This is a genomic window from Pseudomonas sp. KH_046_2 (genome assembly GCF_057838985.1).
Genome location: NZ_CM174480.1, coordinates 3,442,566 through 3,557,908 on the forward strand (window position 1 = coordinate 3,442,566; position 115,343 = coordinate 3,557,908).

The 115,343-nt window shown below is 61.3% G+C and carries 92 protein-coding genes, 3 pseudogenes and 2 riboswitches (2 of these 97 cut by a window edge); of the genes and pseudogenes, 50 read left to right on the plus strand and 45 right to left on the minus strand.

The window, feature by feature from the left end; all coding sequences use genetic code 11:
• The 10 genes from AC3IX1_RS15530 to AC3IX1_RS15575 all read left to right on the plus strand — a co-directional run.
• Window positions 1-237 carry the end of an extracellular solute-binding protein gene (locus AC3IX1_RS15530; RefSeq protein ID WP_489384830.1) on the plus strand. 1,632 nt of this gene lie to the left of the window's left edge, so 237 of the gene's 1,869 nt are visible here — the last part of the coding sequence; its start codon lies beyond the left edge, outside the window; its stop codon occupies window positions 235-237.
• On the plus strand, window positions 237-1,298 hold the full coding sequence (locus AC3IX1_RS15535) for a microcin C ABC transporter permease YejB (protein ID WP_489384831.1): 1,062 nt from the start codon (window positions 237-239) through the stop codon (window positions 1,296-1,298). The genes AC3IX1_RS15530 and AC3IX1_RS15535 overlap by 1 nt, the downstream gene beginning before the upstream one ends.
• Window positions 1,298-2,320 carry an ABC transporter permease gene (locus AC3IX1_RS15540; RefSeq protein WP_489384832.1) on the plus strand — a complete coding sequence of 341 codons (1,023 nt, stop codon included), beginning with the start codon at window positions 1,298-1,300 and terminating at the stop codon, window positions 2,318-2,320. The genes AC3IX1_RS15535 and AC3IX1_RS15540 overlap by 1 nt, the downstream gene beginning before the upstream one ends.
• Window positions 2,321-2,333: 13 nt before the next feature.
• Window positions 2,334-3,911, plus strand: a complete 1,578-nt coding sequence (locus tag AC3IX1_RS15545) for an ABC transporter ATP-binding protein (RefSeq protein ID WP_489384833.1) — start codon at window positions 2,334-2,336, stop codon at window positions 3,909-3,911.
• Window positions 3,912-3,995: 84 nt separating this feature from the next.
• A complete protein-coding gene (locus AC3IX1_RS15550; protein ID WP_489384834.1) occupies window positions 3,996-5,411 on the plus strand; it encodes a sigma-54 interaction domain-containing protein in 1,416 nt (471 codons plus the stop codon).
• A gap of 286 nt (window positions 5,412-5,697) precedes the next feature.
• A complete protein-coding gene (locus AC3IX1_RS15555) occupies window positions 5,698-7,089 on the plus strand; it encodes a GntP family permease (RefSeq protein ID WP_150723644.1) in 1,392 nt (463 codons plus the stop codon).
• A 7-nt stretch (window positions 7,090-7,096) separates the two neighbouring features.
• On the plus strand, window positions 7,097-7,870 hold the full coding sequence (locus AC3IX1_RS15560) for a 3-hydroxybutyrate dehydrogenase (RefSeq protein ID WP_489384835.1): 774 nt from the start codon (window positions 7,097-7,099) through the stop codon (window positions 7,868-7,870).
• Window positions 7,871-8,072: 202 nt separating this feature from the next.
• A complete protein-coding gene (locus AC3IX1_RS15565) occupies window positions 8,073-10,028 on the plus strand; it encodes an acetoacetate--CoA ligase (protein WP_489384836.1) in 1,956 nt (651 codons plus the stop codon).
• Window positions 10,029-10,216: 188 nt separating this feature from the next.
• On the plus strand, window positions 10,217-12,754 hold the full coding sequence (locus tag AC3IX1_RS15570) for a PAS domain-containing hybrid sensor histidine kinase/response regulator (protein ID WP_489384837.1): 2,538 nt from the start codon (window positions 10,217-10,219) through the stop codon (window positions 12,752-12,754).
• A gap of 79 nt (window positions 12,755-12,833) precedes the next feature.
• Window positions 12,834-13,109 (plus strand): peptidylprolyl isomerase, encoded by a 276-nt coding sequence (locus tag AC3IX1_RS15575; protein WP_007898282.1) that lies wholly within the window; start codon window positions 12,834-12,836, stop codon window positions 13,107-13,109.
• Between the two features lie 178 nt (window positions 13,110-13,287).
• Here the strand turns inward: AC3IX1_RS15575 and AC3IX1_RS15580 are convergent, their stop codons facing one another.
• The 8 genes from AC3IX1_RS15580 to AC3IX1_RS15615 form a co-directional block, all read right to left on the minus strand.
• The gene (locus AC3IX1_RS15580) at window positions 13,288-14,223 is read right to left on the minus strand and encodes a sugar kinase (RefSeq protein ID WP_489384838.1); all 936 of its coding nucleotides are present in this window, start codon (window positions 14,221-14,223) and stop codon (window positions 13,288-13,290) included.
• 118 nt (window positions 14,224-14,341) lie between these two features.
• Entirely contained in the window at window positions 14,342-15,559 is a 1,218-nt protein-coding gene (locus AC3IX1_RS15585; RefSeq protein WP_489384839.1) for an amino acid deaminase, read from the minus strand.
• A 39-nt stretch (window positions 15,560-15,598) separates the two neighbouring features.
• Entirely contained in the window at window positions 15,599-16,363 is a 765-nt protein-coding gene (locus tag AC3IX1_RS15590; RefSeq protein WP_489384840.1) for an IclR family transcriptional regulator, read from the minus strand.
• Between the two features lie 145 nt (window positions 16,364-16,508).
• Window positions 16,509-16,898: a RidA family protein gene (locus tag AC3IX1_RS15595; protein WP_047529738.1), complete on the minus strand. Its 390-nt coding sequence runs from the start codon at window positions 16,896-16,898 to the stop codon at window positions 16,509-16,511.
• Between the two features lie 30 nt (window positions 16,899-16,928).
• On the minus strand, window positions 16,929-17,723 hold the full coding sequence (locus AC3IX1_RS15600; RefSeq protein WP_489384841.1) for an amino acid ABC transporter ATP-binding protein: 795 nt from the start codon (window positions 17,721-17,723) through the stop codon (window positions 16,929-16,931).
• On the minus strand, window positions 17,720-18,382 hold the full coding sequence (locus AC3IX1_RS15605) for an amino acid ABC transporter permease (RefSeq protein WP_046038470.1): 663 nt from the start codon (window positions 18,380-18,382) through the stop codon (window positions 17,720-17,722). Before AC3IX1_RS15605 ends, AC3IX1_RS15600 begins: the two co-directional genes overlap by 4 nt.
• Before the next feature lie 8 nt (window positions 18,383-18,390).
• Window positions 18,391-19,053 carry an amino acid ABC transporter permease gene (locus AC3IX1_RS15610; protein WP_489384842.1) on the minus strand — a complete coding sequence of 221 codons (663 nt, stop codon included), beginning with the start codon at window positions 19,051-19,053 and terminating at the stop codon, window positions 18,391-18,393.
• Window positions 19,054-19,104: 51 nt separating this feature from the next.
• Complete coding sequence (locus tag AC3IX1_RS15615; protein ID WP_489384843.1) at window positions 19,105-19,953, minus strand: transporter substrate-binding protein; 849 nt, start codon at window positions 19,951-19,953, stop codon at window positions 19,105-19,107.
• Between the two features lie 548 nt (window positions 19,954-20,501).
• On the opposite strand from AC3IX1_RS15615, the gene wecB reads away from it, so the two are divergent.
• The 5 genes from wecB to AC3IX1_RS15640 are packed head-to-tail and all read left to right on the plus strand — an operon-like array spanning window position 20,502 to window position 28,932.
• Window positions 20,502-21,656, plus strand: a complete 1,155-nt coding sequence (gene wecB, locus AC3IX1_RS15620) for a non-hydrolyzing UDP-N-acetylglucosamine 2-epimerase (protein WP_489384844.1) — start codon at window positions 20,502-20,504, stop codon at window positions 21,654-21,656.
• Entirely contained in the window at window positions 21,653-23,827 is a 2,175-nt protein-coding gene (gene nfrB, locus AC3IX1_RS15625) for a cyclic di-3',5'-guanylate-activated glycosyltransferase NfrB (RefSeq protein WP_489384845.1), read from the plus strand. The genes wecB and nfrB overlap by 4 nt, the downstream gene beginning before the upstream one ends.
• Window positions 23,824-26,988, plus strand: a complete 3,165-nt coding sequence (locus AC3IX1_RS15630; protein ID WP_489384846.1) for an NfrA family protein — start codon at window positions 23,824-23,826, stop codon at window positions 26,986-26,988. Before nfrB ends, AC3IX1_RS15630 begins: the two co-directional genes overlap by 4 nt.
• The gene (locus AC3IX1_RS15635; protein WP_489384847.1) at window positions 26,988-27,866 is read left to right on the plus strand and encodes a DUF4434 family protein; all 879 of its coding nucleotides are present in this window, start codon (window positions 26,988-26,990) and stop codon (window positions 27,864-27,866) included. Before AC3IX1_RS15630 ends, AC3IX1_RS15635 begins: the two co-directional genes overlap by 1 nt.
• Complete coding sequence (locus tag AC3IX1_RS15640) at window positions 27,850-28,932, plus strand: GGDEF domain-containing protein (protein ID WP_489384848.1); 1,083 nt, start codon at window positions 27,850-27,852, stop codon at window positions 28,930-28,932. Before AC3IX1_RS15635 ends, AC3IX1_RS15640 begins: the two co-directional genes overlap by 17 nt.
• 73 nt (window positions 28,933-29,005) lie before the next feature.
• Here AC3IX1_RS15640 and AC3IX1_RS15645 read toward each other — a convergent pair whose 3' ends face one another.
• Complete coding sequence (locus AC3IX1_RS15645) at window positions 29,006-29,410, minus strand: MerR family transcriptional regulator (RefSeq protein ID WP_489384849.1); 405 nt, start codon at window positions 29,408-29,410, stop codon at window positions 29,006-29,008.
• 76 nt (window positions 29,411-29,486) lie between these two features.
• Here AC3IX1_RS15645 and AC3IX1_RS15650 point away from each other — a divergent pair, with 76 nt between their 5' ends.
• On the plus strand, window positions 29,487-30,710 hold the full coding sequence (locus AC3IX1_RS15650) for an NADH:flavin oxidoreductase/NADH oxidase family protein (RefSeq protein ID WP_489384850.1): 1,224 nt from the start codon (window positions 29,487-29,489) through the stop codon (window positions 30,708-30,710).
• Window positions 30,711-30,871: 161 nt separating this feature from the next.
• Here the strand turns inward: AC3IX1_RS15650 and AC3IX1_RS15655 are convergent, their stop codons facing one another.
• The 4 genes from AC3IX1_RS15655 to cobW form a co-directional block, all read right to left on the minus strand.
• Window positions 30,872-31,417, minus strand: a complete 546-nt coding sequence (locus AC3IX1_RS15655) for a vWA domain-containing protein (RefSeq protein WP_489384851.1) — start codon at window positions 31,415-31,417, stop codon at window positions 30,872-30,874.
• Window positions 31,418-31,536: 119 nt separating this feature from the next.
• On the minus strand, window positions 31,537-32,544 hold the full coding sequence (locus AC3IX1_RS15660; protein ID WP_489384852.1) for a magnesium chelatase ATPase subunit I: 1,008 nt from the start codon (window positions 32,542-32,544) through the stop codon (window positions 31,537-31,539).
• 152 nt (window positions 32,545-32,696) lie between these two features.
• Window positions 32,697-36,602 carry a cobaltochelatase subunit CobN gene (cobN, locus tag AC3IX1_RS15665; RefSeq protein ID WP_489384853.1) on the minus strand — a complete coding sequence of 1,302 codons (3,906 nt, stop codon included), beginning with the start codon at window positions 36,600-36,602 and terminating at the stop codon, window positions 32,697-32,699.
• A gap of 3 nt (window positions 36,603-36,605) precedes the next feature.
• Window positions 36,606-37,676, minus strand: coding sequence for a cobalamin biosynthesis protein CobW (gene cobW / locus AC3IX1_RS15670; protein WP_489384854.1), 1,071 nt, complete (start codon window positions 37,674-37,676; stop codon window positions 36,606-36,608).
• Between the two features lie 103 nt (window positions 37,677-37,779).
• Window positions 37,780-37,992: riboswitch (cobalamin riboswitch) on the minus strand.
• Window positions 37,993-38,227: 235 nt separating this feature from the next.
• Window positions 38,228-38,453: riboswitch (cobalamin riboswitch) on the plus strand.
• Between the two features lie 121 nt (window positions 38,454-38,574).
• Between cobW and AC3IX1_RS15675 the strand changes: the two genes are divergently transcribed.
• The 4 genes from AC3IX1_RS15675 (at window position 38,575) to cobM (ending at window position 40,725) form a co-directional block, all read left to right on the plus strand.
• The gene (locus AC3IX1_RS15675) at window positions 38,575-38,766 is read left to right on the plus strand and encodes a CbtB domain-containing protein (protein ID WP_223542775.1); all 192 of its coding nucleotides are present in this window, start codon (window positions 38,575-38,577) and stop codon (window positions 38,764-38,766) included.
• Between the two features lie 11 nt (window positions 38,767-38,777).
• Window positions 38,778-39,485 (plus strand): CbtA family protein, encoded by a 708-nt coding sequence (locus AC3IX1_RS15680; protein ID WP_489384855.1) that lies wholly within the window; start codon window positions 38,778-38,780, stop codon window positions 39,483-39,485.
• Window positions 39,482-39,895, plus strand: coding sequence for a cobalamin biosynthesis protein (locus AC3IX1_RS15685; RefSeq protein ID WP_489384856.1), 414 nt, complete (start codon window positions 39,482-39,484; stop codon window positions 39,893-39,895). Before AC3IX1_RS15680 ends, AC3IX1_RS15685 begins: the two co-directional genes overlap by 4 nt.
• Before the next feature lie 83 nt (window positions 39,896-39,978).
• Complete coding sequence (gene cobM, locus AC3IX1_RS15690; RefSeq protein WP_489384857.1) at window positions 39,979-40,725, plus strand: precorrin-4 C(11)-methyltransferase; 747 nt, start codon at window positions 39,979-39,981, stop codon at window positions 40,723-40,725.
• A gap of 168 nt (window positions 40,726-40,893) precedes the next feature.
• On the opposite strand, the gene nfuA is transcribed toward cobM, so the two are convergent.
• Window positions 40,894-41,478, minus strand: coding sequence for a Fe-S biogenesis protein NfuA (gene nfuA, locus AC3IX1_RS15695; RefSeq protein ID WP_007912592.1), 585 nt, complete (start codon window positions 41,476-41,478; stop codon window positions 40,894-40,896).
• Between the two features lie 249 nt (window positions 41,479-41,727).
• Window positions 41,728-44,037: a fatty acid cis/trans isomerase gene (locus tag AC3IX1_RS15700; RefSeq protein WP_489384858.1), complete on the minus strand. Its 2,310-nt coding sequence runs from the start codon at window positions 44,035-44,037 to the stop codon at window positions 41,728-41,730.
• 156 nt (window positions 44,038-44,193) lie between these two features.
• On the opposite strand from AC3IX1_RS15700, the gene metH reads away from it, so the two are divergent.
• Entirely contained in the window at window positions 44,194-47,904 is a 3,711-nt protein-coding gene (gene metH / locus AC3IX1_RS15705) for a methionine synthase (RefSeq protein WP_489384859.1), read from the plus strand.
• Window positions 47,905-48,248: 344 nt separating this feature from the next.
• Here the strand turns inward: metH and AC3IX1_RS15710 are convergent, their stop codons facing one another.
• Window positions 48,249-54,431: an NEL-type E3 ubiquitin ligase domain-containing protein gene (locus AC3IX1_RS15710; protein WP_489384860.1), complete on the minus strand. Its 6,183-nt coding sequence runs from the start codon at window positions 54,429-54,431 to the stop codon at window positions 48,249-48,251.
• Between the two features lie 50 nt (window positions 54,432-54,481).
• Window positions 54,482-54,715, minus strand: a complete 234-nt coding sequence (locus AC3IX1_RS15715; RefSeq protein ID WP_489384861.1) for a hypothetical protein — start codon at window positions 54,713-54,715, stop codon at window positions 54,482-54,484.
• Between the two features lie 167 nt (window positions 54,716-54,882).
• Here AC3IX1_RS15715 and AC3IX1_RS15720 point away from each other — a divergent pair, with 167 nt between their 5' ends.
• Window positions 54,883-55,101, plus strand: a complete 219-nt coding sequence (locus AC3IX1_RS15720) for a DUF2970 domain-containing protein (protein WP_489384862.1) — start codon at window positions 54,883-54,885, stop codon at window positions 55,099-55,101.
• Window positions 55,102-55,107: 6 nt separating this feature from the next.
• On the opposite strand, the gene AC3IX1_RS15725 is transcribed toward AC3IX1_RS15720, so the two are convergent.
• A complete protein-coding gene (locus tag AC3IX1_RS15725) occupies window positions 55,108-56,193 on the minus strand; it encodes an ABC transporter substrate-binding protein (RefSeq protein ID WP_489384863.1) in 1,086 nt (361 codons plus the stop codon).
• Between the two features lie 523 nt (window positions 56,194-56,716).
• Between AC3IX1_RS15725 and AC3IX1_RS15730 the strand changes: the two genes are divergently transcribed.
• Window positions 56,717-58,375 (plus strand): nitrite/sulfite reductase, encoded by a 1,659-nt coding sequence (locus AC3IX1_RS15730; protein ID WP_489384864.1) that lies wholly within the window; start codon window positions 56,717-56,719, stop codon window positions 58,373-58,375.
• On the plus strand, window positions 58,359-58,853 hold the full coding sequence (locus tag AC3IX1_RS15735) for a DUF934 domain-containing protein (protein WP_489384865.1): 495 nt from the start codon (window positions 58,359-58,361) through the stop codon (window positions 58,851-58,853). The genes AC3IX1_RS15730 and AC3IX1_RS15735 overlap by 17 nt, the downstream gene beginning before the upstream one ends.
• Before the next feature lie 51 nt (window positions 58,854-58,904).
• On the opposite strand, the gene AC3IX1_RS15740 is transcribed toward AC3IX1_RS15735, so the two are convergent.
• Both AC3IX1_RS15740 and sohB read right to left on the minus strand, forming a co-directional pair.
• Window positions 58,905-62,789 carry a dermonecrotic toxin domain-containing protein gene (locus AC3IX1_RS15740; protein ID WP_489384866.1) on the minus strand — a complete coding sequence of 1,295 codons (3,885 nt, stop codon included), beginning with the start codon at window positions 62,787-62,789 and terminating at the stop codon, window positions 58,905-58,907.
• A gap of 187 nt (window positions 62,790-62,976) precedes the next feature.
• The gene (gene sohB / locus AC3IX1_RS15745; protein ID WP_007995949.1) at window positions 62,977-63,999 is read right to left on the minus strand and encodes a protease SohB; all 1,023 of its coding nucleotides are present in this window, start codon (window positions 63,997-63,999) and stop codon (window positions 62,977-62,979) included.
• Window positions 64,000-64,200: 201 nt separating this feature from the next.
• Between sohB and AC3IX1_RS15750 the strand changes: the two genes are divergently transcribed.
• The 5 genes from AC3IX1_RS15750 to AC3IX1_RS15770 all read left to right on the plus strand — a co-directional run bounded on the left by AC3IX1_RS15750 (window position 64,201) and on the right by AC3IX1_RS15770 (window position 68,621).
• Window positions 64,201-64,911, plus strand: coding sequence for a histidine phosphatase family protein (locus AC3IX1_RS15750; RefSeq protein WP_489384867.1), 711 nt, complete (start codon window positions 64,201-64,203; stop codon window positions 64,909-64,911).
• A 64-nt stretch (window positions 64,912-64,975) separates the two neighbouring features.
• A complete protein-coding gene (locus AC3IX1_RS15755) occupies window positions 64,976-65,290 on the plus strand; it encodes an SCP2 sterol-binding domain-containing protein (protein ID WP_015094878.1) in 315 nt (104 codons plus the stop codon).
• Between the two features lie 139 nt (window positions 65,291-65,429).
• Window positions 65,430-66,293, plus strand: a complete 864-nt coding sequence (locus AC3IX1_RS15760) for a LysR family transcriptional regulator (protein ID WP_489384868.1) — start codon at window positions 65,430-65,432, stop codon at window positions 66,291-66,293.
• A 106-nt stretch (window positions 66,294-66,399) separates the two neighbouring features.
• On the plus strand, window positions 66,400-67,545 hold the full coding sequence (locus AC3IX1_RS15765; RefSeq protein WP_489384869.1) for a sterol desaturase/SRPBCC family protein: 1,146 nt from the start codon (window positions 66,400-66,402) through the stop codon (window positions 67,543-67,545).
• Complete coding sequence (locus AC3IX1_RS15770; RefSeq protein ID WP_489384870.1) at window positions 67,542-68,621, plus strand: SMP-30/gluconolactonase/LRE family protein; 1,080 nt, start codon at window positions 67,542-67,544, stop codon at window positions 68,619-68,621. The genes AC3IX1_RS15765 and AC3IX1_RS15770 overlap by 4 nt, the downstream gene beginning before the upstream one ends.
• Window positions 68,622-68,894: 273 nt before the next feature.
• Here the strand turns inward: AC3IX1_RS15770 and AC3IX1_RS15775 are convergent, their stop codons facing one another.
• The 3 genes from AC3IX1_RS15775 to AC3IX1_RS15785 form a co-directional block, all read right to left on the minus strand.
• The gene (locus AC3IX1_RS15775; RefSeq protein WP_008050666.1) at window positions 68,895-69,128 is read right to left on the minus strand and encodes a DUF465 domain-containing protein; all 234 of its coding nucleotides are present in this window, start codon (window positions 69,126-69,128) and stop codon (window positions 68,895-68,897) included.
• Between the two features lie 165 nt (window positions 69,129-69,293).
• Window positions 69,294-71,405: a hybrid sensor histidine kinase/response regulator gene (locus AC3IX1_RS15780; RefSeq protein WP_489384871.1), complete on the minus strand. Its 2,112-nt coding sequence runs from the start codon at window positions 71,403-71,405 to the stop codon at window positions 69,294-69,296.
• Window positions 71,406-71,631: 226 nt separating this feature from the next.
• Entirely contained in the window at window positions 71,632-72,321 is a 690-nt protein-coding gene (locus AC3IX1_RS15785) for a GntR family transcriptional regulator (protein ID WP_046038514.1), read from the minus strand.
• 140 nt (window positions 72,322-72,461) lie between these two features.
• Here AC3IX1_RS15785 and AC3IX1_RS15790 point away from each other — a divergent pair, with 140 nt between their 5' ends.
• The 7 genes from AC3IX1_RS15790 (at window position 72,462) to AC3IX1_RS15820 (ending at window position 79,847) form a co-directional block, all read left to right on the plus strand.
• Window positions 72,462-73,547, plus strand: a complete 1,086-nt coding sequence (locus AC3IX1_RS15790; RefSeq protein WP_489384872.1) for an ABC transporter ATP-binding protein — start codon at window positions 72,462-72,464, stop codon at window positions 73,545-73,547.
• Window position 73,548: 1 nt separating this feature from the next.
• Window positions 73,549-74,466, plus strand: coding sequence for an ABC transporter permease (locus AC3IX1_RS15795; protein WP_150755747.1), 918 nt, complete (start codon window positions 73,549-73,551; stop codon window positions 74,464-74,466).
• Entirely contained in the window at window positions 74,463-75,251 is a 789-nt protein-coding gene (locus AC3IX1_RS15800) for an ABC transporter permease (protein WP_007995935.1), read from the plus strand. Before AC3IX1_RS15795 ends, AC3IX1_RS15800 begins: the two co-directional genes overlap by 4 nt.
• 16 nt (window positions 75,252-75,267) lie before the next feature.
• The gene (locus AC3IX1_RS15805; protein WP_489384873.1) at window positions 75,268-76,335 is read left to right on the plus strand and encodes an extracellular solute-binding protein; all 1,068 of its coding nucleotides are present in this window, start codon (window positions 75,268-75,270) and stop codon (window positions 76,333-76,335) included.
• Window positions 76,336-76,491: 156 nt separating this feature from the next.
• A complete protein-coding gene (locus AC3IX1_RS15810) occupies window positions 76,492-77,688 on the plus strand; it encodes an amidohydrolase family protein (protein WP_489384874.1) in 1,197 nt (398 codons plus the stop codon).
• Window positions 77,685-79,172: an amidohydrolase family protein gene (locus tag AC3IX1_RS15815; RefSeq protein ID WP_489384875.1), complete on the plus strand. Its 1,488-nt coding sequence runs from the start codon at window positions 77,685-77,687 to the stop codon at window positions 79,170-79,172. The genes AC3IX1_RS15810 and AC3IX1_RS15815 overlap by 4 nt, the downstream gene beginning before the upstream one ends.
• 12 nt (window positions 79,173-79,184) lie before the next feature.
• Window positions 79,185-79,847 carry a flavin reductase family protein gene (locus tag AC3IX1_RS15820; RefSeq protein ID WP_489384876.1) on the plus strand — a complete coding sequence of 221 codons (663 nt, stop codon included), beginning with the start codon at window positions 79,185-79,187 and terminating at the stop codon, window positions 79,845-79,847.
• 133 nt (window positions 79,848-79,980) lie between these two features.
• On the opposite strand, the gene AC3IX1_RS15825 is transcribed toward AC3IX1_RS15820, so the two are convergent.
• The 5 genes from AC3IX1_RS15825 to AC3IX1_RS15845 form a co-directional block, all read right to left on the minus strand.
• The gene (locus AC3IX1_RS15825; RefSeq protein ID WP_489384877.1) at window positions 79,981-83,079 is read right to left on the minus strand and encodes an error-prone DNA polymerase; all 3,099 of its coding nucleotides are present in this window, start codon (window positions 83,077-83,079) and stop codon (window positions 79,981-79,983) included.
• On the minus strand, window positions 83,055-84,470 hold the full coding sequence (locus tag AC3IX1_RS15830) for a Y-family DNA polymerase (protein WP_489384878.1): 1,416 nt from the start codon (window positions 84,468-84,470) through the stop codon (window positions 83,055-83,057). Before AC3IX1_RS15830 ends, AC3IX1_RS15825 begins: the two co-directional genes overlap by 25 nt.
• Before the next feature lie 7 nt (window positions 84,471-84,477).
• Window positions 84,478-85,095: a translesion DNA synthesis-associated protein ImuA gene (imuA, locus tag AC3IX1_RS15835; protein ID WP_489384879.1), complete on the minus strand. Its 618-nt coding sequence runs from the start codon at window positions 85,093-85,095 to the stop codon at window positions 84,478-84,480.
• Window positions 85,095-85,712, minus strand: coding sequence for a transcriptional repressor LexA (gene lexA / locus AC3IX1_RS15840; protein WP_347906995.1), 618 nt, complete (start codon window positions 85,710-85,712; stop codon window positions 85,095-85,097). The genes imuA and lexA overlap by 1 nt, the downstream gene beginning before the upstream one ends.
• Before the next feature lie 571 nt (window positions 85,713-86,283).
• Window positions 86,284-86,439 (minus strand): hypothetical protein, encoded by a 156-nt coding sequence (locus AC3IX1_RS15845; RefSeq protein ID WP_489384880.1) that lies wholly within the window; start codon window positions 86,437-86,439, stop codon window positions 86,284-86,286.
• Between the two features lie 651 nt (window positions 86,440-87,090).
• Between AC3IX1_RS15845 and AC3IX1_RS15850 the strand changes: the two genes are divergently transcribed.
• Window positions 87,091-87,810: an AAA family ATPase gene (locus AC3IX1_RS15850; protein ID WP_489384881.1), complete on the plus strand. Its 720-nt coding sequence runs from the start codon at window positions 87,091-87,093 to the stop codon at window positions 87,808-87,810.
• Window positions 87,811-87,879: 69 nt separating this feature from the next.
• Here AC3IX1_RS15850 and AC3IX1_RS15855 read toward each other — a convergent pair whose 3' ends face one another.
• The 11 genes from AC3IX1_RS15855 to AC3IX1_RS15905 all read right to left on the minus strand — a co-directional run bounded on the left by AC3IX1_RS15855 (window position 87,880) and on the right by AC3IX1_RS15905 (window position 98,522).
• Entirely contained in the window at window positions 87,880-88,158 is a 279-nt protein-coding gene (locus AC3IX1_RS15855) for a DUF971 domain-containing protein (protein WP_489325171.1), read from the minus strand.
• Complete coding sequence (locus tag AC3IX1_RS15860) at window positions 88,155-89,117, minus strand: HEAT repeat domain-containing protein (RefSeq protein WP_489384882.1); 963 nt, start codon at window positions 89,115-89,117, stop codon at window positions 88,155-88,157. The genes AC3IX1_RS15855 and AC3IX1_RS15860 overlap by 4 nt, the downstream gene beginning before the upstream one ends.
• Window positions 89,114-89,962: an ABC transporter ATP-binding protein gene (locus tag AC3IX1_RS15865; RefSeq protein ID WP_489384883.1), complete on the minus strand. Its 849-nt coding sequence runs from the start codon at window positions 89,960-89,962 to the stop codon at window positions 89,114-89,116. The genes AC3IX1_RS15860 and AC3IX1_RS15865 overlap by 4 nt, the downstream gene beginning before the upstream one ends.
• A complete protein-coding gene (locus AC3IX1_RS15870; RefSeq protein ID WP_477810797.1) occupies window positions 89,962-90,744 on the minus strand; it encodes an ABC transporter permease in 783 nt (260 codons plus the stop codon). The genes AC3IX1_RS15865 and AC3IX1_RS15870 overlap by 1 nt, the downstream gene beginning before the upstream one ends.
• A gap of 136 nt (window positions 90,745-90,880) precedes the next feature.
• Window positions 90,881-92,287 carry an ABC transporter substrate-binding protein gene (locus AC3IX1_RS15875; RefSeq protein WP_489384884.1) on the minus strand — a complete coding sequence of 469 codons (1,407 nt, stop codon included), beginning with the start codon at window positions 92,285-92,287 and terminating at the stop codon, window positions 90,881-90,883.
• A 241-nt stretch (window positions 92,288-92,528) separates the two neighbouring features.
• On the minus strand, window positions 92,529-92,774 hold the full coding sequence (locus AC3IX1_RS15880; RefSeq protein WP_489384885.1) for a 4Fe-4S dicluster domain-containing protein: 246 nt from the start codon (window positions 92,772-92,774) through the stop codon (window positions 92,529-92,531).
• 26 nt (window positions 92,775-92,800) lie between these two features.
• A complete protein-coding gene (locus AC3IX1_RS15885; RefSeq protein ID WP_489384886.1) occupies window positions 92,801-94,531 on the minus strand; it encodes a fumarate reductase/succinate dehydrogenase flavoprotein subunit in 1,731 nt (576 codons plus the stop codon).
• A complete protein-coding gene (locus AC3IX1_RS15890) occupies window positions 94,528-95,280 on the minus strand; it encodes a GntR family transcriptional regulator (RefSeq protein WP_489384887.1) in 753 nt (250 codons plus the stop codon). Before AC3IX1_RS15890 ends, AC3IX1_RS15885 begins: the two co-directional genes overlap by 4 nt.
• Before the next feature lie 220 nt (window positions 95,281-95,500).
• A complete protein-coding gene (locus AC3IX1_RS15895) occupies window positions 95,501-96,469 on the minus strand; it encodes a Gfo/Idh/MocA family protein (RefSeq protein WP_489384888.1) in 969 nt (322 codons plus the stop codon).
• Window positions 96,470-96,485: 16 nt separating this feature from the next.
• Complete coding sequence (locus AC3IX1_RS15900) at window positions 96,486-97,373, minus strand: Dyp-type peroxidase (RefSeq protein WP_489384889.1); 888 nt, start codon at window positions 97,371-97,373, stop codon at window positions 96,486-96,488.
• Between the two features lie 108 nt (window positions 97,374-97,481).
• Window positions 97,482-98,522, minus strand: coding sequence for an AraC family transcriptional regulator (locus AC3IX1_RS15905; RefSeq protein ID WP_489384890.1), 1,041 nt, complete (start codon window positions 98,520-98,522; stop codon window positions 97,482-97,484).
• Window positions 98,523-98,730: 208 nt separating this feature from the next.
• Between AC3IX1_RS15905 and AC3IX1_RS15910 the strand changes: the two genes are divergently transcribed.
• The gene (locus tag AC3IX1_RS15910; protein WP_489384891.1) at window positions 98,731-99,675 is read left to right on the plus strand and encodes a SphA family protein; all 945 of its coding nucleotides are present in this window, start codon (window positions 98,731-98,733) and stop codon (window positions 99,673-99,675) included.
• Window positions 99,676-99,751: 76 nt separating this feature from the next.
• On the opposite strand, the gene AC3IX1_RS15915 is transcribed toward AC3IX1_RS15910, so the two are convergent.
• Both AC3IX1_RS15915 and AC3IX1_RS15920 read right to left on the minus strand, forming a co-directional pair.
• Window positions 99,752-100,132, minus strand: a complete 381-nt coding sequence (locus tag AC3IX1_RS15915) for a RidA family protein (RefSeq protein ID WP_489384892.1) — start codon at window positions 100,130-100,132, stop codon at window positions 99,752-99,754.
• Window positions 100,133-100,211: 79 nt separating this feature from the next.
• Window positions 100,212-100,635 (minus strand): annotated as a pseudogene (locus AC3IX1_RS15920) (helix-turn-helix domain-containing protein).
• Here AC3IX1_RS15920 and AC3IX1_RS15925 point away from each other — a divergent pair.
• Window positions 100,636-100,752: pseudogene (locus tag AC3IX1_RS15925) on the plus strand (hypothetical protein); the annotation flags it as partial.
• 3 nt (window positions 100,753-100,755) lie between these two features.
• A pseudogene (locus AC3IX1_RS15930) lies at window positions 100,756-101,228 on the plus strand (NAD(P)/FAD-dependent oxidoreductase); the annotation flags it as partial.
• Between the two features lie 20 nt (window positions 101,229-101,248).
• Here AC3IX1_RS15930 and AC3IX1_RS15935 read toward each other — a convergent pair.
• Window positions 101,249-101,989, minus strand: a complete 741-nt coding sequence (locus tag AC3IX1_RS15935; protein WP_489384893.1) for a TorF family putative porin — start codon at window positions 101,987-101,989, stop codon at window positions 101,249-101,251.
• A gap of 85 nt (window positions 101,990-102,074) precedes the next feature.
• Window positions 102,075-103,814, minus strand: a complete 1,740-nt coding sequence (locus AC3IX1_RS15940) for an amidohydrolase (RefSeq protein ID WP_489384894.1) — start codon at window positions 103,812-103,814, stop codon at window positions 102,075-102,077.
• Between the two features lie 107 nt (window positions 103,815-103,921).
• Between AC3IX1_RS15940 and AC3IX1_RS15945 the strand changes: the two genes are divergently transcribed.
• Window positions 103,922-104,836 carry a LysR family transcriptional regulator gene (locus tag AC3IX1_RS15945; RefSeq protein ID WP_489384895.1) on the plus strand — a complete coding sequence of 305 codons (915 nt, stop codon included), beginning with the start codon at window positions 103,922-103,924 and terminating at the stop codon, window positions 104,834-104,836.
• Window positions 104,837-105,240: 404 nt separating this feature from the next.
• Window positions 105,241-106,065: a response regulator transcription factor gene (locus AC3IX1_RS15950; protein ID WP_489384896.1), complete on the plus strand. Its 825-nt coding sequence runs from the start codon at window positions 105,241-105,243 to the stop codon at window positions 106,063-106,065.
• A gap of 141 nt (window positions 106,066-106,206) precedes the next feature.
• Here the strand turns inward: AC3IX1_RS15950 and AC3IX1_RS15955 are convergent, their stop codons facing one another.
• The gene (locus AC3IX1_RS15955) at window positions 106,207-106,527 is read right to left on the minus strand and encodes a DUF6124 family protein (RefSeq protein WP_489384897.1); all 321 of its coding nucleotides are present in this window, start codon (window positions 106,525-106,527) and stop codon (window positions 106,207-106,209) included.
• A 497-nt stretch (window positions 106,528-107,024) separates the two neighbouring features.
• Between AC3IX1_RS15955 and AC3IX1_RS15960 the strand changes: the two genes are divergently transcribed.
• The 8 genes from AC3IX1_RS15960 to ahr all read left to right on the plus strand — a co-directional run bounded on the left by AC3IX1_RS15960 (window position 107,025) and on the right by ahr (window position 115,116).
• Window positions 107,025-107,240, plus strand: a complete 216-nt coding sequence (locus AC3IX1_RS15960; RefSeq protein ID WP_489384898.1) for an antitoxin Xre/MbcA/ParS toxin-binding domain-containing protein — start codon at window positions 107,025-107,027, stop codon at window positions 107,238-107,240.
• Between the two features lie 141 nt (window positions 107,241-107,381).
• On the plus strand, window positions 107,382-108,497 hold the full coding sequence (locus AC3IX1_RS15965) for an ABC transporter ATP-binding protein (RefSeq protein WP_489384899.1): 1,116 nt from the start codon (window positions 107,382-107,384) through the stop codon (window positions 108,495-108,497).
• Window positions 108,498-108,536: 39 nt separating this feature from the next.
• Window positions 108,537-109,679: an ABC transporter substrate-binding protein gene (locus tag AC3IX1_RS15970; protein ID WP_489384900.1), complete on the plus strand. Its 1,143-nt coding sequence runs from the start codon at window positions 108,537-108,539 to the stop codon at window positions 109,677-109,679.
• 31 nt (window positions 109,680-109,710) lie between these two features.
• Window positions 109,711-110,628, plus strand: a complete 918-nt coding sequence (locus AC3IX1_RS15975; RefSeq protein ID WP_414928884.1) for an ABC transporter permease — start codon at window positions 109,711-109,713, stop codon at window positions 110,626-110,628.
• A 1-nt stretch (window position 110,629) separates the two neighbouring features.
• Window positions 110,630-111,457 (plus strand): ABC transporter permease, encoded by an 828-nt coding sequence (locus tag AC3IX1_RS15980; protein WP_489384901.1) that lies wholly within the window; start codon window positions 110,630-110,632, stop codon window positions 111,455-111,457.
• Window positions 111,450-112,922, plus strand: coding sequence for an aldehyde dehydrogenase family protein (locus tag AC3IX1_RS15985; RefSeq protein WP_489384902.1), 1,473 nt, complete (start codon window positions 111,450-111,452; stop codon window positions 112,920-112,922). The genes AC3IX1_RS15980 and AC3IX1_RS15985 overlap by 8 nt, the downstream gene beginning before the upstream one ends.
• Window positions 112,923-113,189: 267 nt before the next feature.
• Window positions 113,190-113,957, plus strand: coding sequence for a metallophosphoesterase (locus tag AC3IX1_RS15990; RefSeq protein ID WP_489384903.1), 768 nt, complete (start codon window positions 113,190-113,192; stop codon window positions 113,955-113,957).
• Between the two features lie 127 nt (window positions 113,958-114,084).
• Complete coding sequence (gene ahr / locus AC3IX1_RS15995; RefSeq protein ID WP_489384904.1) at window positions 114,085-115,116, plus strand: NADPH-dependent aldehyde reductase Ahr; 1,032 nt, start codon at window positions 114,085-114,087, stop codon at window positions 115,114-115,116.
• 54 nt (window positions 115,117-115,170) lie between these two features.
• Here ahr and AC3IX1_RS16000 read toward each other — a convergent pair whose 3' ends face one another.
• Window positions 115,171-115,343, minus strand: the 3' end of a protein-coding gene (locus AC3IX1_RS16000) for an ArnT family glycosyltransferase (protein WP_489384905.1). Its footprint extends 1,378 nt past the window's final position; 173 of the gene's 1,551 nt are visible here — the last part of the coding sequence; its start codon lies beyond the right edge, outside the window; it ends in the stop codon at window positions 115,171-115,173.

Sequence of the window (115,343 nt, forward strand, 5' to 3'; positions counted from 1 at the left end):
ATGCTGCATTACGCCCATGCCCTGGACCGGGTGCTGCAATGGAACTACTACTGGATTCCCAACTATTACCCGCCAGGCACCTCGACGGTGTGGTGGAACCGCTTTGGCATCCCGAACGTACAGGCGAGCAATGACGAAGCCATCGAAAGCTGGTGGGAGATGAGCACCACGCCATTGACCAACCAACAGATGACGGCCGAACGTATCAGCCGTGGCAAACCCGGAGGGCCGCACTGATGTGGGCTTACATATTGCGGCGCCTGCTGCTGATCATTCCGACGCTGGTGATCATTCTCCTGGTCAACTTTGTCATCGTCCAGGCGGCGCCGGGCGGGCCGGTCGAACAAGCCATCGCGCACCTGCAAGGCATTGGCGGCGCCGCGGTTGGCGGCGGTTCCGGCGAAGCCATGAGCGGCAAGTCCCGCTCCAGTCGCGGGCTTGACCCGCAGCTGATCAAGGACATTGAAAAGCAGTACGGCTTCGACAAGCCGGCACACGAACGCCTCTGGCTGATGCTCACCAGCTACGCGCGCCTGGATTTCGGCAAGAGTTTCTTCCGTGGCGCCAGCGTCACCGACCTGATTCTCGAAAAAATGCCCGTGACCATCTCCCTCGGGCTCTGGGCGACGCTGATCACCTACCTGGTGTCGATTCCCCTGGGCATCCGCAAGGCCGTGCACCATGGCAGCCATTTCGACATCTGGAGCAGTACCGCGATCATCATCGGCTATGCCATGCCGGCGTTCCTGTTTGCGATGTTCCTGATCGTGATCTTTGCCGGCGGCACTTCGCTGAACTGGTTTCCGGTTCGCGGGTTGGTCTCGGACAACTTCGAATCGCTGTCGACTCTTGGCAAGGTGGCCGACTATTTCTGGCATCTGGTGTTGCCGGTGACCTCGCTGGTGATCGGCGGCTTCGCCACACTGACAATCCTGACCAAGAACTCGTTCCTCAATGAAATCACCCGTCAGTACGTGGTCACTGCCCGGGCCAAGGGCTTGAGTGAACGACGGGTGCTCTACGGGCACGTGTTCCGCAACGCCATGCTGCTGGTGGTGTCCGGCATTCCCCAGGCGTTCATCAGTGTGTTTTTTGCCGGTTCCCTGCTGATCGAGGTGATCTTCTCCCTCGACGGCCTGGGCCGCATGAGCTACGAAGCCGCGGTATCACGGGACTATCCGGTGGTGTTCGGCTCGCTGTTCATCTTCACCCTGTTCGGCCTACTGATAAAACTGGTCGGCGACCTCTGCTACACCTTGGTCGACCCGCGTATCGACTTCGCCGCGAGGAACGCCTGATGCTCAAGCTTTCTCCGCTGGCGCGTCGCCGCTTCGAGCGCTTCAAGAAAAACCGTCGGGGCTGGTGGTCGCTCTGGCTGTTTATCGGCCTGTTCCTGATGACCCTGGGCGGCGAACTGATCGCCAACGACAAACCGCTGATGGTCAGCTATCAGGGCCAGTGGTACTTCCCGGTCTTCAAGCGCCACACCGAACAGGCGTTCGGCGGGCAACTGCCGTTCCAGGCCGACTACCGCAGCGACTACGTGCAGAAACTGATCAAGAAGGATGGCGGCTGGTTGCTGTTTCCACCGATTCCGTTCAGTGACGACACACCCAACTACGACCTGAACACGCCCGCCCCCAGCCCTCCCTCCGGCGTCAATTGGCTGGGCACCGACGACCAGGCGCGGGACGTTCTGGCCCGGGTGATCTTCGGTGCCCGGGTGTCGATCCTGTTTGCCTTGATGCTGACCTTTGTCAGCGCGCTGATCGGCATCGCCGCCGGGGCCCTGCAAGGCTATTACGGTGGTTGGGTGGACTTGCTCGGCCAGCGTCTGCTAGAGGTATGGTCCGGGTTGCCAGTGTTGTACCTGTTGATCATCCTGTCGGGCTTCGTCGAGCCGAATTTCTGGTGGCTATTGGGGATCATGGCGCTGTTTTCATGGCTGGCCCTGGTGGACGTGGTGCGCGCCGAGTTCCTGCGCGGGCGCAACCTGGAATACGTCAAGGCCGCGCGTGCGCTGGGCTTGACCGACCGCAAGGTCATCGTGCGGCACATTCTGCCCAACGCCATGAACGCGACCTTGAGCTACTTGCCTTTCATTCTCACCGGGGCGATTTCCACCCTGACGGCGCTGGACTTCCTCGGCTTCGGCATGCCTGCGGGCAGCGCTTCCCTGGGCGAACTGATCGGCCAGGGCAAGCAGAACCTGCAAGCGCCGTGGCTGGGGCTGACGGCGTTCTTCACCCTGGCGCTGATTCTTTCTTTACTGGTGTTTATCGGCGAAGCGCTACGCGACGCTTTTGATCCCCGTTCTTGATGCGGATGTTGATATGACCAACCTGATCGAAATCCGTGACCTCAGCGTGGCCTTCAGCGGCGAGACCGTAGTGCGCAATCTGTGCCTGGACATCCGCCCCGGCGAATGCCTGGCGCTGGTGGGCGAATCGGGCTCGGGCAAGTCGGTGACGGCCCACTCGATCCTGCAATTGCTGCCGCAAACCGATACCGAGACGACGGGCAGCATCCGCTATCGCGGCCAGGAACTGGTGGGCGTCGATGCCGGCAAGTTGCGACAACTGCGCGGCAATCGCATCGCGATGATCTTCCAGGAGCCGATGACCTCCCTCAACCCGCTGCACAGCATCGAAAAACAGATCGGTGAAACCTTGCTGGTGCACAAAGGCCTGGCGGGCAAGGCGGCGCAAGCGCGGATCCTCGAATTGCTGCACCTGGTGGGCATCCAGAAACCCGAGGAACGCCTCAAGGCCTATCCCCATCAACTGTCCGGCGGACAGCGCCAGCGGGTGATGATCGCCATGGCCCTGGCGTGCGAACCGGAACTGCTGATCGCTGACGAACCGACCACTGCGCTGGATGTGACGGTGCAACGCAAGATCCTGCTGTTGCTCAAATCCCTGCAACAGCGGTTGGGCATGTCGCTGTTGCTGATCAGCCATGACCTCAATCTGGTGCGCAGCATCGCCCAGCGCGTGTGCGTGATGAAGGCCGGGGAAATCGTCGAGCAGGCGCCTTGCGAAGTCCTTTTTACTGAGCCGAAGCACCCTTACAGCTGCGTATTGCTGCACGCCGAACCCGAGGGCGAAGCCTTGCCTCGGGACGAGCGCGAAAACGTACTGGAGGTGGACAACCTGCAGGTGCGGTTTCCCGTCGGTGGCGGCCTGTTCCAGCGTAAGACCTGGCTGCGTGCCGTCGACGGCATCAGCCTGAATATCCAACGCGGCAAGACCCTGGGCATCGTCGGCGAGTCCGGTTCGGGCAAGTCCACCCTGGGCCAGGCGATCCTGCGTTTGCTCGACTCCGAAGGCGGTATCCGCTTTCAGGGCCAAGCGCTGGACGGCCTGACGCAAAAACAGCTACGGCCGTGGCGCAAAAAGATGCAGGTGGTGTTCCAGGACCCCTTCGGCAGCCTCAGCCCGCGAATGTCGGTCGCGCAGATCATCAGCGAAGGCCTGGAAGTGCACAGCCAGTTGAGCACAGAAGAATGCAATGCCGAAGTGATCCGGGCACTGAGCGAAGTCGGCCTCGACCCGCAGAGTCGTCATCGCTATCCCCACGAGTTCTCCGGCGGCCAGCGTCAGCGCATCGCCATCGCCCGGGCGCTGGTGCTGAAACCGGCGCTGATCCTGCTCGACGAACCGACCTCGGCGCTGGACCGCACGGTGCAGAAACAAGTGGTCGCCCTGCTCCGCCAGCTACAGGAAAAATACGGACTGACCTATCTGTTCATCAGCCATGACCTGGCTGTGGTGCGCGCCCTGGCCCACGACATGATCGTGATCAAGGACGGCAAAGTGGTAGAGCGCGGCGCCAGTCATGAGGTGTTCGACTCACCGCAGCATCCGTACACCAAGGAGCTGTTGGCGGCGGCGATGTTGGGGCAGGCATAATAGCGGGCAACCCCGAACCCTGTGGGAGCGGGCTTGCCCGCGATGGGGCCGGAACAGGCAGCAAATACATCAGGACCAATACCCATGAACACCACCGAAAGCCTCAAGGACTACCAGCGCGTTCGCTTGCTGGCGATCCGTTCGTTGTTCGAAATCATCGAGCAATCGAGTGAAGGCACGGTGATTGTCGACCGCGATGCCAACATCGTCTGGATGAATGAGCGCTATGCCCGGCGCTTCGGCCTGCAATCGGCCGAAGTCGCGATCGGCAAGCCCTGCGAAAGCGTGATCCCCGGCAGCCTGCTGCGTGAGGTGGTGCGCACCGGCCGGCCGATTTTGCTGGATATGCAAGACACCCCCAAAGAGCCGCTGGTGGTCATGCGCCTGCCGATTCACGACGATGCCGGCGTGGTGATCGGCGCCATCGGGTTCGCCCTGTTCGACGAGTTGCGCAGCCTGTCGCCGATGCTCAAGCGCTACATGAGCATGCAGGAAGAACTGGCCTCCACCCGCTCGCTGCTGCGGGCGCGGCAGACCAAATACAACTTCGCCCACTTCATCGGCACCAGCGCCGCCAGCCTTGAAGTCAAGCGCCGCGCCCGGCGCAGTGCGAGTACCGAATCACCGGTGCTGCTGCTCGGCGAAACCGGCACCGGCAAGGAACTGCTGGCCCAGGCGATCCACAATGCCTCGCCCCGTGCGCACAAGGCATTTGTCAGCATCAACAGCGCGGCAATTCCCGAATCGCTGCTGGAAGCCGAGTTCTTCGGCACCGCCCCCGGCGCGTTTACCGGTGCCGACCGCAAGGGCCGCGCCGGCAAATTGCAAATCGCCCAGGGCGGCACGCTGTTTCTCGACGAAATCGGCGACATGCCGCTGCCCCTGCAAAGCAAACTGTTGCGGGTGTTGCAGGAAAAGGAATTCGAGCCGGTGGGCTCCAACGAAGTGATCCAGAGCGATGTGCGGGTGATCGCCGCGACTTCTACGGACCTTGAGGCCGCGATCAAGCGCGGCGAATTCCGTGCCGACTTGTACTACCGGCTCAACGTGCTGCCGATCCAGGTTCCGCCCCTGCGTGACCGCCTGGATGACGTGCCGGCGCTCAGTGAAGCCATTCTCGAAGAACTGCGCAGCCAGCATGAACTGCACCACGAAGCCCTGGAACTGTTGGGCCAACACGCCTGGCCGGGGAACATCCGGGAACTGCGCAATGTGCTGGAGCGGGCCGCGTTGCTCAGTGATGACTTGCGCCTGACGGTGGCCGACATCCGCGCGGCGATTGGTACATTCACCCCGGTGGAGCGCGTGGCGCCCTTGACCATCGAACCGATCGCCCATGAGACGTTCAGTGCGGCGCGGGAGCGATTTGACCGGCAATTAATCGAAACCACCCTCGTGCAATGCGGGGGCAAGGTGGTTGATGCGGCGGCGCGGCTGGGGCTGGGTCGGTCGACACTGTACAAGAAGATGGTGGCGTTGGGGATCGCGGAGTCTCAATAAAGAGACATGGATCTCTGTTGTTAGACAGACCATCGCGAGCAGGCTCGCTCCTACAAGAGACGGTGCTCTGCTGATCAACTCGGTCAACTGTAGGAGCGAGCCTGCTCGCGAAGAGGCCAGCACTGCCAATGCAAGTCTCAGAATAGAGACAAATCTACTCGACAAGCCCGCCAACCTGAAAATATATCCTTATATTTCAACACCTTAAGCATCTGGCACAAAACTCGCTATACGCCTCTCCTACCAAGCTTCACCCCACAAAAATAACAACTCCAGGAGACACACCATGAGTGTGATCATTGCCTTGGCGGCCCTCGCGCTGCTGATGCTGGCTGCCTACCGTGGCTACAGCGTTATCCTTTTTGCCCCGATTGCCGCCCTCGGCGCCGTCCTGCTGACCGACCCGTCTGCCGTCGCCCCCGCTTTCACCGGGGTGTTCATGGAAAAAATGGTCGGTTTCATCAAACTGTATTTCCCGGTGTTCCTGCTCGGCGCGGTGTTCGGCAAGCTGATCGAACTGTCCGGCTTCTCGCGCTCCATCGTCGCGGCGGCGATTCGTTTGCTCGGGACCCGCCAGGCGATGCTGGTGATCGTGCTGGTCTGCGCCCTGCTGACCTACGGTGGCGTATCGTTGTTTGTGGTGGTGTTCGCGGTCTATCCGTTTGCCGCTGAAATGTTCCGCCAGAGCAATATCCCCAAGCGGCTGATCCCGGCGACCATCGCTCTGGGCGCCTTCTCGTTCACCATGGACGCACTGCCCGGCACGCCACAAATCCAGAACATCATCCCCAGCACCTTCTTCAACACCACCGCATGGGCGGCGCCATGGCTGGGTGTGATCGGCACGATCTTCGTGTTCTGTGCCGGCATGCTGTTTCTCCAGCGCCAGCGCAACAAGGCCCAGCGCGCCGGTGAAGGTTATGGCTCGGACCTGCGCAACGAGCCGGAAACCGCCGCCGACCTCAAGCTGCCCAACCCGTGGCTCGCGCTCTCGCCGCTGCTGGCGGTGGGCATCATGAACCTGCTGTTCACTCACTGGATCCCGCAGGTGTATGGCAAGACCCACAGCCTCGCGCTGCCGGGCATGGCCGCGCCGGTGACCACGGAAATCGCCAAGCTCACGGCGATCTGGGCGGTCCAGGCCGCGCTGTTGGTAGGCATCCTCATGGTGCTGGCGTTCGGCTACAAGGCGATCAGCCGCAAGCTGGCCGAAGGCAGTAAAAGTGCGGTGAGCGGTGCCTTGCTGGCGGCAATGAACACGGCCTCGGAATACGGTTTCGGCGCGGTGATCGCGTCCTTGCCGGGCTTTCTGGTACTGGCCGACTGGCTCAAGAGCATTCCCAACCCACTGGTCAACGAAGCGATTACCGTGACCCTGCTGGCCGGCATCACCGGTTCCGCCTCGGGCGGCATGAGCATCGCGCTGGCGGCGATGTCCGAGCAGTTCATCAGCGCCGCCCATGCTGCGAACATTCCGCTGGAAGTGCTGCACCGGGTCGCCGCGATGGCCAGCGGCGGCATGGACACCCTGCCGCACAACGGCGCGGTGATTACCCTGCTGGCGGTCACCGGGCTGACCCACCGCGAGGCTTACAAAGACATTTTCTGTATTACGCTGATCAAGACCCTGGCGGTTTTCGTGGTAATCGGCACCTTCTACGCCACTGGCATTGTGTGAGGTATTCATGACGACTCTTTCGGGCAAGACCGCACTGGTCACCGGCTCCACCAGCGGCATCGGCCTGGGGATAGCCCTCAGCCTGGCCAAGGCCGGGGCCGACCTGATCCTCAACGGCTTTGGCGATGCCTCCCAAGTGATCGCCCAGGTGCAACAGTTCGGCGGCAAGGTCGGCCATCACCCGGCCGATGTCAGCGATCCGGCACAAATTGCCGACATGATCGCCTACGCCGAGCGCGAGTTCGGCGGCGTCGACATTCTGGTCAACAACGCTGGCATTCAACACGTGGCTGCGGTGGATGAGTTCCCGGTGGAGCGCTGGGATTCGATCATCGCCATCAACCTGTCGTCGGTGTTCCACAGCACCCGCTTAAGCCTGCCGGGTATGCGCACCAAGGGCTGGGGTCGGGTGATCAACATTGCCTCGGTGCATGGTCTGGTCGGTTCGGTGGGCAAGTCAGCCTATGTCGCCGCCAAGCACGGGGTAATCGGCTTGACCAAAGTGGTCGCGCTGGAAACCGCGACCACCCAGGTCACCTGCAACGCGATTTGCCCAGGCTGGGTATTGACGCCGCTGGTGCAGAAGCAGATTGATGATCGTGCCGCCAACGGGGTTGACCCGCAGCAGGCGCAACACGATTTGCTCGCTGAAAAGCAGCCATCGCTGGAGTTCGTGACACCGCCGCAACTGGGTGAACTGGTGCTGTTCCTGTGCAGTGAAGCCGGCAGCCAGGTGCGGGGCGCGGCGTGGAATGTTGATGGTGGGTGGTTGGCGCAGTGATCTTTTGCTAGCCCCAGTGGCACAGTACATTTGTGGCGAGGGGGCTTGCCCCCGTTCGACTGCGCAGCAGTCGTAAAATCAGACGACCCGAATCGTCTGTGAATTTTGGGGCGGCTTCGCCACCCAACGGGGGCAAGCCCCCTCGCCACAAAACCTGCTCCACATCAGCCTGTGTGAAGGCATAAAAAAGAAGAGGCAAACCATGTCCGACATCCTCTGGCAACCCGACGCCAAACGCATTGGCAAGACCCGCATGGAGGCCTTCCGGCGCTTCGTCAATCAGCGACACCACCTCAAGATCGACGACTACCCGGCCCTGCACCAGTGGTCCATCGAGCAACGCCCGGACTTCTGGCAGGCCATCGTCGACTTCTTCGACATCCGCTTCCACGAGCAACCCGACGCCGTGCTGCTCGAAGGCCCGCAGATGCCTAGCGCCCAGTGGTTCCCCGGCGCAACGCTGAACTTTGCCGAACACCTGCTACAGCGTCGCGATGATGCGATCTCCGTAATAGCCGTTGGCGAAAACGGTCAGCGTGAACACTTGACCTGGGCCGAACTCGCGGAACATGTCGCCGGCTTTCAAAACAGTCTGATAGCGGCCGGTGTCGGGGTTGGCGACCGGGTCGCCGCGTGCATGCCCAACACCTGGCAAACCCTGGTGGCCATGCTCGCCACCACCAGCCTTGGCGCCATCTGGTCCTGTTCTTCGCCGGACTTCGGCACTCAAGGGGTGGTTGACCGTTTCGGCCAGATCGAGCCGAAAGTGCTGGTGACTTGTGCCGGTTATCACTATGCCGGCAAGGCAATCGACCAGACCGCCAAGATCAATGAAATCCTCGAACGGCTGCCGTCGTTGCAGCATTTGATTGTGGTCCCGTATGCGCGACCTCAGGCGCACATCGTAGACTTCCGCACCCGGGCCAACGTGACGCTGTGGGACGATTTCTACGAACCCGGCGGCGAACCGGATTTCGTCCCGGTGTCCTTTGCCCATCCGCTGTACATCCTCTACTCCAGCGGCACCACCGGCGTGCCCAAATGCATCGTCCACAGCACCGGCGGCGTGTTGCTGCAACACGTCAAGGAACACGGCCTGCATGGCGATCTGGGCCCCGGTGAACGGCTGTTCTACTACACCACCTGCGGCTGGATGATGTGGAACTGGCTGGTGTCGGCGCTGGCGACAGGCAGTTCCGTGGTGCTGTACGACGGCTCACCGTTCCAGCCTGAACCGCAACGCCTGATCGACCTGATCGACGACGAACGCATCAGCGTCTTCGGCACCAGCCCCAAATACCTCGCGACCCTGGAAAGCAGCGGTATCAAGCCCCGTGAAAGTCACGACCTGGGCAGCCTCAAGACGTTGCTGTGCACCGGCTCGGCACTGTCGCCGCACAGTTACGACTTCGTCTATCGCGACTTCAAAACTGACGTGTGCCTGGCGTCGATGTCCGGGGGCACCGACATCGTCTCGTGCTTCGTCAACGGCAACCCGATGACGCCCGTGCGGCGCGGCGAAATCATGGGCAAAAGCCTGGGAATGGCCGTCGAAGTGTGGAACGACGAAGGCCACCCGGTGATCGGCGAAAAGGGTGAGCTGGTCTGCACCCGGCATTTCCCGGCGATGCCCATTGGCCTGTGGAACGATCCCGATGGCGAGAAACTGCGAAAATCCTATTTCAGCCTGTTCCCCGGTGTCTGGGCTCAAGGAGATTACGCCGAACAACTGCCCCATGGCGGGATGATGATCCACGGTCGCTCCGATGCCGTGCTCAACCCCGGTGGCGTGCGCATCGGCACGGCGGAAATCTATCGTCAGGTAGAGAAAGTCCCCCAAGTGCTCGACAGCGTGGCCATTGGTCAGCAGTGGCAGGATGACGTGCGGGTGGTGCTGTTCGTACGCTTGCACGACGGGCTCGAACTGGACGAGGCACTCCAACAGCAGATCCGCGAGACGATTCGCGCCAACACCACGCCGCGCCATGTACCGGCGAAAATTGTCGCGGTCACCGACATTCCCCGGACCATCAGTGGCAAGGTGGTTGAGTTGGCGGTGCGCAATGTGGTGCATGGGCAGAAGGTGAAGAACACCGATGCCCTGGCCAATCCCGAAGCGCTGGAACAGTACCGAAACAGGCCCGAACTCCAGTCATGAAACAAGGTTACCTGTAGGAGCGAGCCTGCTCGCGATAGCGGAGTGTCAGTTGACATCAATGCAAATTGACCCGACGCCATCGCGAGCAAGCTCGCCCACATTTACCGCTCAAGCCTCTGAATCAACCTGCGCCTGTCACCTGTGCAAGAATAGTCCCAGCCAAAGCGACTCATGTGCAGGACTCCTTGATGAACGCAACACCAACCGCCAGCGATGCCCAGGCCTTGATCGCCCGAATCGACTGGGCAAGCAGCCCGCTGGGCGCTGCCAGCACTTGGCCACAAAGCCTGCGAACTGCCGTGGACATCGTCATTCACTCACCGATGCCGATGCTGCTGCTATGGGGCCCGCAACTGACGCAGATCTATAACGACGGCTTCGCCCTGCTCGCCGGAAGCAAACATCCACAGGCTTTCGGCCAACCGACACACCTGATCTGGCCAGAGTTGCAAGACTTTACCGACCCGATCTACAGCGCCGTCCTGCAAGGTCAGGTACGAACCTACAGTGAACAGCGCTTCACCCTGCAACGTGAAGGCCGGGAGTCAGACTTCTGGCTCGACCTGACCTACAGCCCGATCCGCGACGAAGGTGCCGAGGTGGCCGGGATTCTGGTCATCGCCATCGAAACCAACGAACGCCGGCGTATCGCCCTGGAACTCGAACAGCGCTCGGCGGCGAGCCTCAAGGCCCAGCGTGAAACCGAGGAACGCCTGCAACTGGCCCTCGCCGCCACCGATGCGGTCGGCACCTGGGACTGGGACATCAGCGAGGACCGTTTCATCGCCGATGCGCATTTTGCCCAATTGCACGGCATCGACCCGGCCATGGCCAGCCAGTTGCCGATCAGTGAGTACCTGCACGGCGTACACCCGCAAGACCGTGCCCTGATCGCCCGCAGCATCAAGCATTGCATCACCCACGGTAGCGAATACGCCGAGGAGTATCGCCTGCTGCAAACCGACGGCCAGATGCGCTGGGTGTTTGCCCGCGGTCGCTGCTACAAGGATCACCACGGCCGGCCGATGCGTTTCCTCGGCGCCGCCATGGACCTGACCGAGCGCAAACACACCGAGCAAGCCCTGCGCCAGAGCCAGACCGAACTGCAACTGATCATCAACGCCATGCCGGTCCTGATCAGCTACGTCGACCGCGAAGAACGCTTTCGCCTGAACAATGCGGCGTACCTCGACTGGTACGGGCTCACGCCGCAAGAGCTTTACGGGCGAACCATTCTTGAAGTCATCGGCGAAGAAGCCTATGCGCTGCGCGCCCCGTACATCATCGAGGCGCTGTCTGGCCGGCCCTGCTGTTTCAGCATCAGCACGCCACACCGCGACGGCAGCATCCGCCAGGCCTTGATGAATTACCTGCCACGCCACGGCCCGGACGGCGCGGTGAACGGCTTCTACATCTTCGTGATCGACGAAACCGAGCGTAAAAAGACCGAAGAAGCCCTGCGCATCCTCAACGAAACCCTTGAGGAACGGGTTGCCGCGCGCACCCGCCAACTGGCCGAGGCCAACGAGCGTCTGCAAAACGAGATGTTCGAGCGCGAACGTGCCGAAGACGCCTTGCGCCATGCGCAGAAAATGGAAGCGGTCGGCCAGCTTACCGGCGGCATCGCCCATGACTTCAACAACATGCTCACCGGCATCATCGGCAGCCTCGACCTGATGCAACGCTACATTGCCGACGGACGTATCGACGAGATCGGCCGATTCACCGAGGCGGCGGTGTCCTCGGCCAACCGCGCCGCCGCCCTCACCCATCGCTTGCTGGCGTTCTCCCGGCGTCAGTCGCTCAACCGCAAGCCGCTGAACCCCAACGAGTTGGTTCACTCGCTCGAAGACTTGTTCAGGCGCACCAAGGGCGACCACATCGAACTCAAACTGCAACTGGCCGAGACCATCTGGTGGGTCAGCACCGATTTCAGCCAGCTGGAAAACGCCTTGCTCAACCTGGTGATCAACGCTCGGGACGCCATGCCCGATGGCGGTGAGTTGCAGATCGAAACGGCCAACGTCTACCTCGATGGCAGCGACATCACGACCCTGGAGCCGGTCAAGGCCGGCGACTACGTGATGATTGCCGTCAGCGACAACGGCACCGGCATGACGCCCTCGGTGCTGGCCAAGGCATTCGACCCGTTCTTCACCACCAAGCCCATCGGCCAGGGCACCGGCCTGGGCTTGTCGATGATTTACGGTTTTGCCCAGCAAACGGGGGGCCACGTCAGCCTGTTCAGCCTGCCCGGACGGGGCACCAGCGTGCGCTTGTACCTGCCGCGCCTGCATTCGAACGAGCCGGAACAAGTCCTGTCGCCCTTCGTCGGCGAGGCACCGGCGGCGATTGCCGGCGAAACCGTGATGTTGGTAGAGGACGATGCGGCGGTGCGCATGCTGGTACTGGACCTGCTCAAGGAGCTCGGTTACCGAGCCCATGAAGCCGAAGATGCCAAGGGCGCCCTGCCGCTGCTGGAGTCGGACCTGCGGGTGGACCTGCTGGTGACCGACGTCGGATTGCCGGGCATGAACGGCCGCCAACTGGCGGAAATCGCCCGCCAGCATCGTCCCGAACTGAAAGTGCTGTTCATGACCGGTTACGCCGAGATCGCCGCCGAGCGCCAGGGTTTCCTCGAAGAAGGCATGGACATGGTGGCCAAGCCGTTTTCCATCGACCTGCTGGCCAACAAGATTCGCACGATGATCAGTCAACCGGACTGAGTTGAGGCATAATCGCGCGCCCCCGCTGCCACACACATAGCCACCCACATAGCCACCACCGTTGCAAGGTAACCGCCCCATGAAAGCTCAAGCCCGCCATATTCTGGTGAAAACCTCGGAAGAAGCCGAGCAGCTCAAACAACGCATCGCCAAGGGTGAAGCGTTCGACGTGCTGGCCAAGAAGTACTCGACCTGCCCATCGGGCAAGCGCGGCGGCGATCTCGGTGAAGTGCGGCCGGGGCAGATGGTCGGCGTGATCGATGCGGTGATCTTCAAGAAACCGCTGCGGGTGGTACATGGGCCGATCAAGAGCAAGTTCGGGTATCACCTGGTGCAGGTGTTTTACCGGGATTGAGTGGCTGGTCAGGCCCCTGTGGCGAGGGGGCTTGCCCCCGTTCGGCTGCGCAGCAGTCGCAAACCCTGCACACTCGGTGTGTCATCAAAATCAGATCCGGCAGGTTTTGGGGCTGCTTCGCAACCCAACGGGGGCAAGCCCCCTCGCCACAAAAGCTCCTTCGCCACAGATAATGGATTCAATCTCTGGGAATCAACGCCCCCGGCACCTGAATCACCCGGCTCGCCAGCCGATGCCCGGCCTCGGCGGCGTCAGCGGGGCTACCACCCTTGAGCCGCGAAGCCAGATACGCCGCGCTGAACGAATCCCCCGCCGCCGTGGTGTCCACTACCCGTTCGACCTTCTGCGCCGGCACCTCGAATGACTCGCCATCACAACGAATCAGGCACGCTTGGGCACCGCGCTTGAGCACCACTTCCGGCGTACCGATCTGCTCATACGCGGCAAACACCGCGTCACAATCGGAATAACCAAACAACGCCTGTTCGTCATCCACCGTCAGCAACGCCAGGTCGACATGCGGCAGCACACGGCGATACGCCGCCCGGGCCTCCTCGACCGATGCCCACAGCCGTGGCCGGTAGTTGTTGTCGAACACGATCCGCGCATCGCGCTGGCGGGCTTCGATCAGGGTTTCCAGCAGCTTTTCCCGGCCCTCCACACCGAGCACTGCCAGGGTGATACCGCTGAAATACAGCACGTCGTAATCAGGCAACGCCGCGAGGATCGGCGCAGCGGCCGGGGTGGTAAAGCAATCGCGCACCGCCGCTTCATTGCGCCAGTACAGAAAGCGCCGCTCGCCGGCCGCGTCAGTCTGGATGCAATACAAACCCGGCAGGCGTCCGGGCAGACGCTGGACCATGCCGAGCCCGATATTTTCCGCCGCCCAACTCTGGCACATCGCGTCGCTGAAACTGTCATCGCCCAGGGCGGTGACGTAGTCCACGGAGCCGTCCTCTCCCAGTTCCCGGGACAGGTACACCGCCGTATTCAAGGTGTCGCCGCCGAAGCTCTGTTGCAGACTGCCGTCGGCGCGATGCTGCAACTCGATCATGCATTCGCCGATCAGGGCGATGCGTGGAGTGTTGGGGCCCAGGGTGCTGATGGTGTTCATACGCGGATTTCTCTTTTGTCTGGTAGGGCCTCTTCGCGAGCAAGCCCGCTCCCACAGGGGAACGCATTTCAATGTGGGAGCGGGCTTGCCCGCGAAGGCCGCACCTCGGTCCTGAACCTTAGAAACAGGTTTCCATGGTCTCGATGACGTTCAGTTGCTCATCCACCAGGCAACCGACACGCCACTTGTCGAACGTCAGGCACGGGTGCGAGGTACCGAACGAAATGATGTCGCCCACCCGCAGATCAACCCCCGGCGCCACGGTCATGAACGCATGCTGGTCCATCACCGCGGTCACCTTGCAGGCGCTCACATCATCGCCTTTGGCCGGCACGGCGCCCGCCTTGTAACGCAGCAATGGCACCGGCAAACCGGCGTCGTAGGCCACGTCGCGTTTGCCCAGGGCAATCACCGCAAACCCCGGTTCCGGCAACGACTGCACGTGCGCCCACACTTCCAGCGCCGGACGCAGGCCTTCGTGCAGGTCGCTGCGACGGTCGAGCACGCAGCACTGCGCTTCCTTGTAGATGCCATGGTCATGAGCCACGTAACTGCCGGGACGCAGCACGCTGAGGAAACGCCCAGCGGCGTTCTGTGCTTCAAAGGACTCGGCAATCAGGTCATACCAGGCCGACCCCGACGCGGTGATGATCGGTTTGGCAATGGCGAAGGCTCCGCTGTCCTGCAACTGCACCGCCAGGCGCACCAGTGACGCGGCGAAATCGCGAATGCCGGTCACCGCGTGGTCGCCATGGATCACGCCTTCGTAGCCTTCGATCCCGGTCAGGGCCAGTGCCGGTTGCGCGCCGATGGCCTTGGCCAGATCAAGCACTTCCTGCTCGCTGCGGCAACCGCAACGGCCACCGGCCACGCCGTATTCGATCATGACGTTCAGGCGCACGCCGCGGGAGGCGAAAAAGGCGCCGAGGTCGGCGACGTTGTCCGGGTGATCGACCATGCAATAGAAGTCGAACGCCGGGTCTGCCAGCAGATCGGCGATCAACGACATGTTCGGCGTGCCGACCAACTGGTTGGCCATCAACACCCGACGCACGCCATGGGCGTAGGCCGCACAGGTTTGGGTGGCGCTGGCCAGGGTGATGCCCCAGGCACCGGCGTCCAGTTGGCGGCGGAACAACGCCGGGGTCATGCTGGTCTTGCCATGGGGCGCCAGTTCGGCGCCGCTGTTGCTGACGAAGTCCTGCATCCAGCGAATGTTGTGTTCCAGCGCCTCGCGGTGCAGTACCAGCGCCGGCAGGCTGACGTCACGCACCAGGCTGGCACCGATCGGGGCAGCGCCTTTGTCGACGTTGGCAGTATGGGGGGCAGAAGACATGGTCGAACTCCTCGTTCACGCGGCCGCAGGCAGCCGCTGCTATTCGTTGATGCGACGGGCCAGGCTGTTGGCGCTTTCGATCAGCACCCGGCGATAGTCGTTATAGTTTTTCTTCGCATCGGCTCGTGGAGCGACGATGCACAGGGTCGCGATGGCCACGCCGCCGGGATCTTTGACCGGCGCGGCGAAGCAATGGGTAAAGGTGTCGGCGACGCTATCGAAGGAAAAGAAACCATCGATACCGGCCTGACGGATTTCCTTGAGAAACTGCTCCAGTGGCAAGCGTTCGCCATTGGGCAGGACGAAGTCGTCGTGGTCGATCAGGTCGACGATTGCCTGGTCGCTCAGGTGCGCCAGCAGCAGGCGTCCAGAGGCGGTCCAGGGGATGGGCGCGTTCTCGCCGATGTCCGAGGAAATGCGGAAATGCCGCTCACCTTCCTTCATCAGCGCCACGGTGTACTTGCGCCCGTTGAGCAAGCACATCTGTGCGGTTTCATGGGTCTGGCTGACGATTTCCTGCAAGGCGTGATCGGCCTCGCGAGTCAGGTCGAAATGGCGCAAATGCGCCTGGCCGAGAAAGTACAACTGGCGACCGAGGTAGACGTGACCGTCCTTGCCCACCGGCTCCAGAATCCGTCGTTCCAGCAGCGAGGCCACCAGTTCGTAGACCGTGGATTTGGGGCTGCCGATGCCGTTGGCGATGTCGTTCGGGCGCAGGGGTTGGCCGATTTCCTTGAGGAAATCGAGGATATCGAACGCCCGGTCCAGACCGCGTGCCCGGCGCTTGATGGTGTCTTCGGTCATTTCAGTGGTTCCCATTCATAATGCCGGGAGTTTACCGAGAGTGCGGCGGCGACTGTTAGGCCGCCTTCGCGAGCAGGCTCGCTCCCACAGGGAAATGCATTCCAAATGTGGGAGCGTGGCTTGCCCGCGATGGGCGCGACTCGGTTCAAGCCTTTTTCTTGTACGCAATACAGTCGATCTCGACCTTGCAGTCGACCATCATGTTCGCCTGAACGCAGGCCCGCGCCGGGGCGTGCTCGGGTTTGAAGTACTCGGAGAAGACCTTGTTGAAACTCGTGAAATCCCGCGGATCCTCCAGCCACACGCCAGCACGCACCACGTCTTCGAGGCCATAACCGGCCTCTTGCAGAATGGCGATCAGGTTCTTCATGGTCTGGTGGGTCTGTTCGACAATGCCGCCAGTAATGATCTCGCCGTCCACCGCCGGCACCTGCCCGGAAACGTGCAGCCAGCCATCGGCTTCAACGGCGCGGGCGAAAGGGCGAGGCTGACCGCCAGCGGCGGTGCTGCCGGTGCCGTAACGAGTAATGCTCATGAGTGTTTCTCCTGATTGAAAATTGAAGGATCAAAAACGGGTGCTTTTGAGAAATTCTGCCAGTCGTGGCGACTGCGGGCGTTCGAACAGTTCCTTGGGCGGCCCCTGCTCTTCGATGCGCCCCTGATTCATGAATACGATCTTGTCCGAAACCTCGAACGCAAAGCGCATTTCGTGGGTCACCAGCAGCATGGTCATACCGTCTTCGGCCAGGCCCTTGATCACGCTCAACACTTCGCCCACCAGTTCCGGGTCGAGGGCCGAGGTCACTTCGTCGAACAGCATCAGGCTCGGGTTCATCGCAATCGCCCGGGCGATCGCCACGCGCTGCTGCTGACCGCCAGACAACTGACCGGGAAAGTGATCGCGTCGTTCCAGCAGGCCAACGCGCTCCAGCCATTTCTCGGCCAGGGCCACGGCCTCGTCCTTGTGCAGCTTCTTCACCTTGAGCAGGCCCAGGGTGACGTTCTGCAAGGCCGTCAGGTGCGGGAACAGGTTGAACTGCTGGAACGCCATGCCGGTCATGGCGCGATGGCGGGCAATGACTTTTTCCGGGTGGCGAATGCGTTTGCCGTTGACCTCGTCATAACCGATCGATTCACCGTCGAGCAGGATCTGCCCGCCCTGGAACTCTTCAAGCATGTTCACGCAGCGCAGCAGCGTGGTCTTGCCCGAACCGCTGGAGCCGATCAGCGTCACCACATTGCCGCGCTGCATGCTCAGGTCGACGCCCTTGAGCACTTCGAGCTGGTCGTAACGCTTGTGCAGGCCGCGAATGTCCAGCAGCGGTTGGCCGTTTTGTGCATTGGTTTGAGTCTGAGTCATGGCAAAGCCACCCGCTTTTCAATGTGCCGGCCGAGTAACTCGATGCCGTAGTTGATGACGAAGAACAGGAAACCGGCGAACAGGTAAAACTCCAGGGTCATGAACGTCCGGGCAATGATCTGCTGGGTACTGAGCAGCAATTCCGCTACGCCGATCACCGACAACAGGGTCGAGGCCTTGACGATCTCGGTGGACGAGTTGACCCAGGTCGGCAGGATCTGCCGCAACGCCTGGGGCAACAGCACGTAACCGAGCGCCTGGTAGAACGTCAGGCCGATAGCCTTGCTCGCCTCCATCTGCCCGCGCGGCAATGCCTGCAACGCACCGCGCACGATCTCGGCGACATGGGAGCCGCAGAACAGCGTCAAACCCAGCGCACCGGCCTGGAACGCGCTGATCTGCCAGCCGAGTGCCGGTGCCATGTAGAAGCACGCCAGCACCAGCACGAACACCGGCGTGCCGCGAATCACATCGACATAAAAACGAAACGGCGCGCGCATCCAGAACTTGCCGTAGGTCAGCACCAGACCGGTGACAACGCCAACGAGCGTGCCGAGCAAAATCGCCAGCACCGACACTTGGACACTGGTCAGGAAGCCTTGCCACAGCACTTCCCGTGCCACCCACAACTCATGCAACCAACTGGGGGATTCGTACATGGGGCCTCCTATCGGCGAATCGCCAGACGCTGTTCGAGGTAACGCAGCATAATGGCAATGAGGTAACAGGCCGCCACATACAGCGCCGTGGTCACCAGCCAGGTTTCAATCACCCGGTAGCTCTCGACGTTGATCTTGCGCGCGTAATAGGTCAGCTCCGGTACGGCAATCGCGGCCGCCAGCGAGGTGTCCTTGAACAGCGAAATGAAGTTGTTCGACAGCGCCGGCAATACATTGCGCAGCATCACCGGCACGTTGACGTAGGCCTTGACCTGCCACTCGCCCAGGCCAATGGCCAACCCTGCTTCACGCAGGCCCTTGGGAATGCTCAGCAAACCGCCACGGAACACTTCGGTCAGGTACGCCCCGGCATACAGCGACAGGGTGATGATGAACGAGGGGATCTTGTCCAGCCTGATCCCCAGGCTCGGCAGCGCAAAGTAAATCAACAGGATCAACACCAGGATCGGCGTGTTACGAATCACCGTGACATACACCGACGCCAGCACCCGCAATGCGCGGTGCCTGGACAGCAAGGCAAACGCCATCATCAGGCCGATCACGCAGCCGATGGCGATCGACAGCAGCGCCAGTTCAAGGCCCATGCCGAGCCCCGCCAGCAAGGTGTCGAAATCGCGCCACACGGCGGCAAAGTTCAACTGATAGTTCATGGTCAGCAGTACCTTGAGCGGGGCGCTCAGCGGCGCCCCACTCTCACGGGATCATTTGAATTCGACGGGAAAACCGATGGCTGGGGTTGGCAGGTCTACACCGAACCATTGCTTGAACGACGCCGCGTACGTCGGGAACTCCACGCCGGTCATGGCTTCATGCAGGGTGGTGTTGACGAAGTTCAGCCAGTCCTGATCGCCGCGTTTCACCGCGCACGCATAGGTCTGCGGGCTCCAGGCGTAGGCCGGGCTGCGATAACGGCCAGGGTTCTGCACCATCAGGTATTTCACCGAAGACTGGTCGGTGGCCGCCGCGTCGGCGCGGCCGGAGTTCACGGCCTGGTACATCAGGTCCACGCTGTCGTATTGATCGACCTTGGCCTTGGGCAGCGCCTGGTGCACCAGTTCTTCGGCATAGACGTTTTGCAGCACCGCCACGGTGAGACTGTCACCGGCGGCTTTCATGTCGTCGATTTCCTTGTACTTGCTGTTCGCCGGCAGCAGCAGGCCGACACCTTCGCGGTAGTACGGCAGGGTGAACGCCACTTGCTGCGCACGGCTGGCCGTCACGGTAATGAACTGGCAGCTGATGTCGACCTTGTCGGTCAGCAGGTTGGGAATCCGCGCATCGGACGACTGCACCACATACTCGACCTTGTCCGGGTCGTTGAACAAACCCTTGGCGATCATGTGCCCGATATCGATATCGAAACCCTGCAACTTGCCATCCGCACCCTGAAAGTGCCACGGCGCGTTGGTGCTGCCGGTACCAACAATCAATTTGCCGCGGGCCAGAACGCTATCGAGCTTGCTGTCCGCCGCCTGGGCCACGCCCATGGCAGCGGCGGTAGCCGCGAACAGAAAAACACACGCTTTGAACAAGGAAGGTCGGCGATGCATGGCAAGCACTCCAGGGTGATGTGTATTCCGCTATACCGGAACTAGGTATGTAACAACGGAATAGACAGCAGAAAGTGTGCCACAGGACGCCAGGCGTTTCCCAGTGCATTTGAAAATTCAACACAATCAACAAGATGGCCAAACACGGGGCAGCAAGCGTTACCCATCACCACGCAAAGGAGCGCTACCTTTGGCTACAAGGCACGGGTAGCCGGGCCCCAAGCGGGTGCACACCGCCGGCCGACTGCAAGGACCCGAACTGAAAACAACCAGGAAAATGGCCTCGTAAACGGACTGCCCAACCGCTTCTGCTTAAAGGATTCATCTCTAATCCCGCTTATCTGCAATCACCCGGGGAATTTTTTTGGCTATTGGCCATCCTATTGCCTCTACTGGCCATCGCCACCGTGCTGGTGATCGACCGCCAACATGCCCAGAACCGGATTGGACAACCCCGGTTCCGGCTGCTTTATTCAAGTTCTAGACAGGTTATGAACTGCAGCTGGCCACCTGATGCGCCAGCCTTTCACGATATTCAAGGAGGGTTAATGTCTTTTAAGGTCATGATGGTTTTCGGCACGCGTCCGGAGGCCATCAAGATGGCGCCGCTGGCTCGGGTCCTGCGTAACTGGCCCGGAATCGATCTGAACATCTGCTCCACCGGCCAGCACCGGGAAATGCTCAAGCAAGTGCTCGACTCTTTCCAATTGACGGTCGACGAAGACTTGCAGGTGATGACCCAGGGCCAGACCCTCAATGGCCTCTCCGAACAATTGCTGGGGCATCTCGACAAAGCCTACGAGCGAGTGCAGCCGGACATCGTGCTGGTGCACGGCGACACCACCACCAGCTTCATTGCCGCCCTCGCCGCCTTCAATCGCCAGATACCCATCGGCCATGTCGAGGCCGGCTTGCGTACCGGCAATTTGCGCGCACCCTGGCCGGAGGAAGCCAACCGGCACCTGACCGGCGTTATCGCCGACCTGCATTTCGCACCGACCACCAAGAGCGAAGACAACCTGCTGCGCGAAGGAGTGCCCAAGGCCAATATCGAAGTGACTGGCAACACCGTCATCGACGCCCTGGTGTGGATGCGCAATCACCAGCAGCAAACCCAGTGGCACCCGGCCGCCGACTCACCGCTTGCGGTACTCGACGACAACCGGCGCATGGTGCTGATCACCGGACATCGCCGGGAAAATTTCGGCGGTGGCTTCCGCAACATCTGCCTGGCGTTGGCCACCCTCGCCCAACGCTATCCCGACGTGCAGTTCGTCTACCCGGTGCACCTCAACCCGCAGGTGCAAAACGCGGTGTACAGCGTACTTTCGGACAAGCCCAACATCTATCTGGTGGCACCGCAGGACTACCAGCATTTCGTCTGGCTGATGGGGCGTGCGTACTTCATCCTCAGCGATTCCGGCGGCATCCAGGAGGAAGCCCCGGCCATCGGCAAACCGCTGCTGGTACTGCGCGATGTCACTGAGCGGCCATCGGTGCTCGAAGGCGGAACGGTGCTGCTGGTGGGCACCGACACCGACCGGATCGTCAAGGAGTCCTGCCTGTTGCTCAATGACCAGGCCACGTTCCAGCGCATGAGCCGTATCCATAGCCCGTACGGCGACGGCCACGCCAGCGAACGGATCGCCAATCGTCTCGGCGTCTGGCTCAAACATCGCGCGGCCTCGGGAAAAGCCGTATGAGCCTGGAGTTGGTCGATTTTTTTGCCTACGTACTGTTCGGACTCAAATACCTCGCGATTATCCTCGCCCTGCTGATGTTCATCCTCGGGCTCGATGACCTGTTCATCGACCTGGTGTACTGGACCCGCAAGCTGATCCGGCGCTGGCGGATCTATGAAAAATTCGAGCGCGCCGATGAAGAGCGGCTGTACACCATCGGCGAAAAACCCCTGGCGATCATGGTGCCGGCGTGGAACGAAGTCGGCGTGGTCGGTGAAATGGCGCGCCTGGCCGCCTCGACCATCGACTACGAGAACTACCAGATTTTCGTCGGCACCTACCCCAACGACGCCGAGACCCAGGCCGACGTCGATGCGGTGTGCCTGCATTATCCCAACGTGCACAAAGTGGTGTGCGCGCGCCCCGGCCCGACCAGCAAGGCCGACTGCCTGAACAACGTGATCGACGCCATCCTGCGCTTTGAAAGCGATGCAAAGATCCAGTTCTCCGGCTTCATCCTGCACGATGCCGAGGACGTGATCTCGCCCATGGAGTTGCGCCTGTTCAACTATCTGCTGCCGGCCAAGGACCTGATCCAGATTCCGGTCTACCCCTACGCACCGGAATGGAAAGGCTTCACCGCCGGCCACTACGTCGACGAGTTCGCCGAGAACCACGGCAAGGACGTCATCGTGCGCGAAGCGTTGACCGGGCAAGTGCCCAGCGCCGGGGTCGGCACCTGCTTCAGCCGCAAGGCGATCAGTGCCCTGCTCGAGGACGGTGACGGTATCGCCTTCGACGTGCAGAGCCTGACCGAAGACTACGACATCGGTTTTCGCCTCAAGCAAAAGGGCATGAAGTGCATCTTCGCCCGCTATTCGGTGACCGATCCGAAACTGGCGCTGGAGCAGCCCTGGGTGTTCGGCATGAACCGCGCGTTCTCCCAGGTGATCTGCGTGCGCGAGCACTTTCCCCGGGACTTGCAGCACGCGATCCGGCAGAAGTCGCGCTGGATCGTCGGCATCGTGTTCCAGGGTACCAAGAACCTCGGCTGGAGCCCCAAGGGCCTGCTCAATTACTTCCTGTGGCGCGACCGTCGCGGCTTGATTGCGTACCTGTTGAGTTTCCTCGTCAACCTGCTGTTCGTGGTGCTGTTGGCAATGTGGCTGGTGACGGTGATTTCTCCGACCGCCTGGCGTTATCCGTCGATCCTTGCCGGCAGTTCGTTGCTGACGACCTTGCTCTGGCTCAATGGCCTGATGCTGCTCAATCGGTTGTTCCAGCGCGGCTGGTTCGTCACTCGCTATTACGGTCTGGTCGAAGGGCTGCTGTCCGCCCCGCGAATGATGTGGAGCAACTTCGTCAACTTCTTCGCCAACCTGCGCGCGCTGCGTCAGGTCATGGAGATGGGCGACTCACGCCGCGTGGCCTGGGACAAGACCACCCACGAATTCCCCGCCTTGACCCAGGCCCAGCGCACCCCACTCGGGCATCGACTGGTGGAAAAAGGTTTGCTGAGCGAAGAGCAGCTCGAAGCGGCGGTGACCAACCCTGTGCGTCGACGCCTGGGTCGTGAACTGCTGCTGCGCGGGCACATCGACACCACGCAGCTTGTGCAAGAGCTGGCAGAACAACTGGACCTGGAGTGGGCACCGCTGAATCCGTTCAAACTCGACAAGCGCCTGATCGCTGCAGTACCCCGCAAGATTGCCACGCACTACGGTGTGCTACCGGTTGCCGAAGAAGGCGACACCCTGGTGCTGGCGTCCGAAGGCCCGGTGAGCCAGGTGTCCCTGGGCGCCATCAGCCGTCAACTGAAACGCCCGGTGCGTTGCCGCCTTGCACCACAAGGCCGGGTGACGCTGGGGATCCGCTACTGGTACGCCAGCCCTCGTCAAAGCGAAGAAGTCCATCAGATGCTCGAGGTGCTTGAGCAACATCAGGACGACGAAAACCTGATCGAGCGCGTCAGCCATCACCAGGTGCTGCTGGGCAATCTGTTGCAAGTACGCGGCATGGTGCCGCCAACCCTGTTCAATCAGGCGTTGATCGATTTCGATGCGGAAAAAATGTCTCTGGGCGAACACTTGATTGAACGCGGCATGATCACTCGGGAAATCCTCGAACAAGCCCTGGCCGATCAGGCCAGCGAACAACAAGCGGCTTACCGCATTGCCCGGGAGGTCGCATGACAGCCGGCCACCGCTACACCCTTTTACTGGGCAGCCTGCTGCTGAGCCTGAGTTCGGCCACTGGTGTGCACGCCGAACCGCTGACCGAGTTCGAGCAGTTTCGCAGTTATCCCTACATGGACCGCAGCTACCGTGAGGCGAAAAAAGGCAACTGGGGCGAAGTCGAAAAGTTGATGCGTCACCTGCTGAGCAAAGTGCCGAACAACGATGAAGCGCGGGCGCTGCTGGTGCAATCACTGGCCAGGCAACGGCGCTACAAGGAAGCGGTGCAGGCGTTGCCCGACAATCCGGCCAACAGCGACGCCCTGCTCAACCTGCGCCTGACCTGGATCGAACAGGACCCGCCCGGCAGCGACCAGGTGGAACAGTGGATCGCAACCAGCAACCTCACTCAGCGTATCCGTTTGTGGCAGGCCTACAGCCTGAGCCTGGCCAAGTTCGGCGGCGCGGCGCGCGCCCATGACTGGTTGGCGCAACTGGCGCCCAAGGGCGATCAACGCATCCTGCAACTGGCCCGGGCCAACTGGTCCGAGCAGTTGCACGACTGGAACGGCACCATCGAACAACTGGCCCCGCTCGCCGCGAAGAATCAGCTCGACGCGCAAGGCTGGCAACGCCTGGCCAACGCCTACGTGCAACGCCTCGATGAACAACCCTTGCAGCAATTGCTACAAACAGCGCCCAGCCCGCAGGCCGCACGCAAGGCTCGGCTGGCCATGGTCGACCGGGCGATCGCCCTGGGTCACATCCAGCAGGCGCAACGCTGGATGCAATCGCTGCCGCCCGCCGACCTTGCCGACCCGGCGCAGCGCCAGCGTCTGTGGGAACTGGCGCGGCAAACCGGTGACAGTGCCACGGTGCAACGCTTGAGCGCGGAGTTGCAGCGGCCCTGCCTGGAGACCGCCGACTGGCTGTCGCGCCACGATCCGCAAGCCGCACTGAGCCAGCTGAAGAGTTGCCGGCCCGATGAAAATCCGCAGGCCTGGCTGATCCTCGCGCAGCGCCTGCAGGCCACCGATCTGCTGCAGGCAACCCGTTTGCCGGAGCCCTGGGACACCCGGCGCCGCGAACGCCTGCTGGACGTCTGGCAGGATGAAGGTCGCAGCGACAAAGTCATGGCTTACCTCGCCGGCCAGCCGCAGACCGCCGACGTGGTCAAGCGCCGCGCCGAGCTGCTCCAGGCAGCGGGTCGCAACAGCGAAGCGTCGACCTTCTGGGAGCGGCATTACCAGCAGACCGGCAACCTCGACTCACTGAATCAGGCCACCTATCTGGCCCTGAATGCCGGCCAACGGGAACATGCGCAACAGTTGCTCGAGAGCGCTTACGACCGCCACGGCGGCAAGCTGCCGACGCCCCTGTTGCAACGCCTGGCGGGGCTGTATGCCGCGACGACACCGACCGCGGCGCAACAGCAACGCATCGTTTCATTGCTCAACCGCGTTGACCCTGCCACCCGCGGACAACTGCTCGCGCAATTGGCGGAAAACGGTCAGTGCGGCGCGGTTCAACAGGCGATTGGCGATCATCCGCAAGCCGCAGGCGATTACCGCGCCCTGGGTCGTTGTGCGATGCCGGAGCGCCCCGGCGAAGCGGTGGTGTATTACCAGACCGCCGAAAAACTGGGTGATCGAAACAGTCGCCTGCCACTGGCTTACGCCCTGGAAGCCGCCGGCGATTCGGCGGCTGCCCTGGCCATCTGGCGCAGCATTCCAGACGCCGAACTCAGTGACAATGCCCGTCTCACCGCCAGCCGTGGCGCGCTGAACATCGGCGACACGCAAACAGCCGAACGCTACTGGCAACAAAGCCGCACCCGTGGCGCCAATGAGTGGGCGCTGGGCGCGGCGATTGCCGATGCCCGGGGCGATCACACGCTGGCGCTGCAGCGCCAGCGTTCCGCCTTGCAACTGGCGCCGGATGCCGAGCATTACTACTCGGCTTCGGTCACGGCGCAAAAGGCCGGCGAACTGCAACAAAGTACCGAATGGCTGGCCGAGGCCGTGCGTCGCGATCCGGGCAACCCCCGTTATCGCGCCGACTACGGCGTACGCCTGGCCGGTGCCGGGACCAAGGCGGAACGTGCCCGCGCCATCCCCTATCTGCAACGCGCCACCCGGGATTTCCCGGAAGACTATCGCCTCGGCGAAACCCTGGCCTGGCGCTATGACGAGGTCGAGGACAGCGCCTCGGCGCGCAAGGAACTGGAGCGCGTGATCGATCTGGAGCAAAACCCGATAGCGGCCGACGACGAGGACGGCAGTATGGAAGCCCGACGCTATCGCCAGCGGCGCGCCCATGAATCCCTGTCCCGCCGCGATACCTTGACCTTCGCCAGTACCTGGTCACCCGCCGGGGTTTCGACCAACGACTTCGTGCGGCCCGATGAGAGCATCGGCGCTCGCCGGCGCACGACCTCGCAGAACGTGCAACTGGCCATGTGGGACCATGCGCTCGGCGAAGAGCCGAGCCGCGCTGGCAGTTCACTGTCGGCCTACGGACGGGTGCTGCTCGGCGGCCAGAGTCGCTCCAGTTATGCAGAGTCCATCGCCACCGGCGTGGGCTTGCGCTACAAGCCCTGGGGTACGGCCAACATCAACTTCTACGGCGAGGTTTACAAGCAAAGCCAGTTCAATGATCAGGACAACCACGGCTTGAGCCTGGGCCAGATGCTGATCCCCGACAAGGTCAACGATCAGGCTGAGGATCATCGAGAGGATGGGCACACCACCACTGACTACCTTCTGCGCGCTACCGCGTCGTTCCTCGATCAGGGGCGCTATCGCAACGACTGGCGCGTCGACGAAAGCGATTGGGAGGAACGTTTTCTCTATCTCGACGCGGCGTGGTGGACCAAGGCCGGCGACCATCAATGGCTGTCGCGCTTCCAGCAAGGGCACACCTGGAAATTGCCGTTCAACAGCGCACAAACGCTCATGCCGTACGGTTTTCTCGAATTCGCCAGCCAGGACCCGAGCAACGACTGGCGCCAGGACCTGCGCACCGGTCTCGGCCTGCGTTGGCAATGGTGGTTCAACGACAGTATCTACAACGCCTATCGCGCGCACCTGACGGTCCGCACCGAGTATCAGCAATCCTTGGGCGGCAATCTGTATGAAGGCGCCAATGGCGTGCTGCTGGGCGTGGAGTTGAATTTCTGATGAGGCGACTACTACTGACTTTATGCGTGCTGCTGGGCGGCGTGGCGGCCCATGCCGACGAGCGGATTTTCTATCAGCCACTCAATGCCGATGCCAGCCTGAGCCAGGCGCAATGGCAGCGGATCTGGCAGGACAGCGCCCGCCAGGGCGCGCACACGGTGATCGTGCAATGGACGGCCTATGGCGACTCCGACTTCGGCGGCGCCAATGGCTGGCTCGCCGGCAGCCTGAAACTGGCCCGGGCCCAAGGCCTGAATCTGGTACTGGGGCTGCGCATGGACCCGGCCTATTACCAGCGCATCAATGAACTGGACAGCGCCGGGTTGGCAACCTACTGGCAGACGCAGCTGGGGCAGTCGCTAGCCCGCCAGCAGACACTGCGCAAAGAGTGGAAGCTGCCGGTCAGCGGCTGGTACTTGCCCATGGAGCTGGATGACCTGCACTTTCTGCCGCTCGATCGTCGGCAAACCCTGCAACGCCAGCTCAAAGATTTCGCTGACCAGCTCGACGCGCCGTTGCACATCAGCGTGTTCAACGTCGGCAAGCTTTCGCCACAGGTGAATGGCCAGTGGCTGGGGGAATTGGCCAACGCAGGGATTCAAGTGTGGTGGCAGGACGGCGCCGGCACCGGGCGCTTGCCACTCCTGGTTCGCAACGGCTATGCCAATGCACTGCCCTGCTCCATCGGTATCGTCAGGGAAGCGTTCCGGCAAACCAGCACGGCCGGGCAACCCTTCCGTGCCGAACCGATGCCCCCGCAAACCTCATCGCCGGGTTGCCACCCGACGTCGGTTTTCTCCCTGCGCTACCGGCCCTGGGGTAAGGTGATTCTCGACAACCAGCACAGCAGCAAGGTCGGCGATGTACAAAACCATTGAAGATGAAGTGCTGAAGAAATCGGCGCCGGCCAAGCTCAAAGCCGAATTTCTCCAGCATGAATTTGATCGGCTACGCACCTTCTGCGTACTGATCTACATCGCCAGCATTGCCGTCTGGATTGCTTATGACCTGATCCTCAGTTTCATCGGCGGACAGCCATTCACCTGGCGTTCGCTGGTGTTTTTCGGCGTCTTTGCGATCCTCGTGATCATCCTGCTGTTTGTCCGCGACGCCCGGCATTTCCAGTGGCTCAACCTGCTGTTCGTACTCACCATTGCGTTCGGCACACGGTTGCTTACCGAAGGTCTGCCCAACGATCACCAACCCGCCTGGTTGCTGCTGGCGGCTTCGACCGCCCTGTTTACAGCGTCAGTATTGCCATTGAGCCGCTGGTCATTCTTTACCGCACAAATTGTCACCTGGTGGTTTCTCAATCCCTTCTACAACACAGGAATCGAACACTTTGAACTGAAGGGCGTGATGGCCCTCAGTTACTCGACATTCATCTGCGGCCTGACCATCTACAGCTTCCTGACACTACGCAAGGCCAAGCTCTACAACTTCATCATGTCCAAGCTGCTACTGGACCAGGCCTACATCGACACGCTCACCGAAATCCCCAATCGCCGCTCGTTCATGACCCGCGCCAACCAACAATTGCACACGGTGCCACGGGAAAACGACCACTACCTGGCGATGGTCGATATCGACAATTTCAAAAAGGTCAACGACGTCTATGGTCATGACATTGGCGACGAAGTGCTCAAGCGCATCGCCCAGGACATCAAGTCGGTGATGGCCCACTACGAATATGCGCGGTTGGGTGGCGAGGAGTTCGCGATTTACCTGGCCGGGGTTCGCCATGAAGACGTCGAGGCGCTGGCAGGCGAGTTGTGTCGGGTGGTGCGCGAGCAAGCCACCAGGCACCCGGTGACCATCAGCATCGGCCTGGCCCGGGTGCTCGACGGCGACACGCTGAACCAGGCACTGGTCAAGGCCGATGAAGCCTTGTATGAGTCAAAGCATACGGGCAAGGATCGGTATACCTTTCATCGTCAGGCTTGAGTTATCTGGCGTCCATTACGCCGCCATCGAGAGCAGGCTCGCTCCCACCTGGGGTGTCGTATCCCTGCCCGACCTAGTGCTTGAATGACGTCATCACCCGCTCGGCATTTTCATCGCAGGTCATGCCTTCGGGCCTGGCCTCAATGGTTTCGATCCATCCCAGCAACTGCGCCTTGCTATGGGCCAGGTGCCGTTGCATCTCTTCGATCTGCCCGATCTTGCGGTGCAGGCCGGCCATCAACTCATCGTGCTTGAACGCGCCCGTCACATTATCCGGCAGCAACTGCTTTAGCTCCTCCAGGCTGAAGCCGGCTTGTTGTGCACATTGGATGAGTTGCAGGGTTTGCAGCGCCTGTTGCGAATAGCGCCGATACCCGTTGGAAGAACGCTCGACCTGCCGGATCAACCCCTGAGACTCATAAAAGCGGATGCGCGATGCGGTCAGCCCACTCAACTGCGCCAATTCACCAATTTTCATAAAGGCCTCATTTGTCCGCTTGACATTAAAGTTAACTTTAAGCTTAGCCTCTACTCATCACTACGAGGAGTCAAGCATGTCGCCCTTCCAGATCTTGAATTTGCCCAACGGCCAGACCATCGGCAATCGCATTGCCAAAGCGGCGATGGAAGAGAACCTCGCCGACACCGATCAGGTGCCCGACCAGGCGCTGTTGCGCTTGTATCAGGCCTGGGCCGAGGGCGAAGCCGGCTTGTTGCTGACCGGCAACGTGATGATCGACCGCCGCGCCATGACCGGCCCCGGCGGTGTAGCGCTGGAAGACGAGCGCCACCTGGAGCGCTTTCGCCAGTGGGCCAGTGTCGGCCGGGCTGGCGGTGCGCACTTCTGGGTGCAGCTCAACCATCCTGGCCGTCAGACTATGGCCAACCTTGGCCAGCAAGCCTTGGCGCCGTCGGCGGTTGCGCTGGACCTGGGCCAGTTCTCGAAGATGTTCGCCGAACCCAAGCCCATGAGCGAGGACGACATCCAGGAGGTGATCCGACGCTTCGCCACCAGCGCCGCACTGGCCGAGAAAGCCGGTTTTACCGGCGTGCAGATCCACGCTGCCCACGGCTACCTGATCAGCCAGTTCCTTTCGCCGCTCACCAATCGGCGCACCGATCAGTGGGGCGGCTCCCTGGAAAATCGTGCACGTCTGTTGTTGTCCGTCGTCGACGCGGTTCGCCAAGCGGTGTCGCCACAATTTTGTGTATCGGTGAAGCTCAATTCAGCGGACTTCCAGCGCGGCGGTTTCGATGCCGATGATGCGCGACAAGTGATCCAGTGGCTAAACGAACAAGCGATCGACCTGCTGGAACTCTCCGGCGGCAGTTACGAAGCACCGGCCATGCAAGGCGAAGCGCGCGATGGCCGGACCCTGGCGCGAGAGGCATACTTTCTGGAAATGGCCAGTGAACTGGCCAGCGTAGCGCGCATGCCGGTAATGGTGACCGGCGGGATCCGCCGTTTGGCGATCGTCGAACAGGTGCTCGACAGCGGACTCGCCATGGTAGGGATCGGCACCGCATTGGCCGTGGAACCGCACCTGGTCAAGCACTGGCGCGAAGGCCGGGACAGCCATCCGCAGCTGCCGCCGATCCGCTGGAAGCGCAAGCCCCTGGCGGCGCTGGCGAGCATGGCGGTGGTCAAGTTTCAACTGAATCGCTTGAGCCGCGGGCGCAAAACCCGACCTGAAGTCTCGGCGTTGTGGGCGTTGATTCTCGACCGGTTATACATTGGCAAGCGTACCCGGCAGTATCGGCAGGCGATGGGCAAATGATTCAAATTTGATGTTGCCTGACCCACCGCTTTCGCGGGCAAGCCCGCTCCCACACGTTTCGGCGCTGAACACAAATTTTGTGTACAACGCCAACCACTGTGGGAGCGGCGGTGCGGCGATCCGACTTGCCCGCGAAGACGGCGGCATGAACAACCCAGAACTCAGCCAAGCAACAGCTCATCGATATGCCGATACTCGGCCTGCAACTGCGCCGCCAGCACCCTGCTGCGCCCAAGCCGAATCGGCCCGCGCTCGATGTCGATCAATAGCCCCGGGCACTCCAGCGTCGGCAGCAACGGCCAGTCCTTCAGCCGGCCATCGGTCACCAGCAACAAGCGCTGCTGCTCTGCCGGAAAACGCTTGTGCCGTGCGGCAAGCCATTGCCCCGCTTCGCTCAATGCCGCGAGCAACGGCGTGCCGCCACCGGCGCCAAGGCCATCGAGCCAAAGGCGCAACCCGGTCGAGGCCTTCAATCCCTGCACCTGCCACTTGGGTGCAGCACCGCTGGCCGTGAGCAACGCCAGTCGCGCGCGCTGGCGATAGGCGTCGTCGAACAACTGCGCCAGCAAGCCCTTGGCATCGCTCAATGCCTGATGACGGCGGGTCGATGCCGAGGCATCGACGATCACCAGCCACAGTTCATGGGGCGAACGCGTACGCAGGTGAAACAACAGGTCGTCGCGCTGACGCGGTCGGCCATTGAGCAAAGTGCCAGGCCAGTTGACCGAGCCGCTGCGGGCTGCGTGACGTTTGCCCTGTTTGCCGTGGTCCAGCCGCCCGGCACGGGGTCTGGCATTCGCCCCCGCGTTGGAGCGAGGGCGAATGCCTAGGGCTTTTTTGGCCAGCTCGGCACTTCACGTCGTGCGCCGACCGCCAGCGCCTGGGCAGGCAACTCGCCCCACTGGCCCTGCCCTTCGCTCGGGTTGGCGTTCTGCGGTGCTGAGGGTTGCGCAGTCTGGGATGGCTGCGGCGCCGGTGGTAAATGCTCGCGACGACGATGGCGCAAGGCGAACTCGGCCACGGCGTCGATATCTTCCTCGGCGATGGCGTTAGCCCCGCGCCAGGCGGCGTGCGCACGGGCGGCGCGCAGCCAGACCAGGTCCGCGCGCAAGCCATCGACACCAGCGGCAAAGCAGCGCTCGGTGATGTGTGCCAGCGCCTGGTCGTCGAGGGGAATGTTTGCCAGCGCGTTGCGTGCGTTCTGGCAACGTTCGCGCAGAGACGCCTGCGCGGTTTCCCATTCGGCGCAGAAACCTTGCGGATCGCTGTCGAAATCCAGGCGACGGCGGATGATCTGACCGCGCTCGGCCGGCACGGTGTGTCCACCGAGGGCGACGTTCAAGCCGAATCGGTCAAGCAGTTGCGGACGCAGTTCACCCTCTTCCGGGTTCATGGTGCCAATCAGCACGAACTTCGCCGAGTGCCGATGGGAAATGCCGTCGCGCTCCACCAGATTGGTGCCGCTGGCAGCCACATCGAGCAGCAGATCAACGAGGTGATCAGGCAATAGATTGACCTCGTCGACGTAGAGCACGCCACCATCGGCCTTGGCCAGTACGCCGGGCGAAAACTGTGCGCGACCTTCGCCCAGCGCCGCGTCGAGATCGAGGGTGCCAACCAGGCGCTCCTCGGTGGCGCCCAATGGCAATGTGACGAACTGACCGCTGGCCAACAGGTCCGCCAGACCACGGGCCAGGGTTGACTTGGCCATGCCCCGCGGGCCTTCGATCAGCACGCCGCCGATTTTCGGGTCGATGGCGGTCAGGTACAGGGCCAGCTTCAAATCGTCGGCGCCGACCACGGCGGAGAGTGGGAAATGCGGGGTGTCGGTCATTGTTTTATCTCGGTCATGGTCGGTGATCTCACAGGCGCCCCAATCCCTGTGGGAGCGGGCTTGCCCGCGAAAGCGGTGTTCCAGCCAATAAAGCTGCATCGAATGTGCTGGCCTCTTCGCGGGCAAGCCCGCTCCCACAGGGTTTGCGGTGATTAGCTGTCTTCTTCTATATCGAGCAACAGGTTTTCCAGCGCCTCACGGTACTCGCCGGGCTCCTTCCACATCCCCCGCTGTTGCGCCTCGAGCATGCGCTCGGTCATGTCGCGCAAGGCATGGGGATTGTGTTCGCGGACAAAATCCCGGGTGTCCGGGTCAAGCAAGTAGGCATCGGCCAGCAACGCGTACTGGTGATCGTCGATCAACTGCGTGGTGGCATCGAAGGCAAACAGGTTGTCGACCGTCGCAGCCATTTCGAACGCACCTTTGTAGCCGTGACGCTTGACGCCTTCCAGCCACTTCGGGTTGGCCGCCCGGGAGCGGATCACCCGGTTCAGCTCTTCCTTCAGGGTGCGAATCTTCGGCAGGTCCGGCTGGCTGTGGTCGCCATGATAGCTGGCCGCCGCCTCGCCTTTCAGGCTTTCCACCGCCGCGAGCATGCCGCCCTGGAACTGGTAGTAATCGTTGGAGTCGAGCAAATCGTGCTCGCGGTTATCCTGGTTTTGCAACACGGCCTGTACCTGGCTCAGGCGCTGGCTGAACTGATCGCGGGCAGCGGTGCCTTCGTCGGAACCGCCATAAGCGTAGCCGCCCCAGTTGAGGTAAACCTCGGCCAGGTCCTCGCGGCTCTGCCACAGGCGACCGTCGATGGCGCCCTGCACGCCCGCGCCGTAGGCACCCGGTTTGGCCCCGAAAATCCGCCAGCCGGCCTGACGCCGCGCAGCGTCTTCATCGAGCCCTGACTGCAGCAAGGTTGCGCGCTCGGCGCGTACCTTGGCCGCCAACGGGTTGAGGTCGTCCGGCTCATCGAGGTCGGCCACCGCTTGCACCGCCGCGTCGAACAAGCGAATCAGATTGGCAAAGGCGTCACGGAAGAAACCCGACACGCGCAAAGTCACGTCCACCCGCGGACGATCGAGCAAACTCAACGGCAGAATCTCGAAATCATCGACCCGCTGGCTGCCGGTGGCCCAGACCGGACGCACGCCCATCAGCGCCATCGCCTGAGCAATATCATCGCCACCGGTGCGCATGGTCGCAGTGCCCCACACCGACAGGCCGAGCTGGCGCAAATGATCGCCGTGGTCTTGCAGGTGCCGTTCGAGAATCAGGTTGGCCGACTGGAACCCGATGCGCCACGCCGTGGTGGTCGGCAGGTTGCGTACATCCACCGAGTAGAAGTTGCGTCCGGTGGGCAGCACGTCCAGACGACCACGACTCGGCGCACCGCTGGGACCGGCCGGGACGAAGCGACCGCCCAGGGCATCGAGCAATCCGCGCATTTCCGCCGGACCGCAGGCGTCCAGACGCGGGGCGATGACGTCACGCAAACCATCGATAATGGCTTGTACCTCAATCCAGTCCGCCTCCTGTAGGAGCGAGCCTTTGTGGCGAGGGGGCTTGCCCCCGTCGGACTGCGCAGCAGTCCCTTTTTTTGGGGTCGCTACGCGACCCAACGGGGGCAAGCCCCCTCGCCACACAAGCCCGCTCCCAGAGAGGATTGGTGTGGTTTGAGCCTCTGTATTCAACGCGTCCGAAATCAACTGCGCGGCAAACAGTTCCAGGCGTTCGCGGGTATCGCCCGCCGTGCGCCAAGTCTCGTCGCTGATAAGCAAAAGTGGTTCGGGACGCGGCCCGGCCCAAGGCTCGGCCAGCGCGCAATCCAGTGGATCGAACCCCAGCCCGAAGGCCTTGGCCAATGCACGCAGCAGACTCGACTGCGCGCCCCGGCCATCGCCTCGCGGGATGCGCAGCAATGCCAGGAGGGTATCGATGCGCAATCGACCGGTCGGTGATTCACCGAACACATGCAGGCCGTCGCGGATCTGCGACTCTTTCAAATCGCACAGGTAAGTGTCGAGTCGCGGCAACCAGATTGCCGCGTCGGCATCGCTGTCGAGTTGTTCATCCAGTTGCAGTTCACGGTCGATGTGGGTGTCGCGCACCAGTTGCAGGATGTCGCGCTGCAACTCGCGGGCACGGCGCGGATCGAGCAACTGCGCTTCGTAATACTCGTCGGCCAACAGTTCGAGGTTACGCAGCGGGCCGTAGGTTTCGGCGCGGGTCAGCGGGGGCATCAAGTGATCGATGATCACCGCCTGGGTACGCCGTTTGGCCTGGGCGCCCTCACCCGGGTCGTTGACGATGAACGGATAGATGTTCGGCAGCGGCCCGAGCAGCGCGTCCGGCCAGCAGTTTTCCGAGAGCCCCACGCCTTTGCCCGGCAGCCATTCGAGGTTGCCGTGCTTGCCGACGTGGATCACGCCGTGGGCGCCGTAGGTGTTGCGCAGCCAGAAGTAAAACGCCAGGTAGCCGTGAGGCGGCACCAGGTCCGGGTCGTGATACACCGCGCTCGGGTCGACCTGATAACCCCGCGCCGGCTGAATGCCGACGAAGGTCAGGCCAAATCGCAGGCCGGCGATCATCATCCGTCCGCTGCGGCACATCGGGTCGTTCTCCGGCGCCCCCCAACGTTCGAGCACCGCCGCGCGATTGGCTTCGGGCAATGCGTTGAACATCGCCAGATAATCCTCCATCCCCAGGCTTTGCTGGCACGGACGCAGGTCGAGGGTCTCGAGATCGTTGCTGACGCCGCCGAGCAACTGCTGGATCAGCGCGGTGCCGCTGTCCGGCAATTCAGCCGGCAACGGATAACCTTCGGTATGCAGCGCCCGCAGGATATTCAGCGCGGCGGCCGGGGTGTCAAGGCCCACGCCATTACCGATGCGCCCATCGCGGGTCGGGTAATTGGCGAGAATCAAGGCAATGCGTTTATCCCCATTGGGCACCCGCGCCAGATCGACCCAGCGCCGCGCCAGTTCGGCAACGAAGTCCATGCGTTCCGGTTGCGGCCTGTAGCAGACCACATCCGACTGACTGCGCTCACTGCGCCACGCAAGATCCTTGAAACTGATCGGTCGGCTGATGATGCGCCCGTCCAGCTCGGGCAACGCGATATGCATCGCCAGGTCGCGAGGGCCAAGCCCCTGTTCGCTGGCGCGCCAACCCGGTTCGTTGTCCTGGGCGCAAATCGCCTGGATCACCGGAATATTGCGACGGAACGGCCGCAAGTGCGGCGCTTCGGGGCTGGACTGGGCGAAGCCGGTGGTGTTCAAAATCACCGAGACGCTGGCCTCATCCAGCCAGTCCTCGACCACGCAAAGACAACCGGGTTCCTTCAGGCTGGCCAGCGCAATCGGCAACGGATTCAACCCCGCGGCCTGTAAACGCTGGCAAAAAACATCAATGAAAGCGGTGTTCGCCGCCTGCAAGTGCGAGCGGTAAAACAGCACCGCCGCCACCGGTTGATCGGCGTGCCAGTCGGCCTGCCAGTCCCTCAGTGCGGCGCAGTGTTTGTGCGGATGGTAAATCGCCGTGCGTGGCAGGGTTTGCGGCTCGCCCCAGGTGTAATCACGGGCCAGCCAGCGGTTGGCCAGGCAGCGGAAGAAATCGAGGGCGTTGCCCATGCCGCCCTGGCGCAGAAACTGCCAGAGCCGGTCGCGATCCTCGGCAGCGACGGTGCTCAGGTCACTGAGCTCCGGGTCCGGGCGATCATCACCCGGCACCAGAATCACCTGCACTCCGCGCTGCGACAGCTCGACCAGGCGCTCGATGCCATAACGCCAATAGGCGATGCCGCCGTGCAACGAAATCAGGATCACCTTGGCGTGACGCAGCACTTCATCGACATACAAATCGACCGAGGCATGGCTCTGCACTTGCATCGGGTTGGCCAGTCGCACGCCAGGGTAATCGTCGGGCAATTGCTGCGCCGCTTCGGCAAGCAGCGCCAGGCTGGAATCGCCGCTGCACAGGACCACCAGTTCGGCGGGGGTTTGTCCAAGGTCGGCAATGTTGTCATCCGACACGAAACCGCCGGGCTGGGTCCTGAGCAGGTGCATGGCTTACACGCTGAGCGCGGCGCGCAATTGCGCTTCGAGAACAGTGGCGTCCAGTTCCTGGCCGATCAGCACCAGGCGGGTTACGCGTGCTTCTTCGGTGCCCCACTGGCGGTCGAAGTGCTTGTCGAAACGCGTGCCCACGCCTTGGATCAGCAGGCGCATCGGTTTGTTTGGAACGGCGGCGAAGCCTTTGACGCGCAGGATGCCGTGCTGGACCACCAGTTGAGTCAGCGCGTCCATCAGCAGGCTTTCGTCGGCCTGCGGCAGTTCGATGGAGATCGAATCGAAGGCGTCGTGATCGTGGTCGTCATGATCGTCGTCGCCATCGTGATGATGATCGTGGTGGCTATGACGGCTGTCGATGTGTTCCTCGGAGCCGGCACCCAGCCCGATCAGCACGTCCAGCGGCAGGCGACCGCTGCTGGCTTCGATGATTTTCACCGCTGGCGGCAATTCCTCGGCGACTTCCAGGCGCACGCGGGCCAGGTCCGCCGGGTTGATCAGGTCGGCTTTGTTGAGGATCACCAGGTCAGCGCTGGCCAGTTGGTCGGCGAACAGTTCGTGCAGCGGCGATTCGTGGTCCAGGTTCGGGTCGAGCTTGCGCTGGGCGTCGACCTGATCCGGGAAGGCCGCGAAGGTGCCGGCGGCCACGGCAGGGCTGTCGACCACGGTGATCACGGCGTCCACCGTGCAAGCGCTGCGGATTTCCGGCCACTGGAAGGCTTGGACCAGCGGCTTGGGCAGGGCCAGGCCGGACGTTTCGATGAGGATATGGTCAAGATCGCCGCGACGGGCCACCAGTTCGCGCATCACCGGGAAGAATTCTTCCTGGACGGTGCAGCACAGGCAGCCGTTGGCCAGCTCATAGACACGGCCGTTGGCCTCTTCTTCGGTGCAACCGATGGAGCACTGCTTGAGGATTTCGCCGTCGATGCCCAACTCGCCGAACTCGTTGACAATCACCGCGATGCGGCGACCTTGGGCGTTGTCGAGCATGTGCCGCAGCAGCGTGGTTTTACCCGAGCCGAGAAAGCCGGTGACGATGGTGACGGGGAGTTTGGCCAGTGTTTTCATCGGATGCCCTATGGCTAATGTGGCGGGCATACGGGACGACGACCGGCAACGCGGACGCGCGTGCCTGAAGAGTTCGCCACCGGATCACCCCGCCCGGTTGAAAGTGAGAATCTGTGACGAGGCAGGTCTCCTGGCTGACGGTGTGCCGGCCTTGAGCCTGGCATTCGCTGCGCCTTCCCGCCGGCCTCATGGATTGAGCCTGCAGTGGCGTGGCAACGAACATCACCGTTCACAGTTGCGGGGGCAGCCGCGGCATCGACCGCGTTCCCTTCTTAGCTTCGACAAACGCCGAAGAACCTCGAAAGCGCAAGGCTACGCATGGTCTTGGGGCGGGTCAATGTCCGCAGGTTGATTGCGATCCTCTGTGGCGAGGGAGCTTGCTCCCGTTCGGCGGCGAAGCCGTCGCAAATCCAGAGTGCAGGTTTTACCTGGATAAAGGTGAGGGGGGTCGCTTCGCAACCCAACGGGAGCAAGCTCCCTCGCCACAATGTGTTGTGCAAGCCTCAAGTGAGAACCCTTGCCAATTGACGCCCAACCCCCGCCCATGCTCTCCTACACACCTTGTTACGGGTGCCCTTCACAGGGTGAAACGGGAAACCGGTGAATCATGTGCTTTACTCTTAAGCCATGTCAGTCCGGTGCTGCCCCCGCAACGGTAAGCGAGCGAAGCGTCAGATCCACTGTGCCACTGCGGCATGGGAAGGTGATGCTTTCAGGTCCAGGCGCAAGCCTTCGCCCCTCGTGAGCCCGGAGACCGGCCCGCAACACAAAGTGACCAGTACGGTCACTGAACCAACAAACCCGCGGTGGGCGGGCGCTGTTTGAAACCTTGCGCGCCTGGTCGTACGGTTTTTTGCGTGCGCTCTTATTCCCCGCTGACAGACCAGAGGGAAACGCCATGTCGATCATCAGCAGCGCCGAACACACAGCCGCGAGCACCACCTCAACCCTGACCCAACGTCTGACCGTCGCCGTCTGCGCGTCGATTTTGGGCGCGTGCCTGGTGTATTTCGCCGGTTTCTCGCATATCGAAGCGGTGCACAACGCCGCCCACGATACCCGCCACAGCTCCGCGTTCCCGTGCCATTGAGAGCTGTCGACATGATCACGCGTATTGCGCAAACCGCAGGTTTCACCGGGCTGCTGGCCGCCCTGTTGCTGACCCTGCTGCAAAGTTTCTGGGTCGCTCCGCTGATTTTGCAGGCCGAGACCTACGAAAAATCCGAACCGGCCGCTGTTGAAATGCATGAGCACGCCGACGGTGCGACGGCTGCCCACACTCACGATGCGCAAGCCTGGGAGCCGGAAGACGGCTGGCAGCGCGTGCTGTCGACCACCGGTGGCAACCTGGTGGTGGCCGTCGGTTTCGCCCTGATGCTGGCCGGCCTGTACACCTTGCGTGCGCCAACCAAAACCTCCCAGGGCCTGCTCTGGGGCCTGGCCGGTTACGCGACCTTCGTGCTCGCGCCGACCCTCGGCCTGCCTCCGGAACTGCCAGGCACTGCCGCCGCCGACCTGGCACAACGGCAACTGTGGTGGATCGGTACCGCCGCCTCCACCGCCGTCGGTATCGCGCTGATCGTGTTCAGCCGTCACTGGCTGATGAAAATCCTCGGCGCGGCGATCCTCGCCGTTCCCCATGTGATTGGCGCACCGCAACCGGAAGTGCATTCGATGCTCGCTCCAGAGGCACTGGAAACCCAGTTCAAAATCGCTTCGCAACTGACCAACGTGGCGTTCTGGCTGGCCCTGGGCCTGATCAGCGCCTGGTTGTTCCGTCGCAAAAGCGATGGCCAATACAACGCATGACGGATATCAGCACAGCGCCGACCCTGGTGGTCGGTCTGGGCTGCCAGCGAGGCTGCCCTGTCAGCACGTTGCTGGCGCTGCTCGATCAGGCGCTGGAGGCGCACCAGATTGCTCGTCATGAAATCAAGGCGCTGGCCAGCATCGATTCGAAGCGCGACGAGCCTGCGCTGATCGAACTGGCTCAGCAGCTTGGACTGGAATTGCAGTATTTCAGCAGTGAACAGTTGGCCGTTTATGAACCGCAACTCAGTCATCAATCGCAAATAGCCTTTGAACGCACCGGTTGCTACGGCGTGGCGGAAAGCGCCGCACTGGCCCTGGCGGAGCAACTGGCCCAGGCCCCGGCAAAACTGCTGATTCCACGACAAAAATACGCCCAGGCAACCCTGGCATTGGCTGGCGCTGCGTAAAAAACCGATAATCCCCGCCATTGATCATGAACATTCTTCATCTGAAGCCCTGTTCAGCCCCTTTTTTCCCACAGGAACCGACGATGACCGTCTACTTCATTGGCGCAGGTCCCGGCGACCCCGAACTGATTACCGTCAAGGGCCAGCGGCTGATTCGCAGCTGCCCGGTGATCATTTATGCCGGTTCCCTGGTGCCTGCCGCCGTGCTGGAAGGTCACTGTGCCGAACAGGTGGTCAACAGCGCCGAACTGCATCTGGAACAGATCATCGACCTGATCAAGAGCGCCCACGCCAAAGGACAGGATGTGGCCCGGGTGCACTCTGGCGATCCGAGCCTGTATGGCGCCATTGGCGAGCAGATTCGCTATCTGCGCGAGCTGGGCATTGCGTTCGAAATCGTACCTGGCGTGACGGCCACAGCCGCTTGCGCAGCGCTCTTGGGCGCGGAACTGACGCTACCGGACGTTTCCCAGAGCGTGATCCTGACGCGCTACGCCGACAAGACCGCCATGCCTCCCGGAGAGGAATTCTCCAGCCTGGCGCAACACGGCGCGACCATGGCGATTCATTTAGGGGTCAATCACCTGGCGAAGATCGTTGAGGAACTGCTGCCCCATTACGGCGCCGATTGTCCTATTGCAGTGGTTCACCGCGCGAGCTGGCCGGATCAGGATTGGGTGGTGGGCACGCTTGAGGATATTGCCGGGAAGGTAGAAGCCAAGGGCTTTCGCCGTACGGCGTTGATTCTGGTGGGTCGCGTGCTGGGCAGTGATCACTTCAGCTCGTCATCGCTGTATCGCGCGGGGCATGCGCATCTCTACAGGCCCTGAAGCACCTGTGGCGAGGGAGCTTGCTCCCGCTGGACCGCGAAGCGGTCCCAACATCAGCCAACGCATTCATCACGGAAAATGCATTGGCTGATTTTGTGATGGCTATGCCATCAAGCGGGAGCAAGCTCCCTCGCCACAGCGCCGTTTTTTCGTTTCGCAGCGAACACCTTAGTAGTAGGCGTTTTCTTTCTGCGTGTGGTCGGTCACGTCGCGAACGCCCTTGAGCTCAGGGATGCGCTCGAGCAGAGTGCGCTCGATGCCTTCCTTCAGCGTCACGTCGGCCTGGCCGCAGCCCTGGCAACCACCGCCGAACTGCAGGACAGCGATGCCGTCTTCGACCACGTCGATCAGGCTGACCTGACCGCCGTGGCTGGCCAGCCCCGGGTTGATCTCGGTTTGCAGGTAATAATTGATGCGCTCGTTGACCGGGCTGTCGGCGTTGACCATCGGTACCTTGGCGTTTGGCGCCTTGATGGTCAGCTGGCCGCCCATGCGGTCGGTGGCGTAGTCGACAACGGCATCGTCCAGGAAGGCTTCGCTGAAGTGGTCGATGTACGCGGTGAAGCTTTTGAGCCCCAGCGCGGTGTCTTCGGGTTTTTCTTCGCCCGGCTTGCAGTAGGCAATGCAGGTTTCGGCGTACTGGGTGCCAGGCTGGGTGATGAAGACGCGGATGCCGATGCCCGGGGTGTTCTGCTTGGAGAGCAGATCAGCCAGGTAATCGTGGGCGGCGTCAGTGATGGTAATAGCGGTCATGGAAACTCCTCGCAGGCTTGGGCGCAGTTTACGCCAATCAACGCGCCGGACAAAGTCCTAGTATTTTTGTCGGGAAAAGAAACACCGATCAACCTGTGGGAGCAGGCCTTTGTGGCGAGGGGGCTTGCCCCCGTTGGGTCGCAAAGCGGCCCCAAAAAAAGGACTGCTGCGCAGTCCAACGGGGCGGTGCGGCGTTCCGACAAGCCCCCTCGCCACATAAGCTCGCTCCCACAAGGGTTCAGTGGTGTTTCAGAGGTTCTCGTAGCGGTTCATGTCCAGCACGCCCTCTTCCACCGGATCGCTTTCGTGGATGTAGCGGCTCAGGTCATGGAAATAGAACCAGAATTGCGGATGACTGCGGCGTATTCCCCAACGTTCGACGATTTTCTCGAAGCTGTCGGTGTCCTTGGCGCTTTCCATTGCATCCACAAACGCCGGCACTTGCCCGGCCGGGATGTTGAACATGAAGTTCGGATAGCTGCTGAGCACACCCGGGAAAACCGTCAGGGTGTCGAGCCCCGGTTGGTAGCGCAGTGATTCACCGAGCAAAAACGCCACGTTGCTGTGGGCACGGTTACGCAACAGGCTGTAGACCTCACGCTTGCCGCTGCTGGTTTCGATCCGCAGCAGGGTGGCTTCCGGCAACTGATCGATGACCTTCAGCCCGGCAGCCGGCCGCGAAGTCAGACGGCTCAACGCCTGCTCGGCACTTTGCAGGTCCGGGTCGATGTTGGGTCGTGAACAGTAAGCGCCGTCGCAGCGATTGATCGGGTCGGGCCTGGCATTAAGGTCGCCGTATCGGGCCAGCAGCTGGTTGGCAAAGTCACGCTTGGGATCAGCCCGGTTCAGATTCAGCGCGGTCGGCTTGTCGTCGTCGATGGTCTCGTAGTCCAGCCACATCTTGAATTTGCCACTGTTCTGATACCAGTCGTCCAGGTAGTCATCCCGGGAATCGGCGGGCATCAGGCGCAGGAAATTCTGCTCGGCGCCGTTACGGATCAAGTCGAAATACAAGCGCGTCTGGGCCTGGTGGGACAGGTTGCCGAACACATCGAAGTTCACCGCCAGTTGATAGTAGGTGCGCTCCAGCAGCGGATAGTCGAACAGCCATATCGTTTGCGGCACCTCGCCGATCAGGCCTTTGGTCACCGAAGCGCTGTCGAAATGGCGGAAGATACTCAGCAACGCGTTGTCGTTGCCGGCCCACAGGGTCGACCAGCTCGGCGCGGGCTCATCGGCGTAACTGTCCCGGCGCAAGGCTTCGTATTCGTTGCGCTTGTCGCGGTAGTCGTGCCACAGGCTGAGGACGCTGCCGACATCATCGTTTTGCCCCGGCATGGCCAGCAACGGCGTGGCCTGCCCGCGATAGTTCGGATCGGTGACATACAGGTCGTGCTCGGGCGCCTGGAACAGCGCCCAGAAATTATCGCGGATCACGTCCGTGGCGATCTGACCACGACACACCGGCCCACGGATAAAGGTGCGCACGAAGTACTCGGCGTTATCGAGCATGAACTGATAGCGCGCCTGGGCCGGAATCGCTTCGAAGGTGGCGAACGGGTTGGCCCGGCTCTGCGGTCCATAGCCCGGCAATGCGTCGACCTGCCAGTTGCCGCTGTAGAACAGGCTCTTGACCCGCGCCAGCTTCGCCGGACTCAGCGGATAGGTGATGTGGGTCTTGTGCACGATCACGCCCTGCACCGGCCACAAGCGGTAATAAAACTGCGTACCCGGATCATCGTTCGGGCGACGGGTGTTGATCAGGTCAATCGGCTGGCCGGTCGGGGTGCGCGAACGCACCCACTGAAAGAAATGCCCAGGCTCGCCGTCCTTGAAGTAGAGATGGGCGAGGAACCAGTGCTCGTACAGCCAGCGCCCCACCAGGCTTTCCCGGGCGCCCGGCGAATTGAGCAGGTTTTCCCATTGCACCACCTGCAAGGCTTCCCTGGCGCTGGGCGCCAGCGCCTGCTGATCGATCGGCGCGCCTGCCGCCAGCCAGCGTTGCAGCGTCTGGTATTGCTGGTCGGTCAGGCCGGTCACTGCCAGCGGCATACCCTCCTTCGGATACTTGGCGGCGTAGCCGTCGAACTCTGCGGGCATGGCACACATGTTTTCCCGGTTCAGGCCCAGGACGATGTCTTCCGGCAGCTTCGCGTTGGGTTGCAACGGGGTTTTGTGGCCAAGCTCCAGCATCCGCGCCATCAGCGCAGCCTGGCTGCCCTGGGCATCGAGCACCGAATAGAAGCCCTTTTGCTGCCAGGCCTGTTTGCCGGAGGCGTCATAGAACAGTCGGGTTGGAGCAACCGCCTGGCGTCGGTCACCGTCGTAGACCGGGACTTTGGTTGCGCCACGTGCCGCGCCCTCACCGCTGCCCAGGTTGAGCTGACAGGCGGCGTCGTTGCAGGCGTGGCAGGCCACGCACTTTTCAGTGAAGATCGGCTGAATGTCACGGCTGTAGGAAATAGACGGTGAACTGGCAGTTGGAATCGCCGGGCCTTGCGCGGTGGCGCCCCAGCTTAAAAACAGCAGCAATGTGCCGATGACGAAGCGATACGACATGTCCCTGGTCCTGAATCCTGAAAAAACGCCGCGATTCTACCGGTCTGTCATCCTTACCAACATGAACGATATTCATGCAAAATCGAGTCATGCTCCAAAAGCACACAGGTTTGCTATCATCCCGGCCCTTCGTCATGGTCTTACCGAGTAGTCCAAATGTCCGATCGCAGCGTTCGCCTTCAAGCTCTCAAGCACGCCCTCAAAGAGCGCATCCTGATTCTCGATGGCGGTATGGGCACGATGATCCAGAGCTACAAGCTCGAAGAGCAGGATTACCGTGGCAAACGCTTCGCTGACTGGCCAAGCGATGTCAAAGGCAACAACGACCTGTTGGTACTGACTCGCCCGGATGTGATTGGCGGCATTGAAAAAGCCTACCTGGACGCCGGTGCCGACATTCTGGAAACCAATACCTTCAACGCCACCCAGATTTCCCTGGCTGACTACGGCATGCAAGGCCTGGCGTATGAATTAAACGTAGAAGGCGCACGCCTGGCGCGCAAGGTGGCCGACGCCAAGACCCTGGAAACCCCGGACAAGCCGCGCTTTGTCGCCGGCGTGCTCGGTCCTACAAGTCGCACCTGCTCGTTGTCCCCGGACGTGAACAACCCCGGCTACCGCAACGTGACCTTCGATGAACTGGTGGAAAACTACACCGAGTCCACCAAAGGCCTGATCGAAGGCGGCGCCGACCTGATTCTGATCGAAACCATTTTCGACACCCTGAACGCCAAGGCTGCGATCTTCGCCGTGCAAGGCGTGTTCGAGGAGTTGGGCATTGAATTGCCGATCATGATCTCCGGCACCATCACCGACGCCTCGGGCCGCACCCTGTCGGGCCAGACCACCGAAGCGTTCTGGAACTCCGTGGCCCACGCCAAGCCGATTTCCGTCGGCCTGAACTGCGCCCTCGGCGCCCGCGAATTGCGCCCGTACCTCGAAGAGCTGTCGAACAAGGCCAACACCCACGTTTCCGCGCACCCGAACGCCGGCCTGCCGAACGAATTCGGTGAGTACGACGAATTGCCGTCGGAAACCGCCAAGGTCATCGAAGAATTCGCCCAGAGCGGCTTCCTCAACATCGTCGGCGGCTGCTGCGGCACCACGCCGGGCCACATCGAAGCCATCGCCAAGGCCGTGGCCGGTTATGCACCGCGCGAGATTCCGGACATCCCGAAGGCTTGCCGCCTCTCGGGCCTTGAGCCGTTCACCATCGATCGCAACTCGCTGTTCGTCAACGTCGGCGAGCGGACCAACATCACCGGTTCCGCCAAGTTCGCCCGCCTGATCCGCGAAGACAACTACACCGAAGCCCTGGAAGTCGCCCTGCAGCAGGTCGAAGCCGGCGCCCAGGTGATCGACATCAACATGGACGAAGGGATGCTCGATTCGAAGAAGGCCATGGTGACCTTCCTCAATCTGATCGCCGGCGAACCGGACATCTCCCGCGTACCGATCATGATCGACTCCTCCAAGTGGGAAGTGATCGAAGCCGGCCTCAAGTGCATCCAGGGCAAGGGCATCGTCAACTCGATCAGCATGAAAGAAGGCGTCGAGCAGTTCATCCATCACGCCAAGCTGTGCAAGCGCTACGGCGCCGCGGTGGTGGTGATGGCCTTCGACGAAGCCGGCCAGGCCGACACCGAAGCGCGCAAGAAGGAAATCTGCAAACGCTCCTACGACATCCTGGTCAACGAAGTGGACTTCCCGCCGGAAGACATCATCTTCGACCCGAACATCTTCGCCGTGGCCACCGGTATTGAAGAGCACAACAACTACGCCGTCGATTTCATCAATGCCTGTGCCTACATCCGTGACGAGCTGCCGTATGCGCTGACCTCCGGCGGCGTGTCCAACGTGTCGTTCTCGTTCCGTGGCAACAACCCGGTGCGCGAGGCGATCCACTCGGTGTTCCTGCTGTACGCGATCCGTTCCGGCCTGACCATGGGCATCGTCAACGCCGGTCAACTGGAGATCTACGACCAGATCCCGGCAGAACTGCGCGACGCCGTGGAAGACGTGATCCTCAACCGCACCCCGGATGGCACCGACGCCCTCCTCGCCATCGCCGACAAGTACAAGGGCGACGGCAGCGTCAAGGAAGCCGAGACCGAAGAGTGGCGCAACTGGGACGTCAACAAGCGTCTGGAGCACGCACTGGTCAAGGGCATCACCACCCACATCGTCGAAGACACCGAAGAATCGCGCCAGTCGTTCGCCCGTCCGATCGAAGTGATCGAAGGCCCGTTGATGTCCGGCATGAACATCGTCGGCGACCTGTTCGGCGCCGGCAAAATGTTCCTGCCGCAAGTGGTGAAATCCGCTCGCGTGATGAAGCAGGCCGTGGCCCACCTGATCCCGTTCATCGAACTGGAAAAAGGCGACAAGCCGCAAGCCAAGGGCAAGATCCTCATGGCCACGGTGAAAGGCGACGTGCACGACATCGGCAAGAACATCGTTGGCGTGGTGCTGGGCTGCAACGGCTATGACATCGTCGACCTCGGCGTGATGGTGCCGGCGGAAAAAATCCTGCAGGTAGCCAAGGAACAGAAGTGCGACATCATCGGCCTGTCCGGCCTGATCACTCCGTCGCTGGATGAGATGGTCCACGTTGCCCGCGAAATGCAGCGCCAGGACTTCCACCTGCCGTTGATGATCGGTGGCGCCACTACCTCCAAAGCGCACACGGCGGTGAAGATCGAGCCCAAGTACAGCAACGATGCGGTGATCTACGTCACTGACGCCTCCCGCGCCGTGGGCGTGGCGACGCAGTTGCTGTCCAAGGAACTCAAGGCCGGTTTCGTCGAGAAAACCCGCCAGGATTACATCGAGGTTCGCGAGCGCACTGCCAACCGCAGCGCCCGCACCGAACGCCTGAGCTACGGCGCGGCCATCGCCAAGAAACCGCAATTCGACTGGGCGGGCTACACGCCGGTCAGACCGACCTTCACCGGCACCCGGGTGCTGGACAACATCGACCTCAACGTCCTGGCCGAGTACATCGACTGGACGCCGTTCTTCATCTCCTGGGACCTGGCCGGCAAGTTCCCGCGCATCCTCAAGGACGAAGTGGTCGGTGAAGCCGCCACCTCGCTCTATAAAGACGCTCGGGAAATGCTGACCAAACTGATCGACGAGAAGCTGATCAGCGCCCGTGCGGTGTTCGGTTTCTGGCCCGCCAACCAGGTGCATGACGACGACATCGAGCTCTATGGCGATGACGGCAAGCCAATGGCCAAGTTGCATCACCTGCGCCAGCAGATCATCAAGACCGATGGCAAGCCGAACTTCTCCCTGGCCGACTTCGTCGCTCCCAAAGGCAGTGAAGTGACTGACTACGTGGGTGGTTTCATCACCACCGCCGGCATCGGCGCCGAAGAAGTGGCCAAGGCTTACCAGGAAGCTGGCGACGATTACAACTCGATCATGGTCAAGGCGCTGGCCGACCGCCTGGCCGAGGCGTGCGCCGAGTGGCTGCACCAGCAGGTGCGTAAAGAGCATTGGGGCTACGCCAAGGATGAGGCGCTCGATAACGAGGCGCTGATCAAGGAGCAATACACCGGCATCCGTCCGGCACCGGGTTACCCGGCCTGCCCGGACCACACCGAGAAGGCCCAGTTGTTTGCCCTGCTCGATCCAGAAGCCCAGGAAATGCGCGCTGGCCGCAGCGGCGTGTTCCTCACCGAGCACTACGCGATGTTCCCGGCGGCAGCGGTCAGCGGCTGGTACTTCGCTCACCCGCAGGCGCAATACTTTGCCGTGGGCAAGATCGACAAGGACCAGGTGCAGAGCTACACCTCGCGCAAAGGTCAGGAATTGAGCGTGACCGAACGCTGGCTGGCGCCGAACCTGGGTTACGACAACTAAACAGCCTTGCCAACCACGCCATCGTGGTCGGTAAAGATCCCTTGTGGGAGCGAGCTTGCTCGCGAAAACGGTCTATCAGTCAACATCAATGTTGAATGTTGTTCCGCATTCGCGAGCAGGCTCGCTCCCACAATAGTTATCCGGCGGCTGATTCAGCTGTTCCCGGCCGATGTCCCTGGTTGCGGTTCTTCACCCGCAACCTCCTTGCGGGACAACTCGATCATCTTCGCGTTGCGCGCCGCCGCCTGTTCGAACAGCTGGTTCAAGAAGGCAGCGTCATCGGCGTTATCAGCACCGTCATCCTCCCCGGCCTGGCTCTCCGCCTCATCAAGTGCCCTGAACTCTCAAGGGTATTTCTCCTTGAGGTAATCCACCCAATAATCGCGCTGGATCAAGTCTTCGAAAAAACCGTCGGAGCGCTCCGCATTGATGACCTCCACGCGCGCGTCCACCAGTTGTTGCCGAGTGACACCCGAGGCATACGTCATGTGTTTCGGCTGCCCCGGCAGGATCAGGCCGTCATCCCAGCCCTCGGTCAAGCCGATTCGATAGCCCAGGCGCACCTCGGCCTCATCCTCGCCGGTACGAGCCGCGGCTTTGGTCGCCAGATCATCGATTTTGTCCAGTCGAAACAGTTGCCTGGACAGTTTCAGCAATGCTTCGCCCTTCACACTCAGGCGTCCAGGCGGAATGTCGAGCAAGGCATTGTGGGTGAACACTTTGCTTTCCAGCCCGCTGAACGTGAGGATTCGACCGTCGACACAGGTGCCATGGGTAGTCGAACCGGCGAACAGGACTTCCCGAAGTTCGCTGTTGCTGGCCGCGGCTTCCATCACTGTCCAGACCCGTCGCGTCAAGTCGGCATTGGCCACCCGAAACTCCTGGGTGTCCTGCAATCGCGAGAGCAAATGAAAGAACGCAGCATTGTCCGGCTCGGCCGCCAGCTGATTCCAGATTTCGCTTTTACCGGCCAGTTCCTCCGGGGGCGCGTTGGCCAACCAAGGGGCTACCTGTTCGGAATCAGGCTCGACTTCCGGAAGTTCTTCATCTGACTCAACGCTTTCACTGCTGCCTTCGTCGTGGGCATCATCGATCAATTCATCAAGCTCAGAACGCGAGAGCCCCAGCACGGTGTCGCGTGCTCCTGCGTCACGGTAAGCCCTCAATCGCTCAAGACTCTCCAGCGACAAATAGTGGTTATCGCTCAGGTCCGTACCACTCAACAGTACTTCGTGACTGCCATCCAGTGCCTGTGCCGGAATCGACGTGATGTCGTTGCCACTGAGGTTCAGCGTATTGAGGTGGTAGGCGTCCAGCGCGCCCTGCGGCCATTGGGTCAAACTGTTGTTGCGCAGATCGAGCGTCTCCAATGCCTCGAAAACACCGAGATCAAAGGAGTCCAGCTCGTTGTAGCCCAGATCAAGCCAGTGTAGACGCTCCAGATTGCTCAACGAGTCATACAACAACTCGGTGTCGTCCAGCCGGTTCGAAGACAGCTCCAGTCGCTCAAGCATATCCATGTACTGGACCGGCTCAGGCACTGCCTCCAGCCCATTGCCATTGAGTTCCAGTGTTTTCACTCGGGTAAAGGCGTTGAGGAACCCGTCGGAACCTGTCCGGGTCAGTTTTACACCCGTCAGTTTCAACGTACCGACGTGATCGAACATTGCCGGCATCTCCGGGAGGTCGCCCAGTTGCAGGCCACTCAGATCCAATACGGCATTGGCAACACCTTCCACAGCAGTCAGGCCTTCGCGCCAGCATTCGAGGATGCGCAAGGCGCCCAGCCTGCGAATGCTTGAAGACATCATCCAGCCTGTACCGCGGACTCCCCGTGTAAAGATCCAGCCGTTCAACTGACGGGTAAGCGCTTCGTAGGTCTGTTCCCAACCGGCAAGGCGCTCGCTGATTTGCACCTCGCTCGCCCCGCGCTCGCGCATCTGTTCCAGCGTTTGCAAGGCTTCATCATCCGCCAGTGCCGGATTCAAACGTTGCAGACGTCGTGTGAATACCTCGGCCCCTTCTCCCGCTGGAACCTCAGGCAACACCAGCAAATTCTGCGCGATGGAAAGACCACTCTCGGACGGCGGGAAACCATGCGGTATCGGCTCCATGGCGAAGCGCTCCAGGGCACCCTCTGGCAGCACCCTGGCAACTTCTATACGCTGACAGGCGGTCTTGAGCATTGCGCCAGCCTGAGGGGTCAAGGGCGAACCGCCGAGACTTGTTTTCATCAATACCTCATTTTCCAGCACTGCCACCGGCAGCTCGGAAATCTTGCTGTCGCGCAAATCCAGCCAGGTCAATTCGGGCAGGTCTTGCGCACCTGCCGGCCACTCCCGCAGCTCAGTTGCGCGCAGATTCAAGGCCTTGAGGCGAGTCATTGCGCTGACGTCCAGGGTGTTCAGGGGGTTGCTGCTCAGGTCCAGATACTCGAGCGTCTGCAACCCATCGAGACCTTGCTGGATTCCTGGATCGACAACAATCTCGTTACTGGAGAGGTCCAGCTGTGTCAATTTTCCGAGATCGTTGGGGCCGATGGGGATTTCGGTCAGGCCGCAACTGCGCAAGTCGAGTGTTTGAAGCTCGGAAAACCCACTGATGAAACCGCGTATCTGTGCTGCAGACGCTTTACTCCCTCTCAAATACAGCGTTTGCACCTCCGGGAAAGCACCGGCCGGCAGCTCGGGAAAATCACTCAATCCCAGATTAGGCAAGTCCAGCACCGAGGCATTGACCATAGCGCCGTAGCGCTTGAATACGCCGTTGCGCCAGCAGGCTCTCAGGGAATTTGCCGCTAATGTTCGACCTGTTATTTCGTTGATCGCTGTCGGCTTCGCAAACACACGATAGGACCAGTCATTGAGGTTGCGGTTGAGTGCATGGTGTTGCTCACTCAAGGCTTCGATCGCCCCGTACCTCGCCTCGGCGTCCTGCCACTGATCGACAAACCGGTTGAACAAGGCCTCGTGATTCTCGTTGATGCCCTCGCCAAGGCGTCTCAACTCACCCTTGCTGTAATCCCTGACCATTGCTTCGAGATCGACAAGGTGTGGGGGTTGCCTTTTGGCGTACTCATACGCCGGCCTGAAATTCTCACGAAGGAAATTCGACCAGTCCAGCGACAGTCCGGACCAGAGCTTTTCATGTCCGCTGAAAATGCCGTCGGGCAAGGTTCTGATCCCGGTGTCCTTGAGGTTCAATTGCTCAAGGCGCGGCAGTTCGAGAACCCCGGCGGGCCATTCGAACAACGAAGGTGCAAGCACTTCCAGCCGGCGCAGATTGCGCAACTGGCTGACATCCAGCGCAATCGGCGTGAACCCCGAACAATAGACATTGAGGTACTCAAGCCTGGTCAACGTGCTGAGCCTGGTTGGCATGTCGACGGCGTAGGGCGCGGCTGAATAGAAGCTCAGATCCGTGAGTTCCGGCATCGTGCCGATGACTTCGGGCACATTGCTGAACTGGTTGCCCGTAGCGTTGATCCGCAGCTTTCTCAACCTGGGGAAATTCGCCAACAGCGCATCGGCATTGGCATCGGTGATACACCGCCCCCGGACGTACAGATCCCGCACATGGGAGAAATCCGCCGACAACGCAGGCAGCGCTTCATCACAGGTCAGGTCAAGCAATGTGAAGCGCGCCTGCTCTGCGGCCAACGGCGAGTTGCGCCAGCTTTGCTTGAGGCTCTGCGCGACCGAGGCCTTGCCGCCCAGCATGCGCTCCAGGGGAGAGTTCGGCGATGGCTCGCCAACCCAATGATCGAGCGTCGCCTCAAGCGTCTCCCACTCGCGCAGACGGGCCTGCAACAAACCGTAAATCTGCGCGTCGGTTTTTCCCGCACGCAACTGCGCCAGGACAAATCCGTTGGCCTGCTGCTCGGTCAGCGCCGGATAGACATCCCGAACCCGAGTCGCCAGCGAAGGGTTGATCCCTTGCCCGCGTCCGCTGGCGTAGTACCCCACCAACCGTTCGCTGACCCGAACCGGAGGCTTGAACTTCGCATGCTTGCCATTGCCTGCCTCCAGACTTTGTGCCAGCTCGCCACGATGGGTGACGGCATGGTCGATGATTGCCGTGCGCAACTGGCTGCCCTGAGCCACATGGGGAACGCCCAGCGACTGGCGCGCCTCGTCGGGCAAGGCATGCATGATCGACGAGTAAAAATTGTCGCTATCTCGAGGAATGCCGTTGAGCTCCTCGCCGCGCTCATCAAACGCCTGGTAAGCCGGCCCTTTCTTGACCACGTATTTGCGCGTGACCGCAGTCTGACTGCCAATGCCATCGATCAGCGGCCCCTCGACGTGACCGTCGCGCACTTCCAGGCGAACGCTGTCGGACCAACCCGGCAGCTTTTCCAGGGAATGCAGGGCGAGCCATCGGCTGTCCGCCGACGCCAAACGCTCCAGATGCAACCCGGCAAATGCACGGTTGACGCGCCCTTGCCGTGCATACCAGCGGCCCTCTTCAAGCATGCTCAAGGGAATCCGCCGCGTCGTTTGCCACCGGGCCAGTTCCTCGGTATTGGCATCCAGCAACACCCTGTTGGCAGCGGGCTCACTCAGCCCCGGGCAAGCACGCCGCAGCATCGCCACCGGTCCCTTACCCGCCTCGGTACTCTCCGGGCCAGCCTCGAACGTTGCCAACAGTTCAGTCAGCCCTGGAGGTGGAGGCAGATGATCGAGGTGCATCTTGCGCAGAGCACTGTCACTGGTACCGCTGGCATCGGCGATGGTGAGCAGTTGTTCGTCAGTCAGAGCCTCGGTCGCGTGGCCCATGCGCCGCAACAGGGTCAGTCGGTCCCACTCCAGAGGACGCTCCAGCGCATGGCGCCAGGCACCGTGGCCGTTGTGTTCGAGAATCGGCCGCCAGGCCCCGGTATCGGTCGGATGCTTGATGCACCACTTTTTCACTGACGAATCAAAGGTGATCTCATACACCTTGCCCGCCTGGCGGATGTAAGTCTTGCGGTTCGCACGAAACTGCCCCAGGGAATTGGGGGCGATGTCATCGCCCAGCTCAACGTTGCACTCATAGGCCTTCAGGTCGGGTTTCCACAGCCGTGTCGTGCCATCGGGGCGCTTGATGGCGTCCAGCCCTTCGATCACGGGCTCCGGCGCAACCGGCGCTATCTTGCCGAGCACCTTGCCGGCCCCCGCCATCACCGCAATCAGCGCCAGGTTTTCCGCGACATCGATCAGGTGCGCCTTGGCCGCAGTGCGATCCCCCTCACTCCACTCGATAACCCCTTCGAACGATTCGTACAGCAATTGCCCGGCCATTACCGTCAGCATGATCTCGCCCAGCACCGGTACGAACATCGACACCATGTTCAAGCCCAGCATGCCGATTTCCAGCAGGTGATTGAGCTTTTCTGCCCGCACCTTTGCATCGACGTCAGCGGTCGGGACGGCATGGCTGCGCGCATCGGCGATGACCTTGGCGCGGTTTTGCTCGTAGAGATAAGCCCACAGATCGGTATTGGCGGACCAGATTCCAGCTACGTCTTTACGTGTCGTACCCATTGGGTCCAGGTAAGGATCTTCCACCGGTTCGCGCTTGCCCCGGGTTTCAGGGGGCAGCTCTTTGATACCGACGAACGTGGAGATCGGCGGAATGTATCGGGCGACCTTGACCCAGATGGAGTGCAACGGATCGCTCGGAGCGTCCGCCGCCTTGCGGGTGAACTGGCTGAAGTAGTAAGGGCGGTCGGCGTAAGCCACGAATTGACTGAAAAAACGCTGGTGTGCGGTCGGCCTGCCATCGCTGGCAGACCGTGTATTGCCGGCCGTGAACTGGCGCTTGAATTCGTCACGCAACTGCGCCGAGGTGTAGCGCTTGAGCGGATGCTCGGGATCATGGGGAATGTAGACGATGAAATCGCTGGTGTAGCGATACTGCTCGCTGATGCTGAACACCACACAGCCGGTCATCCGGCGCTTCATCAAGGCGAGGTCGCGGAACCAGACCTGTCTGTCGCCCAGCCGGGGATGGACTTCCCCGCCAATGACCGAAAGGATCATCGAGTAGTCTTGCGGTTCGATGTCCTTTTTCAACAACGCCAGGTCGGCTGCCGCCCTCATTGCGGTTTTCTGGCTGTCGATGAATTGTTCGCGCAAGTTGGTTTCGACCCGCGCATCCGCTGGGTGGAAAAATCCGTTCACACAGGTTTGATACTGCGCTCCGATGTCCAGCGTTCGGCACAGCGACAGGAACTGCCTGACCGTCATGCCCAGCGCAACATTCTGGAATGTACCCGGGGTCGGCGTTTCGATCACAAACCCTGACTCACGGTGGAAGGCCCCTTCTTCACACTCCGACGCCTCGAAGTTGTGCAATGCCGCCTGGAGCAAGGACAACTTCAACACCTCGAAAGACGTGAGTTCGACATCGAACGCGCCAACCTCCAGGGGGCGCCGCAGGCACACCCAGGTCTTGTTGACGTCAACGTCGACCGAGAACCTGGCCTTGAGAGCCTTGGCCAATATCGGCCCGGCGAATGTTTCGGCGTCGTGCAGCGCGGACATTGTCTGGTCCAGCCGGGTCTGCGAGATAAAACTGGCGTTGAAGCTTGCCCTCAGTGCCTGCCGTTGCGCGTCGGATGCGTGCGCGTACCAGTCAGGCGTGTTGCGCTATCCTTGATCGCGGCGCGCCTTGGGGGCGTCGCGTTGATCAACCAATCGGGGGTCATGCGTTCAAGCGATTCACTGTGCATGCTGCTTTTTCCTGGCAGCAACGGCTTCGACACTGAACCTTCAATAGGCGACTGCACCTTCGACGTCGGGGACGAAGTGCGGGATGAAATGCTCATACTGTCTCTCCTGGTAAATGGAGCGACAGGACACCACCTCGGTCTTGAACACCTGCGGTACATAGTTACCGCAATTTCGAAAAGGCGAGTCAAAGCGTTTCAGGCAGCCACGGCACGAATCGGCAGATTGGCTATGCTGTGGGGACCCACTTTCAGGCGAGGGTTTTATGGACGATCCGGCCGACAACAAGCCGCCGACCTTCTGGCAAATGCTGCACAGCGTCATGGCAGCGGCGTTCGGGGTGCAGAGCGGGAAGAACCGGGCCCGTGATTTCACTCACGGCAAGCCGAGTCATTTCGTGATTCTGGGGATTGTGTTCACGGCGGTGTTTGCATTGACGCTGTTCGGCGTCGTCAAGCTGGTGCTGCTGCTGGCCGGGGTTTGACGGGGCTCAGTGCATCAGGGTTTGCAGGGTGAACGGGTAACGCCAGGACGCGGGACGCCCCTTGGCCGAGAGTTTGTGGAAATCCACGCCGAAGTCCTGCGCGGAGCTCATCGCCAGCAGTCGCCTGGCCTGTGTCCGATCGATCAGCTGCAACAACGGAACCTGGCGGTCACGGCCGCCGTACTGGCTGATGTCCACGCCTTCATCGTAGTCATGCAATTGCACCAGTGCCCAGCCACCGAGGCTGAAGTGCCCGCCCAGCAAGACACTCAGGCGACGGTCCAGCAGCGCTTGCAACGCGGCGGGTGAATTGTTGATCGCGCCGAACAGCACGCCCTTGCCTGGCACACCTCCCGCCTCGACATACGCCTGCATCACGCCGAACGCCATTTCGTCATTCGCGGCCCAGACCAGCGACGTCTGCGGGTAGCGTTTGAACAGCAACCTGGCCTGCTCGTAGGCACGTTGCCGGATCCAGCCGCCGTACACCAGTTGCCGCAAACGCACTTCGGGGTGCTCGGCCAAGGCACGCCGCAAGCCCTTCTCGCGAAATTGCGCGGACGGGGTGATCTTCAAACCTGAAAAGGCCAGTAACTCGATGGTCTGGCCGGGGGCCACCGGGCCGTGCTGTCGGATCAGCTCCTTGAGCATCAGGTAGCCGCCCTCCTCGTCGTTGGGCACCAGACTGCCGAGCAAATCGGGATACTTGTCAGGCCGGGCGTCGATCAGCTTCATCTGATCCGGGGTAAGGGCGTTGTTGACCATGAACAGCTTCACACCGCTGTCTTTGGCCAGCCGCAGGACTTCGGGGGCGATGTATTGCTCGTTGACGAAGACCAGGTAGTCGGGGCGATGGTGGCCCTGGAGGGCTTCGCGAGCCTGGCGGATGGTGTTTTCGGAGACGCGGTCGGAATACTGGATGCGCAAGTCCATTCCCAGGTCGGTCGCCGCGGCCTGCATGAACTGCGAGTAACTCACCCAAAAGGCCTCCGTGGCGGTTCCCGGGTTAAGGAACAGCACTGACGCCGCCTGGGCACAATGTCCCACGATCATGCCCAGCGTCAGCAATACGCCACACAGAAACTTCAACATTGGTCGTCCGAGCCCCCGGAAATTCGCCGCGCATTATAGCCAGCGAACGTCCGTAAAACGGCGATTTTTCCGGTTTTTGTCAGACAATCGTCGGAACCGGGCCCGGACGGGGTCGTTTACTGATGGCTGACCCAGAAAACCGCCGTCCCCACGACCAGAATGATCAGGAACAAAATTGCCCATGCATCAACGGTGCTATCGCTTTTCCTTGCTTTGGTTGGGTTGCTCATTGCATCGCCTCTTGTCGGTTTTATCGGTGATTGCATAAAGACTCGAGCAGAGTAAAGACGACGATTGCCCGCATCACAAACAGGGTCTTTGCAACAACGAATCTCATTAGGCGATTTGGTTCTTTACATATGCTCAAACATCACTTTTACGCATAACTGCAAACTGGTATCGTGCCCCGGCTCCTTAGGGAGTGCGCGGCCGTGCGCGCAGAATTGCCGAGGTTTTATCGGACGCCAGCAAGCCAAAAAACGCCGCTGTTTCCGACCGGCCCAAGCCTGAGAACAGGACTTATATGTACGTATACGACGAATACGATCAGCGGATCATCGAGGACCGCGTCAAGCAGTTCCGTGATCAGACCCGACGCTATCTGGCAGGCGAGCTGAGCGAAGAAGAATTCCGCCCCCTGCGCCTGCAAAATGGCCTTTATATCCAGCGTTTCGCGCCTATGTTGCGAGTCGCCGTGCCATACGGCCAACTGACTTCGCACCAGATTCGAATGATGGCCAAAATTGCCCGCGACTACGACAAGGGCTACGCCCACATCAGTACCCGGCAGAACGTGCAGTTCAACTGGCCGGCCGTGGAAGACATTCCGGACATTCTCGCTGAACTGGCCACCGTGCAGATGCACGCGATTCAGACCAGCGGCAACTGCCTGCGCAACGTCACCACCGACCAGTTTGCCGGCGTCGCCGCCGACGAGCTGATCGACCCGCGCCCCTGGTGCGAGATCGTGCGCCAGTGGACTACGTTCCACCCGGAGTTCGCCTACCTGCCGCGCAAATTCAAGATTGCCGTCAACGGTTCGACTTCCGACCGCGCCGCCATCGAAGTCCATGACATCGGCCTTGAGCCGGTGCACAACGCCGCCGGCGAACTGGGCTTCCGTGTCCTGGTCGGCGGTGGCCTGGGCCGTACGCCGGTGGTGGGTGCATTCATCAACGAGTTCCTGCCGTGGCAAGACCTGTTGAGCTACCTCGACGCCATCCTGCGGGTCTACAACCGCTATGGCCGTCGCGACAACAAGTACAAGGCGCGGATCAAGATTCTGGTCAAGGCGCTGACGCCTGAAGTCTTCGCACAGAAAGTCGATGCGGAAATGGAGCACCTTCGCGGTGGCCAGACCACATTGACCGAAGCCGAAGTGCAGCGCGTCGCCAAACACTTCGTAGACCCGGACTACAAGGCGCTGGACAACCAGACCGCCGCCCTGGCCGAACTCGACCAACAGCACCCGGGCTTCGCCCGTTGGCGCGTGCGCAACACCCTGGCCCACAAGAAGCCGGGTTATGTGGCCGTGACCTTGTCCCTGAAGCCGACCGGCGTTGCACCGGGCGACATCACCGACAAACAGCTCGACGCCGTGGCCGACCTGGCCGACCGCTACAGCTTCGGTCAACTGCGCACCTCCCACGAGCAGAACATCATCCTGGCCGACGTCGAACAGGACAAGCTGTTCGCCATGTGGGGCGAATTGCGCGAGCAAGGCTTCGCCACGCCGAACATCGGCCTGCTGACCGACATCATCTGCTGCCCGGGCGGCGATTTCTGCTCCCTGGCCAACGCCAAGTCAATCCCGATCGCCGAATCGATCCAGCGCCGTTTCGACGACCTGGACTACTTGTTCGACATCGGCGAACTGGACCTGAACATCTCCGGTTGCATGAACGCCTGTGGTCACCACCACGTCGGCCACATCGGCATCCTCGGGGTGGACAAGAAAGGCGAAGAGTTCTATCAGGTTTCCCTCGGCGGCAGCGCCAGCCGCGACGCCAGCCTGGGCAAGATCCTCGGCCCGTCCTTTGCCCAGGAAGCCATGCCTGACGTGATCGAAAAGCTGATCGACGTGTACATCGAACAACGTACCGAAGACGAACGCTTCATCGACACCTATCAGCGTATTGGTATCGATCTCTTCAAGGAGCGTGTCTATGCAGCGAATCATTAAGAACAACGAGGTCGTCGACGAGACCTGGCACCTGCTGCCCAAGGACTTCAACATCGACGAGATCAGCAACTGCGACGACCTTATCGTGCCGTTGCAGCTGTGGCGCGAACACAGCCGCATGCTCCTGGCCCGCGATGGCGGCCTGGGCATCTGGCTGGACGCCGATGAAGAAGCCGAGGAAATCGGCGAAGACGCGGCTCAGTTCCAGGTCATTGCCCTGAACTTCCCGGCCTTCACCGATGGCCGCAACTACTCCAACGCCCGCCTGCTGCGTGACCGTTACGGTTTCAAGGGCGAGCTACGGGCCATTGGCGACGTGCTGCGTGACCAGTTGTTCTACATGCATCGCTGTGGTTTCGACGCGTTTGCAATCCGCCCCGACAAAGACCCGTACGAAGCCCTTGAAGGCCTCAAGGACTTCTCGGTGACTTATCAGGCCGCTACCGACGAACCGCTGCCGCTGTTCCGTCGTCGCTGACCGTCCCTCCCTTGAACCCCAGCCCGGGTTCAAGGGGATTTACCCTTCACGCTAAAACGGCGGATGATCCACCATCGGAATCGGCCGCCCCAAGGCGACCCAGTCGCGGTACAGCCGGACTCGATCTTCCAGCACTACGAACAACCTGAACGGGTTCTCCGCGTCAGCCATTCTGGTTTCAATGCTCTGACTCAGCCAGCCCCACAATTCCTCTGAAGCGTCCACTTCGTGCAACAACCGCCACACCCGTGCCTGTAGCAACAAATAACCGACCTGGAAGTCTGGCGTCAGACTCAATCCATCCATGACTCGCAGAAATGAGCTGCCCGACGTTCTGGCCGCCAACCGCTGCCAGATGGCCTGCCGGGTCGCACGCACACTTTCATCGCCCTCCTCCAGCCACGGCGCAGGACTGCCATAACCCGCACCCGGCTCGCTCAGCCACATATTGATACCCGTGCGCTCACGATGCTCGACCAGACGCAACAATGTCTCTTCGTCCGTCAGCGGATTGCCCCACAGCTTGACCCGGTCCCGGGACACCGCCTGATTCAGAATCCCATAGGGCACACGCCTGATTTGGTTGTCTCGCAGGTCAAGCGAGGTCATGTGCGGCTGATCGCTGATACCGATCGGACAATGGGTGATCCCGGTGTTCCGCAGGTTCAACACGCGCAAATCATTCAACCCGAGCACAACCGGCGATATCACCAGCGGATTGTCACTCAGGTCCAGCGTTTGCAAGTGGACCAGATCGCCAAACTGGGCGGCGGTGTTCTCCTTGAGCGTCAGCATCGTGGACTTCAGGTTGAGCGTTGTCAGTTCAGTCATGTGGCGGATCGAGGGCGGCAATGCGGCTTCCAGCACCTCATCTGCGTTGAGCCGGCGCAAGTCGACATGTTCCAGGTTCAAGGAGCGCAGCTTCGGGAAATTATCCAGAAATGCGCTCAGGCTCTCGCGCTCTAACACGTGCAGACCCTGCATCGATATCTCAACGACCTCATTGAAGCGAACATTCATCGTCGGCAATCGATGGAAATCCTCGAAACTCAAATCGAGCCTGTAACCGGAAAACACCCCATCGGTCACGACCCGGTTATCCTGGGGCGGACATTTTTGCCAGATGTTGATCAGTTCGTCGGCCAGTTCGATTCGGGTTTCTCTCTCGTCTTCGACCATGTGTTGCACCAATTCGAGATTGTGCGCCGCAACTTGTTCAGGGCTCATCCCGGCAGCGCCTACCTCGCCCACCGCGAGAAAATCCAGATCCATGTCGTCGACATCCAGCACAGCCTGGTCGACCCACTGACGCATATCGGCATGCAACTGCTTCAACTGGAGAGTCAGGCGATCCACCAGCGTTTGTGCCCCCGAACCCGCCTCAAGGAGCAACTCATCGGCCTGGGCGTCGGTGAAACCCGGATACACATCCTTGATCTGCAAACGCATGATCTGGTGGCTCAAAGCAGCCGCCTGTGGGGTTTCCGGAAAGCCGCCACCGCGTAAACCGTACGCTTCGAACGGCAACCCCGAATCCATGCGGTTCAAGCCTCGCATCAACTCGGCGCGGGACAGCACGTGTTCGCCCAGGCGCAACCGCAACTGGCGGGCCGGATCCACGGAACCTAACGACATCGCCGAACGCTCCTCCACGGACAACAAATTGACCAACGCGGTAAACAGATCCGTCCCCGCCTCGGTCGTCGCCACCGTGGAAAGCCGATAAAGATCACCCACCTTGATCATTCGCCGGCAATCCGCAGATTCAAGCGGGCCGCAGCGATTCAGGAGCCGACCACTGATTGATCCGTCGAGCACTTCAATGCGCAAGTCTTTCGGCCAGTCGGGCAGGCGTTGCAGGGAATGCAACGCCAGGACATCGGTTTCGGGATGGTTCATCGAACGCAGGTACAGGCCTTCATAGGCTCGATTCAGCCGTACATGCTGTTGATACTCCAGCAGCTTGCAGTCCAGGCGCCTGAACAATTGCAGCGCTTCACCGGCGTCAACGGGTCTGTCGGTTTCGATTCCGGAGCGGTCGAGGATTTGCTCAACGACGCTTTTCGGCAACCCGGGGTACCGTCGCTGAACCAGGCCAACCCATGGCTGCCCGGAATGCTGGAGCGCCTGATAGCGGTCGTTGAACATTCCGTCCCGTGTTTGCGCATCGGCGACGGTTTCGAGCTCCTGATCGAGCTTGAAGCGTGTGATGGTGTCGGCGAGCAACGGCGTCGGCGGGCGGCCCGCCTGAATCAGGCGCAGCATATCGTCGTCGACCGTGCTGATTCGGGCGATCCGCGCCAGGACTTCATCACTGAAGTAGGCAAGTGGCGCGCAAACGCTACGCATTAGCTCCACGCGTGCCGCCACGGGCGCCGGAGCCGTTGCGGTCGTGGGCTCGACCGGTGTTTCGGGATGCGGCGCATTCCCGGGGCCCTTGGACTCGTGCGGGGTTCCGGCAAGGGTTCCTTCGCCCTTGAGTTCGGCCACAGCCCCGACCAGAGGTAACGCATTGAGCAGGCCAAACACAGTGCGAGTCACGCCCTCGGTGCGCTGCTCCGGTGTTTTACCGTTGATGGCCTGATCGAGGCCGTAACCGGCGTCGATCAGCCCGGCCAATACCAGGACGCCCTCACCTCCCGGAATGAACAATGCCAATGGCCCCAGCCGATTGATCCACTGCACAAGCGGCTCCACCACCGCGCTCAGGTTGTCGCGATTGACTTGAGCATCGTCGCGGATGGTTTTGACGCTGGCCATGGAGGCCTGCTTCATGGTCAACACCAGTTGCGCGAACGGATCGGTGTCGGCGGGCGGACGCTCAAGGTCGATATAGTCTTGCGGGTCCCAGAAACCGTCGTCGTTGAAGAGCCCCGCGTTCTTTTTCAGCCAGTGCTCCTTCGGGTAGACCGCCATGCCCTCCAACGCCGTCAACACACCCGCATGGAAGGTGCCGTCTTCACGATCGTCCTCGGCAAAATGTGCGACCAGTGCTTGCCGTGTGGCGGCACCCCTGCCTTGGGCCACGATCCATTGGCGCAGGTCCCGGAAGTCGGCGAACTCATGCAAGGGTGAGGAGTTGCCGGGAATATTCAGCAAGACCCGACCGCTGTGACGGTGGCGATAACACCAGATATCGTCCGATGTGTAGCGATAGATCGTAAGCCGACCAACCTCGATCGGCGCGCTGACGCGAGTGGGCGCCTGTACCTGTTCGATGGTCATCGCACTCCACGCCTGCTCCGCTGGCAACCCGGCAGCCTGCATGGCCAACGCCAGGCCTTCCTGGCTCAAACTGCCCTCCTGATGTTGCAGGCAGGCACTCATGATAAAGGCGGCCTTGGCCGAGGTTCTCAGGTCATAAGGCTCCGCCTGGACGATTCGCTTATCGGAAGGCCAGGCGCGATCGAGGTAAGCCTGATAGCAAGTTTGCAGTTCCAGTTCCCAGACCCACTGTTTGAACGCCGCTGGCCTCAGGGCAATTTGCGTTGCCGGCCCATACACTTGGGGCGTGGTCTGGCGATAAATGCCTTCGTAGGTATGGTGATTGCCATTGCCGTGGTCGGCGAATTCATCGACATGCTCCACGATGCGAATGGACGGGCCGACATCGGGCGGTGTGTACAAGCCAAATGCGCTTTCGGCGAAGCGCCCGTCACCAACGGTCTGGTAGTTCGCCAGCAACGCCTGCACCAACGTTTGCGTGTTTGCCACCTGGCCTTGCTCGATACCGTCTTGCGGCGGGTGCCCGCGGTATCGGTAATCCAGGGTGACCAACCGGTCGGTTTGCGGGTCGATGTCTTGCCCCCATTTTTCCTTGATCAACTGTGCACCGAACTGCTCGGGAGACTGCGGTAAAGCCGCGTTCACCACAGACTTCAGTGTTTCGCGCAGCGGCACAAGATCGGGATGAAGCGGTGTCTGATGGTCATTCATGTGCATTCCATGGCAACTATTTTTGGAACACCAACATAACCAGCCGTCGCGTTGCCGAAAGCAGGAACGGTCGCCTGCTGCCTACAGAGATTTCGCCGGGCCGTGGAGGACTTCGGGCAAGCATTCGCAGACAAAAAAAGCCGGGGCAATTGCCCCGGCTGGATGTTTTGCAATATCTCCTGGCCCGTTACCAGAAGCGTTGCTGGGTCAAACGGCTCCACCAGCTCAGCAGCACGCGATCGACCGAGCCGCTGGCGGCCATGCCGATGCGCTCCGGCAGGCTCTTGCGTTCGCTGTAATGCAAGTGATAGAGCTCGGACTGCCTGGCGCGTTCGGCGAGGTATTCATCGCTGGTCTTGAGTTCGTCCACCAGGTGCTTGTCCAGCGCCGCGACACCCAGCCAGATTTCACCGGTGGCCACTTCATCAATGGCCAGTTGTGGGCGATAGCGCGACACGAAGTTCTTGAACAGTTGATGGGTAATGTCCAGGTCTTGTTGGAACTTCTCCCGGCCCTTCTCGGTGTTTTCGCCAAACACGGTCAGGGTGCGTTTGTATTCACCGGCGGTCAGCACTTCGAAGTCAATGTCGTGCTTTTTCAGCAAGCGATTGACATTGGGCAACTGCGCCACCACGCCAATCGAGCCGAGGATCGCGAACGGTGCACTGATGATCTTCTGGCCGATGCACGCCATCATGTAGCCACCGCTGGCCGCGACCTTGTCAATGCACACGGTCAAGGGCACGCCGGCTTCACGGATACGCGCCAGTTGCGAGGAGGCCAGACCGTAGCTGTGAACCATGCCGCCGCCGCTTTCCAGGCGCAGCACCACTTCGTCCTTCGGTGTGGCGAGGGTCAGCAAGGCGGTGATTTCGTGACGCAGGCTTTCGGTGGCCGAAGCCTTGATATCGCCATTGAAATCCAGCACGAACACCCGGGGTTTGGCCTCGGGTTTTTTCTTCTGTTTCTTGTCGGTTTTAGCCTGGGTCTTGCGCAGGGCCTTGAGCTGGTCCTTGTCGAGCAAGGTCTGCTCCAGGCGCTCGCGCAGCCCTTTGTAGAAATCATTGAGCTTGCTGACCTGCAACTGGCCGGACGACTTGCGTCGACCCTTGCTGCGCAAGGCCGCAAAGCTGGCCAGGACCACCAGAATGGCGATCACCAAGGTCACGGTCTTGGCCAGAAATATGGCGTACTCGGAAAAAAACTCCACAGGGTTTCCTCAAACGATGCGCGGCTTGAACGCGCGCGGGATACCTCCAGCATACCCATGCGCCGACCTTGCGACCAGCCGTGAAACCTCTGGCAACAGGCCTGTAACGGGCATTTCAAACAAGCGTATGTTTTTTCATTGACAGCACACCGCCATCCTCATAACCTCGCCAAACCTTCAACGTACCGGGAAGACGCGGACGTGGGCAGCATCTATTTGATTCGACATGGCCAGGCCTCCTTTGGTGCAGACGACTATGACGTCCTGTCGCCGACCGGCATTCGTCAGGCTGAAATCCTTGGCCGCCACCTGGCCGAACTCGGGATCAGCTTCGACCGCTGCCTGGCCGGAGACCTGCGCCGCCAGCAGCACACGGCCAACAGCGCGCTGGAGCAATTCGCCGCGGCGGGCCTGCCGGTGCCGCTGCTGGAAACCGACGCCGCCTTCAACGAGTTCGACGCCGATGCGGTGATCCGCGCGCTGTTGCCGGCCATGCTGCCGGACGAACCCGAAGCCCTGGACATCCTGCGCAACGCCGCGCAGAACCGTGGTGAGTTCCAGCGTATCTTCGCCCTGATCATCGAGCGCTGGCTTGCCGGCACCTATGACACACCGGGCCTGGAAAGCTGGCTGGGGTTTGTCGAGCGGGTTCGGGCCGGCTTGCATCGTATCCTCGACCAGGCCGACAACACCCAGAAAATCGCCGTGTTCACCTCCGGCGGCACCATCACTGCCCTGCTCCACCTGATTACGCAAATGCCTGCAAGGCAGGCCTTTGAATTGAACTGGCAAATCGTCAACACCTCGCTCAACCAGCTTAAGTTTCGTGGTCGCGAGGTGTCCCTGGCTTCCTTCAACAGTCATGCGCACCTGCAACTGTTGAAGGCCCCGGAACTCATCACGTTTCGCTGAGTCCGGACTATTGTAACCCTGGCTGTAATCACCCAGCTCTTATTACCCAAGAAAGGATCGAACCATGACCTCCGTAGCTGATGCCGTACAAGCAATGAAAGCCAAGTTCAACCCAGCCGCTGCTGCCGGTCTGGACCTGGTCTTCGGTTTCCGCATCGACGACACCAAGAACTTCTCGCTGATCGTCAAGGACCAGACCTGCGAACTGCAGGAAGGCGAGAACCCGGACGCCCAGGTGACCCTGGTGATGGACGGCGAAACCCTGGAAGGCATCGTCGACGGTTCGACTGACGGCATGCAAGCGTTCATGGGCGGCAAACTGCGCGCTGAAGGCGACATGATGCTGGCGATGAAACTGTCCGAGCTGTTCCCGTCGTAAGCACCTGGCTCCCGATCTTCGGGAGCGTGCCTGCTGCATACGAATCCCGCCCTTAGTGGCGGGATTCGTCGTTTTTGCCCCCTCGCCACAGGTTCGGTGGTGCTCTTACAATGTCCGCACTCCCCACACCGGCCGCCCCATGGACATCGACCTCGCCCGCACCTTCCTCGAAATCGTCCGCCATGGCAGCCTGGCTGCCGCCGCGGAAAAACTCCATGTCACCCAGACCGCGATCACCGCACGGGTGCAAAAACTCGAGAGCCAGCTGGGCAGCACCCTGTTCGTGCGCAATCGTGCCGGCGCCCGCCTGACGCCCAACGGCGAAGCGTTCGTGGTATACGCCAATCAACTGGTGCAAACCTGGGAAGCTGCACGGCGCGACCTGCCGTTGCCCGAGGGTTATCGCGATGTGCTGCACATCGGTGGCGAGGTGAGCCTGTGTAACCCGCTGATGCTCGGCTGGGCCGGCGAAATCTGCAAGAACATCCCCAGCCACGCCCTGCGCATGGAAATCCGCGACGGCGAAAACCTGCTGCGGCAACTGGAGTTGGGCGTTCTGGATGCCGCACTGGTGTATCAGCCCGAATATTGGCCGCGCCTGCAAGTCGAGCAGATTCTCGAAGAAAAGCTGATTCTCGTGCGCCTGGCCGGCAAGCCCGATCCTTATGTGTACATCGATTGGGGCGCCGAATTCCGGCGTCAGCACGACGCAGCCCTGCCGGAAAAAGCCAGGGCTGCGCTGAGTTTCAATCTTGGCCCGTTGGGCCTGCAGTACCTTCTCGAAAACGGCGGCAGTGGCTACTTCCGCACCCGCGTCGTACAGAGTTATCTGGATAGTGGCGCCCTGGAACGGGTGCCCAAGGCTCCCGAATTCAATTACCCGACCTATCTGGTCTACTCGCGCGATCGTGACTCGCCGACACTGCAACGCGCCTTCGACCTGCTGCGCAAAGTTATCGATTCCGACGAAGACTGGTCGCAACGCTGGGATCCGCTGACCTGAGACCGGTTTGCACCGGATCATGGCCGTTGTGTCCTCAAGGTTCGCCCCGTCCAGTCACCGGGATCGGCTAATCTGAAAGAGATAACAAAAACGACAGGTGATTGCAGTGAGGCAGACCACCGAAGGATTCCGCAGCCGTTACCGCGCCGACATTCATCCGCTCTACAATCCCTGGCTACATGGCGCGTTTGTCCTGATGTTCGGAGCACTGGCGATCGGCATCTTCTGGAGCAGCGTACATCAGGTGCGGCCGGCAGAATGGTTGGCGGTGCCCGTCACGCTGCTGTTGTTCAACCTCGGGGTGTACATGGTGCATCGCCACCTGGGGCATCATAAAAAGACCTTCGCCCGGCTGTTTTATGCCCGTCACGCAGTCGACCACCACAGCTTTTTCACCCCAGGCCACATGACCTACGACAGCGCCCGTGACTGGCGGGTGATTCTGTTTCCGGCGTGGCTGATCGTGCTGCACACCCTCGCCGTCGCCCTGCCCCTCTGGTGGCTGCTCAAGCACATCAATACCAACGTCGCCGGATTGGTCGGCGGCCTTCTTGTCCTCGGTTACCTGACTTACGAAATGTTTCACGCCTGCGAGCACCTGCCGTCGCGCAACTCGCTCACACGGCTGCCGTGGATCCGCCAGATGCGCCGGCTGCACGAACTGCACCACCGCCGCGAACTGATGCAGGAGCGTAATTTCAACATCGTTTTCCCGCTGATGGACTACCTGTTCGGCACCCTCTATTGGGAGCCGGAACCTGCGCCGCTCAACCCGACGAGAACGCCCATGACCCGCATGCAGCATCAGATTGTCATTGCCGGAAACCCGGTCCAGGTACTTGCCTACGCCAGCACCGTGACCCTTTGGCCGCAATGGCATCCGTCGTCGCTGCGCATCGATGGGCCAAAAGGCCCGTTGCATGCCGGCGCACGTTTCGAGGAGGACATCCGCGCCGGTGGGCGTGATGGGCACTTGAGCTGGGAGGTGGCGGAGTACCTGCCCGGACGGCGCTGGAGCGCCGAGGCCCGGGGTGATCACGGCCTGTCGCTGGTGGTGACCTATGAATGCGATGCCACAGGCGAGGACACACACTTCGTCCGCACTCTGGAGTATCAATTCAACGGTCTGGCGATGCGGATTGCCAACCGGTTGTTGCTCAAGCGGCGCATCGATCGGGAATCGGCGGCGTCGATGCTGGCGCTGCGCGACATGGCGCAGAAGTATCTGGCGGCGACGGGGGTCGGCGCGTGATCAAAACCTTCAAGTGTCTGTTACTGGCCATCGTCGTCATCGGCGCCTTCCTGCTGCTGATGCCGACCAAGGTGCGACCGGTGGCCTGGACACCACAACCTGCGCCATCCCTCACCAGCGGAATCTACGCCGACAATCAGCGCCTCAAGGGGATGGAACGCGTCGGTGCCGCCGACATCGACGGGCCGGAAGCCTTGTTGCTGGAAAACGACACGCTCATCACCGGCCTGCACGACGGTCGCCTGATCCGCACGAGCCTGGACGGCAAGACCACCAAAGTGCTGGCCGATACCGGTGGCCGGCCACTGGGCCTGGCCCGGCATCCCAATGGTCTGCTGGTGATCGCCGATGCCGTCAAAGGCTTATTGTCCCTCGACGCCCAGGGACGCCTGGTAGCCTTGACCACAGAGGCCGGCGGCGTTCCCTTCGGTTTTACCGACGATGTGGCCATCGACAAACCCGGTCACTACGCTTATTTCAGCGATGCTTCGAGCCGCTTCAGCTATGGCCACGACGGTGAGGCCGTGATCGAACACGGCGGCGACGGTCGACTGCTGCGCTACGACTTTCAGACCGGCAAAACGTCGGTTGTGCTGGACAAGCTGGAGTTTGCCAACGGCGTGACCCTGGGACCGGACGATGCCTATGTACTGGTCAATGAAACCGGCGCCTACCGCATCAGCCGTTACTGGCTCAGCGGTCCGAAGGCCGGCACCCACGACCTGTTTATCGACAACCTGCCGGGGCTGCCGGACAACCTGTCGTTCAATGGTCACGACCGGTTCTGGGTGGCACTGTATGCCCCGCGTAATGCCTTGCTCGACGCCACGGCGGCGTATCCGTTGGTACGCAAGATGATCGTGCGAGCCATGGCCGTCTTGCCCAAGCCCGTGGAAAAACGCGGATTTGCCCTGGGCCTGGACCTTGAGGGCAAAGTGATCGCCAACCTTCAGGATGACAGCAAAAACAATTACTCCCCCATCACCACCGTACGCGAGTATGGGGACTGGTTGTATTTCGGTTCGCTGAAAGCGCAGAACATGGTGCGATTGCCGTTAAGCAAGGCATTGCAATGAGCAGTACCACTATCTGAATACACTGAAGACCCAATGTGGGAGCGAGCCTGCTCGCGATGACTGAGGCACATTCAACAACACTGGTGACTGACCCTCCGCTATCGCGAGCAGGCTCGCTCCCACAGGGACAGCGTTCAGTTCACCGGGATATTTTGATTGGGTAATGGGGCACCTCGTTGAGAGCCGTAACAGCGGTCCCTGAACATTCGAGGTGCCGGTTCTGGTTGCCGTTCCAACTTTCCCGCCACCGGTCGTCGGTGGCAGCACGCTGGGTCAGGACGACGCGCCAAGTTGCTTGACGATCTTGTCCTTGACCAGCAAACGTGTCTCCTTGAGCTTCCTTACGGTGTCATCGTTGGACTTGGCCTCCTCTGCTTTCACCACTTCGGCATCCGCCTGGGAATACTTGTTAAGCAGTGAATCCAGTAACGGATCCTTGGTGCGTTTCTGCTGGATTTCTTCCTTTGAGCGTTTCAGATCCTGATAAAGGTCATGGGGCACCGGCATGGAACACCTCCGTTTGTTGATCGGCAGCGAAACGCGATCAATTGCGTTCACCAACTATCAGAATGGCCTCGGTTAGCCCGTTCTGTCGACCACCTGTCAGACCAGCGGTGTCCGTTCGTCGTCCGGTCCCACAGGCGATAAAAACCTTTGCCTGCGCCAGCGGTTTCAGCCGTTGAGCACCATGCGCACCATTTGCCTGAGCGCTTCGGGATTGTAGGGTTTGCTCAACAGGTGAGTGTCGGGGCTGAGCTGGTGATTGCGCGAGATGATGTCGCGGGTATGACCCGAAGTGAACAGCACGGCCACCGGCGGCTCCTGCACTTTCGCCCAGGCCGCCAGGTCCGAACTCTTGATCAGGCCGGGCATGACCACATCGGTGAATATCAGGTCCACCGCCAGCCCTTCCAGCAACATTTGCATGGCGACGTCACCGTTGGTGGCCGTGAGGATTTGATAACCCTCTTCGCGCAACAACTCCACCGCCGACACTCTCACGGCCTCATTGTCCTCGACCACCAGGATGCGTTCGTGGCCGCCCCGTTGCGGCACATCAGGGCCCGGCGTTTCACTGGGTGCCGCGCGCAAGGTGCGCGGGAAGTACAACTGCACCCGAGTCCCCAGCCCCACATCGCTGGCGATTTCGATATGTCCGCCACTCTGTTTGACGAAACCAAACACCATGCTCAGGCCCAAGCCGGTGCCCTGCCCGTCGGCCTTGGTGGTGAAGAACGGCTCGAACGCCCGGGCCAGCACCTGCGCAGGCATGCCGACGCCGGTATCCGTCACGGACACCCGCACATAGTCCCCGGGGGGAATGCCCTTTGCAGCGCAAAATTTGCGATCAAGGACGATGTTTTCCGCGCAAATGTCAATCGTACCCTCGCCTTGAAGGGCATCACGGGCATTGATCGCCAGATTGAGAATGGCGTTTTCCAGTTGGTTGCGATCGACAAACACATTCCAGGCGTCTTCGGGTGCCGTCATGTGCACCTGGAGGGTTTCACCCAAGGCCCGCAGCAACAGCTCCGCCAGGCCATCGAATATCTGCCGCAGCGTAAAGACCGCAGGCGACAACGGTTGGCGACGGGCGAATGCAAGCAACTGCGAGGACAGTTTGGCACCGCGCTCGACGGCGGCAATCGACGCCGAGACCCGGCGCTGCACATTGGCGTTACCCGGCTCGTGGCGTGCCAGCAAGTGCAGGTTGCCAGCGATCACTTGCAACAGGTTGTTGAAGTCATGGGCCACGCCGCCGGTGAGGCCGCCGATGGCTTCGAGCTTCTGTGACTGGCGCAGTTGTTCCTCCGCCGCCAGCCGTGCCTCGACCTCATCGGCCACCCGCTGTTCCAGGTTGCGGGTAAACTTGAGCAGGGACTCTTCGGCTGTCTTGCGTTCGTGAATATCGATCAGCACGCCAGGGAAACGAAACGCCTCGCCTTGCTCGTCGAACTCACAACAACCGCTGGCGAGCACCCAGAGGTAACTGCCATCGGGGCGCTGGATCCGGTACTCGACGTTGTAGGATTCACCTGTCTCGACCGACAGTGCGCCCCGTTCCTGAACCCAGCTGCGGTCATCCGGATGGATCCGGCTTTGAGCGATTTCCTGAGACAGATTTTGCAGGTCTTGCCCGGGTGGATAGGAAAGTGTGCGGGCGAAGCGCTCATCACCCGACAACACGTTGGTCTTGATGTCCCAGACAAAGGAACCGAGCAAGGCACCGGCATTCAACGCCAGGCGCACCCGCTCGTTATCCGCACGATACGCGTCTTCAGCCACTTGTCGCCGTTGCTCGGATATCACCCGCTCCGTGGTTTCCACCACCATGGACATGACTCCGGCCGGGCACCCGTCATCGTCAGCCACCGGGCTGTAATAGAGGTCCATCCAGACATCTTCCGGAACTCCGTCACGCAGCAGCACCAGTTCTTTGTTGCGATAGGACAAGGTGCCGCCCGCCAGGCAGGTGTCGACCACGTGGCGATTGAATTCGGCGACTTCCGGCCAACCCAGTTCCACGGCAGAGCCGAGCAGATACGGATGACGCCCACCGGCAAACTTGGAATAAGCGTCGTTATAGATCATGTACCCGGACTGACCCCAGAGCATTACCATCGGCAGCGGGGACGCGAGCATCAACTGCACCGCGCTGCTCAGGCTCCTGGACCATGAATCGAGCGGGCCAAGTTCGGTCAGGCTCCAGTCGAACGCACGAATGCGCCCGGCCATTTCGCCGTTCCACCCGGAGCACCCGTGGCTATCCTCTAGAAACTGCATCGGCTGGCTCTACCCCGGTAAGTTGCACCCGTTTGTTTCGAGCATCCTGCACGCTGTTCGTTTCATAGAGGTATAGCTGATTCTTGGCGGCCTTCGCAGAACTCCTGTAGGAGCGAGCCTGCTCGCGAAGGCGGTGTGTCAGAAGACATCGATGTTGACTGTGCCACCGCTTTCGCGAGCAGGCTCGCTCCCACAATTTGGTCCTCAGTAACGGAAAGACCGTGCACTACACCTCAATCAAGTGCTTCAGCGGGTTGTAACTGCTTTTCAGCGTGGCCGCGACGTCGAGAATGGCCTTCTCGATCCCATTCAAATGCATGCAGGTCAGCTCGATCGCCGCGCTCTGGTTGCCCGCTTCGATGTACTCGATCAGCCGCAGGTGTTCGTCGTCGCGGCAGACCTCATGGCTGTCGTCATCCAGTGCGGCGGCATACAGCGACGCCCGGGAAATCAGCTTCTGGAACCAGTCCAGCAGCACCGGGTTGTTCAGGCTGCGGGCCAGTTTGATGTGGAACTCGCCGAGCAGGTGAATCAGCCTCTCGTGATCACCGCTCTGATGCGCTTCATCCTCGAGCAGCAAGTGATCGCGCAGGTCCTGGGTCACCGCCGTATCACGCCGACGGCACAGTTCGCTGACGATGCCGATCTCGACCAGGCGCCGGGTTTCGAACAGGGAACGGATCTCTTCGTCACTGGGCAGCGACACCGACGCACCTTTATTGGGCTCGGTGGTAACCAGCCCGTCGGCTTCCAATTGCTTGAGCGCGGCCCGGACAGACGTGCGGCTGACATTGAACAGCTCGGCCAAAGAGGCTTCGCCGAGCTTCATCCCGGGACGCAGCGAACGCTTGCTGATCGCCTCGTAAACCCCTTGGTAGACGCGGTCGACCGTGGTTTCCAGTTTCTTTTCCGTCATTCATCAACTCCTTGCGCCCTGTGCAACCGACCCCGGCGAATGAACAGCCATTGAAAAAGGGGCTTGCACGGGCAGATTAATCCGGGTATTTCTAAATTGCATCCATATTTTGCATACAATAATTAGAGGAATGCACCATAATGGGTCATCCAACAGCAATCGAAGTGCGAAACGTCTCAAAGCGATATTCCGACGATCCGGGACTGGCACCAGCCTTGGACAACGTCTCGGTGGACATCGCCGACAACGAATTCTTCACCCTGCTCGGCCCCTCCGGCTGCGGCAAAACCACTCTGCTGCGCACCATTGCCGGCTTCGAGCACGTCAGCGACGGTGAGATCCTCCTTGCGGGCGAACCGGTCAACGATTTGCCGCCGTTCAAGCGTCGGGTCAACACGGTGTTCCAGAGTTACGCGCTGTTTCCGCACATGAGTGTTGCGCAGAATATCGCCTTCGGCCTCGAGATGCAGGGCCTTGATCGCAAACTGATCCCGCAGCGCGTCGACGAGATGCTGGCGCTGGTGCAAATGCAGCACCTGGCCAGGCGCAAACCGGCCGAACTGTCCGGCGGCCAACAGCAACGGGTGGCTCTGGCCCGGGCCCTGGCGCCGAAACCCAAAGTGCTGTTGCTGGATGAACCGCTGTCGGCCCTGGACCTCAAGCTGCGCAAGGAAATGCAGGTCGAACTCAAGCGCGTGCAGAAAGAAGCCGGGATCACCTTCATTTTCGTCACCCACGATCAGGAAGAAGCCCTGACCCTGTCCGATCGCATCGCCGTGATGTCCGCCGGCAAGATCCTGCAAATCGGCACGCCCAATGAAATCTATGAGCGTCCGCAACACCAGTTCGTCGCGCAATTCATCGGTGACATCAACTTTCTTCCCGGCCATATCAAACGTGGCCAGCAGAACGAAAAGCTCTTCGTGCCCAACGGCATGCCCGTGGAAATCCCCTGCCCGGCCCAGGGCTTTGACGGCAGCAAGGTGCAACTGGCGTTCCGCCCCGAGCGTTCGCAACTGGTCGAGCCGACCCAGCCCCATCACCTGCGCGGCGTGATCGAAGCCGTGCTGTATGTCGGCACGGCCACGCTCTATCAATGCCGCCTGAACAACGACATCAAGGTCATGCTGCGCGAGAACAACGAAGGCCTGAACCATGGGCGAGTGGTGGGCGATCGCGTCGCGGTCAACCTGCCGCCCCACGCCTGCCTGTTGATGGAGGCCTGAGATGAGCGTCAGCAGCACTTCCCCGGCCCTCAACCGCGCGCTGTTGCTCAGCCCGGTGGTTCTGACCCTGCTGGCCCTGATCGCCATTCCGCTGGGCATCATGGGCTACATCAGCCTGCTGCCACGCAACGTCTATGGCGGCGTCGACTGGCAGGCCGACTGGCAATTGCAAAGCTACGTGCAACTGTTTTTCCAGGAAGGTTTCGACGGCGAACTGGAACTGAACTGGGTCTACGCCCAGGCGTTGCTGCGTTCGGTGTTCCAGGCCGGCGGCACCACGGTCCTGTGTTTCCTGTTCGGTTTTCCGGTGGCGTTGTGGATGTCGAGCCTGACACCCCGGCGACGCAACCTGATGGTGTTGCTGATCACCATCCCGTTCTGGACCAACCTGCTGATCCGCAACTACGCGTGGCTGATCATCCTGCGCGAACACGGCTGGGTCGCCCAGAGCCTCAACGCGCTGTTCCCGCAAGCCGGTGGCATCACCCTGCTCTACAACGACTTCGCGGTCAGCGTCGGGCTGGTCTACAGCTTCCTGCCGTTCATGATCCTGCCGATCTACTCGACCCTGGAAAAACTCGACTGGCGCCTGGTGGAAGCCGCCTACGACCTGGGCGCCAACCGCTGGCACGCGCTACGGCGGATCATCCTGCCGCTGTCGATGCCGGGGGTGATAGCAGGTGCCTTGCTGGTGTTCGTGCCAAGCCTGGGCGCCTTCATTACCCCGGCGATCCTCGGCGGCGGCAAGACGCTGATGATCGGCAACCTGATCCAGCAGCAATTCGGCACCGCGCGCAACTGGCCGCTGGGCAGTTCGCTGTCGTTCCTGTTGCTGGGGATCATGTTGGTATCCCTGGTGCTCTACGCCCTCTATAGCCGCAATGCCGCCAAGACCCAACGCCCAGGAGCCCAAGCATGATCGCCCTGCACCTGAAGAAACTGCCCCTGACCCGCGAAGTCAGCCTGTTGATGCTGGCCTATCTGTACCTGCCGATATTCGTGCTGATCGCCTACAGCTTCAACGCCAACCGCTCGGCGACGGTGTGGACCGAGTTCTCGTTCGCCTGGTACGGGCGAATCCTGGCCAACCCGTCGATCCAGACCGCGGCGCTGAACTCGATCATCGTCGCCAGCATCGCCACGGTGTGCGCCACGGCGATTGCCCTGCTCGCGGCGCTGGCGACCTACCGGCCGTTCTACGGGCAGAAAATGGTCGAGGGCGGGATCAACCTGCCGCTGATCCTGCCGGAGATCGTCACCGCCGTGGCCACCCTGCTGCTGTTCATGGCGCTGGGGATCAAGCTCGGTCTGCTGACGGTGATCGTCGCGCACATCGGCTTCTGCATTCCCTTCGCCTACCTGCCGATCCGCGCGCGGCTCAACGACCTGGACAAGAGCCTGCTGGAAGCGGCGAACGATCTGTACGCCAACCCGTGGCAGGTGTTTCGCCGGGTGACCTTGCCGCTGCTGTGGCCGGCAGTGCTGTCCGGTTCGGTGCTGGCGTTCGTGGTCAGCCTCGACGATTTCATCATGACCTTCTTCGTTGCCGGACCGGGCTCGACGACCTTGCCGGTGTACATCTTCTCGGCGATCAAGGCCGGCGTGACGCCGGAGATCAACGCGATTTCAACGCTGATGCTGGTGATTTCCATCGTGCTGGTGGTGCTGGCCTTCTGGCTGGGACAGCGCGGCAAACAACAATAAGCCTGGAGACTTCTATATGAGCAAGAAAGTGAAAAGCATCCGTTTCGCCGTTGCCGGCCTGGCCCTGAGTTGCTTCACCGCGCTCACTGCGTTCGGCGCCCAGGCTGCCGAGCCCAAGGAACTGTTCTTCTACAACTGGACCGACTACTACCCGGTCGAGCTGTTGGCCAAGTTCGAAAAGGAGACCGGCATCAAGGTCACCATGGACGGCTACGACAGCAACGAAACCCTGCTGGCCAAATTGCAGGCCGGCGGCGCGGCGTATGACGTGATCGTGCCGTCGCAATCGATCATGCGCACCCTGATCAACCAGGACCTGCTGCTGGAAATTGACGCCTCGGCCCTGCCCAACTTCCAGTACGTCAAACCGGCGTTCCGCGACCCGAGCTTCGACCCGGGCCGCAAGTTCTCGGCACCGTACCTGTGGGGCACCACCGGGTTCTCCTATGACAGCGCCCGGGTTCCCGGCGGCAAGCTCGACGACTCGTGGAAAGAGTTCTTCGAGCCACGCAAGGAACTGCAAGGCCAGCTCGCGGCCCTCGATACCTCCAGCAGCGTGATCAACGCCGCCAGTCACTACCTGAATGTCGACGAGTGCAGCGAAAACCCGCAGGACGCCAAGCGCATCCTTGAACTGCTGCAAAAACAGAAACCCTTCCTGAAGATGTACAGCTCGGACAACACCGTCGACCGCATGGCCTCCGGTGAAGTGATCATGATGCAGAACTGGAACGGTTCTACAGCGCGGGCCACCTTGCAGAAGAGCACGATCAAATACGTGTATCCGAAGGAAGGCCTGGCGATGTTCCAGGACAACTTCGCCGTACCGAAGAGCGCGCCACACCCCGGCAACGCGAAGATCTTCATCGACTGGATGATGAAACCGGAAAACGCCGCCGCCGTGTCCAACGCCATCGCCTACGCCAACGGCATCCAGAGCGACAAGCTGATCGACGCCAAGTGGCGGGTGATGGACGCCATCAACATGCCCGACGAATTCGCCTCGCGCCTGCGCCCGGAAAAGGAATGCAGCAACAAGGCGCGGGAGCTGCAGGACCGCATCTGGGCCAAGCTCAAGGGCTGATTGTTCGACTTGAAACCGCGGTGCGGCCATCGCAGGCAAGCCAGCTCCCACAGTGATTTGTGTGGATCACACATTTTGTGAACACCCCCGAACCCTGTGGGAGCTGGCTTGCCAGCGATGAGGCCCTCCCAAACAACACAGAATTTGAGGCTCTACATGACCCAACCCCACTGGCTGCACAACGTGCGCCCCTACGGCGCACCCGCCGAAGACCTGCTGATCGAAAACGGCCGCTTCGCCCAACGCCGCCCGGCCTCGACCACCGAGCTGCTGTCCACCGACATCGACGGCCAGAACCAGTTGCTCACCCCCGCCCTGGTGGAAAGCCACGTTCACCTGGACAAAACCCTCTGGGGCCAACCTTGGCGCCCCAACAGCGCCGGCCCGACCCTCAAGGACTACATCGCCAACGAGCGGCGCATCCTGCGTGAAGTCACCACACCGATTGCGCAACGGGCCGGCGCCCTGCTGGAAAACTGCATCGCCCGTGGCTCGCTGACCATGCGTTGCCACGTCGACATCGACCCGGAATTCGGCCTGCGGCATGTCGAGGCCATGCAGCAACTGCGTGAAAACTACCGCGACCTGATCGACCTGCAACTGGTGGTGTTCCCGCAGACGGGTTTGATCAGCCGCCCCGGCACCGCCGAACTGATGCGAGAAGCCATGGCCCTGGGCGTGGAGAACGTCGGAGGACTGGACCCGTGCGGCATCGACAACGACCCGATTGCGCAACTCGATTTCGTGTTCAAGCTGGCCAGCGAGTTCGACCGTGGCATCGATATCCACCTGCACGACAAGGGTGAGCTGGGCCTGTGGCAGATTGCGCTGGTCGCCGACTACACCGAGCGCTTCGGCCGCCAGGGCCGGGTGATGATCAGCCACGCGTATTGCCTGGGCATGTTGCCGTGGGGCCAGGTCAAACCGGTGGCCGTGCGCCTCGCGACACTGGGTATTTCGCTGATGAGCTCGGCCCCGGCCGATTGTGCGGTGCCGCCGTTCTTGGCCCTGCGCGAAACCGGTGTGAATGTGTGCTTGGGCTCGGACGGTATTCGTGATGCCTGGTCGCCCATGGGCAACGGCGACATGCTGGAGCGGGCGATGCTGCTGGCGTTCCGTTTCGACCTTGGCAAGGACGAAGAACTGGCGGCGGCGTTCGAAGCGGCAACCGTCAACGGCGCCCAGGCGCTGGGTTGCGAAGCCAATCGCCTGGAGATCGGCCATCCGGCGGACTTTCTGCTGATGCCAGTGCAGACACTGGGTGAGGCGGTGGTTTCGCGGCCGTTGCGTCAGGTCTATCGCGCGGGTCAATTAATTGCTGCGGGTGGTCGCTTGCTGGACAGCCGTCTGTGAAGCGCATCGGCTTGCGGGCCAGTTGCGTGGTTGGCTTCGACGGCACGCAGCATGTGCTGTGGCGCGATGGCGAAGTGGTGTTCGAAGGCGCACGCATCGAGTTTGTCGGGCGCGGTTATCCGGGTCCGGTAGATCAGTGGGTTGATTACGGTAACGCACTGATCGGCCCCGGCTTCATCGATCTGGATGCCTTGGGCGATCTCGATTCCACGGTGCTGACCCTGGACAACGGCGACGAGCGCGACATGGGCCGGATGTGGTCGGCGCAGTATCTGGCGACAGGCCCTTGGGAGAGTTACAGCCCGGACGAAGAAATCTTCAAATACCGCTACGCCTTCACCCAACTGATCCGCAACGGCATCACCACCGCGATGCCGATCACCTCGATGTATTACCGCGAGTGGGCCGAGACCTACGACGAATTTGCGGCGGTGGCCGGTGTGGCTGCCAAACTGGGGCTGCGCACTTACCTCGGCCCTTGCTACATGAGCGGCATGAGCTACTGGCAGGCCGATGGAACCCTGGCACACCACTGGGACGAAGCCCGGGGCATGGCCGGGCTCGATGCCGCCGAACGCTTTTTCCGGGATTTCGACGGTACGCACAACGACCTGATTCGCGGTGCGCTGCTGCCTGATCGCATCCAGACCTGCACACCGACGCTGCTGCAGCGTACCGCCGCGCTGAACCGGGAGCTGAACGCACCGATGCGCTTGCACTGCTGCCAGGGCCTCGGCGAGGTGGCGATGGTCGAGCAACTGCGCGGCACCTCGCCACTGGGCTGGTTGCAGCAGCTTGGGCTTTTGAACCCGCGCAGCCTGCTGCCCCACGGCATCTACACCCTAGGCGATGTCGACCTGCAACGGGTGGTGGATGGCGGCGCGAGCCTGGTGCATTGCCCGGTGGTGTTTGCCCGGGACGGCGAAGCGCTGAATTCGTTTGGGCGCTATCGGGCCAAAGGCATCAACTTCGCCCTGGGCACCGACACCTGGCCGGCGGACTTGCTGGACAACATGCGCCAGGGATTGAACATCGCCCGACTGATGGAGGGTGGCAACGAACTGACCAGCACACTGGATATGTATAACGCCGCAACCCTTGGCGGCGCCAAAGCACTGGGTCGCGAAGATATCGGTCGCCTCGCACCGGGCTGCAAAGCCGACATCACGGTGTTCAACCTGCGCGGCATGCACCTGGGGCCGCTGTTCGATCCGCTGAAGAATCTTGTTCTGGCCGGCCGCGGTGACGACTGCATCGCCAGCTACATCGACGGCCGCTGCGTGATGCGCGACGGCCAGGTCGTGGGCGTCGACTACCCCGCCCTGCAACGCCAGGCCCAACGCCAATTCGAAAAACTGATGCGCAGCCACAGCGACCGGGCCTTTGCCCAACCCGACTGGAAAAGCCTGTTCCAGCCAGCCATCCCGTTCGCCGACGACTACAGCGCCCACGCGCCACTGAGCGCGATTGATCCACTTCTCTAGAGATTCCTGCCCATGCAAAGCTTCGACTTCAGCACATTGAGCCCAAGGGACAAATACAAGATCCTGATCGGCAGTGTCGTGCCACGGCCGATTGCCCTGGTCACCACCGTCGACGGCGAAGGCCGGATCAACGCGGCGCCGTTCAGTTTCTTCAATGCGCTGTCGGCCGATCCGCCCATCCTCGCCCTGGGCGTGGAAAACTACGGCGACCAAAGCCCCAAGGACACCACTCGCAATATCCAGCTCAATCAGGAATTCACCGTGAACATCGTCAGCGATGCACTGGTGGAAGCCATGAACGTCTGCGCCGTGCCCTTCGCCCCCGGCTTCGACGAGTTGACCGCCGCCGGCCTCACCGCCATCCCCGGCACCACGGTCAAATGCCCACGCATCGGCGAAGCCCCGGTGGCGCTGGAGTGCCGGCGGATGATGGCCCTGTCCATCGGCCAATCCCGGGAGATCATCTTCGGTGAAGTGCTGATGGCCCATGTGCGGGACGAACTGATCGACCCGAAAACCCTGTACATCGACCAGTTGGGGCTGGATGCGATCGGACGCATGGGCGGGCATGGCTATGCGCGCACGCGGGATTACTTCGACTTGCCGACGCGCTCTTTGCAGGCCTGGACGGAAGCGCCGGGGGGTGGTGAGCGGTTTTGGCCGCTGGCCAAGTAGCACACAATGACACAACCCTGTAGGAGCGAGCCTGCTCGCGATGGTGGATAACGATAACGCGGGCTTTCTGAATGAACGCGGCGCTCTCAAGTCCATCGCGAGCAAGCTCGCTCCTACAGGGGGAATGCATGTGTTAGTGAAAATCCCGGCTGCGCACAGTGATCCCATCCAGCATCGAACTCAGATCACTCAACCGCCCGGCAATCAGATGCCGCACCTCGCCCTCCTTCTCCCAACGACCATCGACCTTGAGCAACTGCGAGCCGACCAGCACCTGGCGCTGCCGCTCGGCCAGGTCGCGCCACACCACCACGTTGACGTTGCCGAACTCGTCCTCAAGGGTGACGAAGGTCACGCCGCTGGCGGTGGCCGGGCGTTGTCGGCCGGTGACCAGCCCGGCGATGCTGACCGGTCGCCCGTGCTCGACGTCCAGCAATTCTTTCGAACTGCGGCAGCGCCGCGCCTTCAATTCACCGCGCAACAGGGCCAAAGGATGCGGCCCGAGGGTGGTGCCGACACTGGCGTAATCGGCTTGCAGGTCCTCGCCTACGGTGGGTCTGGGCAACGACACCGCGTCCTCCTCCTGGCTCGGCAGGCCGGCGAACAGGCCCAGCTGCTTTTGTACCCCAGCCACTTCCCAGCGTGCCCGATGCCGGTCGCCGGCCAGGCCACGCAATGCGCCGGCATCGGCCAATTGCTCCTGGGCGCGGGCATCGAGTCGCGCCCGTTCGCCCAGGTCGGCGATGTCGGCAAACGCGCCTTTGGAGCGCGCCACCTCGATGCGTCGGGCATCGTCCTCGCGAAAACCCTTGATCATGCGCAGCCCCAAGCGAATCGCCGGTTGCGCACCGGCGATCGGCTCCAGGCTGCAATCCCAGTCACTGGCGCGCACGTCCACCGGGCGAACCTGCAAATGATGACGCCGAACGTCCTGCAGAATCTGGTCCGGGCTGTAGAAACCCATCGGCCAACTGTTGATCAGCGCACAGGCGAAGGCCGCCGGCTCGTGGCATTTCAACCAGCAACTGGCGTAGGTCAGCAAGGCAAAACTGGCCGCGTGGGACTCGGGAAAACCGTAGCTGCCAAACCCCTTGATCTGCTCGAAGATCTGCGCGGCGAACTCAGCGGTGTAGCCGTTTTTTTTCATGCCGGCGGCCAGTCGTTCCTTGTGCGGTTCCAGTCCGCCGTGGCGTTTCCACGCGGCCATGGAGCGGCGTAGCTGGTCGGCCTCGCCGGGGCTGTAGTCGGCGGCGACGATGGCGATCTGCATCACCTGTTCCTGAAACAGCGGCACGCCGAGGGTGCGCTTGAGTACCACCTCCAGTTCCGGCGACGGATACGCCTCCGGTTCTTCCTTGTTCCGTCGCCGCAGGTACGGATGCACCATGCCGCCCTGGATCGGCCCCGGCCGAACGATGGCGACCTCGATCACCAGATCGTAAAACGTCTTCGGCCTGAGCCTCGGCAGCATCGACATCTGCGCCCGGGATTCGATCTGGAACACGCCGATGGTGTCGGCCCGACCGATCATTTCGTAGGTGGCCGCATCTTCGGACGGGATGGTCGCCAGGCTCAAGTCCAGCCCCCTGTGCCGGCGCAGCAGATCGAAACATCGGCGAATCGCGCTGAGCATGCCCAGCGCCAGGATATCGACCTTGAGCAAACCGACCGCATCAAGGTCATCCTTGTCCCACTGGATGATGGTGCGCTCGGCCATGGCGGCATTTTCCACCGGCACCAGACTGTCCAGCGGCTGCTCGGAAATCACGAAACCGCCGGGGTGCTGGGACAAATGCCGGGGGAAGCCGATCAACTGCCCCGTCAGGCTCAGCACCCGGTACAGCACCGGGCTCTCGGGGTCGAACCCGCCCTCGCGCAGACGCTCCACGGGCGGTGTTTCATCGCTCCAGTGCCCGCAACAATCGGCCAGGGCGTTGATCTGGTCCGGCGGCAAGCCCAAGGCCTTGGCCACATCGCGCACCGCACCGGCGGCATGGTAAGTGCTGACCACCGCCGTCAACGCGGCCCGGGCCCGGCCATAACGCTGGAACACGTACTGCAAGACTTCCTCGCGGCGTTCATGCTCGAAATCGACGTCGATGTCCGGCGGCTCGTTACGCTCTTTGGACAGAAAACGCTCGAATAGCAGTGTGGTGCGATCCGGGTCGATTTCGGTGATGCCCAGGGCGAAGCACACTGCCGAGTTAGCGGCAGAACCACGACCCTGACAGAGAATCTGTTGCTGGCGGGCGAAGCGGACGATGTCGTGGACCGTCAGGAAGTAGCTTTCATAGCCCAGCTCCGCGATCAGTTGCAGCTCCTTGTCGATCTGCACCAGCACTTCGCTTTTCGGCCCTTTTGGCCAGCGCCACTCGATGCCTTCCTCGGTCAAATGACGTAGCCACGAGGAGGCCGAGTGCCCTTGCGGCACCAGTTCACGGGGGTACTGGTAACGCAACTGACCAAGATCAAAGGTGCAGCGCCGGGCGATGTTCAGCGTTTCGGCCAGCAAGTCGGACGGATAAAGCGCCTGCAGCACATCGAGGCTGCGCAGATGGCGTTCGCCGTTGGGATGCAGGCGCAACCCGGCATCGGCCACCGGCAGGTGATGACGGATCGCGGTCATGGTGTCCTGCAAGGCGCGCCGGCCGCGCGCGTGCATGTGCACATCGCCACTGGCCACGGTCGGAATCTGCAGCTCCCTGGCCAGTGTCAGCAGATCGCCCAGGCGCCGGGCATCGTCCTGACCGCGATGCAACTGCACGGCCAGCCACAGCCGCTCGGCGAAGACCTGTTTGAGCCAGTGGCCCTGTTCAAAGGCATCGACAGCGTCCGGCACCCACAACGCCAGCAATCCCGGCAAGGGTTCGCTGAAGTCTTCGCGCAGCACCTGATACTGGCCTTTCTGCGTGCGGCGCCGGGCGCGGGTGATCAATCGGCACAGCGCCTGATAGCCCTCGAGGCTCTCCACCAGCAGCACCAGTTTCGGACCGTTCTCGATGCGTATTTCACTGCCGATGATCAGCGGCAACTCCACGGACTTCGCCGCTTGCCAGGCGCGAACGATGCCCGCCAGGGTGCATTCGTCGGTGATCGCCAGGGCTTGATAACCCTGCTTTTTCGCGCGCTGGAAAAGCTCGAGGGCACTGGAGGCACCGCGCTGGAAGCTGAAGTTCGACAGGCAGTGCAGTTCGGCATAGTCGATGTTCATGCGAACCAGCCCTGCAACCACAACGGGCCGTCCTCACCGACCGCCCGGTAGGCCCAGCCCTGTTGGCCGGCGCGGGTTTCGATCAGGTAATAGTCACGGCGCACATCGTCGCCGTCCCACCAGCCGGACTCGATACGCTCCGGCCCCATGAGGATGCGCGCCGAGCCCTGATGCACGGCCAACGGCTCGGCCAGCAGCCAGCCCGGCCGTTTCACGGCGGCCAGCACCGCGCAAGGCTGGCTGTCGGCACTGGCCTGCCACGCGCACTCGGGGCGGTGATCGGCCTGGAAGCGCAAGCCATGCACCGCGTCATCCCCCAGCCGTGCACGCAGGCGTTCGCGCAGTTGCTCCCAGGGCAAGGACTGCTGCGGGCGATCGTCGAACAGTTCCTGATGCTGGGGCACGAAGGTCGGCAAATCCTCGGCGCGCAGGCGAAAGCCGCGCACCGGCGCCTCGACCTGGACCTGCTCCAGCCGCCCCCGGGCCAGCTCGAAGAGCATCGCCGGATCGCGCTCGGCGCTGAGCAGGCCGACCTTGATGACGGTGTCCGGCAACCCGGCGTGCTCCAGATGCAGGTCGAAACGCTGTACGCCGCTATCGCGACCGCAGAGGAACGCCGACAGGTCGCCCGTCAACCGGCGCAACGGAAACAGCAAGGCTTGATGGGACTGCACATCGAAATTGAGTTCAATACGCACATCGAAGCGGTCCGGCGGCAGGTAAAACGCCAGCGCCAGCCGCCGTAACCCGAGCAACGCGTCCAGATGCTTGAGCACCTGGGCTTCAAAGCGCCGGGCCAGGCTATGCCGGGGCAACGCCTGCACCTGGCTCAAGGTGCGCAAGCCCATGCGCGACAAGGCCGTGGCGACCGAGGCTTCGAGGCCGATCCGGTCGACGGGCATTTGCCCAAGGTGATGCTGCAAGGCTTGATCGTCCGGCACCACCAGACCGTCATAGGCGTTGGCCAGCACCCGCGCCGCCACCGGGTTGGGCGCGGCGACGATGCGGTGCCGAAACCCCAGCTCGCCGAGCTCACGGCGCAAAAGCGCTTCGAATTGCGGCCAGGCGCCGAACAGGCCGAGGCTGGACTCGATCTCGAACACCACGGCCCGGGGGTAATGCACGCTGACCTGGGAACTGAAGCGATAGGCCCAGGCGGCGAGAAACTGCTGCCAGCGTTCGATTTCACTGGCGTCGTATTCGGCCGTGACAAAGCCTTTGCTCAAGGCCTGTGCCGCGCTCATGGACTGGCCGGGACGCAAGCCCAGCGCCCGCGCCGAACCGTTGACGGCCTGCAGCACCCGGCGCTGGGCCGGGCCGGTCAGCAACGCCAGGGGTTCATCGGGATCGGCGCGCTGACGCAGTACTGCGTCCAGCGCCAATTGCGGGAAAACAATGCAGACCCAGCGCATGGCAACCTCAATGCCCCACGACGAAGGCAATCGGCGCCGAACGGGCCAGGCCGCCGCGGCACTTGAGCACGCGCAGTTGTGCCGGTCGGGCATCGATGGCAATGCGCAGGGCCGCCGGCGAAGGGTTGATCGCTTCACCCAGGGGACGATAGGCGAAGGCCAGGGTCTGGCCGGTTTCCGCCGCCACCTGCAAGCGGCGCAAGGCGCGGTCATCGGCCTTGTGCGGCCAACACAGTACCGCACCGCAACTACCCGAACGCAGGCATTGCTCCGCGGCCCACAGCGCATCGCGCTCGCTGGCCTGGATGATCGACAACTGACGCAGATCGACCCCGGCGCTCTGCCACGCCTGGGGATACGGCACATAAGGCGGCGCCACCAGCACGATGCGCTCGCCCGCTGCCGACAACCGTGCCAGCGTCGGCCACACCAGTTGCAGCTCGCCCACGCCCTGCCCGGCCAACAGGATCTCCGTCAGCGCCGCCTCCGGCCAGCCACCGCTGGGCAATGCGGCGTCCAGCGCGGCATGCCCGGTGGGTTGCGGGCTGGCAGCCGGTGGCGCAGGCCGGCCCTTCCAGACCTGGCCACCATTGAACAGCGTATCCAGCGCGACGACGGCACCCATCAGCCTTGCCTCACCAGGCCACAGAACACGCCTTCGATGGCCAGGTCCCGGTCGGCCTCGACAATGATCGGCTGGTAGGCCGGGTTGCGCGGCAGCAGGCGAACCACATCGCCGACCCGCTCGAAGCGCTTGATAGTGACTTCGCCGTCGAGCCGCGCCACGACGATCTGGCCATTAACGGCCTCGGGGCTGCGGTGCACACCCACCAGATCGCCGTCGAGGATGCCGTCCTCGATCATCGAATCACCCCGCACCCGCAACATGTAGTCGGGCACCCGCGAGAAGATCGACGGATCGAGCAGCAAGCGGCTGTGCACCTCGGCATCGGCCCCGATGGGCGCACCGGCCGCCACCCGACCGAGCACCGGGATATCCAGCAACTCGGGGCGCGGCGGCTGCCCGAGCAGGCGAATGCCCCGGGCCTGATGCGGGTTGACCTCGATGAAACCGGCTTCGGTCAGCGCCAGTACATGCTTGCGCGCCACGCTGCGGGAGGCAAAACCAAACGCCTCGCTAATTTCAGCGAGACTCGGAGGCTGACCGTGCTCGGCGATGCGATCGCGGATAAAGGTCAGGATGGCGGTACGGCGGGGAGTTAGAGTCGTCATGGAGTACATTTGTACTCTTTTGGCTTTTTTCTGGCAAGGACCTTGTAGGAGCAGCCGGTCGACGCTCGATTGCTCGCGATAAGGCCAGCACAGTCAACATCGATATTGAATGTCAGTCCGCTATCGCGAGCAGGCTCGCTCCTACAGGGGTGAGTTGTGCCAGATAGGCCATACCCCTGGCGTGCAACTCGATAGCCCGCAGACGTAAAACCAAGCACTCCTTACTCGAACAAAACGGACGATCAAAAAACAAGGCCTACCGTTCGTCGCCTTTGTAAAAAAATTAGCATCTCAAGAAAATAAAAATCCACAAAAAAAGTACAAAACGCACATTTACTCCTACAGAAATATTCTACTCAACACAGCAAGATCATTTCTGCTTGCAGAAAACTAAAACACAGTTTCAAAAAGGAATTTCACAGTTCCACGCTAGAAACTATCCACACCAAAACAAAACCAAGCCACTAAGATTCCTAACATCATGCAGGACGCATCTTAAAAACATGCAGGAATCCCCCTACAACACAAAATCCTCTCGCTTGCATCCAACAGTAAAATCAACTAATCCTTGCAGCACCACTTAATGCCAAGCCCCCACAAATAAAAGCAAAATAAAAACAACAAGCCTGAAAAAGTGCCACTCAATGACTAAAAATATTTTACCCAGAGCTTTCTCCCTAACGTCAATATTCATAAAAGAACAATTAAAAGAACCCATCGCCTTTTTCTGGATCATGATATCACCTTGTGCGATGTTCTATTTTCTTGCAACAACCAGGCAAGACCCCAACTATTTTTCGAGCAATTATATTACGATTTCAGCATGGTTTTATGCTTATATTTCTTCTAGTGTCGCATTATTCGGATTCGCCTTTTACATAATCGGAAGAAGGGAAAGCGGGTTCACCCGTTCATTTATTTACTCCAAGGAATCGAAACTGATTTTTCTTTTATCGCACTTCATTGCCTACTCGCTAATATCGATATCTTATTGCACAACTTTTTATTTAACGACCAAATTTCCATTTGGAAATTACGCCCTCAATGAATTACTGAATATCGCACTACGCTTTTACATCTGCTTTATCATGTTTTGCACTTTCGGGGCTGCATTTTCATTGTTACCGATCAACTTTCAGAACTCGAACACTTTGCTTTCCATTTTTTCGTTCTGCATGCTGATTCTCGGTGTAATGAGTGCCAGCAGATCAAACCACATTACCGACGCTTTGAACCTCGCAAACCCACTGACACTTGCAAGTCAGATAATGGAACAAGGCCTTGAATCCAACAAACTCATCACGACAGCAATAATTCTTTTATTTATTTCAGTACTGCACAGAACGTTCAAGCACTTAAGAATCAATCCCGTATGGAGCCGATACTGATGAAAAAATTCAGGGCGCAGAGCATTGACTTCTCCTATTCAGACAAACCCCTCTTAACCCAGGCATCTCTTGAGGTTGCTCAAGGCGACATTGTCGGCATTCTGGGGCCCAATGGATCTGGAAAAACAACTTTTTTCGATATCGTCTGTGACCTTAAAAAAGTTAAGTCCGGCTTCATAAAAAACGACTTCAGTCACTTTTTATACCTTTCTCAAATCATCTCCACTCCCCCACCATTGCGCATGCGTGACATTTTTAAAATGGTGACTGCACTGTCATCAAGCGAGCCCATGACACAAGAAAAAACCTTAAAAAAACTAAGTGCGTGGAGCCCTGCGATAGTTAACCGATACCAAGACATATGGAACAAAAAATCATCGCTGTGCAGCTACGGAGAGACACGCTGGTTCTTTACGCTCTCTCTTCTTTCAATGTCTGCGGATTTCGTGATTCTCGACGAACCTACTGCCGGTGTAGATCCTGAATTTCGCCGCTATATTTGGCAGTGCCTTCACGGCGCCGCCAGGGAGGGCACCGCCATTCTGGTTTCCTCGCATAATGTTGATGAAGTAATTAACCACTGTGATTATTTTTACATGATTAGCCAGCAACGCTTCAATCGCTTTGCCAATGGTAGTGAGTTCATGCAAAAGCATGGAGTAAAGACTGTGGACGATGCGTTTATCCGGGCCGTTACTGAACCTGTATTCGCAACATAAGCAACTGGAAGCGCACACGGGGAAGCTGCCGCAGACCGCGACAACTCCCGATGAGGAATGGAGTTCGATTCAGTCGGTAAGTCCAGCAAGATAAGCCCACGGATAAATCCCCCGCTCATGCCCATCGCTGAAGACCAGTTGCAGGCCATACCCTTGCGAGTGCAACTCGATCACCTGAACCCGCTCATCCACCAACGGCGCCATCCCCCGCAACCGAAACGCCCGGCACTGCGAGCACGGACACTGCCGGCGCAGATCAGCATGTTCGAACACCTGCTCGCGACCATCCGGCCAGTTCAGGCGCAACTGCTGTTTGCTGCGGGAATTGCCAATCGCCAGCGGGTTCATTGCAGTTGGCTCAAGGCAATGCGCACGGCCTTGCGCACTTCCGGGTCGCCGTCGTCTTGTGCGTCCTGCAGTGCCGCAATGGCCCGTGGGTCGTTCAATTCGCCGAGGGCCAACGCGGCCTCCTTGCGCAGGTTGCTGATGCGGTGGCCGAGGGTGTCGATCAGTGCATCGAGCGCCGGTACAAAACGTAATCGACCCAGGCTGCGGGTGGCGCGCAGACGCACTTGCCAGTAATCGTCGCCCAAGGCGTCGATCAGGGCCGGGCCGGCGTCGGATTGGCCGACCTTGCCCAGGGTGGTGGCGGCTTCTTCGCGGACTTGCCAGGCGGCGTCGCGCAAGGCCTGGCGCAGGGCCGGCAGCACTTGCGCGTCAGACGCCAGGCCCAACGCCCCGGTGGCGGCACGCCGCACGTCGGTGTCCAGGTCAGCGCTGGCCAACTGCGCCAGTGCCGGCAAGGCATCAAGCTGCTTGAGCCAGCCGAGCACACCCACCGCTTCGCGGCGCACACTGGCGCTTTCATCGGCCAATGCAGCGGCAGCCGCCGAGGCGGCATCAGGGCAACGCAACTCGCGCAACGCCCTGAACGCGGCGATGCGCACGCCGATGTCGGCGTGCCCGGTCCACGGCAGAATGACCCGGCCCGCCGCTTCGCTCTTGAGCAAACTGAGGCTTTGCGCAGCGGCCGCCTGCACCGCCGGGGATGGATCGGTCAGCGCCTGGCACAACGCTTCGACCACGGGCTCGTCTTCCCAGGCTTCCAGCAACCGCGCGGCTTCGGCGCGAACGTCTGCAATCGGGTCTTCGGCCAGTCGATTGATCAACCACTGCAGGCCTTCCGGCTCCTCGAGATCGGCCAGTTCGATCAGCGCGATCCGGCGTACACCGGGGTCGTCATCGGTCAGGCGTGGTTGCAGGGCCAGAATGCCATCGTTATCGGTTACATCGAATAGTGAGGTCATAGGGCAAATCGCGGCAGTTTGTTTTCGGGGGGAAGTCCGAGCGGGTTCAGGCGCGGCAGCTGCCGACCGTCTTCATGCCGCAGGAGTTCGAGGCAATGACGCTTGAGGTGCGAGAATTCAGGGCTGGTCACCAGTTCGGTGCTGCGCGGCCTGGGGAAATCCAGACGCAGGTCTTCGATGATTCGCCCGGGGCGCGAGCTCATGACCAGCAGGCGATCGGCGAGGAACAGCGCTTCGTCGATGTCATGGGTGACAAACACCACGGTGGTGCGGATGCGCGTCCAGATGTCCAGCAGCAGTTCCTGCATGTTCAATCGGGTCAGGGCATCGAGGGCACCGAAGGGTTCGTCCATCAGCAACAGGCGCGGGCGATTGACCAGCACCCGGGCAATTTCCACCCGCTGCTGCATGCCGCCGGAGAGTTGATCGGGCCAGCGCCCGGCAAACCCTTCGAGGCCCACCAGGGCGAGGATTTTATCGGCGGCCCGGTGCCGTTCGGCCTTGCCGATGCCTTGCATTTTCAAGCCGAACGCCACGTTGTCGCGTACCGTGCGCCACGGAAACAATGTGTGCTGCTGGAACACCATGCCCCGTTGTGGCGATGGACCCGACACCGCTGCACCATCGACATTCAGCGTGCCGGTGCGCGGTTGCAGGTGCCCGGCCAGGGCGCCAAGCAAAGTCGATTTGCCGCAACCGGACGGCCCGAGAATGCACACGAACTGCCCCGGTTCGATCTGGCAATCGAGGCCCTGCACCGCTTCGAAAGCGGTGTCGCCCTCGCCCAGGCTGATCGACAACCCGCGAATGTCGATACGCCCTTCCAGGTGTTGAAAAACGCTCATCAGGCTTTTCCTCGCGGTCGATGCCAGGGCGTGAACAGCCCGCCCAGACGCTTGATCAACAGGCTGCTGCCCATCCCGAGCACGCCGATCAGCAACATGCCGACCACGATGTCGGCGTAGTTCTGGATGGTGTAGGACTCCCAGGTGTAATAGCCGATGCCGAATTGGCCGGAGATCATTTCCGCCGTCACCAGGCAGAACCACGAGGTGCCCATGCCGATGGCCAGGCCGGTGATGATGCTGGGCGCAGCGCCCGGAAGAACGACCTCCAGCAGGATTGCCCGGCGCCCTGCCCCGAGGCTTTTTGCCGAGGCGATCAGCCGCGGGTCGACGCCTTCGACGCCGTGCACGGTGTTGAGCAGGATCGGGAACAGTGCGCCGGTGAAGGTGATGAACACCATCGACAGTTCCGAGGAGGGAAACATCAGGATCGCCAGGGGAATCCATGCCACTGCCGGGATCGGACGCAGCACTTCCAGGGGCGGCAGCAACAGATCTTCGGCCCATTTCGAACGGCCGATGGCCAGGCCCAGGGCCACGCCGATGATCAGCGCCGCGAGGTAGCCGGCGAACACCCGGCCGAGGCTGCTGCCTAGGTGCTGCGCGAGTTTTCCGGAGTCGCCGAGGCCGAGGGCGGCTTCAATGACCGCCAGGGGTGTCGGGACGTTGGCGAAGGTCACGAGGCCAAGGTTCCAGTGGTGGCTGGCGGCGAGTTGCCAGAATACGAGACAGAGCAGCAAGGATGCGGCTCTGGGGATCCAGCGTGAATATGATCGGTACACAAATCCTCCTCTCGACCCAAACCTTGTAGGAGTGAGCCTGCTCGCGATAGCGGTTTCACGTTCAACATTGATGTCGACTGACCCACCGCCTTCGCGAGCAGGCTCGCTCCTACAGGGGGCTGTGGTGTTTCGGCTGTTAGCGAACGGCCACGGCCTGCGCAGTGGCATCAGTAAAGTCAAAGACCTTGCCGCCCTGCGCCGTGGCGAACTGTTGGGCCTGGCCTTTGAGCAGGAACGCGCTCAGTTGCCCTTTGCCATCGGTGGCAAACCACGCCTGATCCGCCAGCAGCTTGATCCCGCTGTCGCTGGCCTGGGCGTACACCGCGCGGATGCTTTTGCCTTCCTGTTTCAGGGCTGACAGCGCGGCAAACGCCGCTTGCGCCGAGGCGTACTGACGGACTTTCGGCTCGCCGCGTACCCAGATTTCCGCCACGTGGCTGAAGTCGGTGATGGCTTGGCCGCTGGTGGCATCGACGGCCTTGAGCGGCGCCTGCTTGTAGTTCGCAAGCTGCGCGCTGTAGTCCTGGTTCGAGGCCTTGAACGCGGCGCGGATGTATTGGTCGTCGATGAAGTGGTTGAGATCGAGACCGCGATCGGCTTTCTTCAACAACTTGAGGGTATCGATGGCGGTGCCCACAGCCTGACGGTATTCCGCCTTCCAGCTCAGGTCGCGGGTCTGCACACCGAGAGGTCCATGGAACAGGTAATTGACCTCGGCATCGACCCCGGTGACTTTGGCGATCAGCTCGCTGTACTTCTCCGGTTCAGCCGCCAGCAGCTGGTTGGCTTCGATACTCGCCCGCAGGTAAGCGACGACGATTTCCGGGTACTTTTTCGCATAAGCCTGATCGACCAGCGCACCGTGGAAGGTTGGCGCGTTGGCTTGGGCGCCGTCATAAATCTTGCGGGCGAAACCGCGGCTGGGGAACAGTTCGGCGAATGGCACGAAGTCAGCGTGAGCATCGATCTTGCCGGCCTGCAAGGCGGAGCCGGCGACTTCCGGCGGCTGGGCGATGATGTTCACGTCCTTGAGCGGATCCCAGCCCTGGGCCGCGACGGCCCGCAGCAACATGCCATGAGCGGTGGAAGCGAACGGCACGGAAATGGTCTTGCCTTTCAGCTCTGCCAGGGACTGCACGCCCGATGCGCTTGGCACCACGATGCCGTTGCCGCTGCCCTTGATGCTGCCCGACAGCACACTGATGAACAGGCTGTGCTTGCCCGCCGTTTCGAACGCCACTCCGTTGAACGCGCCGGGGAAATCGGCCATGGCGCCGAAGTCGAGTTTGCCGGCTACCATCTCGTTGGTCAGGGGGGCGCCGCTGGTGAAGTTTTTCCACTGCACGTCGTATTGGGCGTCTTTGTAGGGGCCATCGTGGGGCAGGTATTTGTCCAGCAGCCCGAGTTCGCGAATCAACAATCCGCCGGCGGCGCAGTTGATAGTGGTGTCCTGGGTGCCGATGGCAATGCGGATGGTTTCGGCCGAGGCCGACAGGGTGAATGAAGCCAGTACCAGACCGGCCAAAGCTGCACGCAACATCATGAGTATTTCCCCTCGAATCATTTATAGGATGTTCGTCTCCGCCACGATCAGGGCGTGGTGGGAAACGAGGGGTGTCTTGAATCAGGCGTCCGGTGGTGGCGGATAGCTTTAAATACTATTTGAACTGACCACGATCCACTGTAGGAGCGAGCCTGCTCGCGAAGGCGTTCTTGCAGTCAATGGAGATGTCGCCTGTGCTGGCTTCATCGCGAGCAGGCTCGCTCCCACATTGATTTGTGTTTCAGCGCAGCAGGTACGGAATTTCGACTTTCACAGCGCCCGTCGGGCAGTCCTTTTCACAGGGCATGCAGTACCAGCATTCATCGAAGGCCATGTAGGCCTTTTGGGTGGCCGGGTTGATCGCCAGCAGGTCCATCGGGCAGACGTCGACGCACACGGTGCAACCTTTGTGGGCGATGCATTTTTCCTCGTCGACAGTGACGGGGGCGTTGGAACGGAAGAAAATTTCCTGGGCTTGATAGGCCATTTCACGGTCTCTCTCTTGGGTGATGCTCAGGCGGCATCCGCACCGACCCGCAGCCGGTCGTAGGCCTGCATCTCGTCGGCATCCAGCGGGATGATGTAAGGCTCGACGGCTTTCTTGAAACTGCTCATCAAACCGTTTTCGTCTTTCTTCAGGTGGCAATGGCAGAACCAGTCGCGGTCGTTGCGTTGTGGGTGATCGACGCGGTGGTGGTAAAGCCCCCAGCGGCTTTCGGCGCGGAACAATGAAGCGCGGGCAGCCATTTCGGCGCAGTCGCGGATCATGCTGACTTCCATGGCGCGCATCAGCTCGTGGGCGTTATGGGCCTTGATCTGGTCGAGATCGCGCTGGATGTCGCTGAAGCGTTGCAGGCCGATCTGCATCTTCTTCGTCACTTTCGGCGGTTGCAGGTAGTCGTTGACGAAGCGCCGCAGTTTGTATTCGACCTGGGCCGGCGGCAGGCCATGTTCGCGATCCAGCGGTGCGTAGACCCGTTGTTTTTCGGTTTCGATCTGCCGGGTATCCAGCGCCGAAAACTCGCGCCCGACGACAAAATCCGCTGCGTTGTTGCCAGCGAACCAGCCATAGGTGAACGCGCCGAGCATGTAGTTGTGCGGCACGGCAGCCATGTCACCGGCCGAGTACAAGCCCTTGACCGAGGTCTCGGCCTTTTCGTTGACCCACACCCCCGACGCCGAATGCCCGCTGCAAAAGCCGATCTCGGAGATGTGCATCTCGACCATCTGCGTCCGGTAGTCGGTGCCGCGATTGGCGTGGAACTGGCCGCGACTCGGACGCTCGTTGCTGTGCAGGATCTCTTCGATGTTCTGGATGGTTTCCTCGGCCAGGTGATCGAGCTTGAGGAACACCGGGCCATTGCCGCTTTCCAGCTCCTGATGGAACTCCCACATCATCTGCCCGCTCCAGTAGTCGCACTCGATGAAGCGTTCGCCCTTGTTGTTGGCGGTGTAGCCACCCAAGGGGCCGGTGACGTAGGCGCAGGCCGGACCGTTGTAATCCTTGATCAGCGGGTTGATCTGGAAGCATTCCAGGTTCGCCAGCTCGGCCCCGGCGTGGTAGGCCATCGAGTAGCCGTCGCCGGCATTGGTCGGATTTTCGTAGGTGCCCATCAGGTAGCCCGAGGACGGCAATCCCAGTCGTCCGGCGGCACCGCAGGCGAGGATTACTGCCTTGGCCTTGATCACATGGAAGTCGGCGGTGCGGCAATCAAAGCCCATCACGCCGTTGACTGCACCCTCCTGGTCTTTGAGCAATCGGGTGCACACCAGGCGATTGGTGATGCTCACCCGCGCGCGCTTCAACTGCCGATAGAGGACTTTCTTGATGTCGTGCCCTTCCGGCATCGGCAACACATAAGCGCCCATGTGGTGGACCTTCTTCACCGCGTAGTCGCCGGTTTCGTCCTTCTCGAATTTCACGCCCCAGCGGTCCAGTTGCGAGAGGGTTTCGAAGCTGTGGGTGGCATAGGCGTACACCGCAGCCTGGTTGACGATGCCGTCGTTGGCGATGGTGATTTCCTTGGTGTATTGCTCCGGCGTCGAGTGGCCGGGAATGATCGCGTTGTTCAGGCCGTCCATGCCCATGCTGATCGCGCCGCTGCGCTTGACGTTGGCCTTGTCGATCAACAACACCCGCAGGTCGCGGTTGCGTTCCTTGGCCTTGATCGCCGCCATCGGGCCGGCGGTGCCGCCGCCGATCACGACGATGTCGTATTCCTGCTCCAACGTGCTGCGCGTCATGCCTGCTCCCCTTTTTGCCGGTCGATCCGCAGGCGGTACTGGAAGGCATCGCCACGGTAGTAAAGGTGTTCAAAGTCCAGCGGACGACCGTCGGCATCGTGGGTCAGGCGCTCAATGCGCATGATCGGCGAGCCCGGCTCAACGTTCAGCGCGCGGGTCAGGTCGCTGTCGGCCAGTACCGCATCGATGGCCAGATCGGCGTGTCCCAGGGCCAGGCCGCAGTCGTTTTCCAGGATCAGGAAAATGTCGCGGGTGACCAGGTCGGCTTTTTCCAGACGCTCGCCAATGGCCTTGGGCAGGTAAGTGATTTCCAGGGAAATCGGCTCGCGATTGATCAGGCGCACACGTTTGATCTGCGCCACGACCTCGCCTTCGGCCACCTGCAAACGCTCGGCGACGAGCTTGTCGGCGGCAATGAACTTGAAGCTGCGCAGGCGGTTGATCACCTCATAGCCGCGACCGGTCATGGACTCGGCCAAGCCTTGCAGGGTGCTGACGTTCTGGAAGGTTTTCGGCTTGGCGACGAAGGTGCCCTTGCCGTGGATCTTGAAGATCAGCCCTTCCTTTTGCAGGTCGCCCAAGGCCTGGCGCACGGTGATGCGGCTGACCTTGAACAACGCGCCAAGCTCGCTTTCGGAAGGCATCTGGCTGTCTTGCGGGTATTCGCCGTCGAGGATGCGGGCACGCAGCACGTCTCGCAGCTGGGTGTGCAACGGGACGCTGCTCAGGGATAGAACGTTATCGGTCATGGCAGATCACTTGTTATAACGAGTTATGACGTGATCTTAGCGAGGTTATGACACGCTTGAGAAATACCGAATGCGCATAAGGTTAGATGCGTAACGAAACCCAAAACTGTAGGAGCGAGCCTGCTCGCGATGGCGGTGGGTCAGTCGATTTCAATGTTGAATGTGAAACCGCTATCGCGAGCAGGCTCGCTCCTACAGGGGATTTGTGTGGTCTGAAGAATCAGTGCCGCTTGAGGATCCGGTCCATCACCCAATCGGTCTTCAGCGCCTGCTCGGCCACGGCCGGGTGCTGCGCCTCGCCACGAATATGCGCATTCATGCCCAATACGTGGTGCCACTGAATGTGGGCGTGATGCTCGATGGTCAGGCTGAGGTGCTCATCGGCGTGCAGTTCGACCGGGTGTTCATCGAACACTGAAAAGGTGATCCGGCCTTTGCTGCCAATCACTTCGACCCGGTCTTCGCGACGGTCTGCAACGAAGTTCCAGCAGCCCATCCCCAGTGCCCCGCTGGCAAACCGCCAGGTGGCGCTGACGGCATCTTCGGCCGCGTACAAACCGGCCTGGCGTGCGGTGAACCCGGCGACTTCGACGATATCGCCGAACAGGTACTGGAACAGGTCCAGGCCATGGCTGGCCAGATCCGCAAAGTAGCCACCACCGGCAATCGCCGGATCGGTGCGCCAGTTGTAGGTGCCGTTGCGGTCCGCTGCGGACGGGCCTTTGGTGAGGGTCCAGCTCAAGTGCCGGACCTCGCCGATCCGCCCCTCCTCCAGCCATTGCCGCACTTTCCGGAAGCGTGGCAGCGAACGTCGGTAATAGGACACGAACAAGTGCAGCCCGGCGTCGGCAAACACCTGCTGCATCTCGCGGCTTTGCCCGGCATTCAGCGCCATCGGCTTTTCGACGCAGCAATGCTTGCCGGCGGCGGCCACCTGCAAGGCATAGGCGTGATGGCTGTCGGGCGGCGTAGCGATGTACACCGCGTCGACCTCGGGATCGTTGATCAACGCCTGCGCATCGGTGTAGACCCGCGCGATGCCGTGGCGCGCGGCGTAGTCGGTGGCAGCTTCCAGGCGCCGGCCCATCACCGCCACCAACGTCGATCCGGGCGCCTTGTAGAAGGCCGGCCCGCTTTTGCGTTCAGCGACGCTGCCACAACCGATCATGCCCCAGCGCACCAGGTTCATAGGCTCTCCTTGCTGCTCAGCCGACGCGCAATGCGCGCAGGTCCAGTCGACCGTCCTTGAGCGGCGGGCACCAGTAGTAGCCACCGGTGATCGGACGGCTGATGCGGTACAGACCGTCAGTGATGCCGTCTTCCAGGCCACTCATGCGGCGCAGTTGGGCTTCGAAGGCGTCGAGGGAAAAACCGAAGGCCAGGAACATCAGGCCGGCGCGCTCGCCTTCGATCCACGGCATCGAACGGCGCACCACGAAGGCCTCGGGCGCGAAGCTTTCCTGGGCGGTGCGTTTGACGTGGGCGGAAACCGGCGCGTCGTCAATCTCTTCGTTATCGCTCAAGCGGCGGCCCATGATGTTGTCTTTTTCATCCGCCGACAGCCCGTGGAAACCTTTCAAGTCATGCTGCCATTGCTGGATCGCGGCGAAGCTGCCGCCGACCATGCCGTCCGCGCCCTCAGCCACCAGTGCGGCGGCTACTGCGGCTTGGTCATGGGGGTTCTCGGTGCCATCTTCGAAGCCGGTCAGGTCATGGCCGCTCATGTGGCGGAAGGTTTCGTTCATCTGCACCAGGCGCAATGCCGGGGCCAGCGCCGCTGCGATGGCGTTGCTGCGGTTGAGCAACTCACCACGGTCTTCACCGTGCAGCCAGCACCAGAGCGCGTGCTGGGTCGACGGGTTGTCGACGCCGACGCCAGTCAGTGCCGGGAAAGTGCGCAAGCCTTCGATCTGCCCAGCCAGCGCCTTGACCAGGGATTCGCCGAAGCCGACGACCGCCGATTTCCCGTCCACCAGTTGCATCAAGTTGTCGAGCGCGGCCGGCAGTGCCACAACGGATTCGAGGGCGAAGAACATATGGCGGGCTTGAGGCGGAACGGGGGTGGCGAGAATGCCCGGCTGGTAATGGCTCATATGAACTCCTTGAAAAAGAGCATGGAGTTTAACCGGAGTACGAGGGTTTGTGTGCCGTCAGAGGCCAGGAACCTGTGGCAAGGGGCAAGCCCTCTCACCACAAAAAGATCAAACCGCGCTGGGGCTTTCGTTGCGGAACGCACTCGGGCTCAGGCCAGTCCAGCGCTTGAACGCCCGGCGAAAGCTGCGCACGTCGCTGTAGCCGACTTCCTCGGTGATGCGTTCGATGGACATGTCCGGGTTGGCCAGCAGGCTCATGGTGCGGGCCTGGCGCACTTGTTCCAGCAGCGTTTCGAACGTCAGCGCATGTTCGGTGAGACGGCGGCGCAAGGTGCGGCTGCTCATGTTCAGGTCGCCGGCGATTTTCTCGATGTGGCTGCCTTCGGTCAGGTCCCGGGCAATCGCCCGTTCCACGGCCTGGATCAGATCCATTTTCTGGTGCACCTGCGCGGCTTCCAGTTCGAGTAGCTTCACTGCCTGACGCAAGGCCAGGGAATGATGATTGGGCAAGTGAACGCCCAGCCAATGCGCCTCGATCACCATGCGGTTTTGCAGGCAACCGAAACGCACGTCCGGCCCCAGCAGGCGCGAATATTCGCCGAGATAGTCCGGCGCGGCATGCACGAACTCAACAGCCACCGGTTTGAAATCCGCCCCGACCAGCGCCCGGCCGTACACCAGCAGGCTGGCGAAAAACTCCTCGACCGCGAACAACTGTACGTCGGCGAACGGCAAGCGGCATTCAACGTCGATAAACACCCGATCCCCCGCCTCCTCCACACTCGACACGACAATGCCGCCAGAGGTGTGTTGATGGCGAATGCCCAGTTCAAAGGCATCACGCAGGGTCTTGCACAGTGACAACACATGCCCCAGCAACCCCAGCGTACCGAGCACATTCTGCGCCCCGACCCACAAGCCCAGCCCCTGATTGGGCAGGACTTTGAGCGCGCGCTGAATCATGGCCACGGCCTGGCGATAGGAAATACGCTGCGCCGGGTCCTGCAGGTCTTCGAAGGTAAAACCCAGCCCTCGGCACAGGCTCTGGGGGTGGATGCCTTTTTGCTCGGCGACTTCGGCCAGGGTCTGCAGGAGAAACGGCGACACCAGCGCCAGTTCAAAGGTGGGATCGATCACTTTCATTTGCATGGGGCCATACATTCCGGGTCGAGCTGCATTCTTATTTTTGTAACCGGTTATGTCGAAGGAAGTTAGCACAGGGTTCAAAGGCTGTCCGCAGAAGTCCCCCTAAATGGCCGCCAATACCCTGCCTTGCAGGGCGCAGACAGCTTATTTCTATGTTGCGGCCCTCGTATGGATGCCGGACAGCCCGCTAACAATAATAATGAGTACACCCATGATCCCGACCCGCACGACACTTCCCCTACTGGTCATTGGCCTGGCCGGCGTCTGCGCCCTGCAACCGGCACTGGCCACCGAGGCCGGCGTGGACAACATCGGCACCGGCACCGACGGCTTTTTCATATTGCCGCTTTCGCCCGACAGCCTTCCGGACAACATGGTTGCGTTCAACCTCTACTACAACCACTACAAAGCCACCAAGCTCAATATCAGCTCCCTCGGCGGCAAAGTACCGAACGTCGAGATCGAGTCCACGGCGGTCATTCCGCGCCTGGATTACCTCAGCCCGGTGCGCGTGTTTGGCGGCCGGCTGGGCGGCTACATCGCGCAGCCCTGGCTCAAGCAGGAGGTCTCGGTGTTCGGCTTGCAGGACACCCGCGAAGGCATGGGCGACACCACGGTCGCGCCGATCATTCTCTGGGACATGGGCCCAAACCTGACCCTCGGCGCCGCCATTGAAGTCACCGTGCCGACCGGCGAATACAGCGTTGATCGCCTGGCCAACACCAGCAACAACTTCTACACCTACAAACCGCTGTTTTCCTTCACCTGGCTACCGACGGACAGAACCGAGGTGTCGATGAAGACCACCTACAGTTTCAACGAGAAAAACAAGGACACCGACTACAGGTCGGGGCAGATTTTCCACTTCGACTATTCCGCCAGTTTCAAGATCACCGACGACCTGATGCTCGGTTTGAACGGCTACTACCTCAAGCAAACCACCGACGACAAACAGTTCGGCCACACCGTGCAGTTCAATGGCCAGGACGTGAACGACGGGGTACGCGGCCAGGTATTTGCCATTGGCCCGGCGCTGCACTGGACCTTTCTCGAATACGCCAGCGCGGAGATTCGCTGGGCCAAAGAGTTCGATGTGGAAAACCGGCCTGAAGGGGAAATGCTTTGGGCGAAGGTCAGTATTCCCTATGCGTTCTGACTGAACTGACGCCTTCGTCGGAACGCCGCCCGGATCCCGCTCCCACAGGGTTGTCGTGCGGCATGTCTGGCTGCGATCAGGCCTTGGCCGCCATCGCGGTCACTTCCACGCGCATGCCTTCCACTGCCAATGCAGCAACGCCAACGGCGGCGCGCACCGGCCATGGCTTGGCGAAGTAGCGCTTGTAGACCTCGTTGAACGCGGCGCGGTCGGCCATGTCGGTGAGGTAGATGGTCAGGTGCATCACGCGGTCCATGGAACTGCCGGCACGCTCCAGCGCGACCTTCAGCGCTTGCAGGGTGCATTCGCTTTGCAGGGTGATGTCGCCCAGTTCCAGACTGCCGTCGGCACGGGTGGGGATCTGGGTGGAGACCAGCACACCACCGAAACCGACGACGTCGGAAGAAATCGAATCGGCATCGAGGTCGGGCGTGAAGGTCAGGTCGTGGTTTGCCATGGGGGATCTCTTGCTTGAATAAGTGGAAAGGCCAGCGCCTTTTGCGCGGCCAGTTTACAGGGCCATTTGCGGCGCGTCGCTAATCCAGGCCCGACGGCTGCTCGATACCGGTGGCCTGACGGTACTGACGCGGGGGTGAAGCCGGTCAAGGCCTTGAACTGCCGAGTGAATGCACTGTGGTCGGTATAGCCGCATTGCAGGGCGACCTCGGTGATCGGCAGATCCGTGAGGAGCAATCGATGGGCGTGCTCGGTGTAACCGGGCCCCAATTGCTCGGGAAACACCTCGGCGCTGGTTTTCCCCAGCAGCGGCTTGAGCTGCTTCAAGCCACAGCGCTGCACCAGCGTGCGATTGGCCATGACATAGCGCGCCTGCACATCCTTGATGAAGATCGCGGCATTGGGAATGACATCCAGCATCGGCAACAGAAGCGCAACGCCGGCCAGCGACTTTCTCGCCGACCCGGCGTTGCAGGCGGAAATGTTCGGCGCCGCGTCGCTGATCGTGCAATGTGCCCGGTCTGCTATCAGGACTTTCCCGATGCCTTGTTACCGGCCGCGCTCAAGCATGGCAATCCGTTGCGGTTGCGTCGCCTGCTCGACGGCCAGAGAGAAGCCTAGGCCATGTCCAACGACTCCCTTTTCAACCGCTCCCACCCCGCGGCGGACGTTGCCGTGATCGGTACCGGAATCATCGGCATCGCCTGCGCCCTGCGCCTGGCCCGTCAGGGCCGGCGGGTGGTGGTCATCGACCAGCAGGAGCCCGGCCGAGGTGCCTCGTTCGGCAATACCGGGCACCTGGCCACCGAGCAGGTGTTCCCCATCGCCGACCTGTCGATCCTCAAGCGCCTGCCCGCCATGCTCATGGACCCGATGGGCCAGCTGCGCCTGGACTGGAAATACATGCCCCGGGCCCTGCCCTGGTTCATGCGCCTGTTGCTCAACCTGCGCCCGGTGCCGTTCCAGCGCACCGGGCATTTTCTCGATCCCTTCCAGGTGGTCGGCGAACTGGTGCACGCCGCCAAAAACAGCGGCGTGCAGTTCCTCAAGCAGCGGGTCGAGGGCGGGCAATTGATGAACACGGCGTGTCATTGATCAGGACGCTACCGCACCTCGATCAGAAGGTCTTGCTGGCGCTGACCACGACGGTGGCGGTGCACACGTCGCCATAGCCGTAGTAGCTCGTGCACTCGTGCGCGGAAAGGTCGGTGTCGATGTACGCCACGGCCCAGTCAACGCCCACGGCGCTGTGCGTCAGCCGCGCTTCCCATTCGTGATAGTCGCCGCGTGCAGCGCCGTTGCCGGACACGAACACGTCATCCTTGAAATCGAATCGGCCATAGCGCACCTCCAGCCCGGTGTCCGCCGGTAGCGCATAGCTGTAGCCCAGATAGGTGTAGAGGGTGTCCTGGTCCTTGCCCACGTAAGTCTGCAAATCGTTGGAGTAGTAACTGGCGAACTTGAAGCCATAGGCTTTGACGATGGCGTAGACCTCGCTCTGGTTGAAGTCCGATTGCCTGGCGTAGGTGTACTTGAGGTAGCCCAGATCGAGGCTGACGTCATCGGTGATCTGCTTGTAGAAGCCTGCGTAGAAATCCTGCTCCAACCGGGTTTTATAGTTCAGGCCGAAATCGACATTCGAGGTCCAGACCCCGGCGTAGGCACCACTGCTGTGCAGCAGCGTGGCGTCCAGTTGCGCGGCGGGGTCGCCCAGGGTCAATGACAAACCACGGCTGCGGTAGTCGCTGACCACCGCCGGTTTGAGCATCAGTTGAAAGTCTTCGGTCAACGTCAGGGCGTGGGCGGCCAGCGGCAAAAAAGTGCAGGCGACAAACAGGGTCAATGCAGGGCGATGCATGTTTCAGGTCCTTTCTTATTATTGAGTCGGCAAGGCTTCGCCCTCCCCTTGCCGGCAGGGCAAAGGGTGGGCGAACAGGAGGGAGTTACGGGCGGCTGTAGACTTCGCGGCCGGCGAAGTAAGTCTTGAGCACTTGGGTGTCGGCCAGTTGCGTTTCAGGCGCGCTGAACACATCGCGATCGACAACGATCATGTCGGCTTGCTTGCCTGGGGTCAGTGAACCGATCTGCTGTTCCAGGCCAATGGTTTTCGCGGCGTTGCGGGTGTAGGCGTAGAACATGGTTTCGCGGTCGATGGCTTCTGCCTGGTTCAGCACACCCTTGGGGCCTTTGCGGCTGATGGCTTGCCCGATCGCTTTCCACGGATCCGGTGTCGACACCGGCCAGTCGCTGGCCCCGGAGATCGTCGCGCCGTTCTTGAGCAGCGAACGCGCCGGGTACATGAACTGGAATTGCATGGCATTGATGTAAGGCTGCAGCAAATCGATGCTCAGTTCGTCTGCCGAGGCCCAGTAAAGCTGCATCGATGCGATGACGTTGAGCGGCTTGAACCGGGTGAATTCCTTGGGGTTGACCATCTGCAAGTGAGTGACGGAGTGGGCCACGTTGTTGTGCCCTTCGCGACGCGCCTGCTCGATGCCACTGAGGCTTGCACGCACCGCACGATCACCGATGGCATGCACATGCACCAGCCAGCCGCGAGCATCGGCGGCCCCCACCAGTTCGCCGAAGTGCGCCGGGTCGATCAGCAGTTCGCCGCCCTTGAGCGAGTTCTTGTAGGGCGACAGCAACGATGCGGTTTGTGCCGGAAACTCGGCGACGCCGTCGGCAAACACCTTGATGCCCGGCAGGCTCAGATTGTCGACGCCAGCGAATTGCTCGCGCACCTGCTCCATGACCTCAAGGTCGGCGGGTTTGCTCTTGGGGTTGACGACCATCAAGGCTGCCACGTGCAGGCGCAGTTCACCCTTGTCCGCCAACGCCTTGTAGGCCGGCAGCACCCCGACGTTTTTCACCGTGGGCTTGAAGTCGAACAACGCATCCCCGGGCACCGCGTTGGCCGCCGGGTCCATCAGGGCCGTCACGCCCAGGCTGTGATAAAGATCGCGGGCTGCTTCGGCGGCGCCGATCAATTGCTCAAGACTGGCCGGCGGCAACTGCGACATCACCGCCGACAAGCCAGCATCGGCGACGAAACCGTTGGGCGTGCTGTCGTCATGGTGGCCGATGGTCGCCACCGCTTCGCCCGTGAGTGCCTTGACCCGCTCGGCATCGATACCAGCGCGCTTGAGCAAGGCCTTGTTGGCCCAGCCGGTGTGGTAATCCCAACCGGCAAACAGAATCGGCGTGTTTGCCCACTCACCCTGGTTGAAGCGCTTCTCAAACTCCGCTACCTGGCTCCAGTAGGTCGAAGGCGTTCCACCGACGACCAGGATGTCGCCATGCCGTGCCTTGCCGTTGTCGCGCCATTCGCGCAAGCGCTGCTCCAGTTCGTCGAACGGCAACATCTGCGTCTCGAGGTCGGCGGACTTGAGCTTCACCCCGCCAAACACCGCGTGGCTGTGGGTGTCGATGAAACCGGGCATCAACACCTTGCCCTGCAAGTCGATGACCTGCGTGCCGGGGTCCTTGAGGGCCAGCACCTCGGCATCGCTGCCGACCTTGACGACTTTCCCGTCCTCCACCGCCACGGCCTGTTGCAGCGCCTTGCCCTGCTCGGCGGTAAAGACTTTGCCGTTATGCAAAATCAGATCGGCGGCCGCCATGCTTTCCATAGAGGAAAGACCAATAGCCATGGCCAATGCCGACTGGAATACTCGCTTCATCGTCCCGCACCTTTTTTCTTGTAAGAATGCCGAGAGACTAGCGAACCGGGTAGCGGTAAAGAATACTCGGCCCAGGCAACACATACTTTCCAAACAGGAAACACTGAATGGACCAACTCAGCGCCATCGCGATGTTTGTCGAAACCGCCGACCAGGGCAGTTTCACCCGCGCCGCCTCGCAATTGGGCAAGACCACCTCGGCCCTGACCCGGGCTATCACCCACCTGGAAGAAGAGTTGGGCACGCGCTTGTTCGAGCGCTCCACACGGCGCATCGCGCTGACCGAGGCCGGGGAAATTTTCCTCGCCAGTTCACGGCAAGTGCTCACGCAACTGGAGCAGGCCCGGGAAGACATCGGCCAGTTGCAGCGGGAAATGTTTGGCCTGCTGCGCGTAACCGCCCCGCCCTCGTTCGCACCGGCCTTTCTCAATGCGGTGTGCTGCCGCTTTCTCGAGCGCTACCCGCAGATGCGCCTGGACGTGGTGCTGAGCGATGAATTCGTCGACCTGGTCGAAGGCCGGTTCGACCTGGCCGTGCGCGATGGCCCGGTGGAACTGCCCGACCTGATCACGCGCCCGCTGACTGCCAACCGCATCCTCTTGTGCGCCAGCCCGCGCTACCTGCAACGCAACCCGCTGGAGGTGCAACCGCATACGTTCAATCAACACGATTGGCTGCTGTTTCGGCATCCGGCCCTGAACCCGCATTACTGGTGGCTCGAACATGAGGGACAACGCAAACGAATCGCCCAACCGATACCGCGGCTGAGCAGCGACAACTATGACTTCCTGTTCGGCGCCCTGCTCGCCGGCCGGGGGTTGCAGTTCTGCCCGCAATGGAGCGCCGCACCGTACATCCGGCGCGGCGAACTGGTGCACCTGCTGCCGGACGCCGACCTCGACCCTGAGCAGTTCGGCCGGAAAATCCATGTGATTTACCCGGCGCACCGCCGTCATACCCGCAAACATCAGGCGTTCATCGAGTGCCTGAATGAGTACCTGGACGAGCAGGCGTTGCATTGATGGAGACATCCGGTGCGCTTGCCGCAGGCATTCGTCCCCATAGCCGCGCAGCACAGCAATCTGGTTCAGTTGGCCGATTTCCCTGGCAATGTCGATGACCTTCTCCCCCGACGGCGACTCGTTCCAACGCCAGCAGCAGTCGCGCTTGCTGGCGCCACTGGGAATTCTGACAATCCTGTTGCCATCTACCGGGCAACGTCCGTCGGGAGCGTGAATGATCGCGACTGGGCTGCCCGCTCCACCTGATCATTTTTGCTACCCGCCCTGTAGCACTCGGTAACACCCAGCCCTGTTGCGGTGCGTCTTCGTCACGCCACACCGCCACCCGTCCCGCTCCGCACGGGCAAACCCGCCATGGCGTACTTTGTGCATCCAAAGGCCATCCTCCTCTGCCTGTAGCCGCCATGCGCCCCAAGGAACTGAAACTCTGGACCACCGGAGTCGCCCACCTGCTCGACCTGCCTGCCGGGCATGCGCGGCTGTCGGGGTTGAGCCATTGGCTTCGGCAAATCTGCCCGGTCGATCACTTCGTGTTGTTTGTCTACGAAGGCAATCACCGGCCACTGGCGTTGTTCGATACGTTCTCGGCGGACAAGCGGGCGGTGTATGTCGACGACTATCAATGCGGGCCTTACCTGCTCGATCCGTTCTATCTGGCCTGCACCCGAGGCCAAGCACCAGGACTGTGGCGTCTGCGCCAGTTCGCCCCCGACCACTTCTACCTCGGCGAATACTTCCTGACCTATTACCAGCAAACCGGACTGGCCGAGGAAGTGGCGTTTTTCGTCGACCTCGGCGGTGGTGCCACGGCGGTGTTGTCGTTGATGCGATCGAGCGCCAGCTGTGCGTTCAGCCGGGACGAAATGCAGCTGGTCGAGTGCACGCAAGCGGTGGTCGAGCAGGTCATCAATGAAGCCTGGCGCCTGCGCCAGGCCCAGCAACCGCGCCCGGCGCAAGACCTGGACTTCAAGATCCGCGAAGCCTTCGACCACTTCGGCGCGCACATCCTCACCGGCCGCGAGCAGGAGATTGTCCAGTTGTTGCTGCGCGGCCACTCCAGCGCCTCGGTGGCCGAACAACTGAACATCAGCCCGGGGACGGTGAAGATTCATCGCAAGAACATCTACGCGAAGTTGGGGATTGGCAGCCAGTCGGAATTGCTGGGGTTGTTTATTCGGGAGTTGACGGAGGAACCGTTGCAGGCGCCGGGCCTCAAGCTGCAAGCCTGAGACCTGTCAGTCAACAGAAACCCCCTGTAGGAGCGAGCCTGCTCGCGATTGCGTCAGTACAGCCAACATCCCTGTTTCTGATACACCGCCATCGCGAGCAGGCTCACTCCTACAGGTTTATCGGTGTTCTGGAGAGTATGGTCAGGGCGGATCAAGCTGATCCAACGCCCGGTTCACCGCCAACTCCCCCAACATGATCACCTGCGCAATCCCCAACAGCGCATTGCGGCTCGTCCCCTCCAGATGATCCACCAGATCATTGGCCATGACATTGGCCGACGCCAGTGATTCACAGGCATGCACCAGCAAGGTTTCGATACTGAGTTCGGGATTGACGACGAACATCGTGCTGGGCTTGCGCGGCGTCGCCATGATCTGGGGGCCGGGGTTGAGGTCGTGATCGAGGCTTTCGTACGGAGATGCCGGATCGGTATCCGGCGGGTTAGGTGTGACCTTGAACATAGTGAAACTCCTTGTACCGTAAAAAGGAGCCATCACTCTCACGCTACCAAACGTTGGGTGGTGGCCATACGCAGGTTGGTAGACCGGGTACAAGGACCGGCGCGCCCGAAGGCGCCCTGTGCATGGCCACCATAAAGCAGAGCAGAAAAACGCTGCTGATAGTGACGCATTGCACCTTGTAACACCGGGCTACCAAACCCGATCACTGTTGTTATTCAGCGACCGGCAAACGATAAAACCCAGCCCCAAGGCGCACAAGCCGGCGGATTCTGGCGTACCTGTAGGCAACGACGCAAGGTGTTGTAGCTTGCGGGAAGTAACGCTGACAGCGATTAAACACTACGCTTCAACAGCGGTTTTGCACGCCCTACAGACGTTGAAAACATTAGGCAAATGCAGGAAATATCCGACGCCCTTTTAGGGTTGGCCATCGGAAGTACGAGGTTTAATTTGACAGCTCTAGGCAAGTACAAGAGATGGCGAAGGAGACTAAGTCAATGCGTCTAAACCAGCAGAAAAATACAGTCCGATATACCCAGACCTTGAAACACGCCATCAACGTGTTCGGCAATCAGCAATTGGCTAAGGACTGGCTAAAGAAACCTTGCAAGCGTCTGGAAGGCAACATCCCGCTGGAACTGATCCGCAACTCGCATGGCTTCCAGAAGGTTGAGAATTATCTGACCCGGATTGAGCACGGGGTTTATCAATGATCGCTACGTCATACCTCTACTGGAAAGCTTGAAGCTTGCAGCTGCTCCTATCTATCCCCCAAGGGATATATACACCGCAAAACCCCGATTGCTAGTTTGGCCCCCGACGCACTGATTCATCACTGCAAGGGAGCCCGCCTCGTGAACAACACCCCGCCAAGCGATATCGAATTCTGCAATGTGGTCAAACGCTATGGCGAGGTGCAGGCCGTCAGTGGTCTGGATTTCGCGGTGCGGCGTGGCTCGTTTCATTCCTTTCTCGGCGGTTCGGGCTGTGGCAAGACCACCACCCTGCGCATGATCGCCGGCTTCGAACAGCCCACCAGCGGCGAGGTCCGCCTGGCCGGCAAAAGCGTGGCCGGCGTGCCGGCCTTCGAGCGGCCGGTGAACATGGTGTTCCAGCATTACGCGTTGTTCCCGCATTTGACCGTGGCGCAGAACATTGCCTACGGCCTGCGCTATCGCACCCCGCGCCCGGACAAAAAACAGCAACTGCGCATGGCCGATGAAGCGCTGGAGATGGTGCGCCTGAGCGGCTTCGGCCAGCGCAAGCCGAGTGAACTGTCCGGCGGCCAGCAACAGCGTGTCGCCCTCGCCCGCGCGCTGGTGAACAAGCCGACGGTGTTGCTGCTCGACGAGCCGCTGGCCGCGCTGGACCGCAAGCTGCGCAAGGAGATGCAATCGGAACTGCTGCGTTTGCAGCGCGAGGTCGGCATCACCTTCGTACTGGTCACCCACGACCAGGAAGAAGCCTTGTCGATGAGCGACAGCATCAGCGTGATGCACAACGGTTCGATCATCCAGACCGCCACCCCGGAACAACTCTATGAAGCCCCGGCCAGCCGCTACGTCGCTGATTTTATCGGCGAGTCCAACCTGTTCGACGGCACCGTGCGCCAGCTCAACGGCAACTCCGTCGTTCTGCGTACCGAGCAGGGTCTGGAGCTGACCAGCCCGCTGACACCTACCGGCAAAGCCCTGAGCGCCAATGCCGCGGGTTGCATTGCGGTGCGCCCGGAGCTGATCAGCATCGCCGGGGCCAATGCCGAGATGACCCGTGAAGTGAAGCTGCCGGGCTGTGTCGAGGACCGCATTTACCTGGGCAATTCCACCGAGTACCGCGTGCGCACCCAGGCCTTCGGTGTGGTCTGCGTGCGGGTGCCGCGCCAGCAGGATCACGGCGCCAATGCATTCGAACACGGCGCGGCTGTGCGCGTCGGCTGGGATCACGCCAATGGCCTGGCCATGGCGTTGTAAATCATCGATTCGTTTCATCAACCGGATGTGGAGCGTGCTATGGACCAGAAGACTTTTATAAAAACCCTGCGCAGCTGGCAGAACGGCTCGATCAGTCGCCGCGAATTTCTTGGCCGCACGGGCCTTGGGATTGCCGCCGCTGTGGTCGCGACCAATATGCCCGGCCTGCTGACCTCCACCGCCGAGGCCGCCGAGCAGGCCAAGCTGGGTGATCGCCTGGCGCTGGCGACCTGGCCGAACTACCACAGCCAGGAAAACCTCGACGCCTTCGGCAAGACCACCGGCGCCCGGGTGTCGATGAGCGTGTTCGGTTCCAACGAAGAAATGCTCGCCAAACTGCAGGCCGGCGGCAGTGGCTGGGACGTGCTGGTGCCGACCAACTACACCATCAGCACCTACGTCGGGCTGGGGCTGATCGAGCCGCTGGACCTGTCGCGCATTCCCAACTTCGATGCCTCGGCGTTCCAGCAGAAGTTCATGGCCCAGGGCACGGTGGACGGCAAGGTCTACGCGGTGCCGAAAAACTGGGGCACCACCGGCATGCTCTACGACACCGGCAAGCTGAAAAACGGCCCCACCAGCTGGAAGGAATTCTGGGTCGCCGCCCAAGGCCCGGCCAGTGGCCGGACGATCGTCCACGACTATCAGTTGACTGCCATCGGCAACGCGCTGAAAAGCTTCGGCTACAGCTTCAACTCCCTGGACCCGAAAGAACTGGCCGACGCGGAAAAACTGCTGATTGAGGCCAAGCCGCACTTGTTCGCGATCAACTCCGACATCCAGCCATCGATGCGCAGCGGCGATGCGTGGCTGGCGATGTCCTGGACCGGCGACGCTTCGCAACTGCACCGCGACAACGCGCAAATGCAGTTCGAACTGGGCAAGGAAGGTGGCGAACTGTGGAGCGACTTCTTCGCGATCCCCAAAAGCTCGGAGCACAAGGACGCCGCCTACGCCTTCATCAACTACCTGCTCGACCCGCAGCACAACAAGCTGGAAGTGCTGAGCCACGGCTACCCGAGCGGCGACAAGCGTGTCGACGCGCTGCTGCCGGTGGCGATGCTCGACGATCCGATCATGTACCCGGCCGCCGAGGCCCTGAGCCCACTGGAGTTCGGTGCCGCCGCGACGCTGACCAGCCCGGCGCGCGCCGAACTGATGGCGCGGTTCAAGTCCGCCTGATCGCTTGACCATGGCCAATGAGGAGTCACCCATGAATGCCGCCGCCCACCCGCAAACGGTGCAGCCGGGCCATGCCCTGCCGGTCGAGGTTCGCCAACGGCGCAGCCTCGGCCGACGCATCACCCTGCTGATGCTCTTGCCTTCGACCCTGTGGTTCCTGCTGCTGTTGTTGATGCCGCTGGTGATCATCCTGGTCTTCAGTTTCGGCGAGCGCAGCGCCGTGGGCGGTTACGCCGGTGGCTTCACCCTGGCCAACTACCTGAACCTCGGTTCTCGCGGCGCAGCGTTCAGCAATACGCTGATGCTGGCGCCGCTGGGCACCCTGGTGTGCCTGGTGGCGGCGTATCCGTTGGCGTACTTCCTCGCGGTCAAGGTCACGAGGAACCGCTCGCTGTTGCTGACCCTGGTGATCGTGCCGTTCTGGACCAGTTTCCTGATCCGCACCTATGCGTGGATTTTCATCCTCAGCGGCAAGGGCATTCCGGCGCTGCTGGCCAGCCTGGGGCTTGAGGATGTGCGGCTGATCAACACGCCGTGGGCGGTGCTGATCGGCATCGTCTATGGCTACCTGCCGCTGATGGTGTTCCCGATCTACGTCAGCCTGGAAAAACTCGACAAGCGCCTGCTCGAAGCTTCGGCGGACCTGGGTGCCAGCGCCTTCGAAAGCTTCCGTCGGATCACCCTGCCGCTGTCCGCACCGGGGATCATCACCGGGGTGATGCTGGTGTTCATCCTGTTGATGGGCGAGTTCCTGATCCCGGCCATTCTCGGCGGCGGCAAGGTGTTCTTTGTCGGCAACGCGCTGGTCGACCTGTTCCTGCAATCGCGCAACTGGCCCTTCGGCAGTGCGCTGGCCATGACGCTGGTGGCGATGATGCTGCTGATCATCGGCGTGTACTTGAAACTGGTGGCGCGCTACGGCGGCCGCCCTGCCGACGGAGGCCTGTGACATGTGGCTGCGCAGCTATTCAACCTCGCTGTACCTGTTCCTCTACGCGCCGATTGCCTTGATCGTGCTGTTCAGCTTCAACGCCGGGCGCAGTGGCCTGGCGTTCCAGTGCTGCTCGGTGCAATGGTTCGGCACCGCGTTCGGCAACCCGTTCATCATGGAAGCCTTGGGCAACAGCGCGCTGATCGCCTTCAGTTCCGCGGTGATTGCCACGCTGTTCGGCACCCTGGCGGTGTTTGGCTTGCAGCGCTGCGGCGCCAAGGTGCGCATGCTTTTCGATGCGTTGACCTACTGCGCGATCATCGTGCCGGGCATCGTCATCGGCATCTCGACGCTGATCGCCTTCATCAGCCTGTTCGACCTGATCAACCCGCTGCTGGCGGGCTGGCTGCCGACGGTGCCGAAGTTGAACATGGGGTTCTTCACGGTGATCGCCGCGCATTCGTTGTTCACCATGGCCCTGGTGATGGTGATCGTGCGCAGCCGCGTCGATTCCCTGGACAAGGCCTTGCTGGAAGCCTCGGCGGATCTGTACGCGCCACCGATGGACACCTTCTGGCGGGTGACCCTGCCGCAGATCAGCCCGGCGATCATGGCCGGGTTCCTGTTGGCGTTCACCTTCAGCTTCGACGATTTCATCATCGCGTTCTTCGTCGCCGGCTCGGAAACGACGTTGCCGATCTACATCTTTTCCTCCATCCGCCGCGGCGTGACGCCAGAGATCAATGCGATTTCCACGGTGATCATCTGCGTGTCGCTGGCCCTGCTGTTCACTTCCCGCCATCTGCAAAACCGCCGCACCGGCGTTCAGGAGTCGCACCATGCGTGATCAGCTTTACATCAACGGCGAATGGGTCAGCCCGGACCTGGGCGGCTATCTGGACGTGATCGATCCGGCCACCGAGCAAGTCTTCCACCGCGTGGCGGCAGGCACTGAAGAAGACGTCGACCATGCCGTGCGCGCGGCCCGTCGCACCTTCGACAATGGCTGGGGTCAAACCAGCGGCGCTGAACGTGCACAGTGGCTGGAGGCGCTGGCCGATGAACTGGAAAGTGGCCAGCAGGCGCTGGCGGAACTGGAAGTGCGCGACAACGGCAAGCCCCTGCCCGAAGCGCAGTGGGACATTGGCGATGCGATTGGTTGCTTCCGGTACTACGCCGGGTTGGCCCGTGAACTCGATCAACAGCAGGACCAACCGCTGGCCCTGCCGGACGAGCGTTTCCGCTGCCGCATCCGCCACGAGCCGATTGGCGTGGCTGGGCAGATCATTCCCTGGAACTACCCGCTGCTGATGGCTGCGTGGAAAGTTGCACCGGCGCTGGCCGCCGGGGCCACGGTGGTACTGAAACCGTCCGAACTGACGCCGCTGACCGCACTGGAGCTGGCGGCCGCCGCCGACCGCATCGGCTTGCCCGCCGGGGTGTTGAACCTGGTCACCGGCCTCGGCGCCGACGCCGGCAGCCCGCTTACCGAGCATCCGGGGGTGGACAAACTGGCCTTCACCGGCAGCGTGCCCACCGGGGCGAAAATCATGTCGGCGGCGGCGCGGGACATCAAGAACATCAGCCTGGAACTGGGGGGCAAGTCTGCCTTCATCGTGTTTGATGACGCCGATGTCGAAGCGGCGGTGGAGTGGATTCTGTTCGGGATCTTCTGGAACCAGGGTCAGGTGTGCAGCGCCACGTCACGCCTGCTGGTGCAGGAAAGCATCGCCCCGCGCCTGATCGAACGGCTGGTGGAAGAAACCCGCAAGATCAGCATCGGCCCCGGCATGCAACCCGGCGTACTGCTCGGGCCGCTGGTGAGCCAGGGCCAGTACGACAAGGTGCTCGGTTTCATCGACCAGGGCCTGGCCAGCGGCGCCCGTTTGCTCACGGGTGGGCGGCGACCGGCGCACTTGCGCGAAGGTTACTTCGTCGAACCGGCGATTTTCGATGAGCCTGGCCACAGCAGCATTCTGTGGCGCGAAGAAGTGTTCGGCCCGGTGCTGTGCATCAAGCGCTTCAAGACCGAAGAACAAGCGCTGCAAATGGCCAACGCCAGTCGCTTCGGCCTGGCCGCCGCCGTGATGAGCGCCGACTTGCAACGCACCGCCCGGGTCGCCAACCAGCTGCGCGCTGGGATCGTCTGGGTCAACTGCTCGCAACCGACCTTCGTCGAAGCGCCCTGGGGCGGGATGAAACACAGCGGCATCGGCCGGGAACTGGGGCAATGGGGGTTGAACAATTATCTTGAGGTCAAGCAGGTGACCGAGTACGTCAGCGACCAGCCGTGGGGGTGGTATTTGAAGTAAACAGGTCAACTGTGGCCGGCCGGGGGATTAGCGTTCACTGCAGATCAAATCTGTAGGAGCGAGCCTGCTCGCGATAGCGGTGGGTCAGCCAATATCTCTGTTTGATGTGTCGGCCTCTTCGCGGGCAAGCCCGCTCCCACAGGGATTGTGGCCGGCCGTGGGAGTGGCGTTCACTGAAGATCAAAACTGTGGGAGCAGGCTTGTGGCAACGGGTAATCAACGCGTAACTTGAATGACCTGCCCTTCAAGACACGCCGGAGTTGATCCATGCGCATCGCTTTGCTGTCCGACATGCACCTGTCCGTCAACGCGATCCCTTTTCCCGCCGTGGAGGCCGATATTGTCGTGCTCGCCGGGGACATCGCCCGGCCGGCCAAGGCCATCGAGTGGGCCAGAGCATGCCCGGTTCCACTGTTGTATGTGGCGGGCAATCACGAGTTCTATGGCAGTGACCTGGTCTCCACCTACGAACAGTTGAACAGCCTGGCGCAAGGCACGCAGATCCACGTACTGGAACGTTCGGAGTACATCCACGACGGCGTGCGCTTTCTTGGTTGCACGCTGTGGTCCGACTATCGCCTTCTCGACAGTCCCGAGGATCGGGCGCTGGGCATCGATCTGGCGACCAAACTGATCCGTGACTTCAGCCACATCAAAGTCGCCCCCGATTTTCCAGACCTGTTCACACCGGCCATTTCCCAGCTGGTGTTTCTGCAGACTGTCGCCTGGCTGGAAGACTGCTTCACCCGCGACAGCAGCACGCCCACGGTGGTGGTCTCGCATTTCGCCCCGACGCGGTCGAGCATCAGCCCGACGTTTGCCGGTTCGCCGATCAACTCAAGCTTTGTCTCGGACCTTGAAGCGCGGATTAAAGAGTGGCAGCCGGTACTGTGGCTGCATGGCCATACCCATGGCAGCTTCGATTATCGAGTAGGTAATACCCGCGTGGTCTGCAACCCCCGGGGCTATGCCAAGAATGGCATCAATGAAAATCCTGATTTCGATGAGGCGTTCGTGATCGATCTGCCGAACTAAAGTAACACCGAAATCAACAGTCTCAAGGCTCGCGCCCGATGCAACGCCGGCAACCCGCTACACTTTCCTCGCTCCGCCGCTACACCGAAGCGGCCACGACCCCTGACTTCTGATCTGGAGGTATCCCATGAGCGACAGCAGCGAACTCACCACCTTTACCGGCTGGGCCGCCACGGCAGCGGGCGCGCCACTGGAACGCTACAGCTACGATCCCGGTCCGTTGGGCAACGATGAGGTGGAAGTCGCCGTGGAATATTGCGGCGTCTGCCACTCCGACCAGTCGCTGATCGACAACGATTGGGGCATCAGCCGCTACCCGTTCATTCCCGGCCATGAGGTGGTTGGCCGTATCGTACGGATGGGCGACCAGGTGCGCGGACTGGAAATGGGGCAACGGGTGGGCATCGGTTGGTACAAGGGCAGTTGCATGCATTGCACGTCGTGCATCGAAGGCTCCCATAACCTGTGTCGCACCGTGCAACCGACCATCATCGGCAGCAACGGCGGCTTTGCCGACCGCATTCGTTCGCACTGGGCCTGGGCCCTGCCGATTCCGGCGGGGCTCGATCCGGCGATGGCCGGCCCATTGTTCTGTGCCGGTTCGACCGTGTTCAACCCGCTGCTGGAATTCGGCATCAAGCCCACTGACCGGGTCGGCGTGGTGGGCATCGGAGGCCTCGGTCACCTGGCGCTGCGCTTCCTCAACGCCTGGGGCTGCGAAGTCACCGCGTTCACTTCATCGCTGAGCAAGCAGGACGAAGCCAGGCGCCTGGGCGCACACAAGGTGGTCGCCTCGACCGATACCGATGCGCTCAATGCCATTGCCGGCACCCTGGATTTTCTCCTGGTCACCGCCAATGCCAACCTGAACTGGAGCGCCATGCTCGCCACCCTGCGCGGCAAGGGTCGACTGCACTTTGTCGGCGTCGTGCCCGATGCCATCCCCATGCACGTGTTCGAGCTGATTCCCCAGCAGAAAACCATGTCCGCCTCACCGGTCGGCTCTCCCGCCAACACCGCGACCATGCTGGAGTTCTGCGAACGCCATCAGATCCTGCCGCAGGTCGAGATGTTTCCCATGAGCCGGATCAACGAAGCCATCGATCATTTGCGCAGCGGCAAGGCGCGCTACCGTGTGGTGCTGGACGCCAGTCAGTGACGGGCGACGAACGAAGAGAAAGGGCCGCTTGTTCAAGCGGCCCTTTTTTTGCCCTCAGGGATTGGCCACTTGCAACGTCTTGGCCGGCATGTGCGGGTCATTCCAGGTGAACCGATAGGCTTTGCCGGCCTCTTGCGGCAGGCATTTGCCGTTGTCGGCAGCCGCGCCCACGATCGACCAGTTCGCCCGGGCGTTTTCCCCCAGTTCACGGGCCGCTTCGGGTTTGA

Bases quoted from the DNA above. Each gene is read 5' to 3' on its own strand.
- AC3IX1_RS15535 (WP_489384831.1), top strand. From the start codon at position 237: ATGTGGGCTTACATATTGCGGCGCCTGCTGCTGATCATTCCGACGCTG.
- AC3IX1_RS15540 (WP_489384832.1), top strand. From the start codon at position 1,298: ATGCTCAAGCTTTCTCCGCTGGCGCGTCGCCGCTTCGAGCGCTTCAAG.
- AC3IX1_RS15545 (WP_489384833.1), top strand. From the start codon at position 2,334: ATGACCAACCTGATCGAAATCCGTGACCTCAGCGTGGCCTTCAGCGGC.
- AC3IX1_RS15550 (WP_489384834.1), top strand. From the start codon at position 3,996: ATGAACACCACCGAAAGCCTCAAGGACTACCAGCGCGTTCGCTTGCTG.
- AC3IX1_RS15555 (WP_150723644.1), top strand. From the start codon at position 5,698: ATGAGTGTGATCATTGCCTTGGCGGCCCTCGCGCTGCTGATGCTGGCT.
- AC3IX1_RS15560 (WP_489384835.1), top strand. From the start codon at position 7,097: ATGACGACTCTTTCGGGCAAGACCGCACTGGTCACCGGCTCCACCAGC.
- AC3IX1_RS15565 (WP_489384836.1), top strand. From the start codon at position 8,073: ATGTCCGACATCCTCTGGCAACCCGACGCCAAACGCATTGGCAAGACC.
- AC3IX1_RS15570 (WP_489384837.1), top strand. From the start codon at position 10,217: ATGAACGCAACACCAACCGCCAGCGATGCCCAGGCCTTGATCGCCCGA.
- AC3IX1_RS15575 (WP_007898282.1), top strand. From the start codon at position 12,834: ATGAAAGCTCAAGCCCGCCATATTCTGGTGAAAACCTCGGAAGAAGCC.
- AC3IX1_RS15580 (WP_489384838.1), bottom strand. From the start codon at position 14,223: ATGAACACCATCAGCACCCTGGGCCCCAACACTCCACGCATCGCCCTG.
- AC3IX1_RS15585 (WP_489384839.1), bottom strand. From the start codon at position 15,559: ATGTCTTCTGCCCCCCATACTGCCAACGTCGACAAAGGCGCTGCCCCG.
- AC3IX1_RS15590 (WP_489384840.1), bottom strand. From the start codon at position 16,363: ATGACCGAAGACACCATCAAGCGCCGGGCACGCGGTCTGGACCGGGCG.
- AC3IX1_RS15595 (WP_047529738.1), bottom strand. From the start codon at position 16,898: ATGAGCATTACTCGTTACGGCACCGGCAGCACCGCCGCTGGCGGTCAG.
- AC3IX1_RS15600 (WP_489384841.1), bottom strand. From the start codon at position 17,723: ATGACTCAGACTCAAACCAATGCACAAAACGGCCAACCGCTGCTGGAC.
- AC3IX1_RS15605 (WP_046038470.1), bottom strand. From the start codon at position 18,382: ATGTACGAATCCCCCAGTTGGTTGCATGAGTTGTGGGTGGCACGGGAA.
- AC3IX1_RS15610 (WP_489384842.1), bottom strand. From the start codon at position 19,053: ATGAACTATCAGTTGAACTTTGCCGCCGTGTGGCGCGATTTCGACACC.
- AC3IX1_RS15615 (WP_489384843.1), bottom strand. From the start codon at position 19,953: ATGCATCGCCGACCTTCCTTGTTCAAAGCGTGTGTTTTTCTGTTCGCG.
- wecB (WP_489384844.1), top strand. From the start codon at position 20,502: ATGTCTTTTAAGGTCATGATGGTTTTCGGCACGCGTCCGGAGGCCATC.
- nfrB (WP_489384845.1), top strand. From the start codon at position 21,653: ATGAGCCTGGAGTTGGTCGATTTTTTTGCCTACGTACTGTTCGGACTC.
- AC3IX1_RS15630 (WP_489384846.1), top strand. From the start codon at position 23,824: ATGACAGCCGGCCACCGCTACACCCTTTTACTGGGCAGCCTGCTGCTG.
- AC3IX1_RS15635 (WP_489384847.1), top strand. From the start codon at position 26,988: ATGAGGCGACTACTACTGACTTTATGCGTGCTGCTGGGCGGCGTGGCG.
- AC3IX1_RS15640 (WP_489384848.1), top strand. From the start codon at position 27,850: ATGTACAAAACCATTGAAGATGAAGTGCTGAAGAAATCGGCGCCGGCC.
- AC3IX1_RS15645 (WP_489384849.1), bottom strand. From the start codon at position 29,410: ATGAAAATTGGTGAATTGGCGCAGTTGAGTGGGCTGACCGCATCGCGC.
- AC3IX1_RS15650 (WP_489384850.1), top strand. From the start codon at position 29,487: ATGTCGCCCTTCCAGATCTTGAATTTGCCCAACGGCCAGACCATCGGC.
- AC3IX1_RS15660 (WP_489384852.1), bottom strand. From the start codon at position 32,544: ATGACCGACACCCCGCATTTCCCACTCTCCGCCGTGGTCGGCGCCGAC.
- cobN (WP_489384853.1), bottom strand. From the start codon at position 36,602: ATGCACCTGCTCAGGACCCAGCCCGGCGGTTTCGTGTCGGATGACAAC.
- cobW (WP_489384854.1), bottom strand. From the start codon at position 37,676: ATGAAAACACTGGCCAAACTCCCCGTCACCATCGTCACCGGCTTTCTC.
- AC3IX1_RS15675 (WP_223542775.1), top strand. From the start codon at position 38,575: ATGTCGATCATCAGCAGCGCCGAACACACAGCCGCGAGCACCACCTCA.
- AC3IX1_RS15680 (WP_489384855.1), top strand. From the start codon at position 38,778: ATGATCACGCGTATTGCGCAAACCGCAGGTTTCACCGGGCTGCTGGCC.
- AC3IX1_RS15685 (WP_489384856.1), top strand. From the start codon at position 39,482: ATGACGGATATCAGCACAGCGCCGACCCTGGTGGTCGGTCTGGGCTGC.
- cobM (WP_489384857.1), top strand. From the start codon at position 39,979: ATGACCGTCTACTTCATTGGCGCAGGTCCCGGCGACCCCGAACTGATT.
- nfuA (WP_007912592.1), bottom strand. From the start codon at position 41,478: ATGACCGCTATTACCATCACTGACGCCGCCCACGATTACCTGGCTGAT.
- AC3IX1_RS15700 (WP_489384858.1), bottom strand. From the start codon at position 44,037: ATGTCGTATCGCTTCGTCATCGGCACATTGCTGCTGTTTTTAAGCTGG.
- metH (WP_489384859.1), top strand. From the start codon at position 44,194: ATGTCCGATCGCAGCGTTCGCCTTCAAGCTCTCAAGCACGCCCTCAAA.
- AC3IX1_RS15710 (WP_489384860.1), bottom strand. From the start codon at position 54,431: ATGTCCGCGCTGCACGACGCCGAAACATTCGCCGGGCCGATATTGGCC.
- AC3IX1_RS15715 (WP_489384861.1), bottom strand. From the start codon at position 54,715: ATGAGCATTTCATCCCGCACTTCGTCCCCGACGTCGAAGGTGCAGTCG.
- AC3IX1_RS15720 (WP_489384862.1), top strand. From the start codon at position 54,883: ATGGACGATCCGGCCGACAACAAGCCGCCGACCTTCTGGCAAATGCTG.
- AC3IX1_RS15725 (WP_489384863.1), bottom strand. From the start codon at position 56,193: ATGTTGAAGTTTCTGTGTGGCGTATTGCTGACGCTGGGCATGATCGTG.
- AC3IX1_RS15730 (WP_489384864.1), top strand. From the start codon at position 56,717: ATGTACGTATACGACGAATACGATCAGCGGATCATCGAGGACCGCGTC.
- AC3IX1_RS15735 (WP_489384865.1), top strand. From the start codon at position 58,359: ATGCAGCGAATCATTAAGAACAACGAGGTCGTCGACGAGACCTGGCAC.
- AC3IX1_RS15740 (WP_489384866.1), bottom strand. From the start codon at position 62,789: ATGAATGACCATCAGACACCGCTTCATCCCGATCTTGTGCCGCTGCGC.
- AC3IX1_RS15755 (WP_015094878.1), top strand. From the start codon at position 64,976: ATGACCTCCGTAGCTGATGCCGTACAAGCAATGAAAGCCAAGTTCAAC.
- AC3IX1_RS15760 (WP_489384868.1), top strand. From the start codon at position 65,430: ATGGACATCGACCTCGCCCGCACCTTCCTCGAAATCGTCCGCCATGGC.
- AC3IX1_RS15775 (WP_008050666.1), bottom strand. From the start codon at position 69,128: ATGCCGGTGCCCCATGACCTTTATCAGGATCTGAAACGCTCAAAGGAA.
- AC3IX1_RS15780 (WP_489384871.1), bottom strand. From the start codon at position 71,405: ATGCAGTTTCTAGAGGATAGCCACGGGTGCTCCGGGTGGAACGGCGAA.
- AC3IX1_RS15785 (WP_046038514.1), bottom strand. From the start codon at position 72,321: ATGACGGAAAAGAAACTGGAAACCACGGTCGACCGCGTCTACCAAGGG.
- AC3IX1_RS15790 (WP_489384872.1), top strand. From the start codon at position 72,462: ATGGGTCATCCAACAGCAATCGAAGTGCGAAACGTCTCAAAGCGATAT.
- AC3IX1_RS15795 (WP_150755747.1), top strand. From the start codon at position 73,549: ATGAGCGTCAGCAGCACTTCCCCGGCCCTCAACCGCGCGCTGTTGCTC.
- AC3IX1_RS15800 (WP_007995935.1), top strand. From the start codon at position 74,463: ATGATCGCCCTGCACCTGAAGAAACTGCCCCTGACCCGCGAAGTCAGC.
- AC3IX1_RS15805 (WP_489384873.1), top strand. From the start codon at position 75,268: ATGAGCAAGAAAGTGAAAAGCATCCGTTTCGCCGTTGCCGGCCTGGCC.
- AC3IX1_RS15810 (WP_489384874.1), top strand. From the start codon at position 76,492: ATGACCCAACCCCACTGGCTGCACAACGTGCGCCCCTACGGCGCACCC.
- AC3IX1_RS15820 (WP_489384876.1), top strand. From the start codon at position 79,185: ATGCAAAGCTTCGACTTCAGCACATTGAGCCCAAGGGACAAATACAAG.
- AC3IX1_RS15830 (WP_489384878.1), bottom strand. From the start codon at position 84,470: ATGCGCTGGGTCTGCATTGTTTTCCCGCAATTGGCGCTGGACGCAGTA.
- imuA (WP_489384879.1), bottom strand. From the start codon at position 85,095: ATGGGTGCCGTCGTCGCGCTGGATACGCTGTTCAATGGTGGCCAGGTC.
- lexA (WP_347906995.1), bottom strand. From the start codon at position 85,712: ATGTACTCCATGACGACTCTAACTCCCCGCCGTACCGCCATCCTGACC.
- AC3IX1_RS15845 (WP_489384880.1), bottom strand. From the start codon at position 86,439: ATGATCCAGAAAAAGGCGATGGGTTCTTTTAATTGTTCTTTTATGAAT.
- AC3IX1_RS15850 (WP_489384881.1), top strand. From the start codon at position 87,091: ATGAAAAAATTCAGGGCGCAGAGCATTGACTTCTCCTATTCAGACAAA.
- AC3IX1_RS15855 (WP_489325171.1), bottom strand. From the start codon at position 88,158: ATGAACCCGCTGGCGATTGGCAATTCCCGCAGCAAACAGCAGTTGCGC.
- AC3IX1_RS15860 (WP_489384882.1), bottom strand. From the start codon at position 89,117: ATGACCTCACTATTCGATGTAACCGATAACGATGGCATTCTGGCCCTG.
- AC3IX1_RS15865 (WP_489384883.1), bottom strand. From the start codon at position 89,962: ATGAGCGTTTTTCAACACCTGGAAGGGCGTATCGACATTCGCGGGTTG.
- AC3IX1_RS15875 (WP_489384884.1), bottom strand. From the start codon at position 92,287: ATGATGTTGCGTGCAGCTTTGGCCGGTCTGGTACTGGCTTCATTCACC.
- AC3IX1_RS15880 (WP_489384885.1), bottom strand. From the start codon at position 92,774: ATGGCCTATCAAGCCCAGGAAATTTTCTTCCGTTCCAACGCCCCCGTC.
- AC3IX1_RS15885 (WP_489384886.1), bottom strand. From the start codon at position 94,531: ATGACGCGCAGCACGTTGGAGCAGGAATACGACATCGTCGTGATCGGC.
- AC3IX1_RS15890 (WP_489384887.1), bottom strand. From the start codon at position 95,280: ATGACCGATAACGTTCTATCCCTGAGCAGCGTCCCGTTGCACACCCAG.
- AC3IX1_RS15895 (WP_489384888.1), bottom strand. From the start codon at position 96,469: ATGAACCTGGTGCGCTGGGGCATGATCGGTTGTGGCAGCGTCGCTGAA.
- AC3IX1_RS15900 (WP_489384889.1), bottom strand. From the start codon at position 97,373: ATGAGCCATTACCAGCCGGGCATTCTCGCCACCCCCGTTCCGCCTCAA.
- AC3IX1_RS15905 (WP_489384890.1), bottom strand. From the start codon at position 98,522: ATGCAAATGAAAGTGATCGATCCCACCTTTGAACTGGCGCTGGTGTCG.
- AC3IX1_RS15910 (WP_489384891.1), top strand. From the start codon at position 98,731: ATGATCCCGACCCGCACGACACTTCCCCTACTGGTCATTGGCCTGGCC.
- AC3IX1_RS15915 (WP_489384892.1), bottom strand. From the start codon at position 100,132: ATGGCAAACCACGACCTGACCTTCACGCCCGACCTCGATGCCGATTCG.
- AC3IX1_RS15935 (WP_489384893.1), bottom strand. From the start codon at position 101,989: ATGCATCGCCCTGCATTGACCCTGTTTGTCGCCTGCACTTTTTTGCCG.
- AC3IX1_RS15940 (WP_489384894.1), bottom strand. From the start codon at position 103,814: ATGAAGCGAGTATTCCAGTCGGCATTGGCCATGGCTATTGGTCTTTCC.
- AC3IX1_RS15945 (WP_489384895.1), top strand. From the start codon at position 103,922: ATGGACCAACTCAGCGCCATCGCGATGTTTGTCGAAACCGCCGACCAG.
- AC3IX1_RS15950 (WP_489384896.1), top strand. From the start codon at position 105,241: ATGCGCCCCAAGGAACTGAAACTCTGGACCACCGGAGTCGCCCACCTG.
- AC3IX1_RS15955 (WP_489384897.1), bottom strand. From the start codon at position 106,527: ATGTTCAAGGTCACACCTAACCCGCCGGATACCGATCCGGCATCTCCG.
- AC3IX1_RS15960 (WP_489384898.1), top strand. From the start codon at position 107,025: ATGCGTCTAAACCAGCAGAAAAATACAGTCCGATATACCCAGACCTTG.
- AC3IX1_RS15970 (WP_489384900.1), top strand. From the start codon at position 108,537: ATGGACCAGAAGACTTTTATAAAAACCCTGCGCAGCTGGCAGAACGGC.
- AC3IX1_RS15975 (WP_414928884.1), top strand. From the start codon at position 109,711: ATGAATGCCGCCGCCCACCCGCAAACGGTGCAGCCGGGCCATGCCCTG.
- AC3IX1_RS15980 (WP_489384901.1), top strand. From the start codon at position 110,630: ATGTGGCTGCGCAGCTATTCAACCTCGCTGTACCTGTTCCTCTACGCG.
- AC3IX1_RS15985 (WP_489384902.1), top strand. From the start codon at position 111,450: ATGCGTGATCAGCTTTACATCAACGGCGAATGGGTCAGCCCGGACCTG.
- AC3IX1_RS15990 (WP_489384903.1), top strand. From the start codon at position 113,190: ATGCGCATCGCTTTGCTGTCCGACATGCACCTGTCCGTCAACGCGATC.
- ahr (WP_489384904.1), top strand. From the start codon at position 114,085: ATGAGCGACAGCAGCGAACTCACCACCTTTACCGGCTGGGCCGCCACG.